Origin of the sequence: Paenibacillus graminis (genome assembly GCF_000758705.1) — a bacterium.
In the GTDB taxonomy this organism is placed as follows: Bacteria; Bacillota; Bacilli; order Paenibacillales; family Paenibacillaceae; genus Paenibacillus_AQ; species Paenibacillus_AQ graminis.
Map to the genome: position 1 here is coordinate 691,209 of NZ_CP009287.1, position 115,343 is coordinate 806,551.

The 115,343-nt window shown below is 51.1% G+C and carries 78 protein-coding genes and 2 pseudogenes (1 of these 80 only partly in view); 59 read left to right on the plus strand and 21 right to left on the minus strand.

What is annotated here, in order from left to right; translation table 11 throughout:
* Positions 1 to 45 precede the first annotated feature (45 nt).
* The 7 genes from PGRAT_RS03100 to galU all read left to right on the plus strand — a co-directional run bounded on the left by PGRAT_RS03100 (position 46) and on the right by galU (position 7,343).
* Positions 46 to 672: an alpha/beta hydrolase gene (locus tag PGRAT_RS03100; protein ID WP_025703324.1), complete on the plus strand. Its 627-nt coding sequence runs from the start codon at positions 46 to 48 to the stop codon at positions 670 to 672.
* A gap of 39 nt (positions 673 to 711) precedes the next feature.
* A complete protein-coding gene (locus PGRAT_RS03105; protein WP_025703323.1) occupies positions 712 to 1,008 on the plus strand; it encodes an antibiotic biosynthesis monooxygenase family protein in 297 nt (98 codons plus the stop codon).
* Between the two features lie 16 nt (positions 1,009 to 1,024).
* Positions 1,025 to 1,846: a phosphotransferase family protein gene (locus tag PGRAT_RS03110; RefSeq protein WP_025703322.1), complete on the plus strand. Its 822-nt coding sequence runs from the start codon at positions 1,025 to 1,027 to the stop codon at positions 1,844 to 1,846.
* Between the two features lie 17 nt (positions 1,847 to 1,863).
* Positions 1,864 to 2,409 (plus strand): DUF1697 domain-containing protein, encoded by a 546-nt coding sequence (locus tag PGRAT_RS03115; protein WP_025703321.1) that lies wholly within the window; start codon positions 1,864 to 1,866, stop codon positions 2,407 to 2,409.
* A gap of 724 nt (positions 2,410 to 3,133) precedes the next feature.
* Positions 3,134 to 5,326, plus strand: coding sequence for a glycosyltransferase family 39 protein (locus PGRAT_RS03120; RefSeq protein WP_025703320.1), 2,193 nt, complete (start codon positions 3,134 to 3,136; stop codon positions 5,324 to 5,326).
* A 92-nt stretch (positions 5,327 to 5,418) separates the two neighbouring features.
* The gene (locus PGRAT_RS03125; RefSeq protein WP_025703319.1) at positions 5,419 to 6,402 is read left to right on the plus strand and encodes a glycosyltransferase family 2 protein; all 984 of its coding nucleotides are present in this window, start codon (positions 5,419 to 5,421) and stop codon (positions 6,400 to 6,402) included.
* Between the two features lie 20 nt (positions 6,403 to 6,422).
* Positions 6,423 to 7,343, plus strand: a complete 921-nt coding sequence (gene galU, locus PGRAT_RS03130; protein WP_218918647.1) for a UTP--glucose-1-phosphate uridylyltransferase GalU — start codon at positions 6,423 to 6,425, stop codon at positions 7,341 to 7,343.
* Between the two features lie 576 nt (positions 7,344 to 7,919).
* Here the strand turns inward: galU and PGRAT_RS03135 are convergent.
* The 3 genes from PGRAT_RS03135 to PGRAT_RS03145 form a co-directional block, all read right to left on the minus strand.
* Positions 7,920 to 8,486, minus strand: coding sequence for an FAD-dependent oxidoreductase (locus PGRAT_RS03135; RefSeq protein WP_025704249.1), 567 nt, complete (start codon positions 8,484 to 8,486; stop codon positions 7,920 to 7,922).
* A 198-nt stretch (positions 8,487 to 8,684) separates the two neighbouring features.
* Positions 8,685 to 10,208 (minus strand): sensor histidine kinase, encoded by a 1,524-nt coding sequence (locus tag PGRAT_RS03140; RefSeq protein ID WP_042266012.1) that lies wholly within the window; start codon positions 10,206 to 10,208, stop codon positions 8,685 to 8,687.
* Positions 10,205 to 10,891 carry a response regulator transcription factor gene (locus PGRAT_RS03145; protein WP_025705518.1) on the minus strand — a complete coding sequence of 229 codons (687 nt, stop codon included), beginning with the start codon at positions 10,889 to 10,891 and terminating at the stop codon, positions 10,205 to 10,207. Before PGRAT_RS03145 ends, PGRAT_RS03140 begins: the two co-directional genes overlap by 4 nt.
* Before the next feature lie 467 nt (positions 10,892 to 11,358).
* Here PGRAT_RS03145 and PGRAT_RS03150 point away from each other — a divergent pair, with 467 nt between their 5' ends.
* Genes PGRAT_RS03150 through PGRAT_RS03160 form a run of 3 tightly spaced genes read left to right on the plus strand, consistent with a single transcriptional unit; the run spans position 11,359 to position 16,128 of the window.
* Positions 11,359 to 12,522 (plus strand): glucose-1-phosphate adenylyltransferase, encoded by a 1,164-nt coding sequence (locus PGRAT_RS03150; protein ID WP_025705517.1) that lies wholly within the window; start codon positions 11,359 to 11,361, stop codon positions 12,520 to 12,522.
* Between the two features lie 22 nt (positions 12,523 to 12,544).
* Positions 12,545 to 13,648 carry a glucose-1-phosphate adenylyltransferase subunit GlgD gene (gene glgD / locus PGRAT_RS03155; protein ID WP_042266014.1) on the plus strand — a complete coding sequence of 368 codons (1,104 nt, stop codon included), beginning with the start codon at positions 12,545 to 12,547 and terminating at the stop codon, positions 13,646 to 13,648.
* 47 nt (positions 13,649 to 13,695) lie between these two features.
* Positions 13,696 to 16,128, plus strand: coding sequence for a glycogen/starch/alpha-glucan phosphorylase (locus PGRAT_RS03160; protein WP_025706375.1), 2,433 nt, complete (start codon positions 13,696 to 13,698; stop codon positions 16,126 to 16,128).
* A gap of 116 nt (positions 16,129 to 16,244) precedes the next feature.
* Here PGRAT_RS03160 and PGRAT_RS03165 read toward each other — a convergent pair whose 3' ends face one another.
* On the minus strand, positions 16,245 to 16,727 hold the full coding sequence (locus PGRAT_RS03165; RefSeq protein ID WP_025706374.1) for a GAF domain-containing protein: 483 nt from the start codon (positions 16,725 to 16,727) through the stop codon (positions 16,245 to 16,247).
* Positions 16,728 to 16,967: 240 nt separating this feature from the next.
* Here PGRAT_RS03165 and PGRAT_RS03170 point away from each other — a divergent pair, with 240 nt between their 5' ends.
* The 3 genes from PGRAT_RS03170 to PGRAT_RS03180 all read left to right on the plus strand — a co-directional run bounded on the left by PGRAT_RS03170 (position 16,968) and on the right by PGRAT_RS03180 (position 19,531).
* Positions 16,968 to 17,267, plus strand: coding sequence for a hypothetical protein (locus tag PGRAT_RS03170; RefSeq protein WP_025706373.1), 300 nt, complete (start codon positions 16,968 to 16,970; stop codon positions 17,265 to 17,267).
* Positions 17,268 to 17,426: 159 nt separating this feature from the next.
* Complete coding sequence (locus tag PGRAT_RS03175; protein WP_025706372.1) at positions 17,427 to 17,978, plus strand: GNAT family N-acetyltransferase; 552 nt, start codon at positions 17,427 to 17,429, stop codon at positions 17,976 to 17,978.
* 44 nt (positions 17,979 to 18,022) lie between these two features.
* Positions 18,023 to 19,531, plus strand: coding sequence for an MDR family MFS transporter (locus PGRAT_RS03180; protein WP_042266016.1), 1,509 nt, complete (start codon positions 18,023 to 18,025; stop codon positions 19,529 to 19,531).
* A gap of 141 nt (positions 19,532 to 19,672) precedes the next feature.
* On the opposite strand, the gene PGRAT_RS03185 is transcribed toward PGRAT_RS03180, so the two are convergent.
* Positions 19,673 to 20,140 carry a MarR family winged helix-turn-helix transcriptional regulator gene (locus PGRAT_RS03185; RefSeq protein WP_020428240.1) on the minus strand — a complete coding sequence of 156 codons (468 nt, stop codon included), beginning with the start codon at positions 20,138 to 20,140 and terminating at the stop codon, positions 19,673 to 19,675.
* Between the two features lie 643 nt (positions 20,141 to 20,783).
* Here PGRAT_RS03185 and PGRAT_RS32965 point away from each other — a divergent pair.
* The 3 genes from PGRAT_RS32965 to PGRAT_RS03200 all read left to right on the plus strand — a co-directional run bounded on the left by PGRAT_RS32965 (position 20,784) and on the right by PGRAT_RS03200 (position 23,191).
* Positions 20,784 to 20,957, plus strand: coding sequence for a hypothetical protein (locus PGRAT_RS32965; RefSeq protein ID WP_156124048.1), 174 nt, complete (start codon positions 20,784 to 20,786; stop codon positions 20,955 to 20,957).
* 213 nt (positions 20,958 to 21,170) lie between these two features.
* Positions 21,171 to 21,944, plus strand: a complete 774-nt coding sequence (locus PGRAT_RS03195; protein WP_025704175.1) for an ABC transporter ATP-binding protein — start codon at positions 21,171 to 21,173, stop codon at positions 21,942 to 21,944.
* Positions 21,941 to 23,191 (plus strand): ABC transporter permease, encoded by a 1,251-nt coding sequence (locus PGRAT_RS03200; protein WP_042266022.1) that lies wholly within the window; start codon positions 21,941 to 21,943, stop codon positions 23,189 to 23,191. The genes PGRAT_RS03195 and PGRAT_RS03200 overlap by 4 nt, the downstream gene beginning before the upstream one ends.
* A 381-nt stretch (positions 23,192 to 23,572) precedes the next feature.
* Here PGRAT_RS03200 and PGRAT_RS32970 read toward each other — a convergent pair whose 3' ends face one another.
* Entirely contained in the window at positions 23,573 to 23,770 is a 198-nt protein-coding gene (locus PGRAT_RS32970; RefSeq protein ID WP_042266023.1) for a hypothetical protein, read from the minus strand.
* Entirely contained in the window at positions 23,745 to 25,016 is a 1,272-nt protein-coding gene (locus PGRAT_RS03210; protein ID WP_025705638.1) for a BaiN/RdsA family NAD(P)/FAD-dependent oxidoreductase, read from the minus strand. The genes PGRAT_RS32970 and PGRAT_RS03210 overlap by 26 nt, the downstream gene beginning before the upstream one ends.
* Before the next feature lie 353 nt (positions 25,017 to 25,369).
* Here PGRAT_RS03210 and PGRAT_RS03215 point away from each other — a divergent pair, with 353 nt between their 5' ends.
* The 3 genes from PGRAT_RS03215 to nadE all read left to right on the plus strand — a co-directional run bounded on the left by PGRAT_RS03215 (position 25,370) and on the right by nadE (position 28,424).
* On the plus strand, positions 25,370 to 26,941 hold the full coding sequence (locus tag PGRAT_RS03215; protein ID WP_238326799.1) for a two-component system sensor histidine kinase NtrB: 1,572 nt from the start codon (positions 25,370 to 25,372) through the stop codon (positions 26,939 to 26,941).
* A gap of 127 nt (positions 26,942 to 27,068) precedes the next feature.
* Complete coding sequence (locus PGRAT_RS03220) at positions 27,069 to 27,503, plus strand: BrxA/BrxB family bacilliredoxin (protein WP_025705636.1); 435 nt, start codon at positions 27,069 to 27,071, stop codon at positions 27,501 to 27,503.
* 111 nt (positions 27,504 to 27,614) lie between these two features.
* Positions 27,615 to 28,424 (plus strand): NAD(+) synthase, encoded by an 810-nt coding sequence (gene nadE / locus PGRAT_RS03225; RefSeq protein ID WP_025705635.1) that lies wholly within the window; start codon positions 27,615 to 27,617, stop codon positions 28,422 to 28,424.
* Positions 28,425 to 28,494: 70 nt separating this feature from the next.
* On the opposite strand, the gene PGRAT_RS03230 is transcribed toward nadE, so the two are convergent.
* The gene (locus PGRAT_RS03230; RefSeq protein ID WP_025705634.1) at positions 28,495 to 29,313 is read right to left on the minus strand and encodes an alpha/beta hydrolase family protein; all 819 of its coding nucleotides are present in this window, start codon (positions 29,311 to 29,313) and stop codon (positions 28,495 to 28,497) included.
* Positions 29,314 to 29,720: 407 nt separating this feature from the next.
* Between PGRAT_RS03230 and acpS the strand changes: the two genes are divergently transcribed.
* Both acpS and mutY read left to right on the plus strand, forming a co-directional pair.
* Positions 29,721 to 30,119 (plus strand): holo-ACP synthase, encoded by a 399-nt coding sequence (gene acpS, locus PGRAT_RS03235; protein ID WP_025705632.1) that lies wholly within the window; start codon positions 29,721 to 29,723, stop codon positions 30,117 to 30,119.
* A gap of 311 nt (positions 30,120 to 30,430) precedes the next feature.
* On the plus strand, positions 30,431 to 31,912 hold the full coding sequence (mutY, locus tag PGRAT_RS03240) for an A/G-specific adenine glycosylase (protein ID WP_042266025.1): 1,482 nt from the start codon (positions 30,431 to 30,433) through the stop codon (positions 31,910 to 31,912).
* A 472-nt stretch (positions 31,913 to 32,384) separates the two neighbouring features.
* Here mutY and PGRAT_RS03245 read toward each other — a convergent pair whose 3' ends face one another.
* Positions 32,385 to 32,993 (minus strand): superoxide dismutase, encoded by a 609-nt coding sequence (locus PGRAT_RS03245; RefSeq protein WP_025703985.1) that lies wholly within the window; start codon positions 32,991 to 32,993, stop codon positions 32,385 to 32,387.
* Positions 32,994 to 33,585: 592 nt separating this feature from the next.
* Here PGRAT_RS03245 and PGRAT_RS03250 point away from each other — a divergent pair.
* The 5 genes and pseudogenes from PGRAT_RS03250 (at position 33,586) to folE (ending at position 37,141) form a co-directional block, all read left to right on the plus strand.
* Positions 33,586 to 34,005 carry a GNAT family N-acetyltransferase gene (locus PGRAT_RS03250; protein WP_025703984.1) on the plus strand — a complete coding sequence of 140 codons (420 nt, stop codon included), beginning with the start codon at positions 33,586 to 33,588 and terminating at the stop codon, positions 34,003 to 34,005.
* Between the two features lie 241 nt (positions 34,006 to 34,246).
* Entirely contained in the window at positions 34,247 to 34,864 is a 618-nt protein-coding gene (gene lepB, locus PGRAT_RS03255; protein ID WP_025703983.1) for a signal peptidase I, read from the plus strand.
* Positions 34,865 to 34,882: 18 nt separating this feature from the next.
* Positions 34,883 to 36,200: pseudogene (gene queG, locus PGRAT_RS03260) on the plus strand (tRNA epoxyqueuosine(34) reductase QueG); the annotation flags it as partial.
* 45 nt (positions 36,201 to 36,245) lie between these two features.
* Positions 36,246 to 36,497 (plus strand): YneF family protein, encoded by a 252-nt coding sequence (locus PGRAT_RS03265; RefSeq protein ID WP_025703982.1) that lies wholly within the window; start codon positions 36,246 to 36,248, stop codon positions 36,495 to 36,497.
* A 50-nt stretch (positions 36,498 to 36,547) separates the two neighbouring features.
* Positions 36,548 to 37,141 carry a GTP cyclohydrolase I FolE gene (folE, locus tag PGRAT_RS03270; protein WP_025703981.1) on the plus strand — a complete coding sequence of 198 codons (594 nt, stop codon included), beginning with the start codon at positions 36,548 to 36,550 and terminating at the stop codon, positions 37,139 to 37,141.
* Between the two features lie 113 nt (positions 37,142 to 37,254).
* Here folE and PGRAT_RS03275 read toward each other — a convergent pair whose 3' ends face one another.
* From PGRAT_RS03275 to PGRAT_RS03295, 5 genes are all read right to left on the minus strand, one after another.
* Positions 37,255 to 38,433: a Fe-Mn family superoxide dismutase gene (locus PGRAT_RS03275; protein WP_025703980.1), complete on the minus strand. Its 1,179-nt coding sequence runs from the start codon at positions 38,431 to 38,433 to the stop codon at positions 37,255 to 37,257.
* An 81-nt stretch (positions 38,434 to 38,514) separates the two neighbouring features.
* On the minus strand, positions 38,515 to 40,761 hold the full coding sequence (locus PGRAT_RS03280) for an amylo-alpha-1,6-glucosidase (protein ID WP_051424689.1): 2,247 nt from the start codon (positions 40,759 to 40,761) through the stop codon (positions 38,515 to 38,517).
* 35 nt (positions 40,762 to 40,796) lie between these two features.
* Positions 40,797 to 41,672: a carbohydrate ABC transporter permease gene (locus tag PGRAT_RS03285; protein WP_167337246.1), complete on the minus strand. Its 876-nt coding sequence runs from the start codon at positions 41,670 to 41,672 to the stop codon at positions 40,797 to 40,799.
* Between the two features lie 20 nt (positions 41,673 to 41,692).
* Positions 41,693 to 42,583 carry an ABC transporter permease gene (locus PGRAT_RS03290; RefSeq protein WP_025703978.1) on the minus strand — a complete coding sequence of 297 codons (891 nt, stop codon included), beginning with the start codon at positions 42,581 to 42,583 and terminating at the stop codon, positions 41,693 to 41,695.
* A gap of 19 nt (positions 42,584 to 42,602) precedes the next feature.
* Positions 42,603 to 44,327, minus strand: a complete 1,725-nt coding sequence (locus PGRAT_RS03295) for a type 2 periplasmic-binding domain-containing protein (protein WP_025703977.1) — start codon at positions 44,325 to 44,327, stop codon at positions 42,603 to 42,605.
* A 274-nt stretch (positions 44,328 to 44,601) separates the two neighbouring features.
* Between PGRAT_RS03295 and PGRAT_RS03300 the strand changes: the two genes are divergently transcribed.
* A complete protein-coding gene (locus tag PGRAT_RS03300; protein ID WP_025703976.1) occupies positions 44,602 to 46,122 on the plus strand; it encodes a response regulator transcription factor in 1,521 nt (506 codons plus the stop codon).
* Positions 46,123 to 46,143: 21 nt separating this feature from the next.
* Entirely contained in the window at positions 46,144 to 47,853 is a 1,710-nt protein-coding gene (locus PGRAT_RS03305) for a sensor histidine kinase (RefSeq protein WP_025703975.1), read from the plus strand.
* A 103-nt stretch (positions 47,854 to 47,956) separates the two neighbouring features.
* Here the strand turns inward: PGRAT_RS03305 and PGRAT_RS03310 are convergent, their stop codons facing one another.
* A complete protein-coding gene (locus PGRAT_RS03310; RefSeq protein ID WP_036703460.1) occupies positions 47,957 to 48,925 on the minus strand; it encodes an alpha/beta hydrolase in 969 nt (322 codons plus the stop codon).
* 273 nt (positions 48,926 to 49,198) lie between these two features.
* On the opposite strand from PGRAT_RS03310, the gene PGRAT_RS03315 reads away from it, so the two are divergent.
* Together PGRAT_RS03315 and PGRAT_RS34625 are read left to right on the plus strand one after the other, a co-directional pair.
* Positions 49,199 to 49,942: an IclR family transcriptional regulator gene (locus PGRAT_RS03315; protein WP_025703973.1), complete on the plus strand. Its 744-nt coding sequence runs from the start codon at positions 49,199 to 49,201 to the stop codon at positions 49,940 to 49,942.
* 2,131 nt (positions 49,943 to 52,073) lie between these two features.
* Positions 52,074 to 52,274 (plus strand): annotated as a pseudogene (locus PGRAT_RS34625) (response regulator transcription factor); the annotation flags it as partial.
* Between the two features lie 161 nt (positions 52,275 to 52,435).
* On the opposite strand, the gene acnA reads toward PGRAT_RS34625, so the two are convergent.
* Complete coding sequence (gene acnA / locus PGRAT_RS03325; RefSeq protein WP_025703971.1) at positions 52,436 to 55,180, minus strand: aconitate hydratase AcnA; 2,745 nt, start codon at positions 55,178 to 55,180, stop codon at positions 52,436 to 52,438.
* Positions 55,181 to 55,436: 256 nt separating this feature from the next.
* On the opposite strand from acnA, the gene PGRAT_RS34170 reads away from it, so the two are divergent.
* The 10 genes from PGRAT_RS34170 to PGRAT_RS03375 all read left to right on the plus strand — a co-directional run bounded on the left by PGRAT_RS34170 (position 55,437) and on the right by PGRAT_RS03375 (position 65,264).
* The gene (locus tag PGRAT_RS34170) at positions 55,437 to 55,853 is read left to right on the plus strand and encodes a hypothetical protein (RefSeq protein ID WP_042266030.1); all 417 of its coding nucleotides are present in this window, start codon (positions 55,437 to 55,439) and stop codon (positions 55,851 to 55,853) included.
* A 1,036-nt stretch (positions 55,854 to 56,889) separates the two neighbouring features.
* Entirely contained in the window at positions 56,890 to 57,918 is a 1,029-nt protein-coding gene (locus tag PGRAT_RS03335) for an amidase domain-containing protein (protein WP_025704260.1), read from the plus strand.
* Between the two features lie 19 nt (positions 57,919 to 57,937).
* On the plus strand, positions 57,938 to 59,029 hold the full coding sequence (locus PGRAT_RS03340) for a D-alanine--D-alanine ligase (protein ID WP_025704259.1): 1,092 nt from the start codon (positions 57,938 to 57,940) through the stop codon (positions 59,027 to 59,029).
* A gap of 48 nt (positions 59,030 to 59,077) precedes the next feature.
* Positions 59,078 to 59,395: a hypothetical protein gene (locus PGRAT_RS03345; protein WP_025704258.1), complete on the plus strand. Its 318-nt coding sequence runs from the start codon at positions 59,078 to 59,080 to the stop codon at positions 59,393 to 59,395.
* Positions 59,392 to 60,399, plus strand: coding sequence for a UV DNA damage repair endonuclease UvsE (uvsE, locus tag PGRAT_RS03350; protein WP_025704257.1), 1,008 nt, complete (start codon positions 59,392 to 59,394; stop codon positions 60,397 to 60,399). Before PGRAT_RS03345 ends, uvsE begins: the two co-directional genes overlap by 4 nt.
* Before the next feature lie 218 nt (positions 60,400 to 60,617).
* A complete protein-coding gene (locus PGRAT_RS03355) occupies positions 60,618 to 61,502 on the plus strand; it encodes an inositol monophosphatase family protein (RefSeq protein ID WP_025704256.1) in 885 nt (294 codons plus the stop codon).
* Positions 61,503 to 61,519: 17 nt separating this feature from the next.
* Positions 61,520 to 61,777 carry a hypothetical protein gene (locus PGRAT_RS03360; protein WP_025704255.1) on the plus strand — a complete coding sequence of 86 codons (258 nt, stop codon included), beginning with the start codon at positions 61,520 to 61,522 and terminating at the stop codon, positions 61,775 to 61,777.
* A 107-nt stretch (positions 61,778 to 61,884) separates the two neighbouring features.
* Positions 61,885 to 63,180: a stalk domain-containing protein gene (locus PGRAT_RS03365; RefSeq protein WP_025704254.1), complete on the plus strand. Its 1,296-nt coding sequence runs from the start codon at positions 61,885 to 61,887 to the stop codon at positions 63,178 to 63,180.
* Positions 63,181 to 63,319: 139 nt separating this feature from the next.
* Positions 63,320 to 63,892: a peptide deformylase gene (gene def, locus PGRAT_RS03370; protein ID WP_238326756.1), complete on the plus strand. Its 573-nt coding sequence runs from the start codon at positions 63,320 to 63,322 to the stop codon at positions 63,890 to 63,892.
* A gap of 751 nt (positions 63,893 to 64,643) precedes the next feature.
* Positions 64,644 to 65,264 carry a hypothetical protein gene (locus PGRAT_RS03375; RefSeq protein ID WP_025704252.1) on the plus strand — a complete coding sequence of 207 codons (621 nt, stop codon included), beginning with the start codon at positions 64,644 to 64,646 and terminating at the stop codon, positions 65,262 to 65,264.
* A gap of 134 nt (positions 65,265 to 65,398) precedes the next feature.
* On the opposite strand, the gene PGRAT_RS03380 is transcribed toward PGRAT_RS03375, so the two are convergent.
* Positions 65,399 to 66,715, minus strand: a complete 1,317-nt coding sequence (locus tag PGRAT_RS03380; RefSeq protein ID WP_042266035.1) for a glutamate-1-semialdehyde 2,1-aminomutase — start codon at positions 66,713 to 66,715, stop codon at positions 65,399 to 65,401.
* A 22-nt stretch (positions 66,716 to 66,737) separates the two neighbouring features.
* Complete coding sequence (locus tag PGRAT_RS03385) at positions 66,738 to 67,790, minus strand: LCP family protein (RefSeq protein ID WP_025707967.1); 1,053 nt, start codon at positions 67,788 to 67,790, stop codon at positions 66,738 to 66,740.
* 102 nt (positions 67,791 to 67,892) lie between these two features.
* On the opposite strand from PGRAT_RS03385, the gene bcp reads away from it, so the two are divergent.
* Positions 67,893 to 68,360, plus strand: a complete 468-nt coding sequence (bcp, locus tag PGRAT_RS03390) for a thioredoxin-dependent thiol peroxidase (protein WP_025707966.1) — start codon at positions 67,893 to 67,895, stop codon at positions 68,358 to 68,360.
* A gap of 125 nt (positions 68,361 to 68,485) precedes the next feature.
* A complete protein-coding gene (locus PGRAT_RS03395; RefSeq protein WP_047171587.1) occupies positions 68,486 to 72,775 on the plus strand; it encodes a 2-hydroxyacyl-CoA dehydratase in 4,290 nt (1,429 codons plus the stop codon).
* Positions 72,776 to 72,887: 112 nt separating this feature from the next.
* Here the strand turns inward: PGRAT_RS03395 and PGRAT_RS03400 are convergent, their stop codons facing one another.
* Positions 72,888 to 73,574, minus strand: coding sequence for a hypothetical protein (locus tag PGRAT_RS03400; RefSeq protein WP_025709480.1), 687 nt, complete (start codon positions 73,572 to 73,574; stop codon positions 72,888 to 72,890).
* 236 nt (positions 73,575 to 73,810) lie between these two features.
* Here PGRAT_RS03400 and PGRAT_RS03405 point away from each other — a divergent pair, with 236 nt between their 5' ends.
* Together PGRAT_RS03405 and PGRAT_RS03410 are read left to right on the plus strand one after the other, a co-directional pair.
* Positions 73,811 to 74,266 carry a MarR family winged helix-turn-helix transcriptional regulator gene (locus tag PGRAT_RS03405; protein WP_025709478.1) on the plus strand — a complete coding sequence of 152 codons (456 nt, stop codon included), beginning with the start codon at positions 73,811 to 73,813 and terminating at the stop codon, positions 74,264 to 74,266.
* Complete coding sequence (locus tag PGRAT_RS03410; RefSeq protein WP_025709476.1) at positions 74,263 to 75,795, plus strand: DHA2 family efflux MFS transporter permease subunit; 1,533 nt, start codon at positions 74,263 to 74,265, stop codon at positions 75,793 to 75,795. Before PGRAT_RS03405 ends, PGRAT_RS03410 begins: the two co-directional genes overlap by 4 nt.
* 448 nt (positions 75,796 to 76,243) lie before the next feature.
* Here the strand turns inward: PGRAT_RS03410 and PGRAT_RS03415 are convergent, their stop codons facing one another.
* Complete coding sequence (locus PGRAT_RS03415) at positions 76,244 to 77,194, minus strand: helix-turn-helix transcriptional regulator (RefSeq protein ID WP_025709474.1); 951 nt, start codon at positions 77,192 to 77,194, stop codon at positions 76,244 to 76,246.
* A gap of 146 nt (positions 77,195 to 77,340) precedes the next feature.
* On the opposite strand from PGRAT_RS03415, the gene PGRAT_RS03420 reads away from it, so the two are divergent.
* The gene (locus PGRAT_RS03420) at positions 77,341 to 78,636 is read left to right on the plus strand and encodes an MFS transporter (RefSeq protein WP_081954723.1); all 1,296 of its coding nucleotides are present in this window, start codon (positions 77,341 to 77,343) and stop codon (positions 78,634 to 78,636) included.
* Between the two features lie 24 nt (positions 78,637 to 78,660).
* Here the strand turns inward: PGRAT_RS03420 and PGRAT_RS03425 are convergent, their stop codons facing one another.
* Entirely contained in the window at positions 78,661 to 79,332 is a 672-nt protein-coding gene (locus PGRAT_RS03425; protein WP_025707128.1) for a DedA family protein, read from the minus strand.
* Positions 79,333 to 79,440: 108 nt separating this feature from the next.
* Between PGRAT_RS03425 and PGRAT_RS03430 the strand changes: the two genes are divergently transcribed.
* The 14 genes from PGRAT_RS03430 to PGRAT_RS03495 form a co-directional block, all read left to right on the plus strand.
* Positions 79,441 to 80,838, plus strand: coding sequence for a polysaccharide deacetylase family protein (locus tag PGRAT_RS03430; protein WP_025707127.1), 1,398 nt, complete (start codon positions 79,441 to 79,443; stop codon positions 80,836 to 80,838).
* A gap of 258 nt (positions 80,839 to 81,096) precedes the next feature.
* Positions 81,097 to 82,344 carry a DUF58 domain-containing protein gene (locus tag PGRAT_RS31430; RefSeq protein ID WP_052415684.1) on the plus strand — a complete coding sequence of 416 codons (1,248 nt, stop codon included), beginning with the start codon at positions 81,097 to 81,099 and terminating at the stop codon, positions 82,342 to 82,344.
* Positions 82,313 to 84,787, plus strand: coding sequence for a transglutaminase domain-containing protein (locus PGRAT_RS03440; protein WP_042266038.1), 2,475 nt, complete (start codon positions 82,313 to 82,315; stop codon positions 84,785 to 84,787). Before PGRAT_RS31430 ends, PGRAT_RS03440 begins: the two co-directional genes overlap by 32 nt.
* A 515-nt stretch (positions 84,788 to 85,302) precedes the next feature.
* Positions 85,303 to 86,841: a glutamine-hydrolyzing GMP synthase gene (guaA, locus tag PGRAT_RS03445; RefSeq protein WP_025708304.1), complete on the plus strand. Its 1,539-nt coding sequence runs from the start codon at positions 85,303 to 85,305 to the stop codon at positions 86,839 to 86,841.
* A gap of 492 nt (positions 86,842 to 87,333) precedes the next feature.
* Complete coding sequence (locus PGRAT_RS34630) at positions 87,334 to 88,119, plus strand: reverse transcriptase domain-containing protein (protein WP_218918642.1); 786 nt, start codon at positions 87,334 to 87,336, stop codon at positions 88,117 to 88,119.
* Positions 88,040 to 88,735, plus strand: coding sequence for a group II intron maturase-specific domain-containing protein (locus PGRAT_RS33975; RefSeq protein ID WP_202903663.1), 696 nt, complete (start codon positions 88,040 to 88,042; stop codon positions 88,733 to 88,735). The genes PGRAT_RS34630 and PGRAT_RS33975 overlap by 80 nt, the downstream gene beginning before the upstream one ends.
* Before the next feature lie 1,296 nt (positions 88,736 to 90,031).
* Entirely contained in the window at positions 90,032 to 90,763 is a 732-nt protein-coding gene (locus PGRAT_RS03455; protein ID WP_025708383.1) for a thioesterase II family protein, read from the plus strand.
* A gap of 28 nt (positions 90,764 to 90,791) precedes the next feature.
* Positions 90,792 to 92,606, plus strand: a complete 1,815-nt coding sequence (locus tag PGRAT_RS03460) for an ABC transporter ATP-binding protein (protein WP_025708384.1) — start codon at positions 90,792 to 90,794, stop codon at positions 92,604 to 92,606.
* The gene (locus tag PGRAT_RS03465) at positions 92,584 to 94,335 is read left to right on the plus strand and encodes an ABC transporter ATP-binding protein (RefSeq protein ID WP_025708385.1); all 1,752 of its coding nucleotides are present in this window, start codon (positions 92,584 to 92,586) and stop codon (positions 94,333 to 94,335) included. The genes PGRAT_RS03460 and PGRAT_RS03465 overlap by 23 nt, the downstream gene beginning before the upstream one ends.
* Before the next feature lie 42 nt (positions 94,336 to 94,377).
* Complete coding sequence (locus tag PGRAT_RS03470; RefSeq protein ID WP_025708386.1) at positions 94,378 to 98,118, plus strand: non-ribosomal peptide synthetase; 3,741 nt, start codon at positions 94,378 to 94,380, stop codon at positions 98,116 to 98,118.
* A 15-nt stretch (positions 98,119 to 98,133) separates the two neighbouring features.
* Positions 98,134 to 99,396, plus strand: a complete 1,263-nt coding sequence (gene fabD / locus PGRAT_RS03475; protein WP_025708387.1) for an ACP S-malonyltransferase — start codon at positions 98,134 to 98,136, stop codon at positions 99,394 to 99,396.
* A gap of 23 nt (positions 99,397 to 99,419) precedes the next feature.
* Positions 99,420 to 104,222 (plus strand): type I polyketide synthase, encoded by a 4,803-nt coding sequence (locus PGRAT_RS03480; protein ID WP_025708388.1) that lies wholly within the window; start codon positions 99,420 to 99,422, stop codon positions 104,220 to 104,222.
* A gap of 27 nt (positions 104,223 to 104,249) precedes the next feature.
* Positions 104,250 to 109,085, plus strand: coding sequence for a type I polyketide synthase (locus tag PGRAT_RS03485; RefSeq protein ID WP_025708389.1), 4,836 nt, complete (start codon positions 104,250 to 104,252; stop codon positions 109,083 to 109,085).
* Positions 109,086 to 109,098: 13 nt separating this feature from the next.
* Positions 109,099 to 115,343: the 5' portion of a non-ribosomal peptide synthetase gene (locus PGRAT_RS03495; RefSeq protein WP_052415685.1), read on the plus strand. Its footprint extends 3,532 nt past the window's final position; 6,245 of the gene's 9,777 nt are visible here — the first part of the coding sequence; its start codon is at positions 109,099 to 109,101; its stop codon lies beyond the right edge, outside the window.

The following is a 115,343-nucleotide window of genomic DNA, read 5'->3' on the forward strand; positions in this document are numbered from 1 at the left end:
GAGCTTAGGGGAATCTTTGAGAAACTGGCGAAGGAGGAAGCGCGGGTGAGCGTATCAAGCATCGTCATGTCCTCGCATTGGGGCAGGGAAGTCAGACATAAGTATATTACACAGGAGTCTAAGGCGCTCGCAGTAGTTTTTCCGGGTAAGAACTACTCGGCTGAGCGTTCGCTGCTGGATTATGCGGCCAAGCTGGCCCGGGAATATGGCTGTGATATCCTGCTGTTGGAATATGGCTATCAGAGCGCACGGGCTGAGCTCAAACGTGACGAAATCGATATTATAGCCGAGGAATGCAAAGCGGCCGTTAGCTCGCTTCCGGAGTATGAGCAGCTGCTCTTCATAAGCAAAAGCATGGGGGCTGTCATTGCCGGCAGAGTGGCGGCAGAGCTGAACCTCAACCTGAAGACCTCGCATTTGTATCTGACACCAGTAGCGGATTCACTCCCGCTGCTGCGGCAGAGCCGGGGCAGCATCATCTACGGCGGCAGCGACCCGACCTTCACGGAACAGCATGCCGCCGGGCTTAACGGACAGAAGAATCTGCGGGTGTACCGGATTGATGACGCCAATAACGCACTCGAAGTGGGCAGTGTCAATGAGTCGCTGGCGGTGCTGCTGGTCATTATTAATTTTTATCACGAGTTTTTCCGGGATGCACTTACAGGTTGAGGCATCTGGACCATATATCCAAGCAAGGAGAGGATTGCGATGATTTTGGAAGCAGCCATGCTGCAGGTCAAGCCGGGGCTTACCAGCCAATTTGAACAGAGCTTCAAGGCAGCGTCCGTACTCATTTCTTCTATAGAAGGCTATTTGGGCCATGAGCTGCAGCATTGCCTGGAGGATGATCATAAATACCTGCTGCTTGTGAAGTGGCGAAATCTTGAGGATCATACCATAGGGTTCAGGGAATCCGGCCAATATCAGGAGTGGAAAGCGCTGCTGCATCATTATTACAGCCCTTTCCCGGTAGTGGAGCATTTCACGTGTATTAATCTGGAGTAACTTTTGGGGGGACGGCATGCCGGGGAAGCAGATTGGGGAAGGAAGAACAGCGGAGGTCCGGGAATATGGGACAGGGAAGATTCTGAAGCTCTATCGCGGGGAAATTCCTGCGCACTATGTTGAACACGAATATGAGGTCTGTAAATATGTCTACCAGCAAGGCGTCCAGACGCCTCAGCCTATTGAACTGGTTACGCTTGAGGAACGCAAGGGGATTATATTTCAGCAAATTCATGGCGGCTCCATGCTGCGGCTGATTGGAGAGAAGCCGTGGAGGCTGGGCGGATATGCCAGGCAGCTAGCTTCGCTACATCATGACCTGCATAAGCTTCAGGGGGCAGAAGCCTTCGGCAGGCAGAAGGACATCCTGAGGAGCAGCATTATTGCCGCCCCTATGCTCACGATGGAGGAAAAGACACCCGTCCTGGAAAAGCTGGAGCAGCTGCCGGAGGGCGGCCGGCTCTTGCATGGGGATTTCCACCCGGACAATGTGCTGATCGACGGACAGGCATGGACCATCGACTGGATGACCGGGATGACCGGCAATCCTGCCGGGGACGCGGCAAGGTCTGTGATTATGTTCAGCATGGGAGCTTTGCCGCCCGGAACTTCACTAGCGACCCGGCTCGTTACGGGTTTTATAAGGCAGAGGCTCACGAAAGGGTACATCGGGGAATATCTCAGGCTGTCGGGTCTTTCTTATGCTGAGGTAAATGCCTGGGTGCTGCCGGTAGCCTCAGCCCGGCTTACGGAAGGTATTCCAGTTGCTGAGAAGGAACAGCTGGTCCGCGAAATCCGCAGACGTCTGAACTCCAATTCCTCCCGGACAGGATATTAAAGGAAGAAGGTGCTGTTATGATTACATATATTGCGCTGCTGCGAGGCATCAACGTGGGCGGCAACAAAATCATTAAGATGCAGGCCCTGAAGGCCATGTTCGAGTCGCTGGGGTATGGCCGGGTGCGCACCTATATCCAGTCCGGAAATGTAGTGTTTGAGAGCAATGAAGCCCAGGCCGCTGAACTTGAGGCTGTGATCAGTGCGGCAATCAAGGAGACATTCGGATTTGATGTTAGCGTGTTAATCCGCACACTGGAGGAACTCGAGGCGGCGATTGCGGGCAATCCGTTTGAACCCCCTGCGCAAGAGGGCTATAAACGCCTGTATGTTTCGTTCCTCGCTGAGGCGCCATCGAAAGAGGCGCTGGAGAAGCTGCGCCCCTATGAGAATGGTGCAGACAAACTCTATGTTGCGGGTAAAGAGATGTACACGCTGTACGAGGTGAGCGCAAGCCAATCTCCATTATTCAAGGTACAGCTGGACAAGCTCCTCGGAACCTCCATTACCGCACGCAATTGGAATACAGTGAACAAGCTGGCGGCAATGGGGAAGGAAAAGTAGCGGAGAAGGAATGGGAGTAGCGGAAAAGGAATGTTTTTTATAGGCAAAAGTCACGGCCCCACGTTGTGGGGCTTTTGTACTGTTCAGGAAATCATAATTTATCTTTATTGCGGATAAAGTGTGCAAAAATGGGGGATAAGTAGGCGTGGGTTCAGCGAATTTATTCAAACGGGTGGAGATCAGCCGGATTCGATAGCTTTTTTTCAGCTAATGTTTTAGAAGAAATTACGCCATCCGAAGTTATCATCCGGTGAGCAGTGCTAGTTGGAAAAAGTGAACTTATTTCTCCCGCAAATCAACAAATTGTGAGAATGAAGTGGAAAAAGGAAACTTCATTGAGCTATATTCCTCATCCTATGGCGAAAGGAGCTGATATAGTTTACCTATTTCCACTTAACCTGCGGGGAACAGGCAGTGCCCAGCAAATTAGGTGCCCTTTTTCCACTTGGATTTGCTGTAGGAATCATGGGGAGAATGCTAAACTGACATCCAAAAAGGCTACGTCATCCAGTCATGGACGGCGTAGCCTTTTTGCATCTTTCAAAAGCGCCGAAGCAAGGCTCAACACTGTTGAGCTTTTGGCCGCTTCAGCATTCAGCAAACATTCAGTTTGATTTCATTATCAGTTAAGGTAGGGATGCCATAATACACCTAAGCAAAGATGTGCCGGGAATTGAGTACTGCCGGAATAATACACGGATGGACCGATGGGGAGTGGAGAGTAATGAAATGGATAAAAAAGCTGGGTTCCGATGTCATACTGCTGGGGGTACTGCTGCTTGCAGCCTTTCTGTATGGCTATGGAATCTGGAATGATCAATACGCCAATACCTACTATACGACTGCGGTGGGAAGTATGCTCCAGAGCTTCCATAACTTCTTCTTTGCCTCACTGGACTCGGCGGGTTCGGTAACGGTCGATAAACCGCCGGTTACCTTCTGGATTCAGACGCTCAGCGCGCTGATCTTCGGACTGCATGGCTGGAGCGTGATCCTGCCCCAGGTGATTGGCGGGATGGGTTCGGTGCTGCTCGTATATCTGCTGGTGAAGCCAACCTTTGGCCGCACGGCAGCGCGTCTCGCGGCATTGGCCATGGCAACTACACCTGTGGCTGCCGCTGTGAGCAGAACGAACAATATCGATGCTATGCTGGTGTTCACGCTGTTGCTGGCGGCATGGTTTCTCTTCAAGGGGACGAAGCGAAATACAACGGGCAGCCTTCTCGCTGCATTTGCCCTCATCGGCGTTGGCTTCAACGAAAAGATGCTGCAGGCCTATATGGTACTTCCGGCATTTTATCTCTTTTATATTTTGGCAGCCAAAGTGAACTGGAAGAAAAAAACCGGCGTGCTAGCCGCCTGCACCGCAGTACTGCTGGTGGTTTCGTTGTCCTGGGCGGTGATCGTGGATTCCATCCCGGCCGGCAAACGGCCTTACATGGGCAGCAGCGGCACCAACTCTGTGCTCAATCTGGCTTTTGGCTACAACGGGGTAGCACGCTTAACGGGCGAACGCAGCACCGGGGGTGTCGGGGGCGGATTCCCTGGCGGCGGAGGCAGCGGAATGATCGGCGGAGGTGAAATGCCATTCTGGAATGGCGGGGAAATGCCGCTCATGAACGGAACAGGCGGTCAAGACGGCCGGGGCGGCCCGGGAACGATGAACGGAATAGACGGCCAGGCCCAGGGGCAGCAGCCGGGAGGTACTGGAGGCGGACAGGCTGACGGAGGCTCGGATGGCCGCGGCCAAGCTCCAGGTGGCGGCGGGATGGAGGGGCAGGTGCCAGGCGGCAGAGCGGACGGTGAAGACGGCCAGGGCGGAAATCGCCAGTTCAACTTCGGCCAAGGCGGACGCAGCGTGAGCGGAGGCGGAATGTTCAATACCGGCACAGCCGGTCCGCTGCGCTTGTTCCAATCGGCGTTGTCCGGTCAAGCCAGCTGGCTGCTGCCCTTCCTGCTGTTCGGCTGCATCGGGATTTTTGCCAGCCTGCGCAGACGGAATTTTACCCAAGAACATAAAGAAGCGTTGTTCTGGCTGGCCTGGCTGGTACCTGTTATGGGATTCTTCAGCATCGCCGGGTTCTTCCACCAATACTACCTGATTATGATGGCTCCGCCGATTGCGGCACTGGTAGGCGCAGGCTGGCTCCGGCTCTGGACCTATTATAAGGAGCGTGCAGCCTGGCTGTCCTGGCTGCTTCCGGTGGCCACACTCGCTACAGCACTCTTCCAGTGGTACATCATTCATCCTTATGACAGTACCATTGGCAGTGGCTGGTCCATAGGTGTCCTGGCTGGAGGGGGCGCAGTAACTGTGCTGCTGCTGGTGCTCCGGATATTGAAGGGGCAGAAGAAGCGGTTCGTCTATGCATCCGCTGTACTTGGGCTGCTGGTCCTGCTGGTTGGACCGCTGTACTGGGCGCTTACGCCAATTACATACGGCTCAAACAGCATGACACCGGCAGCAGGCCCGGACAGCGGGATGGGTGGCTTTGGAGGCATGGGTGGCATGGATGGCATGGGCATGGGCGGCAGAAACGGCACCACTGGAGTCAACGAGAATCTGCTGGCTTATCTGAAGGAGCATAATACCGGCGAGAAATATTTGTTCGCAGCCATGGATTACGGAACTGCAGGCCCTTATATCATTGATGAACATGAGTCGGTCGTGATTCTGAACGGATTCAACAACTCGGACGTGCCTTATACCACCGATACGCTGAAGGCGCTCGTGGCGAGCGGTAAAGTGAAGTACTTCCTCGTGACTACCGGCGGCATGGGCGGCGGCGGACGTGGAGGCAATTCTGAAATTACGAACTGGATTACGGAGAACGGGACAGCAGTTCCGACAGCAGAATGGCAGGGCACAGTGACAGGCAGCAACGGAGGAACCTTGTACGAGGTGACTGTTCAGTAGGTTAGAGACAAGCAGGCTGTTACAGGAGGCGTGCCGAACAGACTTTTAATGTAAGGGGCGCTTTATTACTTAAATCTAAGGAGGAGCTGCTCATGAGTACACACGTGCGCTATTCCGTAATTATACCAATGTATAACGAAGAGGCTGTTATTCAGGAGACGTACCGGCGGATCAAAAAAGTGATGGGAACGACAGGAGAGGTCTATGAGCTGTTATTCGTCAATGACGGGAGCACGGACAACTGTGCGCAGATGATTGAGGAATACAGCTACTGGGACGAGAGTGTGAAGCTGATTGATCTGTCCCGCAACTTCGGCCATCAGATTGCCATAACCGCCGGTATGGATTATTCACTGGGGGATGCGGTGGTCATCATTGACGCCGATCTGCAGGACCCGCCGGAGCTCATTCTGGATATGATCCGGGAGTGGAAAAACGGCTATGAGGTTGTGTACGCCAAACGGATCAAGCGAAACGGCGAATCCCTCTTCAAAAAGTGGACAGCAAGCCTCTTCTACCGGGTGCTGCGTTATTCCACGGACATTTCGATTCCGGTAGATACCGGTGATTTCCGGCTCATTGACCGCAAGGTGTGTGAGGAACTGAAACGGCTCCCGGAGAAAAACCGCTTTGTGCGCGGACTGGTCAGCTGGGTAGGCTTCCGCCAGAAGGCTATCGAATATGAACGTGATGAACGGCTAGCCGGGGAGACGAAATATCCCTTGAAGCGCATGATCAAGCTGTCGCTGGATGGAATCACCTCCTTTTCCTACAAGCCGCTGAAGCTGGCGGGCTATCTAGGAGGGCTCCTCTCGGGAGCCGGATTTCTGTACCTTATGTACGTGCTGTATCTGGCGCTGTTTACGGACGCGGCTGTTAAAGGCTGGGCTTCGATGATCGGTATTACCCTGACATTCAACGGATTTGTACTGATTATGCTGGGCATCCTGGGTGAATATGTCGGCCGGATCTACGACGAGACGAAACGGCGTCCGCTCTACATTGTCCAGGAATTTTACAGCGGCAAGAAGCAGCAAAGTGTAAGCGAACAGAGAGTGGCCCAGCTCAATAAATAATAGGACAGAGGAGTGGATCCATCGTGAAAATCAGAAAAGCTGTGATCCCCGCTGCAGGCCTGGGCACGCGTTTCCTGCCGGCCACCAAGGCCCAGCCGAAGGAAATGCTGCCTATTGTAGACAAGCCGGCGATTCAATATATTGTGGAGGAAGCGGTGCGCTCCGGCATTGAGAGCATCATTATCGTGACCGGCCGCAACAAAAAGTCGATTGAGGATCATTTTGACAAGTCGGTGGAGCTGGAGCAGACTCTGCTGGAAACAGAGAAACTCGACTTGCTCCGTGAAGTGCAGGCCATCAGCGGGCTGGCGAGTATTCATTACATCCGGCAAAAGGAACCGCTTGGCCTGGGACATGCAATTTCCTGCACGGAACAGTTTATCGGCGGCGAGCCGTTCGCGGTACTGCTTGGTGATGACATCATGGTCTCCGAGCCGCCGGCACTCCTGCAGATGATGAAGCTGTACGAGCAGTCCGAGCAGACTATAGTTGGTGTGCAGCCGGTACCAAGGTCCGAGGTGAACAAGTATGGAATCATTGCCTCCGGCGGCGCGGTGAAGGGCGTGCATGTGGTAAGCGGGCTGGTGGAGAAACCTCTGCCTCAGGCTGCGCCTTCAACGAATGCCATCATGGGACGCTATATCCTGAAGCCATCCATCTTTTCTGTGCTCAGCAAGCTGGAGCGCGGAACCGGCGGAGAATATCAGCTGACAGATGCGCTGCATGAGGGATGCCGGAATGAGGGGCTGCTGGCCCTTGATCTGCAGGGCAAACGTTATGATATCGGCGATAAATTCGGTTATATTCAGGCCACGCTGGAGATTGGACTGGCGCGTAAAGAACTGCGTCCGCAGCTTGTGCCTTATCTGAGGGGGCTGCTCGGCAGCTTGGAAGACGGCACAGAAGCCTTGTCTGTGCTGCATTCTCCGGGTGCAGGGTGAAACGGCTGAACTCGCCGGACTTGGAAAACCGTTGAAAGGAACAGCCGCCGTTAGTGGAAAAGGATCACTAATTGAACACATTCGGCCCATGGAGCATCTTATGTTGGAAAAAGGATCACTAATTGAACACATTCGGCTCATGGAGCATCTTATGTTGGAAAAAGTACCACTAATCCGGCCCGAAAGCGGCCGGATGGGATGAATAAGGCTGATTAGGTGTAAGTAATCCCACTAAAACCTTCTGCACCCAGAATTCCAGCTAATTAGGTTTACTTTTTCCACTCGCTGTAGTTTCCTATGGGCTTTATTCATTACCCGAACCTTCAAGTTCCCCAGTTCAATTCAACTAGGATAAAGCTGCTCGAGAAGCACCGGACACCGGGCTATTGTCCCTTTGGAGCAGCTTTTTTGCTGCTGAGTCCGGCCTCAGAGGAATAAGACGGATTGTCTTATCCTGCCTGTTCCGGGGCCGTTGTCCAATCCTCTGATGGAACAGTGATGTCCAAAAAGGCCAGCCGGAATCCATCCTCCGGTTAGCCTTGGTATTACGGGGCGTGTCCCTGACGTAAACGGAAACTAAGCCTTCAGCAGGTCATGATCCACGTATCTTGCACCGTTCAGTTCACTGATAATATTAATGGCAACCTTTGCGCCGTCTCCGGCAGTGATAATGGCATGTACGCTTACTCCGGCTACCGTTCCGGCTGCCCAGATGCCTGCGACACTGGTTCGGCCTTCCGCATTTACAGCTACAACCGTCTTGATTCTTGGCTCTGTGCCGTCTTTTGTTTCCACACCGGCTTTGGCGGCCAGATCGGTCAGCACACCCGTTGCTAGGATCACATGCTTGGCCTCATAAGCAGCGCCGCTCTCACTCTCGATCACGAAGCCTTCACCTTTAGCGGCAAGGTTTACCGCTTGGTCTGCCACCAATTCAGCCCCGAATTTGACGGCTTGCTTATGGCCGGTCTCCACAAGCTCCGGTCCGCCGGTTTCGGCAATCCCATAGTAGTTCTCATACCAGCCTCTGCGAGTCATGCCTTTGTCGTTGTCGATCAGCAGCGTTTTTTTACCCGCTTTGGCGGCGAACAGGGCTGCGCTTGCGCCGGCAGGACCGGCCCCAATGATGGCAATTTCATACATACGTATAACCTCCTAAAAGTTTTGTTAGCCATGCACCATTCAAATCGATTCACGTACAACCCGCACCGAAAGCATAGGCATAAGTTTTTGTCAGCCTACGCATTGTACGACAGCTTCGTACATAAACCGCTCGAATGTATACGCTTTAGTCTTGAGCGCTTGTCACTTACTATTATACTGTTAATAATTCTTGTTTAGCTACTCTTCTGAACGGGGAAGGGTAACCCTGAAGGTGGTGCCTTCGCCGGGGCGGCTCTCGACACGGATACCGCCGTGATGGGCATCCACGATGGATTTGGTAATGGATAGCCCGAGCCCCGAGCCGCCGTATTTGCGTGTGCGCGAAGAATCGCTGCGGTAGAACCGTTCAAACACATGGGGAATGTGCTCAGCCGCAATCCCGGAGCCATTGTCCCGCACCGTCAGTTCAGCTTCTGTGCCCCGGGCAGTTAGGCTGATATAAATAGTTCCCTTGAGGGTATCGGTATGTTGTACCGCATTGTGGAATAGATTAAGAATCACCTGTTTCAGCTTGTCGGGATCATACATCCCCCGGATGCCGGGCAAGATATCAAAGGTCACCCTGCGCTCTCCGGCGAGCATAAGCAGCTGGGGCTGCATTTCGTTGATGATTTCTCCCAGCATCATGTCTTTGATATTCAGCTGCGGGGCTCCATCCATGCGTGCCAGGAGGAGCAGATCCTCTACCAGCTTGTTGATCCGTTTGGACTCCCCGTGCATGCTGGCCAGGGCGCCCATAAGCTGTTCTCTGTTATCAGCGGCTCCGCGCAGCAGCACTTCCAGGAACCCGTGAATCGAGGTCAGCGGAGTCCTCAGCTCATGGGAGGCATCAGCTGCAAAACGGCGCATCTGCTCTTTGGCTTCGCGTTCATTATGAAAAGAAATCTCCAGCCGCTCCAGCATGCCGTTGAATGAGCGGGACAGCTTGTCAATCTCCGTCTGCCCCTGGTGTACGGGGAACCGCTCGCTGAGATTGCCTGCATCAATAATCTGGGCAGCTTCTCCCATATTGGAGAGGGGGACCAGCGTTTTGCGCAGCGCAGGCAAATACAGGAGCAGTCCGCCCAGCAAGGCCACAACCGACAGCCCTGCAAAAATCAGCAGCTGCTGCATGATCACATCCTTCAGCGGTCCCGTGCTTACACTCATCTGCAGCAGCATTCTGGCCTCCTGCGGCTTGCCGAGATTCATGAATACGGCCAGATGCTCGCTGCCGTCCGGTGCCGTAATGAGCCGGTAGCTGCCATTCGCCTTGTCCGTAGTTTGCTTCAGCAGATCATTGTATTCGGCATCGGTTAGTCTAGGAGCAGAAGAATCAGACAGTGTCTCTTCCTGGAAATCCTTAAACCCCCCGTCCGGGCTGTATACAGCTATAGTCGAATGGGCATCCAGCAGCAGGGGCCTTCTCCCGCTGTTCCGTAAATTTCCGGGGGCTAGATTGCCGCTGCTCCCCGGCGGTCCGATCCCGCCGGCACCGGAAGGCAGCGGATTGAAAAAAATCTCGCGCGGGACGGAACGGATCTGGGTTTCCATGGACTCCGCCCGGCTGGAGTAAATGAAGTCACGCATGAGTACATACTGGAGCACACCAATCAGGAGCAGCAGGCCGGAGAGAATCAGCAGGGAAATGACCAGCAGCTGCTTGCGCAGGGAACGCGGGGCCGGCAGTCTGCGGAAAAATCCTGCTATGCGGGCAATCATACCAGATCCACCCGGTATCCGGCACCGCGCAGCGTGCGTATGATCCGGTGGTCTTTATCGCCCAGCTTTTCGCGGAGGGAGCGGATGTACACCTCGACGATATTTTCTTCGCCGCCGAAGTCATAGCCCCAGACCTTGTCCAGAATCATCGGCTTGCTCAGCACCAGGCCATGATTGATGACCAGGTATTGCAGCAGCTCGTATTCCGTAGGGGATAGCTCCAGCACTTCGTCCTTATGGCGGATCTCCTTGCGCCGGCCATCAAGACGGAACGGCCCGCACCGCACTTCGCCGAGCAGCCCGGGGAACTGGTTGCGCAGACGCGCCTGAATCCGGGCCAGCAGTTCATCAAAGCTGAACGGCTTAACCATATAGTCGTCAGCCCCGATAGACAGACCTTTAACGCGGTCATCCACTTCATCCTTGGCTGTAAGCATGATGACAGCAAGTTCCGATTCTTCCGAGCGTAGATAGCGGCAGAGCTCAAATCCGTCCATTCCCGGCATCATCACATCCAGAATGGCGACATGGGGCTTGAAATCGGCCGCAACGGCAATGGCACTGTCCCCGTCCGGCGCTGTTCTTACTTCAAAGCCCTCATTGATCAGGCCCAGCTCCAGGAACTGGAGAATATGAGGCTCGTCATCCACCAGCAGCAGTCTTACACCTTGGGCAGCCTTCATGTTTTGTTCCTCCAAATCGGTAGTAGTTAGCTACATTATGACATATCAGAATGAATGTTTGCTGAAGATGGAAACATTAAATTTGACGAAAGGATTCGAAATGCTCTTTCACGGTTACTCATAATGGTTAATTAATTATACGGAGATTTTAATGCTATTAATAAGAAATTTAGTTAGAATTTAAAAGTTTCCGGATGGGGCAATAAAGGGTTTTGACGGCGGCTATAGAACACTTTACAATAAGGATACTACCCGGTCTGAGGAGTCCTCTTCAGGTCCGGAAATAAGTCCCATTCTGTGAGTTTCCCCCGTTTTTGACCTTATCATTTTCCTGTCAAGCACGCTTCTTCCGCTACACTTCTTTCTGGAATTTCTATTTCTGCACTGGGTTAAATCTACGCTGCATTATTCATCATCCAACTTAATTGATCCATGCTTTAATACCCATAAGTCAAGGAGGCTCTTCCATGAAGAAAAAAGAAATGGTAGCCATGCTATTAGCGGGAGGCCAAGGGAAAAGGTTGAAGGGGCTGACCAAATCACTTGCCAAGCCCGCTGTCTATTTTGGGGGAACCTACCGGATTATTGATTTCCCGCTCAGCAACTGCTCTAATTCGGGGATTGATACCGTGGGCGTGCTGACGCAGTATGAGCCGCTTGTGCTTCATTCTTACATTGGGGTAGGCAGCGACTGGGATTTGAACCGCAAAGATGGCGGCGTTTTTGTATTGCCTCCGCATGAACGGGAGAACGGAAGCAGCTGGTACCGGGGAACAGCGGACGCGATTTACCGCAATCTGAAATTTGTGGATCAATTTGATCCGGAGCATGTACTGATTTTGTCCGGTGACCATATCTACAAGATGGATTATCACGCCATGCTGCAGTACCATAAGGCCAGAAATGCCGATTGCACCATATCGGTCATCGACGTTCCGCTGGCGGAGGCCAGCCGTTTTGGCATCCTTAATACGGAGGAGGATCTCAAGATCTATGAGTTCGATGAGAAGCCGGCCAAGCCGAAGAGCACACTGGCTTCCATGGGAGTCTACATCTTCAAATGGGAGGTGCTCCGCAAGCATCTGTTAGAGGATGGGGAAAATCCCGGCTCGTCCCATGATTTTGGCAAAGATATCATTCCGCTTATGCTGGCGGACGGCCAATCCCTGTATGCGTATCCTTTTGAAGGGTATTGGAGGGATGTAGGTACTGTTGCCAGCCTGTGGGAAGCGAACATGGATCTGCTGAGCGATACGCCGCCCCTGAATCTTAATGATCCGGACTGGCGTATCTTCACCCGCAACCCGAATCAGCCGGCACAATATGTGGCTCCGGGAGCGAAGGTATCGGGCTGCATTATTAATGAAGGCTGCATTGTCCACGGAGAGGTGAAGCATTCGGTGCTCTTTTACGGTGTGGAAGTGGGTGAAGGCAGTGTGATTACAGACTCTGTCATTATGCCGAAGGTCAAGATCGGCAAGAATGTAAGGATTCACAAAGCCATCATCAGCGAGAATACGGTCATTGAGGATGGTATGGAGATCGGAATGGAGCGGGACAATGAGGATGAAATTCTGCTGATCGACAATCGAAGCAAAAAGCGCAAATCTGTTGCAGCCAAAACCATATAACCAGCAGAGACGGGGGATTCAGATGAAAGAACTCATGGGCGTCATCAATCTTGACCATGAACTGGACAAATTAAACGAGCTGACCTATTTCCGCTGCGGCGCGGCTGTACCTTTTGCCAGCCGGTACCGGCTGATCGACTTTGTTCTCTCCAACATGATGCGTGCGGAGCTGGAAAGCGTAGGGCTGTTTGTCCGCCGCAAATACCGCTCGCTGATGGACCATCTCGGCGACGGCAAATCATGGGATATGAACCGCAAGCATGGCGGGTTGTTCATTTTGCCGCCTGACTGGAATGATCCCACAGATACCTCCCTGGGAGATCTGCAGCATTATCACAACAATCTTGATTTCTTCAAGCGGGCTTCAGCCAAATATATCGTGTTCTCAGGCAGCCAGCATATCAATACCGTAGACCTCCAGGAAGTGTATCAATATCATTTGGAGAAGGGTGCCGATGTCACGCTGGTATACAAGAAGATTGACCAGCTTCAGCCGGAGCATGATCCGTGCCTGCGGGTTGAGGTCGATGAAGACAGCAATGTGACGGAGATCCATCAGGAGAAGGATCATCCCAATGTGTATCTGGATATTTTTATTATGGAGAAAAAACTGTTCCTGGAGCAGGTTGAATACTGCATCGCGCATGGGGAGAGCTACTTTTTCCGCGATGCCGTCCAGAAGAACCGCCACAAGTTCAAAATTACCGCTTATGAATATACAGGCTATCATGCCGTGATCAATTCGCTGGAGAGCTATTACAAGAACAGTCTGAATCTGCTGCAGCAGGATAATTATTTCGGACTCTTCAAAGAAAACCCGGTCCAGACGAAAATAAAATATGAAGCCCCTACCCGCTATCTGGACAGCGCCGAGGTCAGCAACTCGCTGGTAGCCAATGGCTGCATCATCGCCGGAACGGTGGAGAACAGCGTGATTTTCCGGGGGGTACAGATCCGTAAGGGAGCGCGCATCGTCAATTCGGTGATTATGCAGAAATGCGTCATTGAAGAGAATGCCGTGATTGAGAATGTCATTATGGATAAAGATGTGCATCTGAGTAAGGACCGGATACTTGTCGGGGACAGCAAGCGTCCATTCGTGATTGCCAAGAGCAGTAAGATCTAAACGCAAGCCTGTCTACTAAAAAAGCATTTGTCAGGAGGAACCCGCTGTTGTTCAACGATAAAGAGACTTTTAAAGAAGTGTTCCGCAAGACACTCATCGGGAAACTGGGCAAGCCGCTGGAGGAAGCATCGAATGCCGACATTTTCAATATTCTCGGCAACATGATCCGCGAAGATGCGGGGAAGAACTGGGCGGAGACCAACCAGAAGTTCAAGGCCGATAAGGATAAGCAGGTATACTATTTTTCCATGGAGTTTCTAATCGGCAGACTTCTCGGCAATAACCTCCTTAATATGGGTGTGCTTGAGGTTGTGCGTGACGGACTGGCGGAGCTGGGGTTCTCCCTCCGGGACGTGGAAGAGGAGGAAGCAGACGCGGGGCTTGGCAACGGCGGTCTGGGCCGTCTGGCTGCCTGCTTCCTGGATTCACTGGCTTCCTTGCAATATGCAGGGCACGGCTGTGGCATACGTTATAAGTATGGCCTCTTCGAGCAGAAAATCGTTGACGGGTATCAGGTGGAACTGCCCGATTACTGGCTGCAGAATGATAACGTATGGGAAGTAAGACGGGAAGACAAGCAGGTGGAGGTGCGGTTCTGGGGGCATGTCGAGACGGGCGAAGAGAACGGTGAGCTGGTCTTCGAACACAAAGACTATGAAGCTGTGCGTGCCGTTCCTTATGATGTTCCGGTCATCGGAGCAGACCGCAGACATGTGAATACCCTGCGCAACTGGAGCGCAGAGTCCATTACCCAGCCTTCGCGGATGTTTGGCTCCCTGGCTGGAAGTGACTACCACAAGTTTCTGGAATACAAGCGTTCGGTGGAATCGATCTCGGAGTTCCTCTATCCGGACGATTCGCAGTATGAAGGCAAGCTGCTCCGCTTGAAGCAGCAGTACTTCCTGTGCAGCGCCGGACTGCAGAGCATTCTGCGGACCTACAGCAAGACGGGGCTTGGCATTGAATCACTGCCGGACAAAGTGGCTCTGCATATCAATGACACGCATCCTACGCTGGTCATTCCGGAGCTGATGCGCATACTGATGGATGTGCACGGGCTCGGCTGGGATCAGGCCTGGAGCATGACCACACGGATGGTCTCCTACACCAACCACACCATTCTCAGCGAAGCGCTGGAGAAATGGCCGATTGGCATGGTGCGGGAGCTGCTGCCGCGCATCTTCCTCATTATTGAGGAGATCAACGCCCGCTTCTGCGGTGAGCTGATGAGCAAATATCCGGGGGATCAGAACCGGATTAACCAAATGGCGATCATTCATGATGACCAGGTGCGCATGGCCCATCTGGCGATCGTAGCCAGCCATAGTGTGAATGGTGTGGCTGCGCTGCATACGGAAATTCTGCAGAAGCGCGAAATGCGCCTTTTCAATGAGATGTACCCGCACCGCTTCAACAACAAAACGAACGGCATCACCCACCGGCGGTGGCTGCTTCATGCCAACCCTGAGCTGGCCGGACTGATCAATGAATCCATCGGCACACGCTGGGTTCATCATCCGCAGGAGATGATCGGCCTGATCAAATACAGCGAGGATGCTTCCTTCCAGCAGCAGGTGGCTGGCATTAAACGCCGCAATAAGCAGCGTCTGGCAGATTACATCTTCAGCAAGCATGGGATTCAGGTAGATCCCGACTCGATCTTTGATGTGCAGGTGAAACGACTGCATGCCTACAAGCGCCAGCTGCTGAATGTGCTTCATATTATGCACCTGTACAATCAGCTTAAGGATAACCCTTCCATGGATATGGTGCCGCGCACCTTTATCTTTGGAGCCAAGGCCGCACCAAGCTATCACCTGGCAAAGCGGATCATCAAGCTGATTAACACAGTCGCCGATGTTGTCAACAAGGACCCGGAGATCAAGGGCAAAATCCGCATCTTTTTCCTTGAAAATTATTCGGTGTCTCTGGCGGAAAAGATTATTCCGGCTGCCGACGTCAGCGAGCAGATCTCTACAGCCAGCAAGGAAGCCTCCGGCACCGGCAACATGAAATTCATGATGAACGGTGCGCTGACCATCGGAACGATGGATGGAGCCAACGTGGAGATGCATGAAATGGTTGGGGACAACAACATGTTCCTGTTTGGCTTGCGTGCCGAGCAGGTAATGGATTATTACCAGTACGGGGGCTATCATGCACGTGATATTTACAACGGGGACGGCCGTGTAAAGGAAGTGCTGGACCAGCTGGTTACACCGGGTCCCATCTGCTGCAATACCCAGGAATTCGATACGCTGTACCAGTCGCTGATTGACAATAATGACGAGTTCTTCGTACTTAAGGACTTCGCTTCTTATGTCGAAACCCATGTCAATATTGATCTGGCCTACCGGAATCAGAAGGAATGGCTGAAGAAGTCCATCATTAACATCGGGCATTCCGGCAAGTTTTCCAGCGACAATACGATTGCCCGCTATGCATCCGAGATCTGGAATATCAGTCCGGTGCAGCTGTAGGCGGAACCGCCGGGTATCCGGGGGAAAAACTTGACCCGCAACCCGGCACACAAAAGACCTTCACCAGCACAGAGGATTCTGAGCGGTGAAGGTCTTTTGCCTGTCCGGGAAAAAAGTCAGCAGATAACTTCGGCAACCATTCCGGCGAACCTTTCGAGGAAACGCCGTTCTTCATCATCGAAACGGTGCTTGATTGGGCTGTCTATATCGAGTACACCCAGCAGGCGGTCGCCTTGGATCAGCGGGACGACGATTTCGCTATTGGAAGCTTCGTCACAGGCAATATGTCCAGGGAAGGCATGTACATCGCCAACGACCAGTGTGCGGCGCTCGCTTGCGGCTGTACCGCATACGCCCTTGCCCAGGGGGATGCGGATACATGCGGGCAAGCCCTGGAAGGGCCCAAGCACCAATTCCTTGCCGTCAAATAAGTAGAATCCGGCCCAATTGGTATCCGGCAGAGAGGTTTTTAGGAGTGCGGAGGCGTTGGCCAGATTGGCAATGGCATTCGGCTCGCCTTCCATCAGTGCGCCGAGCTGGCTTAGAACGGATTCGTACCGCTCGCTGCGTGTGCCGTCATAGGGCATGGCTTGAAACATGAAGTATCACCTTCCTGTACGATAAATCAGCATAAATCCATAACTGTAACTAACAACATAGTACAGCCCGGCGGGATACGTCAAGCATTCCGGGGATTTTAACAGATTGTATAAATTTTACACCAGCAGTTTGGGGGCAACACCTTGCTTAGCTGCCAGATTTGGATCATGTTTCCGAAATCTCTCCACAGGGTAATGCTGTTATAAATACCTAAGGCTTCAGGCCGGAAGGAGTGGAATATGCGCGCCGATGTACAAAATTTGTTCATAGGAATCCATATGCTGTACCATGCACATGAGAAGGATCTGACACTGACAGAGATGCTGCCGGAGCTGGAGAATCTGGGATACCGGGTGGCGGAACGCGAAGTGAAGCAGGAGCTGGAACGGCTCTCTCAGGAGAATTTCCTGACTGCCCATGGAGAGGCATACAGTCTTACCGGCACGGGAATTGAGGAGTTTAAGGCCATTCAGGAGAAGCTCAAGGTGCTGTGCACCGAGGTGTTGAAACCAGTCAAAGCAGCGGGGGCTTCAGGATAATCCCGGGGCTGCGTTAGAATAAGACAGCGTCTGTACCGGGTGGCAATCATTGCCCCTCGGCAGGCGCTATTTTTATGCCGACAGAAAGTGGGCACACTTCACTTCAGAGAAAGGCTTTCATCTGATGTATACTAAGAAGGTTGAAGGAGGAAGATTGCTGTGTATGTATCTGGTGGAGTAATTCCAGACCTGCCGGGAAAAAAGGTACAACTGCGTCCGCTGGAAGCGGGGCATGCGGCTGCACTGTACTCCGTCTGGTCCCATCCGCAGGTTAACCGCTGGCTGGCTGCGCCGCTGCTGTCTTCACCGCAGGAAGCTGAACAGCTGATCGCCCTTCTCCTGCAAATGTCCTGTGAGGAAGAAAGCCTGCGCTGGAGCATCATCGGGCCTGAAGGGTCCGTAATCGGCAGCTGCGGCTATAACAGCTGGCAGCTGCAGGGTGCTTACCGGGGGGAAATCGGCTGCGAGCTTCTGCCCGGTTACTGGGGGCTGGGATATATGCGGGAGGCCCTGGAACTGATGCTGGACTATGGCTTCGCCGTGATGGGCCTCAACCGGATCGAAGCATTCTGCCACCCGGACAACATCCGGGCGCAGCGGCTGTTTCAGTCGCTCGGGTTTCAGCGGGAAGGGCTGCTGCGTGAATACCGGCATACGGAAGCCGGATTCCAGGATGTTGTTCTGTATGCACTGCTGCGTGCCCCCAGATGATGAAGCGTTTGTTCTAATACATAGAGAGAGAGGATTTGGAGTCATTGATATCACCAGGAACAAAAGAACGTAAGCTTATCTTGACCGGCGTTCTGCTGGCTACCTTTTTGGCAGCGATTGAAGGGACGGTTACCGGGCCCGCCGGACCGGCTATAGTGGGAGATTTTCAGGGGATGCAGTGGCTGAGCTGGATCTTTACCGCGTATTTGCTGGCTATGGCAGTGACAACGCCCATTTTCGGCAAGCTTAGTGACTTGATGGGCCGGAAGCCGGTGTTCATCGGCGGCGTTGCTGTATTTCTATTAGGCTCGCTGCTGTGCGGTGTGGCTCAGAGTATGGAGCAGCTGATTGTGTTTCGCGGTCTGCAGGGGATCGGAGCGGGTGCGCTGATTCCGATGACTTTTACCATTATAGGGGACATTTACAGCATTCAGGAACGGGCCAAAACCCAAGGGCTGCTTAGCTCTGTCTGGGGAATCTCTTCGCTGGTAGGCCCGCTGCTTGGCGGTTATGTTGTGGATTATTTGAGCTGGCGCTGGGTATTCGTGTTCAACCTGCCTTTTGGCCTGCTGTCCATTGTCTTCATCTCCCGTTTCCTGAAGGAAGAGAAAATACGGCGCCAGGCGAAGCTTGATCTGCCGGGCGTGCTGCTGTTCGCAGCGGGGATGGGCGCACTTCTCTTCGGACTGACGACCGGGGGCCAGAACCTGCCGTGGACGTCTCCACTGCTGCTGTTCCTGTTAGCTGCTTCCGCCGCGGTATTGGTCATCTTCTGGAGGGTGGAGCGCCGTGCATCTGAGCCGATGCTGCCGCTCGGGCTATTTTCCATCCGTAATATTGCTGTTTCAACCGCTGCTAATCTGCTTGTCAGCACGTTGATTATCGGATTAACCACCTATGTGCCGCTGTGGGTGCAGGGAGTGTCCGGCGGGAGTGCAGCCCTGTCGGGTCTGCTGCTGGCTCCGATGTCGGTAGGCTGGGTGCTTGGCTCTTTCGCTGGCGGGAGAATGATTCTGCGCTCCGGTTCCCGTCAGACAGGCGTGCTGGGCCTTTCATTAATTGTACTGGGAGCCGGCGGCCTGGTATTTATGACAGCGGAATCCCCGCAGCTGCTGCTCCTCAGCCTGATGCTGGCCTGTGGCGTGGGTTTCGGTTATGCCTCTATCGTGTTCACCATTATTGCCCAGTCTTCCGTTGAGCATAGCCAGCGCGGTGCCTCTACAGCGCTGAATACCTTTACCCGTTCACTTGGACAGACGGTGGGGGTAGCGATTTTTGGCTCCTGGCTGAATTTGAATGTGAAGTGGCAGCTGGATGGGGCGCCAGGCTCTCCTGAAGCTGGCACCGATATCAATCAGCTGCTTCATCCACAGGGGGAGAGCGCACTTTCAAGTGAAGCCTGGGGCAGCCTGAAAAGGGCGCTGGAAGGCGGTTTGCATTCGCTTTTCATAGTGATGGCAGTGTTCGCTGTCTTGTCGCTGCTGATTGCCTTTGGACTACGCAAAGGCTTGCCTTCATTGAAGGAGGAGCCTGCCGCTCTGAAGGAAGTTTAAGTTATGTCTCCGGAAAAGCTGTTATAAGCACACAAAACCGGCGGTGTCTCCCTTGAACAGGAGGGCACAGCCGGTTTCTGTCTGTATAAGCAAGGAATGCCTTGGAACGTGAAACGATTCACAACTGTTGTGGCCCTAATTCTACTTGCGGGGCAGCGGGGAGAGTTTCTCTGCCTGCAGGCCCATCTTCTTAAGCAGGGTAATCATCTGTTCCTTCTCTTCATCGCTGAGTCCGCTAAATGCCAGATGCAGCCGTTCGGAATATTTCGGATACATTTCGTTCATTAGACGTTCGCCTTCTGAGGTTAACTCGGCAAAGATCACCCGCCGGTCGCTTGGACAGGGTTTGCGCTGCAGATAGCCGCGTTCTTCCAGCTTATCGATCACGTACGTAACGTTGCCGCTCTGGAGCAGCAGCTTGGCACCGATCTGCTGGATAGGCTGAGGCCCCTTGTAGTAGAGGACTTCCATGACAGCGAAGGCTGTAGGATTGAAGCCTTCAATCTTGCTTCCGGTTACGGCATGCTCGTTAATGCTCTTGAAAGACTTGGCAAAAACCCGGTACAAATGCAGTGTCAGTTGAGTGTCGCGTTCATAGGACTGTATCATGCTTCTCCACCTCTATTGTTAATCGTGCAGGTTGGCCTGCACGGTTTGGAATCCTGATTTCGTTGATCTAGCTTTACAATACGTCAAAGAATGGATAATGAACATGTGATTTGTCACAATGAGCACACTTTTAATTATTAAAAATCAAACAATTTTTTAAGTGTGCATAAAAGTGGTGAAAATTCTGGCCTCAACCTTCATCCGCCGCTGGAAGGAAACGGGGTTCAGCCTCAGGCACAGCAAGTAATTACAGCCGGGGTTCGATGAATCCTCCTTTGCTATTCCTTATCATGTTACAGTAGATAACCACTCGGACGGGACCCGTAGTGCTTAGTGGAGTCGTAATGATTGTTGCTGCCCTGCTGGTGCTTCAAATTGGTGATTCCCAGACGGTTACTGTATTCCCGGAAATTCCGGAAGTGAACGCTGATTGCTGGGCTGGTGCATAGCCGCATGCGTTTTGGTACTTTGCTCTCTGCTTTGGCAGTGGGACGGTGGGGGAGCGGCAAACATCCGCTGGTGTTTATGGGAGCGGGTATCCTTCTTATGGGCTCCGTATTTGCGGGTGCCGCATTTGTGACCGTCACCGGACAGGCAGGCTTTTGCGTGAATATGATGCTGTTCCGGAGTCGGTGCATGTTTTGTGATTATACCGTTCAACTCGCTGCTGAAGCGCCGCACGCCCGAAGCCTACACCGGCCGGGTATTCGGAATCGGCGGCAGCCTATACGAGTGCGGCGGTTATTCTTGGTCAAGCAGCCGGCGGGACACTCGTCACGGCTTCCGGACCAGCCGCAGCATTCTTTGTCTCGGGTGAGCTGTCCGCGCTGCTTGGAGCGGCGTTCCTCTTCCTGCGGACAGGAATCGAAAACCGGGACCAAGCGGCGCAAGAGCTTCAGCAATCCGCGGCTTAACGCTGCTGTCGTCTGAACTGGGCTGGTACACGCTGGCTGAGGGTGATATGATCGGATTACCGGAGTGTGGATCCGGCACTACCAATGCTATTATTGTTTAGGAGATGGAGAGCTGTATGGAAGAAACGGAAGCACCGCAGGGGCAGGAGCTAGAAGCAGCCGGAGACAGTGAACAGGAGAATGCGGAGCGGGAGACTGTACTGGATGTCTATATTGAAGAAGCCGGTTATGAAGCTGGCGACAGGAGAATAACCAATATCTCCTTCCAAGTGCAGCAAGGGCAGCTGCTGGGCTTAATCGGCCCGAACGGAGCCGGGAAGAGCACCACCATTAAGACACTGCTTGGGCTGCTGAAGCATGCCAAAGCCCAGGTGAAGCTCGGCGGAGCGAACAAGTCTTATGCCTACGTGCCGGAGCAGCCGGTATTCTATGAGGATCTCACCCTGTGGGAGCATCTGGATTTGGCTGCTGCCGCGTATGGTTTGTCCTATGAGACTTTTGAGGCTACTGCAGAGAAGCTTTTGTCGCAGTTTGGCATGGAACAAGTGCGCAATGATCTTCCGGCAGGCTTCTCCAAGGGCATGAAGCAAAAAATGATGCTGATGCTGGGCTTCCTGGTCCAGCCTGACATTTATATTGTGGACGAGCCGTTCATCGGACTGGACCCGCGTGCCACCAAGGATTTCCTGCGGCTGCTGGAAGCGGAGCGCAGGCGCGGAGCCGGGGTGCTGATGTCCACGCACGTGCTGGACACCGCCGAGAAGATCTGTGACAGCTTTGTGCTGATCTCTGGAGGGAGAATGACAGCTACGGGTACACTGGAAGACATCCGCACCCAGGCGGGATTGCCGGAGGCGTCGTTGTTTGATTGCTTCGATGAATTGACATGAGCAGAGGGGCATTTGCTTTTCCTACTGCCCCGAAGCTGTTCATGCGGCGGCTGTTCTCCCACTTTCGCGAGCAATCCGCAATCATCCGCACGGCTGCGGATTGGACGGTGCTGCTGTATATCATTATCCCCGGGGGTCTGCTGGGCGGGCGGTTTTACTATGGCTTCTGGAACCATGAGTTACCCGCCTGGACCGCAGATTTGCCGTTTGCATTGATCCTCGCCCTGCTGTCTATTCTCATAGCCAACGGAGGGCTGGTTCTTCTGCTCCAGGAAGGGGATCTGCTGTTCCTCAGGCAGCGGGAGAGCTGGATCAGAACGATTGTGCTGCGGGGAACGGTCTACAGCCTGGCAGTTACATCTCTTAAGATGGCGGCCGTGTATGCCATTCTGCTGCCCTTCATCGTGCGGGGCTACGGCATCAGTCCGCCGGCGGCCTGGGCGCTGCTTGTTATGACGCTTGCCTGCAGCTGGTGCGTTAAGCTGCTCGGGCATATTGTGAAAGTCCAGCGCCAGGGCTTTCGCCGCTGGCTGTGGCTGATTCCTGCGGTAACCGTGCCCTGTGGCATTTACATCCGGACCGGATTGTACTGGAAAGACAGTCCTCCGCTGATGCTGCTTGTAACAGCAGTGTTTGCGGCTGTGACGGTCTGGGCCATCCGCTACCGCTTGCGGCTGAACGGCACCTTCATGAATGATGTGCGCGAAGACTACAAGCAGCGGATGAGAATCGCTGCGCTGCTGCTGCGCGGGGTGCTCGATAAACCGCGGCCTACACGCTACAAACCGTGGATTTTCCGCAAATCGCAGCCGTTGCTGAAGTCCAGGACACCAGAGAGCCGGTTCACAGCGGCGGCCATCAAGGCGTTGGTGCGGAACCCGGCTCATTTGAAGCTGTATCTGTCGTTTACCGGTGTGGGGCTGATAGCGGTGTTTATTGTTCCCTCCCTATTGAAGTGGCTGATCTTCACCCTGCTGGTCGCGTTAATGGCCTACTGGCTGTCTTCCTTCTGGCTGCTGTTCTCCGGGGATGACTACATCGGGATTTTACCGTTCACCAAAGAACAGAAGGCAGGGGCTGGCTCAAAGACGCTGCCGCTGCTGCTGCTGCCGTTCGCCCTGCTGTGCTCGGCAGTGATCTGTGTGCAGCTCTATGGCTGGCTGGGGCTGGTGCTGTTTATTCCTGTTGGCGGCATAGCCGGATACCTGATCGCTAATATGTTCAGTGCGTTCCGTTTTGCCAGATAACAACCGCTGCTGGAGGTTCGAGGGTTCTCCGGAGAAACCACCGATCCAGACATAGAAAATTTCAAACTCAATGATATGTAATGAATTTTTGCGCAGCAGCACATAGGCCGCCTATACCTGTCGCCCAAATATGGGGCAGCGGCTGTCCGCAGCCTCGTCCATACCCAAACAAGCCAGCCTCCTGAACAATAGGAGGCTGGCTTGTTATATTGAACAGGTTTGTTTCTCAGTCCTGCGAACAACGGCAGAAATGCCGTTGTTGGAGCACCGCCGGCTGGTTTACCCCGAAACAACGGCAGAAACGCCGTTGTTGAAGCGCCGCCGGTTGGATTGCTCCGAAATAACGGCAGAAATGCCGTTGTTGGAGCACCGCCGGCTGGTTTACCCCGAAACAACGGCAGAAATGCCGTTGTTGAAGCGCTGCCGGTTGGATTGCTCCGAAATAACGGCAGAAATGCCGTTGTTGAAGCGCCGCCGGTTGGATTGCTCCGAAATAACGGCAGAAATGCCGTTGTTGAAGCGCCGCCGGTCAGTTTGCTCTTTCCAGTTTAGCTTAATTCCGGTGCTGCTCAGCCGCATGTTTGCCCGCTGTATATCCTGTGGAGAAGGCTGCGGTAATATTGTATCCGCCGGTATAGCCGTGAATATCGAGTATTTCACCGCAGAAGAACAGGCCGGGCATCAGCTTGGATTCCATTGTCCGGGGGTCAATTTCCTTCAGGTTGACGCCACCGCCGGTGACGAAGGCTTCCTCCAGGGAGCGGGTGCCATAGACCTGGACCGGCATCCGCTTTAGAAGTGCCGCGAGCGTCTGCTGCCCGCTTTTTGGCAGATGATGTCCGGTGGTGTCACCATCCAGTCCCGCCTTGGACAGCAGCAGCGGAATCATCCGCTCCGGCAGCAATCCCTTCAGGGAGTTGCGGATCGCCTTCTTCGGCTCCAGCCCCAGCTTATTCTGCAGCTGTTCTTCCATCTCCTGCGGGTTCAGGGCGGGAAAAAGGTCAATGGACAGCTCTACGGTATCGGTTCCGGATTTGCGCTGGACCTGGCGCAGGAATTGGCTGCAGCGCAGTGCAATCGGCCCGGAGAGTCCAAAATGGGTGAAGATCATATCGCCCCGGTGGGCAATCACCCGCTTGCCTTTGGGATTCCAGACCGTGAGCGTCACATCCCGCAGGGACAAGCCCTGCAGCTCGCCTGACTTGATCCACTCCTCCCGCGACAGGATGGGCACTTCCGTGGGGAACAGCTCCGTAATTGTGTGTCCGGCGGCTTCAGCCCATGGATAGCCATCCCCGGTAGAGCCAGTCTGAGGAACCGATTTGCCGCCGGTGGCAATGACTACGGCGCTGGCGCTTAGTGTTTTGCCTGTAGCCAACCGGACGCCTTCCACACTGCCATTTCGATAGAGAACCTCCGCCACCGGGCTGTCCGTGATCATCTGCACGCCCAGACTGCGCACTTTGCTGATGAGCGCGGAAACGACACTGGAGGCCTTATCAGACACGGGAAACATCCGTCCATTGTCTTCTTCCTTCAGAGCTATGCCAAGATTCTCAAAAAACTCGATAATATCCAGATTGTTGAAATGATCAAACGCGCTGTACAAAAAGCGCCCGTTGCCGGGAATATGGGATATCAGTTCAGCGGTTTCCTTGACATTGGTCACATTACAGCGGCCGCCGCCGGAAATTCCGAGCTTCCGGCCAAGCTTAGTACCTTTGTCCACCAGCAGAACTGCAGCTCCATGCTCCGCTGCTGCTACACTGGCCATAAGACCGGAAGGTCCGCCTCCGATAATAATTACATCATATTTGCCGCTCATAAATCTGCTCCTTTACATGTTAAAGGCATGGTGCGATCTGCGCCTCCTAACGGCATCATACCATTAAGGCCGCGGCCGGGCCAGAGACCCGGACATTGGCGCTGGGATTTACATTGTCAGGATAGCGCGTGTGTGCTTTAATCAATGTGAATAGGGTAATTTGTCCAATTAGGGGAGTGATTTCAATTATTTATGCGGTAAAGGATATTTTATTGCAAATTACAGCGGCTTGCTGCTTTCTGTGTATGTTTCAATGGTGGATTGATCAAAGCCATATTGTGCGAAGGAACGGAAGGTTCCCGGATGACCAGTCCTTTTTAATAATTAGCTGTGCCCTGAGCATTGTATTCTGCATGGTTCTGTCCACAACCCTGTTTGGTGAAATCTATCTGAATTTAGCAATTATACCCGCTTATATCGGCATCCTGTATGCCAGCTTCCGTTCGGGGATCAGCTTGGCCGTTTTTTTTATACTGTGCACTGTATTATTCTCGGAGCCTCCCGGCCTCAGCAATCTGGTGCTGAACACAGGCGTGCTGCTGTATCCGCTGCTGTTTGGCATGGCGAAGCCCTTTAAGAGCGAAAAAGTTATGGGCAAAATCTTCATCCTCTGGGGTGTTCTGTTCCCCAGCATGATGTTTATTGTCCTTGCGCCAAAAATGTATGGCCCCAGCCTGTACGATACTTCGTCCAAAGAAATGGCAGTGGCATTATTCTACCTGCTTGTTCCGGTTATCTTGGGAGGCAGCTTGTTATACTTTATCGAAACCGCCTGGGACAGGCTGCAGACGCGGGAGAAAATGAAAGGGATTTCTGAGAAATTCGAACGGGAATCGGAGAAGCTGCAGCAGATCACCAATGTCGTACCTGTCAGTATTATGCTGCTTGATGATATGGGGTATGTAACGGAGCTTAATGATTGTATGCTGAACCTTTTCCGGCAGCATGAGCCGGACATTACAAGAGAGTCTATTGTAGGCCGGCAGGCCGAACGGCTGCTCCGCCAAGAGATTAACGGGGAGGCTCTAAAGCGTATGAGAGATAGCGGATTCGGCAAACAACGGTATAACGAGAAAGTACAATATGACTCCAGAACCTACAATGTATTCTCTGCGCCTCTGCAGCAAGGATTGGGAGGAGGATCAGCCGGCCGGGTTTTGATTGTCCAGGACCTTACCGAGTCAGAGAAGTTCCGCAGCGAACTGGACAATGTGGAGCGGCTAACCCTGGTCGGGCAGATGGCAGCGGGAATTACACATGAAATTCGCAATCCTATGGCCGTGGTACGCGGATTTCTGCAGCTTATGCGGGAGAAGAGCCCCGGGGAAATGGACTCATACTATCAGATTGTCATAGAGGAACTGGACCGGGCCAACGATATTATTAATGACTTTCTCTCCCTTGCGCAGAGCCGGATTTCTGACAAGGAGCCTGTTCAGCTGCATCTTATTATAAAAGAACTCGCCCCGCTTCTCTGGGCCGACGCCAACCTCCGCGGCCAAAGCGTGGAGCTGAGATTATGTCCATCCCTTCCGCTGCTTCAGCTCAACCCCAGGGAAATCAAGCAGCTGATCCTTAATCTGGCCCGAAACGGGATGGAAGCGATGGAGCCTAAAGGGGAGCTGCTTCTGGAGACGCATTTTACCGAGAATAAGGTGGAGCTGATTATACAGGATACAGGCAGCGGTATTCCGCAGAGTCAGCTGGAGAAGCTGTTTGTACCTTTTTACACCACAAAAAACCAAGGTACAGGCCTGGGCCTTCCGCTGTGCCTAAGCATTGCCGAGCGGCATCATGGCAGCATCAGAGTGGAATCCCAGGAGGGGAAAGGTACGGCGTTTATCGTTTCTTTTCCTTATGGGCAGGAGGATAGGCAGCAGGCTGCCGCCACCAAGGAGCACCCGGATATTCCCTCACGGTTATAGTGTTCCTGATCAGGAAAGATAAAGGGCTGACGCTTGCTTTCACAGAGTATGTATGTATAATAAAGTTAGTAAATCCTGCCGCAACGTGGTCTGACAAATATTCGAAGGATAAAGGAGAGTGCACAGAATGTCCATGTCATTTAATCAATATATGAAGGATTCCATCCAGCCAATGCGCGATGATCTGACAAGCATCGGATTTAAGGAGCTGTTGACTCCTGAAGAGGTAGAAGCAGTTCTTCCTGACTCCAAAGGAACAACGCTTGTTGTTGTGAATTCGGTCTGCGGCTGTGCAGCCGGTCAATGCCGTCCGGGTGTGGCCCAGGCGCTGCAGAATGAGATTTTACCGGATCACCTGTACACTGTATTTGCCGGTCAAGAGAAAGAAGCTACAGCCAAAGCGCGTGAGTACTTTGCACCGTATCCGCCTTCTTCGCCTTCGATCGCGCTGATGAAGGATGGAGAGCTTGTTCACTTCATCGAACGTCATGGGGTTGAAGACCGTTCAGCTGCCGAAATCGCGGCTGAGCTGAAAGATGTATTCAACCGCCTGTGCCAATAAAATAAGACTGGTCTTTACTCGAGTCTCGCAGGCTGCCGGAAGTCCGGTTGTTTGCGGGATTTTTTATAAGTAGAATAACCGCAGATATACTGTGAAACGGGGTGTACGAACTTGAGTATGCAGAACGAAATCATTGCCGCCCTTGGTGTTAAGCCCTCCATTGATGTGGAGGCTGAGGTCCGTAAACGGGTAGATTTTTTGAAGGCATATGTACTGGAAGCAGGGGCGGGCGGCCTGCTGATTGCAATCAGCGGAGGGGTAGACAGCGCGGTTGCTGCGGGTCTGTGCAAACGGGCTACGGACGAGCTTACAGCCGAGGAAGGCAAAGACTATATGACGCTTGGTGTTTTTCAGCCTTATGGCGAACAGGAGGATATCGCGCACAGTTATGCGGTAGCTGAGGCGTTTGGATTAACGCATAAGGTAGAGACCAATATCGAGGAAGCGGTCAACGAGATCGCCCTTGAGGTCGAACACAGCCTGAAATCGCTTGGACAACACCGCCATATCACCCATCAGGGTAAAGGCAATGTAAAAGCAAGAACACGCATGGTGATGCAGTATGCGCTGGCTTTTGAAAACAATCTGCTGGTAGTAGGAACAGATCATGCTTCTGAGGCTATAACCGGCTTCTATACCAAATGGGGCGATGGTGCCGTGGACATTACACCGCTGTCTTCGCTGAATAAGCGCCAGGTGCGCCAGTTGGCTGCATTTCTTGGAGTGCCTGCGGATATTGTCACCAAAGCACCGACAGCCGGCCTGTGGCCGGGACAGACGGATGAAGCAGAGCTTGGCATCACCTATGAGGAGAATAGCGATTACCTGGAGGGCAAAACCGTCAGCCCTGAAGCGGAGAAGAAACTGGAGAATTTCTACCGGAGAACCGCGCATAAGCGCAATGTGATTCCTGGGATCTAAGAATGTTTTGCCCAACCGCCGGGGAGCTGCACTCAAGTGCAGACGCTCCGGCGGTTTTTCATGATAACACCTACCCCGCCAAAACCCGGGTAATAAAATCCCTGGAAGCGGCAATCGCCTGTTCCAACTGAGGTGTGGTTCCGGCAAAAGGATGGACGGCGCCGAAGGTGTGATTGCCGCCCGGAATCTGTATCCACTCAATATCCGGCCGAAACCGGATTAATTGCTCTGATCCGCGCCGCAGCCGCTCGCCGTCCTCACTCCCCTGGATTAGGACAACAGGGAAGCTGGCCTGCTTCATCCGTTCCAATAAGTTGTAACGTTCCGCTTGCTGTTCCAGATCCTCTATAATTATGGCATCCAGCGGCATTTGCTGGCCTGTCCGTCCATTGAGGACGTGGGTCCGGCCCTTGTCCCTCATTTCACGCTTCTGTTCTTCTGTGAACAGGTCGAGACTGGTGGTCCCGTTCCAGGAGATCACCCCGGCAATTTCTGCAGGATGATCCAGTGCATAGAGCAGACAATCGCCCCCTCCGCGGCTGTGTCCCAGCAGAAAGACAGGCAGACTTCCAAACCTGTGGTGCTGGCTCAGATAGGAGAGCAGGATCTCCATATCCTTGATTTCCCGCTGGTAGGTGTTGCGGGCAAACTTTTCAAGCTCGGTGAAATTCTGCAGATCTTCACCGATTCCGGCATGTGAGAAGTTGAAGCTGATCACCTCATGCTCATCACTAAGCGCCTTTGCAGTATAAGGGAACATTCCCCAATCCTTGAAGCCCTTGTAGCCGTGAGCGACCACAACCAGGCTTCTGGCCTCGCCTTGGGCTGGGAAATGTGAACAACGCAGGACAGCTTCCTCTCCTGCGGGCAATTCGAAATTACGGGGCATAGGGCAGTCTCCCTTTCCTTGAAATTCTAGTATCCACAGCAGGGGCTGTGTTCGAATCCGATTCTAAACTAAAGGATTTAAATATACCGGATATATCCATAAATAGACTTTAGCGGCTTTTTCTTTTAAGATAGCAGAAAGCTGTTGCTAAAACTATTATTAATATAAATTGAACTGGGAAATTAAGAATGAGAGGGAAGTGGCGGAGGAGAAGTTTCGAACCGGCCCTTCCTAAATACAAAAATTACAAGTTCAGTTTATATACTCTTGGTAAGGAGGCAGGCAGACTTTCTCTGTTATATGAGATTTCCGGCCCCCATAGGAAGATCATACCATTAGAAGCACGGTAAGGATAGAAGGTAATATAGGATGGTTAATGAATGTAAAGCCATGAGAGGTGAGGGATTTTGATTTACGGAATCGGGCATGATGTGCTGGAAATCGGGAGGATTGCGGGTATTACGAATGGCAGCTCGGGCAGCCGGTTTACCCGGCGGATTCTGACCGGGCAGGAGCTGATACTGGCCGCAGGCAAAGGCGGGAAGGCGGCGGAGTTCATAGCCGGGCGGTTTTCGGCCAAGGAGGCCGTAGTCAAGGCGTTCGGATGCGGAATCGGCCATACGGTAGGCTTTCAGGATATCGAAATTCTGCCGGACGCCCTGGGCAAGCCGGTAGCCTCATTATCCGCTGAGGCCTGGTCCCGGTTGCGGCTGCCGGAGCATGAGTATACCATTCATCTCACCATTACGCACAGCCGCGGTTTGGCTTCGGCGTTCGCGGTGGTGGAGAGGCTGCACGGACACTAAGACGCCTGAGACATAACACGGTAATCTATATAAAGCGAATTTAAGTAACGAACAATAGGGAAAAGGGATGAGGGGGAAGCTTGGAACTGGAGGAGCGAAAGCTCGCTATCTTCAGCATAGACAGTCTGCGGATTTCGACCGCGAAGAGCGGTAATAATCAAGAAATCTGCATGGGCAGCGGCCGGAAGTCCAGACATTCTCAGTAGTCACGGCTAATCCCTAATGTAAAAATCTTAAGTTCTCTCTATATAGAATTCAGCCTAAGCCTAATTGTACCGGTGCAAGATGATATGAACAGCAAGGAGATAACGATGACAATACATGAACAGCAGAGTGAAATACAGCAGGAAGCTAAGTTATTCTTCAGCCGCTTCCTGCTGGAATGGTATCAAGGCCAGAAAAGGGATTTGCCCTGGCGGCGCCACCGCAATCCTTATTACATCTGGATATCGGAGATTATGCTGCAGCAGACCAGAGTGGATACGGTAATTCCTTATTTTAACCGTTTTATTGAGCGTTTTCCTACGGTGGAGTCGCTGGCCGATGCCCCGGAGGAGGAGGTGCTGAAGTGCTGGGAGGGACTCGGCTACTATTCCCGGGCCCGGAACCTGCAGCATGCAGCCAAGCAGGTGAAAGAGCAATATGGCGGACAGGTACCCAATGACCGTGACGCCGTGTTTGGCTTGAAGGGCGTAGGTCCTTACACAGCGGGCGCCATCCTTAGCATAGCCTTCAACCGGCCGGAACCGGCGGTGGACGGCAATGTAATGCGGGTGCTGTCCCGCTATTTCCTCATTGAGGATGATATCGCCAAGGGGCCTACCCGTGTTGCGATGGAACGGCTCGCCGCGGAGCTGATCCCTGAAGGAGAGGCTTCGCATTTCAATCAGGCGCTGATGGAGCTTGGCGCGCTCGTCTGTACGCCGAAATCACCGCGCTGCCTTCCGTGTCCGGTGATGGAGCACTGCGCCGCGAGGCTGGCGGGCTGCGAAACTTCGCTGCCCGTCAAGACCAAGGCGAAGCCGCCGCGCCCGGAGGAGCGCCTGGCGGCCCTGGTGGAAGGCCGCGGCGAGCACGCGGGCCGGGTGCTCATCCGGCAGCGGCCAGTAAGCGGGCTTCTAGCCCGCATGTGGGAGCTGCCGCACTGGCCTGCGCCGCCTGCGGAAGGCGGCAGGGGCGGCGCGCTGCTGCCGGAGGCCGCGGCGCTGGACCGGCTGCGCCGGTCCCTGAGGCAGGCCGGGATTCCTGCCCGGCCGGAAGAGCACTGGATGGCTGCGGAACATACGTTCAGCCATATTGTGTGGACCCTGCAGGTGTACCGCTGCAGGGAAGAGGACGTCCGCGCGCTGCCTGTGGCGGCGGAAGGGCGGGCGGCGTATGCCGCCGGGCAGTCCCCGGATGTCGGGGATGCCGGGCGGCCAGCCGGCGCAGGCGGGCCTCCGGGTTCGGCCGCAGCCAGCGTCAGCAGCGCAGAGCAGTCTGCCGCGACAAGCATCGGCGGCGCAGAGCGTCCGGCCGCTGGCAATGAAACGCCTGCCTTGAACGCCGCTGCGGGCAGCCCCGCCGCGTTATCATCCGGCGGCGGCACGCCCGGCTTGTTCAGTGCCGTTGGCGCCTCAACCGGGCTGCCTGCCGGAGACGGTGACTCCATAGAGCCGTTTGCGGACGGCGGCGGCAATCCCGGGGATGGCGGGGCAGTACGGTGGATCAATCGTGAGGATATGGCTAATTATGCCTTTCCGAACGTCTTTTTGAAGCTGCTGAACCGCTATTTTGATGAACAAAATGGATGATTTCGCTCACATGCTGAATAGAGTACCGACAGTGATTGCTCTGCAGGCGGGGCTTGGGATCAGAAAACAAATGGGCGGGATCGTGCGTGAGCTGCAGGAAAGAAGTGAAGTGGAATAAGGAAACTTAAACGGACACAGAAGCTTTCGGCAGAGGGAATAGTGGGAAAAAGTAGACTTAAATTAAGCGAATTTGCCTCAAAAAGCAAAAAGTGGCCGGATTAGGTATCCTTTTTCCACCTAATGCTTGTGGAGAAGCGGAATGAACAGGAATAAGTTTCACTTTTTCCACTTAAGGCTAGCCGCACGATGCGTAGAGGCGCTCCAGGAGGATAAGGCTCATAAGGCTTGCCGCAGGATTCGTAGAGGGCGCCCAGGCAGGGCTAGGCTAAAATCCAAAATGGCTACACCGTCTATGATTGGACGGTGTAGCCGTTTTGTTCTGTTTCATGCAGCTGATTTATACTGCAGAAGCTTATTTTGCGCTTTCGTAGCGTTTGCCGACTTCTTCCCAGTTGACTACGTTCCAGAAGGCTTTGATGTAGTCAGGGCGTTTGTTTTGATAGTTCAGGTAGTAAGCGTGTTCCCATACATCCAGTCCGAGGATCGGAGTAGCGCCTTCGCTGATCGGGTTGTCCTGGTTCGGTGTGCTGGTAACCGCCAGCTTACCGTCTTTAACAACAAGCCAGGCCCAGCCGCTGCCGAAACGGGTAGTTGCCGCAGTAGCGAAATCTTCTTTGAATTTATCGAAGCCGCCAAGCTCGCTGTCAATTGCCGCTGCCAGTGCGCCTGTTGGTGCGCCGCCGCCGTTCGGTCCGATGACTTCCCAGAACAGGGTATGGTTGGCATGTCCGCCGCCGTTGTTGCGGACAGCAGTACGGATCGCTTCAGGTACTGCGTTCAGGTCGGTAAGAAGCTCATCGATGCTCTTGCCCTGCAGTTCGGGTGCCTTTTCCAGAGCGGCGTTCAGGTTCGTCACGTATGTGTTATGGTGCCTGTCATGGTGAATCTCCATCGTCAATGCGTCGATGTGCGGTTCAAGAGCGTTGTTCGGATACGGAAGTGCCGGTAATTGAAATGCCATGGAAAAATCCCTCCTGAGTGGTATTTGAATTTGTATGGATAAAGAATTTTGGCGGTCTTGACGTCAAAACCCCTTATTTCCGATGTACCTTATAGGTTATGTACCCGATAAGATACTATTATTAAACCGTATCTGGAACAATAATGCAACACTAAACAAACATAAATGTTTGAGAAGTAACGAAGCTTCGAAACCTGACTGCAAGTGTCAACGCTATGTTAAAAGCGAAAAAGCCGCTGCCGGCATTTGTTTACACGACAATAATTACCTTAAAAAAGGGTTTTATGTAACATAATGACATGCAAACGCTTTATATCAAGCGCTTTCAAAAGAAAATTGATGATATCGCTAGAAAAGTGTGCTTTAATAGACTTAAAAGCAGGTATTCCTCGTTTTTTGAAGTTTAAAGAAGTTATTAACTGTTTAACATTAGGTTAATACTTCTTTAGTCGCTGGAGAAGCAGCTGCCTTGTTTGATTTCAGCGATCACTTTCCGAAATCATTCATTTGCTTTTCTTTTTCCTTTTTATGCCGTTACGGGAACTCCTTCTTTTTGTTAAATTCTAAGCCATAGAAAAGGGAGATTTAAAGAATGCACGTTCGTTCCTTTCAATTAAGCGACGTTACCCCTGTGACTGAACTGCTGCAGACCGCATTATCGGAAGAATGTTTCGAGAGCACTATCGAGCCTTTCTCCAGGCAGCTTTCATGGGACTCTGATCTCATTGTTGTAGCCGAGGATGAAGGGGAGATTGTTGGTGCGCTGATTGGTACGATCGAGAAGAATCACGGCTGTTATTTCCGCATTGCCGTCCATCCCGAATACCGCCGCAGAGGAATCGGCAGAGGTCTTGTATCGGCGATGGAGCACAAGTTTCAGGCACGCAAGGTCAGCGGTATTTACGTAGCCGTCGACGAACATAATTCATTTGCGCTGCCGCTCTATGAAGCAATGGGTTATGGCGAGAATCAAATCTTCAAGTCGGTACGGAAGCTCAGCATTGTTGGATAAGCGCTTTGATTCCGGTGCTGCGTAAGCGGAAACATTTTCTAGAATAGAGAACTACTGCGATTGTACGCCTGCAATGATTATTAGTATTATGAGTACATACTTTTAATATTGATTTGCGTGCTTGCATAGTCTGATTCATTATACTGAAGCATATCTTCCCAAGTCCATTGCAAATGGCCGGGAGATATGCTTTTCTATTGTTATGGGACTTGAATACCAATGAAAAGCAAGAAGGTGGCCTATGAACCGGGAGCTTGAAGAAGATTTCATGCGGAGCCGCAAGCACAGATACCGGTCCGTTACTCACCGGAGGACCGGCTCCTTATCAGGAACGGGCTGGGTTCGCGATCTCCGGGATTGGCTGGTTACCGCTGCTGTTGTATTTGCCTTGATGTCACTGCTCAATATTTTTGTGTTCAACGTTTCTACGGTTATAGGCCAGTCCATGCAGCCAACGCTGTTTGAGGGTGAAAAATTGATTATTAGCAAGATATCATTAACCTTTGCCAGTCCTAAGCGGAGTGATGTGGTTGTTCTGCATGACCCGAGCACCGGTCCGGACCGCAAGGAGTATCTGGTTAAACGGATCATCGGAATACCCGGCGACAGGATTGAGGTGCGGAACCACAAGCTGTACGTGAATGGCAAGCTTTTCGCCGAGTCCTATGTGGACACGGAAATTCAAGACCCGGATTTTGCCGAGCTTACCGTTGAAAAGGGAACCTATTTTGTGATGGGTGACAACCGGCATGCCGGGGCGAGCAAGGACAGCAGGTATTTTGGCGCCGTCCCGCAGAAACGTATTGTCGGCAAGGCTGCGTATATCTGGTGGCCTCTTAGCAAAGCAAATGCACTATAAGTGAAGGAGAAGGCGGTAATGAACAATAACATCCAGGCATCTTATGCTCCCCCGCCTTCGAATTGGGAAGGTCTTAAGGCTGAAATTAAGGCTGCTGCACCGGAAATAGGTATTGATGATATCGGATTCGCGACAGCGGAGCCGTTTTTATATTTAAAAAATATACTTCAGGAGCACCGTGACAACGGTTATGATTCCGGCTTCGAGGAACCGGATCTCGATAAGCGGACCATCCCCGCCCTGCAGTCCGGCGGGCAGCCGCAGTCCATTATCGCCATCGCTGTAGCCTATCCCTCCAAAATGGAGAACCCGCCGAAGTCGGAGCCTGGCGCACGCCGCGGCATCCTGGCCCGGGCCTCATGGGGCCGGGATTATCATCATGTGCTGCGTGAGGCATTGGCGAAGCTTGAGGCCTTCATTCGCGAGCGGGTGCCGGGGGCGGAGCTGGAGAGCATGGTGGATACAGGGGTGCTGGTCGACAGGGCGGTTGCCGAGCGGGCAGGCATCGGCTTCAGTGCCAAAAACTGCAGTATTATCTCTCCTGCATGGGGCTCATGGATTTATCTCGGGGAGATGGTAACGAATATTCCCTTTCCGCCGGATACACCCGTGGAGGAGGGCTGCGGGAGCTGTACGAAGTGTATTGACGCCTGCCCTACTGGTGCACTCGTAGGTCCCGGACAGCTGAATGCCCAGGCCTGTATTTCATATCTGACCCAGACGAAGGGCTTTCTGAGTGATGAGTACATGACCAAGATCGGCAACCGGCTGTACGGCTGCGACACCTGCCAGATCGTCTGCCCGAAGAACCGGGGGAAGAATTGGAATCACCGTCCGGAGCTGCTGCCTGATCCGGAGATCGTGAAACCGCTGCTGCTGCCGATTCTTGAGCTGAGCAACCGCGAATTCAAAGAGCAGTTCGGCAGCAGCTCTGCGGCCTGGCGGGGCAAGAAGCCGATTCAACGCAACGCGGTGATCGCACTTGGCAATTTCAAGGAGGCCGGGGCTGTGCCGAAGCTGACGGAAATTGTGCTGAAGGAAGCCCGCCCGGAGCTGCGGGGAAGTGCGGCCTGGGCGCTCGGACGCATTGGAGGCGCAGAAGCGCTGGCGGCTGTCAAGCTGGCGCTGCACAAGGAAGAGGACGCTACCGTCCGGGAGATGCTGGAACGGGCACAGGACAAGCTGCTGGAACGGCAGGAGGCGGAGGAGCATGGTGGAGTCAGTGCACAAGGCGGGGGATCTGGAGACGGCCGTATATTATGAGGAAATGGCTTCCCGTCTACTTCATTTGCCAATTGCTGTCCAGTTCTTGAAATGCTATGATAGATTCGCGTGCCTACAGCGGCATTGCGGACAACTCAAGTACAGAGGTGGACTTTAGATGAACATTGCATTGCCAATTATTACGCTTGTCGTTGGTCTGATCGGCGGATTCTTCATTGGAGTGTATTATCTGCGCAGACAAATGACAACGATGCAGAATGATCCGGAAATGCTGCAGAAGGTAGCCAAACAGATGGGTTATAACTTGAACGGCAAACAGATGCAGCGTGCCCAGCAGATGATGAAGAACAGCAATCAGCCGGGACGGGCACCAGCGGCAGGAAAAAGACAAGGCCGCAAAGGAAAGTAACCGGTCCCGGACAAACGGAAATAGATACGGGTACGGAAGGGGGAGGCTTCATGGGGGGCGTCAAGGATTATATGAACGGCAAGGTTGCTGCAAACCGGGACCAAATCGAGTACCATGTTGAGAAAATACTGGAATTAATCGGGGAAGATACCGGCCGTGAAGGGCTGCTGGAAACACCGGCCAGAGTTACACGGATGTACGAGGAGATTTTCGGCGGGTATTCGATTGATCCCCGTGAGGCGCTTGGTGTGACCTTTGATGAGTCTCACGAAGAGCTGGTGATCGTAAAGGATATCGTCTATTATAGCCAGTGCGAGCATCACATGGCCCCTTTCTTTGGCAAGGTGCATATCGGATATATCCCCAGCGGACGGATTGCCGGACTTAGCAAGCTGGCCCGTCTTGTGGAAGCTGTCAGCCGGCGCCTGCAGGTGCAGGAACGCATTACGGCGCAGATTGCCGATATTATGACAGAGGTCCTGAATCCTCATGGTGTGATGGTTGTTGTGGAAGGAGAACACCTGTGCATGTGTGCCCGCGGGGTGAAGAAGCCCGGCAGCAAGACGGTAACCATGGCAACGCGTGGGACTTTCCGTGAGGATGCTGCTGCACGGGCGGAGTTTCTGGCCCTGATTAAAGAATAGAAGACAGGGGCTTTTGCCCCGTTTCTGTATACGGTAAAGAGCCCTTCCGGCACTGTGAAGTGACGGGAGGGCTCTTTTACCTTTGCCTGCGGAAGGGCTGTTGCCCAACGCTGTCAGAAGGGCTGCCAGACCAGCTTCCGGGCGGCATTGAAGCGCTCGGAGACATAAGGCCAATTTACAACCTTCCACCAGTCCTTGATGTAATCCGCGCGGTTATTCTGATGCTTAAGATAATATGCGTGCTCCCATACATCAAGAGCCAGCAGGGGGACGACATCCCATTGGGAGAGATTCTGGTGCTTCTCCGCTGTCAGGATTTCCAGTCTGTGGCTGCGCGGGCTCCAGACCAGAATCGCCCAGCCCCCGCCCTCCACTTTATTGGCCGCCTCCGTGAACTGTTCCTTGAAGGCCTCGTAGCTGCCAAAGCTGTGCTCTATGGCATCCAGCAGTGCGCCTGTCGGACGGCCTCCCCCTTGCGGTGACATGACGTTCCAGAAGATGGTATGCAGATAATGGCCGGCTCCATTGAAGGCAAGCTCCCGCTCCCAATGCTTCACCAGGTCAAAATCTTTGGTTTTCCGGGCTTCAGCCAGCTTCTTCTCCGCCTTGTTCAGCCCGTCTACGTAGCTTTGATGATGCTTATCATGATGAATCCTCATGGTTTTTTCGTCGATGTAGGGCTCAAGCGCATTATAGGCATAGGGGAGGGGAGGCAGGGTGTGGCCCCCGATCGGGACCGTGCCCTGTTCCCGAATCCCGGAGGACTGAAGAATCAAGGGAACCTGCGGGCCAGGCCCGGTCTGGCTGTCTTTGGGCTTATGCTCATCCGCTGCTCCCGATTGCGGCGCTATGTCCTCCCGCATCCAGAGGGGAGCATTTCCGGTTAATGTCAGGGCGCTCAAAACGCCCAAGACATACTCTGACTCCCGGATGATGTGCAGCAGCACGGTTCCAGCCAGCGGATGGGCTTTTACAGCGGCGCTTCCCTCCATCAGGGCATACAGCTGCCGGATGAACTCGCGGGACTGGGAGCAGGCCACCTGGAGAAGCTGTTCTGTTCCGGCGGCCAGCTCTGCCGGACTGCAGCCCTGAGAAGCCTCAAGCAACTGGCGGGCCGCCTGCTCGGTAGCCCCGAAGACAATAGCCCATTCGTCGAGCAGCTTCACATACCGCTCTTCAAGCTGAGGGATAACCGCCTTGATGACTACCGTATGCTCCTGCTCCTGTTTTTTCCAGAATGCAATTTCTTCGAGAATACGCACTGGCAGCACTTGCCCGTATAGATCCGGCATACCTGTAATCCTCCCGTCATAGATCTTCAACAGTTCATTCTATGTACGGGAGCAGCAGCTTATGATTTCCACATCGAATTCTTAGCGCTTCATAACAGGGTGATTCTCCAGATCCATTGGCTCTGCAAACTTAACATTCTTAAACAACTGATTTACATTCAATTCCTGTTCAACACGCAGCGGCAGCCGGGACACTATAATCTCTTTGACAGTTGTGCCGGTTTTATCGCTAAGGATAACTTTCAAATCAAGCTCTGACCGGGTGATTTTCAGTTCACAATCATTTTCCACTTCAATATGCAGGAGCTTAAAAGGAGATATATCAATAACTACCGTGAGCCCGATTCCTGTAAACCCGTAAAGATACGTTTGTTCTGTTGCACCTGTAGCTGTATAGGTTAAGTCAATGGTCCCGCTTCCAATCTTAACGCGGGACTGTAAATCCCCGATCTCCCCGGGAATCCGGGGTGCAAGCGTAAGCCTGTGATTAATCATATCCGGCCGGAACCCTAAAAAATACTGATACCACACACGCAGCTGCTCGGCATTGGACCAGGCTTGCAGGTAGGCTCCCGTAAGTTTGGCTGAACCCTGGCCTTCCTGCGGATAGGCATCCATATTCTCGCTCAGTCCCCCGACTACTCCCAGGTTCAGCGCTTGCCAGTTCATATTCTTAAAAAGTTGATAAGCAGTTTCTTTCTGCCCGGCCTCAATCATACGCTGCATGGCTATACCGTTTAACCAGAGCCAAACCGTACCATTGTGGTAAGCTTCATCTTTGTGGTATAGGCTGGTTAAGTGAAACGGATGGAAAAACGGATGTTTTTGATTTAATGAAGCAACTCCCCATGGATACACGAGTTCCTCCCATGCTGTCCGAATCACTTCACATTTGAAGGAATCATCTTCAATCATGTCCAAGGCAAACAATTGGTTGGGCCGCAGCGAGAATTCCGGCTTATCCTCCGAGTTCAGCCGGTCAGCGAGATAGGGATGTGCCTGATCCCTAAAATCCTCTGCAAAGTTTCTTTTGAGTTTGCCGGCGATATTGCTCCATTTCTTCGCACAGCCGCTGTCGTTCATGTACTCGGCAAAGTATACCCCAGCTTGCAGCTGGTTGTACCAAAGCGCTTGAATGTCATTGGCCCGGGTGTCTCTGGGAGAGTAGGACTTCAGATTCGCATCCCGGGCATCCATCCAGGTTTCGTTATCATCGTGCATAAGGTAGCCTTTATCATCCACCCAATGCTTAATAGAGCCTTCTATACTGTTTTGTACCGCCGGATAAAGCTCTGTGATGATCGCTGTGTCACCCGAATATTTAACATAATCCTGCAATTGGATAATAAACCGCGGTGTCCCGTCAGTTGTATGATAGTCTACATTTTTTAAAGCGAGAATATTGGGCACCCTGCCGAAGTATTTGGAAGTTGCATCGGTGTTCTGAAATTTCGCAAAGGATAGCAGTATATTCTTAGCAGTTTCAAATTGCCCGGTCACCAATACGGCTCCCGGAAGCGCAATAAATTGGTCTCTTCCCCAATATTCATTAAACCAGGGGAGGCCGGCATAGATCCCGTCGCCTTGCTGTCTGGTCACCAGTTGGTCCATCGTTAGATTTAACCAATTCAAAGACAAGGCGAGCGAGTCACTGCTGCTGGCGATATACACATTCTTCTGCAAAAAATCCTCCATGCGCTTTATTCGTTCGAGCTTCATAGGGATGATGTCCCGTCTCGTATCATGAATCATATCTGCCGCTTCGGCAGCCGTTTTACCCACGGCTATATAAAAGCCTCCGGCGTTGGCCCCGGAATAAACGATATGGTTCTTAACTTCCACCGGCTGGCTGCTTGCTGCGCCTACAGCAATAACCCATCCGCCTTCTATTGACTTGAAAAAAGCGATGCCGTCCCGTGGGCTCAGTGCGTTCAGCTGTTCACCCAACAATTCAATCCCAATGGTTTTTTGAGCACCGGAGAGACTGATCTCCAGCACATTTTTGTAATCAAACATCCATAGTTCTTCGGTCAGACTTCCATGTCTACGCACCATTTTATAAGGGTACACGCAGACTTCAGCTTCTTGATTATCCAGTTTCCGTTGATCTGCAATTAAAGTGTAGCCGCTAAAAATTCTGCTTTTCGCGATGTTCAATCCCTCAAAATAAGCATGCTCCACATGATTGTTGAGATGGGATTGAGTATAATAATAAGCGGCCTCTTTATTGGTAAAGGAAATTCCGCGATTCTCTTCGCGAGAAACGAATATTTTCATGTCATCCAGAATATCGGATGTTTGCCCGGCATGCTTTGTTGATAATTTCACTGTTGCTTACCTCCCCGCAGTAAAAAATGTATACATTACTCTTTAACAGAGCCTACCACGATTCCTGTAACGAAGTATTTTTGCATAAAAGGATAAATCAGGAGCAGTGGCAAGGTTGAGATAACGATTTTGGCAGCATTCAGCGTCCGGTTCGAAATCTTGGAGTACTCTATGAGCTTTTGGGGATCAGTTATATTCTGAACGTCTACGCTTAGCTGCTGGATATAAGTCTGCAAAGGGTAATTTGATGTTTTGTTGATATACACCAAAGCACTGAAGTAGTCATTCCAATGTCCGACAATCGTAAACAGCAGTACAGTGGCAAGTGTAGGCAGCACCACAGGCACATATATCGTTGAGAGAATTCTCCACTGCGAAGCGCCGTCAATGGTTGCGGCCTCCTCCAGAGATTTCGGTACGGCGCGGAACGCATTCATCAGCAAAATGACATTGGCGATCGGCACAGCTCCCGGCAGAATCAAAGCCCAGATGGAATCCAGAAGATGAAGCTGTTTGACAACCATAAAGGTTGGAATGAGACCACCGGAAAACAGCATCGCGAAAATCACAATATTCATATACACCTTCTGTGCCCGGAATTGCTTTGAGCTTTTGGATAACGGATAAGCAGCAAGAATCATCAGCATCATATTGACGATCAGACCAAGGACAACCCGTTCCACCGAGATCATAAAGGAGCGCCAGAACTGGGAGTCCGACAACAACTTCTCATAGGAGCTTAACGTAAAATTAACCGGAAAAATACTTACCATATTTGCGGAAGCCGCCGCGTTGTCACTGAAGGAAATGGCAACCAGATTAACTAAGGGTATAAGGCAGGATAAAGTGAAAGCTAATACAAATATCCAGATTATAGTATCCGCAATTCGGCTTTTGATGGAATGAGTGATAATGAATAACACCTCCTTGTTCAGAAGATTCTGTAATCAGTAAGCTTCTGTGCCAGTTTATTGGCGGATAGGATGAGAACAATTCCGACAACCGACCGCAGGAGCCCTATCGCTGTTCCCAGGCTGTATTGTCTCTGTACCAGACCCACCCGGTATACATAGGTGTCAATAATATCGGACGTTGCGTAAACCAACGGATTATAAAGATTGAAAATCTGGTCAAACCCGGCATTGAGCACGTTGGGCAGATTCAAAGTGGTAACCAGCAGGATGGTTGGCATCAGGCCGGGCAGCGTCACATACCACAGCTGTTTTAACCGGTTGGCGCCGTCAATGGATGACGCTTCATAAAGTCCCGGATCAATGGCTGTCAGGGAGGCCAGATAGATGATAGAGCCATATCCAAACCCTTTCCAGACATCTGTTAATACCAGCATAGGCCTGAACCAGTGGTTACTGGCCATAAACAAAACCGGATCAATGCCAAGCCATCCCAAAAATGCGTTAACCGGACCTTCGTAAGAAAAAATATTCATAACGACAGTAGCCAGTACGGCCCAGGACAGAAAATTCGGCAGATAAACAACGGTCTGCATGAACTTTTTGACAAATCGTACGCGGATTTCGTTTAACAGCAAGGCGAACACGATTGAAACAAAAGTACCTACAATAATTTTCCATAAGGCAATGACTATAGTATTGATTAATATTTGCTTACTGTCGGGAATTTGAAACATAAATTTGAAATTATCAAGTCCTACCCACGCTGATCCGCTCATCCCTTTAGCGGGAATGTAATTTTGAAAAGCCATCACGATACCGAACATTGGAATAAACGAGAAGATAATCAAAAATACTATACTTGGTGCGAGCATAAGGTGGAACGCAGCCTGATCTTTTTTATTGTTCATTTAGAATCATCTCTTTCTATCATTTGGAGGTGATTTCTTTATTGACTTCGTCCGTAATCGTATCGCCGCCTGTTTTTTTCCAACTGCTGACAAAGCTGTCAAAAGCGTCAGGAGATTGCTCACCGGTAATGATCTTCAGGAACATTTCCAGCTCCATTTTCGTCAGCGTCGGCCATTTCAGTGCCATGGAAGGTGTCGTTCCGAAGAATACTGGGTTTACTTCCTTGATCTTTGAATTCTTGACCAGGTTGGCCGTCGTGATGCTCGAGGTATATCCGGCCCATCCATTCGAATCCAGTTTCTCCCCGTTTTTTACGTTATCCAGATACTTCTTGTAGGAGCGATAGGCGTTTCTATCGTTGCTGGTGAGCAGTTTGCTGCTGTCCCCTGTTTTCAGCGCCTCTTCCATAATTCCGACATTACGGTAAAATGCATCATAGTAATCGATATTGATAGCAATCGGAGATCCCCCAACGTTAAGGCTGGCGTAATCCTCAAATTTCTTTAAGACCGCTTCATCTTTTTCCTGATAGCGCTGATAATCAAACTGAAGGCTGGCGATTTTTATAGCGGCTTCCGGATGCTCGAACCCTTTCCGGACCACAAGGTAACTGCTTGAAGGATTGCCGGTGAACATCGTCACAGAACCATCCTCCGACTGCGGAGCCACATAAGAAGCCCACTTGGCCTTTGGATTCAATTTAATCGAATCCGCTACTGTCCAGCTTCCCCACCAATTGTCCATGAACGAGCCGCTCTTTCCGCTGGTAAGCAGCGCCTTCCGGTCATCGGCTGTGCGTACGGCAAACTGCCGGTCGATCAAGCCTTTTTTGTACATATCCGCCAGCTTTGCAAGGGCCGGCTTCATTTCGGGCTGCACGGAACCATACACTGCCTTGCCGCTTCCATCATCCATCCATTGTTTCGGGAATGCGCCATACAGCGTAAAGATGTTGTTCAGTTCATACTGGCCGCCGGAAACACCAGCGGTATTTTCATTGTCGACCACAAGACCGACCGTATTTCCCGCTCCATTGCCGCCAGGGTCTTTTTCAACGAACTGGGTGATGATGTTCTCTACATCCTCCATCGTTTTGGGATCTGCGAGTCCCAGTTTATCCATCCAGTCTTTGCGCAGCCAAAGCACCCCCGGGCCGTGTGAAATTTCCGTAGTCGGCAGCGCCATCAGTTTTCCGTCGAACCTTGCGGTATCCAGAACACGGCCCTTATAGGAGTCGTAAATCTCCTTGATTTGGTCACTGGCGCATTGATTATAAGCGTCTGTCATATCTGCAATAAGATCGTTTTCATAAAGCTGCTGCAGAGTAGAGAGGTCAGGGACAACCATGATATCAGGAATCGTACCGCCTACAATGGCCATTGAAACCTTTTGGTTATAGTCCGTGCCGTCATTTGCTTCAAATGCAACTTTGTTTTGCACGTTGAGTTTTTCTTTGAAATATCTGGTCCACACATTATCGGTTGCATTATCCTTTTCATACGGCGTTCCCGCAAGCGCAGAGAAGTTGGAGGCTACCTGTCCAATGGTGTAGGTAACGGTTTCAGGATACGGGGTAAACGGAGTCGTCTGGGCTTCCTTCCATGCAGGATCATTTGAATTTGCCGCAGCGCTTTTAGCCGAATCATTGGAATTGGAATTATTGGAACTTTGGCAGCCTGCGACTGACACGGCTAAAAGCGCTGTCAATAAAATAGAACAAGACTTTGTGAGCTTGGATGACATATAAGAACCTCCTTAAATAAATACGTTGAGTTGAGTCAATGTGCTAGAGATAACGGATTCATAGCGCCGGCTTGCTTTGAATCCAGAATTAATTTGGCTTCTTTATTGTAGAGCCCTTTACTTTTGAGCGTAAATACAAAAAAATTACGTTTTACACAAATAAATAACATACTTGAAGCAAAGCGTTTTGCTTGCTGAAAAGCTCAATTAAAACATGGTACAATATACATGATCAGGGACAAATGGATTATTGCGCATGGAGAGGGCGTCCGGGATGTTAACGATACTAATAGCAGATGACCAAAGGGAAGAACGGGAAGGCATTGAATTTCTCATTAATGAACTGGGGTTTGTCCTCCATATAGAGACGGCGGAGAACGGCCGAAAGGCTCTCGAGTATCTGGAGCAAAATCCTGTTGATATCCTCTTTACTGATGTTCGGATGCCCTTGATGGATGGTTTACAGCTTACAACAGAAGCTTTAAACCTCAATCCCAAATTAAAAGTTATTCTTTTCAGCGGGTTCGCTGAATTTGAATATGCAAAAACCGCCATCTCCCTCGGTGTTTCTGAATATCTTCTCAAGCCGATCAATGTTGAAGCTTTCCAGAATACCATGCAAAAAGTAATCGCCCAGCTAACAGATCAGGAACAGGAAAACATCGCTTCGCAAATTAAACTTGAATATGTCAAAAAACATGTGCTTTTTAATCTTGTTAATGGCCTGGGAATACCTTCCTCTATGAAGGAGATCTCCTTCGAGCTTCCAGATCATTATCATGGAATGTTTTTGCTGGAATTTGATAAGAACTTTTTTGAAAATGCCGGACCGGAGTTTGAGGAGTTTATCTTGTCTTTACTGAAGGACCCTGTTGATTATGTAAATTTGAATGGCTGTCAGAGCTTGCTGTTATTTCCCCATCTGCCGGCAGATTCCCCCTGTTCTTTCCGTGATTTAGGCACGTTTTTGCATGATAGTATATTAGATAACTATAAAGTACATTGCTACCTCGCTATCAATGATGAATTCACGGTGCTGGACGATCTTTCCGCCGCTTTGATTCGGTTAGATCAACTGATGGAATACCGGTTCTTCTCACCGGATTATTTTGTATTTGAAGTGAAGAAAGATTTTTATTTTTCTAATGACATGCTCCCCGGGTTATCAGATTGCGATCTTTTGAATCACATCAGAAATAATCTGAAAGAAAGGGACATATTCAGCCTTAGAGCAAATACAGATCTTTTGTATCAAAAATATGCGAATCAGGCTCAATTTTCACAATTATATGTCAAGTATATGTTCTCTTCTTTGTATCAGGAGATTATGACATCTTCTGCACCTGTATCTGAAATTGAATTGAGCTATGGAATCGAAAAAATATATAAGTCCGAAGAATTAAAGGAAATAAAAGAGATTATAATTGCCGGGATTGCTCTTCTTGATCAGGAGTATGGCAGTTCGGAATTTTTAAACCGGGATATTGCCGCCGTAAAGCAGTACATCGAGGATCATTATGGCGAGGATTTGAGTTTGGATCTTCTTGCTGCAAAGATACATTTATCGCCCCATTATTTAAGCTCCATTTTCAAAAAAAATACGGGATGCGGACTGAACAAGTATATTAAAAATGTCCGTATGAATATAGCGAAGGACATGCTGCAGCAAACACATCTTAAGGTTTCGGATATTTGTTATACAGTGGGGTTTCAAAACGTTTCTTATTTCTGTCAGAATTTTAGAGATTTTTTTGGGCAAACACCTGAGAAATTCCGGCAGTACAATCAGAAATAACCCCAGCCCGGGAGGAACGGCATGCAAACGTGGAAGGCCCTTAAACAGAAAATCGGAGACTTTAGATTTCAAACGAAAATAAAGCTTTCATTTTTGCTGGTCAGCATGATTCCTGTTATTGTTCTCGGAAGTTTCTGCTTCTCAGAAACCAGATCGCTCTTAGTGCAGCAGTCAAAAGCCGATCTGAATGCCACATTAAAACAAAGCGTCCTGGCTGTAAACAACCAGCTGGATGTCTACAATAAAGTAATGAATTTTCTGAGCTTCAACCAGGAGATTGTGAATGCCGCCAACACCACGTATACCAGTGCGTATGAAATGTATGACCAGTTAAATAACGTAATCGATCAGAATTTCTTTACAGCGCGTTACTTGAACACCGGGGTAGAACAAATCATCCTGTATACCGGAACAAATCTGCCTCCACATGGAAACACTGTAAGACCTATCGATGAAATCAAAGAAGCCTCATGGTACCCGCTTGTAATGAAGTCGGTTGATGTTCTTTGGTTTTCCAGCGGGGAAAGTGTATATAGTGCCCGGCGTCTCCTCAGCACAAAACAGGAAAATCCCAAAGATAATATTCTGTTTGCACTTGTAGACTATGATGCACTGTTTAAAACGTTTGAACCCCTCGAATCTCATGGAGCGGAGATCATGATAATGGACTCCAATGGAGATTCTATCTATTCTTCGGGAGCTGACCGTAAAAATTCAGTTATCCCCATTTCCGATAAGACAGCTGATGAGTTTCATTGGAGTGGGAAGAACTACACCGTCCTGCAATCTTCGATCCCGATTACAGGATGGAATGTATATTTGTATAAGCCGACAAGCCTGATCACCAACTCGGCATGGTGGATTGCTTTGACTGTCCTGTTGATGATTGCCGCCTGCATCGCTGCAGTCGTTGTGGCTGGCACACTCTTTTCCCGGAAAATTATGCTGCCTATTCACCGCCTGCACAAAAATATGAAACTTATAGGAGAAGGGAATTTAGAGATTAAAGTTTTCAGCGATTCTAAAGATGAAATTGGAGATCTGATCCGAGGGTTTGGAAGTATGCTGGGAAGAACCAAGACGCTAATTGATACTGTGTATGTGGGAGAAATCGCACGCAAGGAATACGAAATGAAAGCTCTGCAGGCGCAAATCAATCCTCATTTTCTATACAATTCCCTGTCATTAATAAATTGGAGAGCGCTTCGAATACATGCGACGGATATTAGTGAAATGGCACAGCTATTATCTACTTTTTACCGTACTACGCTCAATAAGGGCGAGAATCTGATATTGGTTTCCGACGAAATTCTTAATGTTCAGTCCTATATTAATATACAGTTGATTATGCACAGCAACAGTTTCGAGATAGATTATCAGATTGATGACTCCATTCTTTCCTGCCGTATGCCCAATTTAATGCTCCAGCCTTTAATCGAAAATGCGATCATTCATGGAATTGAAAACCGGGAAGACGGCGGTGGAATCATACATCTCTCAGGCAAAAAAGAAGGTCAAAGTATAGTTTTTCTGATAACTGACAATGGAATTGGAGTAGAGCAGGAGCGGCTTGCTCTATTGCTTAAATCTCAATCTAAAGGATACGGACTTAAAAATGTAAATGACCGGGCAGTGGTAATGTACGGCGAACAGTATGGACTGACGATTAACAGTGTTCCCGGAAAAGGAACTCAAGTTTTACTCAAAATTCCTTATGATGAACACAATTAAGAGTCAGCTTCCGCACATACAAAAAGCAGGTTCCCGACAAGGCGATTGAGCCGTTTCAGAACCTGCTTAAATGCTACCACACGGTGAAATATAAACGTCTGTTCTACTGGGCTTTGGCCACCTGCACGTTGCCCAGAAAAGCAGACACACGCCGCAGATACTCGCGCGGATGCTCGCGGAACAGCAGTTCATGGTGGCTGCCCTTCACGATCCAGGAATCCGAATACGGGTTGCTCTGATTAGCTGCAAGTTCTTCCGCAATAGGATACGGAGCCTTATCATCATTGGTGCCGTGCAGAAAGAGAGTAGGGAAAGGGTAATCCTTCGCCTTGACCTTGGAATAAGGAATCTGATTCAATCCTGTGCCGTTCAGCACCGGGAAGAGCAATTCCATAATTTCCAGGGAGGGCTGGCGGGGCAGATCGATGTTCTGCTTGATGTTATGGTACAGCGTATCCGGCTCAAGCAGGAAGGTGCTGTCGAGAATCATGGCATCGACATCCTTGGTGACAAGTCCCGCCTGCAGAGCGGTACCCGCCCCCATCGAGAAGCCCCAGACAACAATCTCTTTGGCTCCATGCTCCTTGGCGTACTTTATGGCACCAAGGAGCTGCTGGGATTCCTTTTTGCCGCCGGTGGCGATATCCTTGTGGGTCTTGGAAGCGAAGCCGTAGTCAAACATGACTACATTGAAATTTAGGCTGTGCGCGTAATGGGCCAGATCGTACATCGGGACCCAGGTTTCCTCGCGGTTGGCGCCATAACCGTGGCTGAACACGATCGTTTTGGCCGAGCCCTTGGACGGAATATACCATCCCTGCATCATGCGGCTGCCGTCCAACGCCGGAAAGGTGATGTCCTCATAATCCAGTCCTTTGGCCAGTGACGGATTGGAGTACAGCGGGGCCACTGTAGGGTTGGACAGCACCCAGGCGATATAACCGTGCAGTGCGATGAAACAGAAGACAAAAAAGAAAAAAACGGACAGAAGCAAAGCAACAATAATATGTTTAACGCGAATCATCCGCAGTGAAAGCTTGGGTGCAGCACTTGGTCTGTGCTCACCGGGCATACGGGAGACCGGCGTGCCGGTATGCGTGGTTGCCAAGTCCATAAGGTCCCCTCCTATAACATCCGGAAATAGTTCATATGTTTAATCGTATGATTATGATCTTACAAAGTCAATGAAATAGCCGCTTTTGTAATGTAACTGTAAAGTGGGGCCCATTCTTTTCCGCTTCCGAAACTGCTGGACTTTGCCGGGGCATTTGCTCTAAGATAGAGTGGGTTGTTTTAATAATGTAACCGGGTTTCATTTAATGAAACAGTTGAAGGGGAGATCGCAGTGGAGGACCGTAAACTGACTGTACGCGCGGTAGAACGGGCGTTGGATATATTGCTGTGTTTTACACAGGAAAGTGATCTGAGCCTGACCGAGATTGCCTCCAAGATCAGTCTGCACAAAAGCACGGTGCACCGGCTGCTGACCACGCTGGAGGAAAAAGGGTTCCTTCTGCGCAATGAAGCCACAGAGAAATACCGCCTGGGTATCCGTATCTGGGAGCTGTCCACGCATCTTCCAACCCTGGATGAACCGGCGGCGCTGCTGCTTCCGGCGATGGAAAAGCTGCGTGACCAGCTCGGAGAGACGGTAAGCCTGTATCTGCGCGATGGTCTGGAGCGTGTACGCATACAGGCTGTGCAGAGCCGCCAGGCGATCCGCCGGGTCGCACAGATCGGGGCCAGGCTGCCGCTTTCGGTAGGCGCTTCGAGCAAGGTGCTGGCAGCTTATGCTCCCCATGAGGTTCAGACCCGTCTGCTGGCCGACCCGAACTGGCCGGAGGCTGTGGACAAAAGTGTATATTTGGAGCAGCTGCAGGAGATCACCCGCCTAGGTTATGCGACAAGCTTCGAGGAACGGGAGCCGGGTGCGGCAGCGGTGGCTGTGCCCATTGTCGGACGGGCGGGAAAAGTAGTCGCAGCGCTTTCACTGTCAGGGCCAGTCAGCAGGCTCTCGCGGGAGATGCTGGAGGACTATGCCGTGGTATTGGCTGAAAACGCCGCAGAAATGGGCCTGATGATGGGCTAATGTATCAAGGTTCGTTATATAGTCGATTTAGGGGGTAATTAGTAAGTGAAAGCTATACAGTCATTATCTATAGGTAATTATGGTTAATTCCGGGGCATGGGGGGATAGGATGGCTACTGTACTACCCGATTCATTAATGGAGGAGATGGAGGAGGTCCAGAAAACGTTCGGCAAAGCCACCGGGCAGGCTTTCGTGCTTACGGATCAAGAAGGAAACATTTTTACCCGTCCAGTAGCCGCTGGAACGTTTTATGAGATCATTTTGACTTCTCTGCAAGACTTGGCTTACCCCTTCAAGCCTACCTTGCGCAGATTGGGTTCTGTATCGCATCCTGTCATTCTGGAGGAATGGGTTGCCGGATTAAAATACGTTATTATACCGTTGTTCCCAGGTTATGGGCAGACTTATTATCTATGGTCGGGTGTCTATATGGAAGAGGGCAGTAAAGCGCTGATTATGCCTGCTTTTGAAGCAAAAATGAAGAATCATCCCGCCTTTGAACAGTTGAAGAAAGAACTGCTTGCCCAACCTGAGCTCAGCCGGGAAGGCGTTGCTGAGGTACAGGGAAAGATCGCGGTGCTAGGCCGAATCCTCAGTAAATTGCTATCCGGTTGTGCGGCTGCTTCTGGAATGCCGAGGATTGGAGAAATGACCTCCCGGCTCTTAACAGCTCTGGAGAAGGACTACCTCAAGGTTCAAGAGGTTCTGCAGCAGCTGGCGGCAAATACCTCGGCTGGGGACTTGTACGCTTTTGCCAAAGAGAATGAGGACGGCAGATTCCAGGTGGATTATGCCGCCGGAAGAGGGGCGCCTCTGCTGCTGAATACCGTTTTCCAGCAAGGCGACGGGTATCTCGGACAGGCTGTGCTTGGCAAAGAGCCGAGGCATTGGAGAACCACTGCACAAGACCCAAGGTCGTTGTTCTTCACGAAGTGCGGTCTTCCGCAACCCGTATACTTGTCTTGCTACCCGGTCATGATCTATGGCGGCAGGAGAGCGCTTTTGCTGGCGGTAGGGTTCAGCACAAACGAACAGGTGCAAAGCTATGACCTTGAGGAACAGCTCGTAGCCTCCTTGGTGGGACTTTCGGACAGAAGCGAGAAGCTGATACGGCGGGAAGAGCTGCGTAAAGAAGGAACTCTCCGGCTTAAGGAAGCCGTGCGGTTGCTGCCGCAGGTCACCACCTTTAAGGAACTGGGCAACGTGCTGCTCGATACCTTGATGGGCATGCCCTTTTCGCCTTCGCCGGTGCTTGTCTTTTTGCAGAACCAAGAAGATGCCGGGAGTTCATACTATTCCAGAGGCTGGACTAAAGAGGACGAGCTGCTGTATGTGAAGGATCTGGAGGAGCGGTATTCTCCGCAGGCCTTTCTCTCCGCTCCCATCGTCAATGAAGCCGCAGGCGAGCGTTTTCTCCTGGAATGTCCGCTAATCGCCGAAAATGCATTCAAGGGCATCTTATCCGTCGGGTTCCGGCAGCAGGGCGAAGCGGGGGAATGGCAAGCATTTACGGAATGCATCGCCACCCTGGCTGCGACGTCCATCCGTCTTCTGGAGAAAGACAGCAGGCATGCTAAGCATACTGAAGTTTTTTTGAAAAATCTCCGCTGTATACTGCAGGACAGCTATCCCGAGCTGCATCGTGTTTCGCAGGACGCTTCCGGGCTGGCGTATGATTTTGGCCGTTATCTGGGTTTGCCGGAAAGCGATTCCGAACGGCTTAAACGGAGCTGTCTGCTGGCCCCTTTTCAGCTGGAGCTGCTGGTTGAATATGATTTCTTTACCGAAGAGATTCTGCTGCTGAAGCAGGTGGACCGGTTGTCCGCTTTTTATTTTGAAATCGAGAAACCTTTACTCTCCTTTGAGGCTCGAGTGCTGGCTCTTGTACTGCATCATGCGGGTGAGCGGGAGCAGGGGGAGCCGCTGGTGGACAGCAGAGAGACATGGCTTGATTCCTCGAGATTTAAGATGGTTTGTAATGTACAGGCGGCAATCGATGCCGAACTGCCGGCGTCGTTCCAGTCGTTTATGCTCAGCCGGTCCAGGGAACAGCAGCAAGAGCAGGCGGTTTCACCCGGCAAGCTCCTGAACAACGCGGCTCTTAAGTCGCCGAAGGAAGAGTGGGGAATCTCGCCCCGCGAAGAAGAGGTGCTGGAGCTGATCATCCTCGGCAAGACCAATAAGGAAATTGCTTCTGCGTTATTCATCAGTGAACATACCGTGAAAAACCACTTGAGCCGTATTTTCAATAAGATGAACGTGACGGACCGCTCGCAGATTATTGCCCTTGTCTATAAAAGAATTCTGAATTCAGAGGGGCTTGAGATTTAGCGGTTGTTATGAACTATTCTTTCATCGGCAGCAAACTAAATAACAAAATATACAGCAAACAGCCTCCAATCCTCCCGTATGGGAGTGTTTGGAGGCTGTTTGCTTCAGGAAGGAACCGGATTACCGGGGACACGCCCCGGTAACCGTTCATTCCCAAAGATTTATTCTACCGGCAGCGCTGAATCCGATGTGGCGGCATCAGCCAGCATCTGGCGGAGGACGGTCTGCAGAATACCGCCATTCCGGTAGTAGTCGATATCAACGGTGCTGTCGAGACGGGCAATAACCGGGAACTCGAACTGGGTGCCGTCTTCGCGGGTTGCTGTGACAGTCAGCTCCTGACCCGGCTGAACATCATTGCCAAGTCCGGTGATGTTGAAGGTCTCGCGTCCGGTCAGGCCCATGCTGCTCCAGCCATGGCCTTCCTGGAATTGCAGCGGAAGTACGCCCATGCCGACGAGATTGCTGCGGTGAATCCGCTCGAAGCTCTCGGCGATAACCGCTTTGACGCCCAGCAGGAGCGTGCCTTTGGCTGCCCAGTCGCGTGAGCTGCCGGTGCCGTATTCCTTGCCGGCGATGACGATCAGATTCTGTCCTGCGGATTGGTACAGCATGGACGCATCATAGATCGACATCACTTCTTCGCTTGGCAGGAAGGTGGTGACTCCGCCTTCCGTTCCCGGAGCGACCGCGTTGCGGATGCGGATATTCGCAAACGTGCCGCGCATCATCACTTCATGGTTCCCGCGGCGTGAGCCGTAGGAGTTGAAGTCTGCACGTTCCACGCCATGGCTCCGCAAATATTCGCCGGCCGGGCCAGAGGTCGAGATATTGCCTGCTGGCGAGATGTGGTCGGTGGTTACGGAATCGGCAAGCAGCGCGAGTACGCGGGCATTGCGGATGTCTTTGATATCGCCGACCCCGTCTGCCAGATTCTCAAAGAACGGCGGGTTCTGGATGTACGTAGAGTTGTCATCCCATTCGTACAGCTCGCCTTCCGGCACTGGAATAGAGTTCCAACGTTCGTTGGCCGTAAATACATTCTCATATTTGCGGCGGAACATCTCCGGACTCAGGGAGAGGCTGATAGCTTCGCGGATTTCCGCGGAGGTTGGCCAGATATCGGCAAGGTATACAGGCTCGCCTTGCGGATCATAGCCCAGCGGCTCCGTCTTCAGATCAATGTTGACTGTGCCTGCCAGGGCGTAAGCTACGACAAGCGGCGGCGACGCCAGGTAATTCGCTTTGACCTGGGCATGCACACGGCCCTCAAAGTTCCGGTTCCCGGATATTACAGCAGCTACTGTCATATCATTGTCTGTAATCGCCTGGCTGACTTCATCCGGCAGCGGGCCGGAGTTGCCGATACAGGTGGCACAGCCGTAGCCGGCCAGATAGAAGCCGAGCGCTTCCAGCGGCTTCAGCAGATCGGCCTTTTCCAGGTACTCGGTAACAACCAGTGAGCCTGGCGTGAGACTGCTTTTTACGTATCCGGGTTTGGTCAGTCCGCGTTCTACAGCTTTCTTGGCCAGCAGACCGGCCCCCAGCATTACACTTGGGTTGGAAGTATTCGTACAGCTCGTAATGGCTGCAATCACAACCGCGCCAGTGCTGAGCTTGCTGGTAGTCCCGTTCTTATGCTGCACTTCGACAACCTCGCTGATTTTTTCATCGCTGAGGCCATAGCCGCCCTTGTCGACCGGTGTGCGGATAATCCCTTCGAAGTTTTCTTTCATATGCGTCAGCTCAACACGGTCCTGCGGACGTTTCGGTCCGGCAAGGCTTGGAACTACAGAAGCAAGGTCAAGTTCAATGGTATCGGTGAATGCCGGGTCCGGCGTATCCGAGGTGCGGAACATCCCCTGCGCCTTATAGTAGTCTCCAACCAGCTCTACAAGCTCATCCGGGCGGCCGGTGCTGCGCAGGTAGGCAAGCGTCTCGTCGTCCACCGGGAAGAAACCGATAGTTGCGCCGTATTCGGGAGCCATGTTGGCCACTGTTGCGCGGTCCGCCAGGCTGATGTTGGCCAGACCCGGTCCGTAGAATTCGACAAATTTGCCGACTACGCCTTTTTTGCGCAGCATTTGGGTGACAGTCAGGGCCAGATCGGTAGCGGTAGCCCCTTCAACCAGACTGCCTGTAAGCTTGAAGCCCACTACATCCGGTGTCACAAAATAAAGCGGCTGCCCCAGCATTCCGGCTTCGGCCTCAATGCCGCCCACGCCCCAGCCTACTACGCCAAGACCGTTAATCATCGTGGTATGGGAATCGGTTCCGACCAGGGAATCCGGGTATACTACGGTTTCACCGTCAACGTTCTTCGTGGTGGCCACGGAAGCCAGATACTCCAGATTGACCTGGTGGACAATTCCTGTTGCCGGGGGAACAGCGCGGAAATTGTTGAAGGCTGTCTGCGCCCAGCGCAGGAAACGGTAGCGTTCTTCGTTGCGTTCGAACTCTACATTCATATTGTATTCCAGCGCGTCTGCGGTACCAAAAGCATCAACCATAACCGAGTGGTCAATAACCAGATCTACCGGGACGAGCGGATTGATCTTCTTCGGATCGCCGCCGGCTTTCTTGACGGTATCGCGCATGGCTGCCAGATCTACAACTACCGGGACGCCGGTGAAATCCTGCAGTACAATCCGGGCCGGGATAAAGGGGATTTCTTTGTTGCGGTCGATGCCGCCTGACCAGCCGGCCAGCTGCTTCACGTGTTCTTCGGTAATCGCGCGTCCGTCGTATTGGCGGACTGCGGCTTCAAGCAATACTTTGATGGAAAACGGCAGCGAGGAAATATCGCCTGCGCCTTGCTTTTCTAGGGAGTTAAGATGATAGTAGCGATAGCTTTTGCCGCCTGACTCCAGGGTGCGGGCCAGCGAAAAATGGTCCTTGCTTGGCATATATGCGCCTCCTTGTTTCATCTAATGAAACTACATTTCAATATTTTATATATCTTAAGTATAACGTTTACAATGGGGGGAGTAAAGTTTTTTTTGCCGTTTAAACGCCCGAATTTCCCGGCGGGATGTTAGGTTTGGCGCTTGGTAAAATGAGGGCTGCGGGGTGCTGGCAGAAATGCCGTTGTTGAGGCACCGCAAGCGGGGAATGGCGGGAACAACGGCAGAAATGCCGTTGTTGGAGCACCGCAAGCGGTGAATGGCGGGAACAACGGCAGAAATGCCGTTGTTGAGGCACCGCAAGCGGGGAATGGCGGGAACAACGGCAGAAATGCCGTTGTTGAGGCACCGCAAGCGGGGAATGGCGGGAACAACGGCAGAAATACCGTTGTTGGAGCACCGCAAGCGGGGAATGGGGAACAACGGCAGAAATGCCGTTGTTGAGGCACCGCAAGCGGGGAATGGCGGGAACAACGGCAGAAATGCCGTTGTTGAGGCACCGCAAGCGGGGAATGGCGGGAACAACGGCAGAAATGCCGTTGTTGAGGCACCGCAAGCGGGGAATGGTAGGAACAACGGCAGAAATGCCGTTGTTGGAGCACCGCAAGCGGGGAATGGTAGGAACAACGGCAGAAATGCCGTTGTTGGAGCGGCCGCTAGGGTAAAGTACGGCTGATTTCAGAGAATTGTCTGTTGGGCCAAATGAGAGGCGGAAATTCCTTTGATTTCGCCAGAAGTAGGCTAGTAGTGATAAGTGGTGATAATGAGAAGGTAAGCTAAGTGGAAAAAGGACTTAAATTCCTCAGAAATCAACAATTGTGGGGGTTAAGTAGAAAAAGGGAACTTAATTCAGCAGTATGCCTTTATCTGGAGTGAAACGGGCTGAATTGGTGTACCCTTTTCCACTTAGCCTGCCGGATTGCTGGATACTCAAACTAATTAGTGATACTTTTTCCGCGTAAGCAGCAAACGGAGCTCCAAGAAGGCCATTTTCCCCTTACACCAACTTCTTGATACTATCGGCCGGGTTGGGCTGCGGGGCCAAATGAGAGGTAAAAGTACCTCTGATATCGGCCGAATCGGGCTGCAGGCCAAATGAAGGGTAAAAGTACCTCTGATATCGGCCGAATCGGGCTGCAGGCCAAATGAAGGGTAAAAGTACCTCTGATATCGGCCGAATCGGGCTGCAGGCCAAATGAAGGGTAAAAGTACCTCTGATATCGGCCGAATTGGGCTGCGGGGCCAAATGAAGGGTAAAAGTACCTCTGATATCGGCCGAATTGGGCTGCGGGGCCAAATGAGAGGTAAAAGTACCTCTGATCCAGCCAGAAGTTGGCGGGCGGAGAATGTTTAATATTGTTCCATGCCTTTTCCAAGGCTTTCCGCATGCACACTTGTATGCTCTATTTTTTTACACACCTTCTCAATAATTATAATGATTTCGTTCCTCACCCGAAGTACTATACACCAGACCCTGAAGGAGCCTAACACAACAACAATTCGATCTAATAGTGGGAGAAAGGTTGTAATAGACAGCGGTTGGGTCTTTATTTATGTAAGCTGCAATATCCTCTGCATAACCTAAATGGGTTATATTAACCCCGTATCACCGCGCCCAAACCGTTTCTTCTTATTTCTAACTGTATAGCTGCGAGGATTCCCTCATATACATAGAACAGCAGCCAAACAGGGATGAAGGGGCGGATAATGGAATGGAGCAGCAGTGGAAGCAAAGTCTGTATGTGTATGTAGATCAAGTGAATAAGGGGCGGGTGGCGCCCGGTGCCGAGCAGCAGCGAAGCACGGTCCGGAACCCGCAGTTCCTGCTGGAGCAGGGGGAACGCTCCCGGCGGCTCGCGCAGTGGTACGAGCAGCGCGGCATTACACCGCTGCGTTCGGAGACGGGTGTCCGCACGCTCCGGACCGTCCGGCAGAACCCGTCCGAGGTGGTGGCGGATGTGGCGCTGCACAGTGCGCTGTATTATGAGAAAGGCGGCATTACTCACCGAGAGGATGTCATTGAATCGGAGCGGCTGACTTTTGTGCTTGAAGGGAGCACCTGGGAAATTGCCGCTGTTGAGCGCAGTGTGCCGGAGCGGAATTCAATGCGCAGAGTGGTAGGAGCGGAACCGGTGCTGCGGCTGTCCAAATGGGGGGAAGCGCTCCCTGTCCCGCAGCCGTCGCAGCCGCTGCTTAACAAGAGTATTCTCCGGGGGATTACCAGCAGCAAAGAGGTGCGCTATCGCCGGGAAGACGCTGCAGCCTATGCAGACCGGTGGTGGAAAGACGGCAATCCGGAGTTCGAAGTGTTCGAAGTGGACTGCACCAATTATGTGTCCCAATGTCTCTTTGCAGGGGGGGCGCCTATCAACTATACTGGTAAAAGAGAAACGGGCTGGTGGTACAAAGGCTACAATGGCGCGCAGGAATGGTGGAGTTTTAGCTGGGCCGTGTCGGACAGTCTGCAGCGCTATTTAAGCGCAGACCGAAGCAGCGGACTCCGGGCCGAGGCGGTTGAACGGGCGGATCAGCTGATGCTTGGTGATGTCATACAGTACGATTGGGACGGCAACGGCCATTATCAGCACAGTACGATTGTTACCGCTTTTGATGCAGCTGGGCAACCGCTTGTGAATGCGCGGACGGTCAGCAGCCGGCACCGCTATTGGGATTACCGTGATTCCTATGCATGGACCGACAGAACGGCCTACCGTTTTTTCCATATTAATGACTACTTATAAAGCAGAAAGAGGTTAGGGCATGGGGGATACAAAATTAACCGTAGGACTGGTGTACGGCGGCAAATCCGGAGAGCACGAGGTATCGCTGCAGACGGCGTTTGCGGTTATGAACGCTTTTGACTACGCTAAATATGAGATTATACCTTTTTATATTTCCAAGCAGGGGCTCTGGAAGGTCGGAGCGGCGCTGGATGCCCCTTTTGGCACCATTGAACAGCTGAAGCTGGGCGGTGAAGCCGGAGATATGAGCATGGCGTTAAATGCGGTGTTCAGCGGATTGTCTGGCGGTGACCCGTTGATCGATGTGATGTTCCCGCTGCTGCACGGCACCAACGGAGAAGACGGAACGATTCAGGGCTTGTTCGAAATGGCAAATATCCCTTATATCGGTGCTGGCGTGCTGGCGTCATCCGCAGGCATGGATAAAGTTGTGATGAAGAAGCTGTTCGGAGAGGCCGGGCTGGATCAATGTGAATACTGCTATTTCAATGTCAGCGCCTGGAAACGTAAAAGCCATGAGCTGATCATCAGCCTGGAGGATAAGCTGGGCTATCCGGTATTCGTCAAGCCGGCCAATCTGGGCTCCAGTGTAGGCATTTCCAAAGCCGTTGATAAGGAGAGCCTGATCAAGGCTGTGGAGCTTGCGTTCCGCTATGACACCAAGGTCATTATCGAGGAATTTGTCGATGCGCGCGAGGTTGAAGTCAGTGTGCTTGGCAATGAGGAGCCGGAGGCTTCAGTTCCGGGTGAAATCGTCTCTTCTGGTGAATATTATGATTATGCTGCAAAATACACCGACGGCAAATCGCAGATGCTGATTCCGGCTCCTGTGGACCCTGAGGTCGCTGACCGTCTGCGGGAGTCGGCTATCCAGGCGTTCCGGGCGATTGAGGGCAGCGGCATTACGCGTGCCGACTTCTTCCTGCGCAAATCCGACGGGAAGATTCTCATTAATGAAGTGAATACGATGCCCGGGTTCACACCTTACAGCATGTATCCGCTGCTGTGGCGCGAAACTGGAGTATCCTATCAGGCGCTGCTGGACCGCATGATTGAGCTGGCGCTGGAGCGTTACCATTTCAAGCAGGGTCTGAAGTACGACAACGAATAACATTTGGCGAGCGGCGGGATCATTCCGGCCGGGAAGGAGAGAGGAACCATGGGATTTCAATCCGAATTCAATTCTGTATGCAAGTTCAAGAATGATCAGGAGCTGTACGAGCTGCTGGAATACGGCCGTACCAAAATGGTAAAACAGGGCTTCCGCGTGTATCCGACCGGCCAGAAGGTCATCGCCTACACACCGGAGAATGTGGCGATTGCTATTGTCAAAATTTCCGCATCCATCGCGGAAATTAATTTCCAGGGCAACGAGGTGACAGCTGTCGAGATGGATTTGGTACGCAAGCTGAATGAGGAAGAATCACGGGTGCAGACGGCGCTGGCCTATGAGATGTTTTTTGGAGAAGAAGGATGATTGTCCGGTTTGGCTATGTAGCCATGTCTACGGTTATCCCGGACTGCTCGCCCTCCAAGACCATGACCATGGCCAGCTTCAACAAGCTGAATGACCGGGAAGCCGCGCTTCGGCGGCTGGAGACCATCGCCCGCGGGAATCTTCACAATACGCTGCGTCTGCTCAAGCATAATGTCGGCTCGGATATCCAGGTATACCGCTTGACCTCCAAACTGATTCCGCTGGCGACGCATCCCGATCTGCAGGACTGGAATCCCTTTGCCGCATTGGCTGCGGATTTTGCCGAAGTAGGCAGCTATGTGAAAAAGCATGGACTGCGGGTTTCTTTCCACCCTGACCACTTTACAGTACTGAGCACTCCACGGCCCGAGGTGCTGGCCAGTTCGGTCCGGGATTTGCAGCATCATGTGGATATGCTGACTGCCATGGATTTGCCGGCGACCGCCAAGAACAACATTCATATCGGCGGTGCGTATGGAGACAAGCCCGCGGCTGCAGCGCGCTTTTTGGAGCATTTTGCGGAATTGCCGCTGGAGCTGCAGGAGCGGACGACACTGGAGAACGACGACAAGACCTTCAATGCCCCGGAGACGCTTGAGGTCAGCCGGAGGCTGGGAGTCCCTATGGTGCTGGATATTCATCATCAGTGGGTGAATAATGAAGGGGAGCTTCCTTGGGAGCTGTGGCCGGAGATTATGAAGACCTGGCAGACTTCCCTGGCGCTGAAGGATGTGCTCCCCGGTGAAATGCTGCCCCCGAAAATTCATGTATCGAGTCCGCGCAGCCCGTCCGACCCGCGCAGCCATGCTGATGGTGTGGAGCCTGCGCCGCTGCTGGCTTTTCTTAAGCGTATTGCGGCGGATACTCCGGCCGTGGATGCGATGATTGAAGCGAAGGCTAAGGACGGAGCACTGTTTGGTCTGATGGAAGCGCTAAAGGAGCTTGCTGAAGCGGGGAACGGAATAACGGTACTAGATGGGGCAAGCGTCAATATTGAACCATAAACCCCGGATAACCCGGTGCTAGAAGCAGAAAACGGGCTAACCTCTGACTTGATTAGTCTCTTTAAATAGGGTACGTTGAATGAAGGTTGAGCGAACACAAGGCCGGCCCTCCGATAGCCAACTGGTGTGGCTGATTGGTGGGTGTCGCCCTGATTCCAAAGAGTGCACCTTGTCACTACATATGGAAACAATTATGCTCAAGAAAGCGGAGTGAAGATATGAATCCTACAAATTCTGATAACCGGAACGACCGGGAGCCTTACGTTGTTACCAGTAAGGGTCATACTGCTGCAGCGATCAATGCCGCTGCTAAAGCGGGGGAATGGATCAAGAACAGACAGGGCCATGTGAAGGAACTGGGCAGCAAGACGTCAGCCCAGGATCTGGTTACAGAAGTGGACAAAGGCGTGGAGCAGATGATCCGCCGGCTGATCCTGACCCATTATCCCGACCATGCGATTCTCGGGGAAGAAAGCGTTCAGCCAGGAGCTGATGCTTTGACAGCCGCTCTGGAAGAAGGACAGAAGCATGATTATTTATGGATTGTTGATCCAATTGATGGAACGACCAATTTTGTACACGGATTTCCTTTTTATTGTGTCTCCATAGCCTTGGTAGTCAAGGGTGAGTTGACTGTGGGCGTTATCTATGATCCTATCCGTGATGAGATGTTCGTGGCTGAGAAGGGCAAAGGCGCCTATATGCATGGGATTCCTACTTCCGTGTCCGCCGAAGCGGACCCGGGAAGCAGCCTGGTGGCGATGGGCTTCCCTCCTGACCGTACCTTTGCCCAGCCGGCGAATATGGCCGGACTGCAGCAGATTCTTCCCCAGATCCGTGGTGTCCGTGCAGGCGGCTCTGCCGCTCTGCATCTGGCCTATGTGGCAGCGGGACGTGTAGACGGTTATTGGGAGGTCGGCCTTAGTCCTTGGGACTGTGCAGCTGGCGTGCTGCTGGTACTGGAGTCCGGAGGCAAGGTGACGGATACGCTGGGCAATCCCTATGATATTGGCACCCGTCATGTGGTGGCCAGCAACGGACGAATCCATGATTTCCTGGTGGCCTCGCTTGGCGAAGCTAAAGCAACGGGATATAACAAGTAAGGAGGGCGGCAAGAAGCATGAGTGATAAAGATGATCTGGAGCGCAAGCTGAGCGAGCTGCTGGAGGATGGCGAGATGGAAGAGGCCGACCGGACGGCCAAGGAGATCCGCCAAATCTCGCCCAAGTATGAAATTCGTATTCAGACCACACTTGATCCGATTGTGGAAGAAACGCTGCGCTACCGTAAAATAGGCCATGAGCTGGATGACAGATATGATAAATATCTGGAACGGGCAAAGAAAGATCATGGTTCTGCGGATGGAGATAACTCTTAGATATCATTTTAATCCTGCCAGGAGCGGCTTCCGAATACGGGAAGCCGCTCTTTTGCATACACGGACTGGATGATAGAATGGAAATATACCAATTTGGGAGGGATACGATGCTGAGCGCATGGAAAAAAATGTACGCGGCTGGCACGAGCAGCCTGCTGCTGTTCACATTGTTGATCAGTGCAGGAGCCGGCTCTGCTAGTGCAGCTGAAGCCGCCGCAGCAATACAAGGTTCGGAGCAGGATGTTTTTCGCATCGTAGCACTGGGGGATTCCATCACTGCGGGCTATGAGCCGGGGATGACTGATCCGAATGTGAAGCCCTACGGATATGCGGAGCGGCTGCTGGAGCAAGGCTGGTATCATGGCAGAAGCGTTCTTAGCAACTATGGGATTTTGGGACTTACTACAACGGGTCTGCTGAATTATACGGCAGCAATCAAAGATGGGGCAGTTACGACTGCCGATGGGATTCAGGCGGGTCTTCCTGATCCGCGGATCAACCAATTTGCTGCGCTCACTCCGCAGATCAAGACTGAGCTTGGCGAGGCCGACCTGGTTACGCTGACTATTGGCGGGAATGATGTGAGCAGCCTGCTGGTCACGGCCAAGGACCTGACGGAAGAGGCATTCAAGGCCCAGCTGGATCAGCTTCTGGCAAGCTACAGCAGCAATGTTAAGGTCGCGCTTGAGAATATCCGCGCAGTCAATGCGAAGGCTACGATTATGCTGGCTGATCAATATCAGCCCGCACCCAAGATTGCGGTGAGCAGCTCGTATCTAAAGCTGATGAGCGCTGCCCAGCAGTTCACCAAAGCGGCAGAAAACGTGGCGGCCAGCCTGAATCAGCCGGATGCTCCAGTGAAGGTGGCCCATGTGGCGGAGGCATTCGCAGGTGTAGAAGCGTCGCGGACCCATATTATTAGTGCAGGGGCTGCGGATTTTCATCCAACGCAGCTGGGGTATGAAACCATCGCCCGGGTATTCGCCGAAACGTATTGGGGAGAGTACCGGGTTCCATCTGTTTCCGCGTGGACAGCCGCATCCGCACCCATGTCAATTGTGGTGAAGGGAGTAGAGGTGAATACGCCGAACAAGCCGGTTCTGAAGAACGGACAGAACTTTCTGGCATTAAAGGATATTCTGAATGCCGTGGGCGCCACCGGGAAATGGGACAATAAAACCCAGAGTGCGGCCATTGTGTACGGGGGAAGGACTGTAGTGATAACGATCGGGTCCCAAACCATCAAGGTAAACGGAGCGGCGGTAGCCATTGATACACCGGCATTTCTGCAAAAGATTGGCAATGAGGATAAAACCTATTTGCCGCTTGCCGCCCTCGCCACCGGTCTGGGCTTCGATGTGAATTATAGCAGCAAGCTGCGGACGGCTTTCATTAATCCATAGACGCGCATAAGCTATACAGATTGAACTTGAAAATATAGAAACAAAGGAAAAGCGGCGGAAGAAAAAATATTAAATTCAGCCTGTACGGCATAAAGGTGGATGAATGTTGTTGTCTAGTACAAAATTCAAGGCGGAATATATGATTACCATGGACGATATTGTGCGCGAGGGCGATTCCGTGCTGCGCACTGTAGCGGAGCCTGTTCAAATGCCCCTGCAGGCCGAGGATCAAGAGGCGCTGCAGTGCATGATGCAGTTTTTGAAGAACAGCCAGGACCCTGAGGTTTCTGCGAAATTTAAGCTGCGCTCCGGTGTAGGGTTGTCCGCGAACCAGATCGGACTGCTGAAACGGATGTTCGTAATGTACCTGAGAGATGACAAAGGCAACATGGTGGAGCATGCCTGGGTCAATCCGAAAGTGATCAGCCATTCAGTGGCCATGATCTATCTGCCGGAGAGTGAAGGCTGCCTGTCCGTCGACCGCCCGGTGCATGGCTTTGTGCCGAGATACGAGTCCGTGAAAGTGAAAGGTTATAATATGACCGGCAAGGAAGTTGTCATGAAGTTCAAGGGCTATCAGGCTATTGTAGTCCAGCATGAAATCGATCATCTGGACGGCATCATGTTCTACGACCGGATCAATGAGGAGAATCCCTTCAAGCTCCCCCAAGGCGTGGAGATCCGCAGTCTTTATGAGCAGAAAAGCAGATAAGCAGATAAGCAGAAAAGTCTGCTATTCCTGCTTAAGTCATTGTCCGCCGCCGCTGTCCTTCGGGACAGCGGTTTTTAAATGGTTTAGGAAATAGATATTATCCTTTTCTTGTAACCGGCGGAGTCATAAGATAAGAGGGAGATCAGCATGTGGGTTAACAGAAAATGAAGTGGAAATTTACCCGAAAAGGTGGGAAACCCGCCGAGTTATATAACCTATTTCCGGCTAGTCCTTGCCAAGAAGGCGTTAAGTAAGCGCTAGTTGGAAAAAGGGAACTTATTTCTTCCCAAAATCAACAATTGTGAGATTTAAGTGGAAAAAGTAAGCTTAATTAGGCCATGTTACCTCCATAGAGGCGAAATGAGCAGAATCAGTTAACCTTTTTCCACTTCATCTTCGGAGAACAAGATCCTGGAGCAAATTAGTTAACCTTTTTCCACTTGGAGTTGCCGCAGGGGTTCTGGAGGTTCTCCAGGCATTGTTAAACTAAAATCCCAAACGGCTACTTTGTCCAGGGAGGACGGCGCAGCCGTTTTGTTCTATGCTTGGAACAGAGCCGCCTTTAATATGGAAAATAGTGTTATACTTACAGAATTATTAAGAGTTTCATTGAAAAAAGATTGGGCTGGCATAAGGGAGCGCATATGGACAGAAATACAGGCATCCTGATGGTTGTTCTCGAAGAACTTTGGTTTACGGCCGCAGGAAGAGCAATGGAAGCAGCAAGACTAAACGACAGGAGGGAATGAAAATGGGCTGGGGTAGAATGCCGATACGAGGGATGCAGAATGAGTACAATGATGAAGCGAAACAGATTGATGAGCAAATTCTAGAGCTGTACCGGCAGCGCAAAGCAGTTTCTGGCGGCAAAGGACTTTTTCCTGATACGGATACGATAGAGGAGTGGGCAACCCGGCTTGAGCTTCAACCCGGTGAAATTACGTTCATTCTGAGCAACCTGAATGAGGCACGGCCGAGACGGCATTTCTGGGAAGAGCCCGGTGCCCTGCTTGGTGTTCTGCCTATTATGCAGACAACGCTGCAGGATGATGCCGAGTATACTTTGACCCATGCGCTGCAGCATGAGAAGCTTAGTATTGTCACACTGGAGATTAAGTATCTGAAAGAGACAGCGGGGCATGTCAATGTCAATGCTGAGCTTATGCTTGCGGTTGTCGGTGATACGGATTACGAAGTCGATGGACATGGCGCGCGTGGTGGCGGAGCGCAGCTTCAAATGCAGTTCATGGTTTGGCCACCGCTGCCGGAAGATCTGAGTTTCGTGGAGTTTTCCCTGGTACCTGCCAGCAACAGGTTCATGCGTCCCATAAGAGAAGAGGTCATCCTGGATAAGCAGATTGACTTTCACTGACCCCATACTGAGCGTTAACGTAAAAATAACCCACTGCGTGAATCCGCCCGCAGTGGGTCTATTTTTAAAAGATAAGGCTTGTGTAAGAAGCCTCAATGAGAGGAGCTGCACAGCAGGCGCTGCTGGCGGAATGATTATTTCTCCTCCGCCATGGCCTGGAACGAGGCTTCTGCTGCTTCCAGTGTAGCGTCAATATCGGCATCGGTATGCGCCGTGGTCAGGAACCAGGCTTCATATTTGGACGGGGCCAGGTTGATGCCCCGGTTCAGCATGTGGCGGAAGAAGCTGGCGAACAGCTCGCCGTCCGTATCCTGTGCTTCATCGTAATTGGTCACCGGATGATTGCAGAAATGAGTAGAGAATGCGCCGCGGATCCGGTTGATGGTCAGCGGGATGCCATGGCCGTCAGCAGCTGCCTGCAGCCCTTCGGTCAGGCGGATCGCCAGCCGCTCCATTTCGTCATAGACACCTTCGGCTGCAAGCACCTCCAGACAGGCGATGCCTGCGGAGATGGAGGCGGGATTGCCCGCCATCGTACCGGCCTGGTAGGCCGGGCCGAGCGGAGCGACCTGCTCCATGACATGCTTACGGCCGCCGTAAGCGCCGATCGGCAGGCCGCCTCCAATGATTTTGCCGAGTGCGGTCAAGTCCGGGATGATGTCCTCATGATTGCTGAGACCCGCATAGGTCTGGGCCGAGCCGTAATGGAAACGGAAAGCGGTGATGACCTCGTCGTAAATGACCAGTGATCCGTTGTCATGGGCCTGCTTGCAGAGCCCTTCGAGGAAGCCCGGCTGCGGCATAACCATGCCGAAGTTGCCGACAATGGGCTCTACCATTACCGCTGCGACATCCCCGCCCCATTTGTCCAGCGCTTCGCGCAGGGCGTCCAGATCATTGAACGGAACTGTGATGACCTCCTGGGCGATGCTGGCAGGAACTCCGGCACTGTCGGGAATGCCAAGGGTGGATGGACCAGAGCCGGCGGCGACCAGGACAAGGTCGGAATGGCCGTGATAACAGCCGGCGAATTTGACAATCTTGCTGCGTTTGGTATAAGCGCGTGCTACTCGGATCGTGGTCATGACGGCTTCGGTGCCGGAGTTGACGAAGCGCACCTTATCCATCGAAGGAATGGCTTTCTTCAGCATCTTAGCCAGCTTGATCTCAAGCTGCGTGGGTGTTCCGTACAGCAGCCCGTTTTCTGCTGCTTGTGTAATCGCCGCAGTAATATGGGGATGGGCATGGCCGGTAATAATCGGTCCATAGGCGGCCAGATAATCTATGTATTCATTGCCGTCTTCGTCCCAGAAGCGGGAGCCCCCGGCCCGTTTCATGAAGACAGGAGCACCGCCGCCAACGGCTTTGAAGGAGCGGGAGGGACTGTTGACCCCTCCGACGATATGCTGTAGGGCTTCCTCGTACAAATGTTCAGAGGTGGTACGGTTCATAATTGATCATCCTTTAAGTGATTTATTTACTTCCGGCGCTGGCCGAAGGACTGCTGCCCGGAGAAGCATCCGGCGATGGAGACGGCTCAGGACCAGCCAGGGTATCCTGAACGAATTCCTTCAGCTTGTTTTCACTGCTGATGCCGAGCACTGCCGAGCCTCCGCTGGTTTTTTCTTCGGTAAGCAGGTTCATCGGCGGAATTTGTGCACTGCCGCCCATCGAGCTGTCATAGCCTACGGTAGCCAGCTTCCACATGTCATTTACGTCCAGGTTGGTATCGATATAAGGCGTAACCTGGGATAGAATCGTAGGCAGCTTGATAATGGCAGTAGTACTGATGACCTTGTCTGCTACGGCCTTAAGGAAGCCGCGTTGACGTTCCGTCCGCGTGAAATCGGAGGTGGCATCATGACGGAACCGCACATATTGCAGCGCCATGCTGCCGTCGAGATGCTGGAAGCCTTTTTTCAGATCAATGTCGTATTCGGGGCCATCCGCCTTCGTCTTATAGACCATATCCTTCTCGACCTCGTAATCGACGCCGCCAACTGCATCCACCAGCTTAATAAAGCCCTGAAAGTCGGTATAGACATAGTATTGTATCGGGATGCCGAGCAAGTCGCTGACGGTCTGCATCGCCGTATTGGGTCCGTGGGTTATCGCTGTATTGATGCGTTCTTTGCCATGCTCAGGGATAGAAACATAGGTATCACGTAATATAGAGAATACATAGAATTTTTTCTTGACCGGGTCAAGTGAGGCGACCAGCATCGTATCCGAGCGAGGCACTTCACCCTTCTTCACCCCGCGCGCATCGACACCCATAAGCAGGATATTAACCGGTTCGGTGCCTTCCCATTTTGGAGGTTGAACGGTTTCGGCTGAAGGTGAGGGGACTGCTGCAAACGGTGAGTTTTCACCGGTCTTGTGCAGGTTATCCATTTGATTATAGATTTCTGCAAAATAATAAACGATTCCGCCGATAATCAGGAGAAGTATAATTGCCAGAGTCCAGAGCAGCGGTTTCTTTTTTGACTTGCCGGCTTTTGCGTGCCGTTTCTTTCTTGGTGGCATTTCGTTCTTCCTTTCCCATTCACATTCTCTACATTATAATTTCTTTTAGGTATACAAGCAATTTCGGAATATTCATCCATATTATGAAGGAGAGAAGAATTAATGAACGAAATCAAGATCGGACAAGAAGTGCCGGACTTTACCCTGCCTGCTTCTACAGGACAGGATATCAGCTTAAGTGATTACCGCGGCCGCAAGGTCGTACTGTACTTTTATCCCAAAAATATGACGCCCGCCTGCACCCAGGAGGCCTGTGAATTCCGTGACGCCGCGGACCCGATTGCCCGGGGCAATGCAGTCGTGCTGGGAATCAGTCCGGACAGCCTGTCTTCCCATGCGAAGTTCATCGAGAAGAACAGTCTGCCGTTTCCGCTGCTCTCTGATGAGGAGCATTCCGTAAGCGGATTATTCGGAGTCTGGCAGCTCAAAAAGCTGTACGGCAAAGAATTTATGGGCATTGTGCGGTCCACCTTTCTCATTGATGAGCAGGGCATCCTGGTCAAAGAATGGAGAAAAGTCCGGGTCAAGGGCCATGTCGAAGCACTATTGGGAGAAATCATGAATAAATAAGTATGCTAGTAACTAATTGTAAATGTCTGTAACATTTCTAACAGCCTCCATAAGGCGCTCTCATGATATAGTTGCCTCATATTACTTCAAATTTGGAGCAAGGCATGGTGATGAATGGCATGATGATGCTGCGTATCGGGCTGGACGTCGGGTCAACTACAGCCAAATTGGTTGTTATGGAACACGATGTGATTGTATATCAGGATTATGTGAGACATTTTAGCGATATAAAAAAAGCTGCGCTTTCCCTCCTGTCAGATGTGCGGGACAGGTTCCCGGATCGCGAGGCAGCTCTGACTGTAAGCGGTTCCTCAGGCTTGTCCCTCTCAAAGCTTGGCGAGGTCCCGTTTGTGCAGGAGGTCATCGCCTGCACGAAGGCGATCAGCGAGCTGATCCCCCAGTGCGATACCGCTATCGAGCTGGGCGGCGAGGACGCCAAGATTATCTATCTCAGCGGGGGCATCGAGCAGCGGATGAACACGGCCTGTGCAGGTGGCACAGGAGCATTCATCGATCAGATGGCTTCCCTGCTGCAGACCGACCCGGCGGGCCTGAATGCCCTTGCCGAGCAGCATGAACGAATCTATCCTATCGCATCGCGCTGCGGCGTCTTTGCCAAAAGCGATGTCCAGCCGCTGCTGAACGAAGGCGCACGCCGGGAAGATGTGGCGGCTTCGATTTTTCAAAGCATTGTCAACCAGACGATCAGCGGCTTGGCCTGCGGCCGCCCGATCCGTGGCCGGGTAGCTTTCCTTGGCGGGCCGCTGACCTTTCTGCCCGCGCTGCGGAAGCGGTTTGCCGAGACGCTTGGACTCAGCGACAGCGATGTGCTGTTTCCGGAGCACTCGCAGTATTTTGTCGCCATTGGCTCAGCGTTGTCGCAGACCGATCCGCTGGTGCTGCCGCTGTCCGGCTGGATGGCCCGGCTGGATGCCGTAGACTTCTCGGCCGACCGTGCCGAGGATGCCGAACTGCAGCCGTTGTTCGCCTCGCCGGAGGATCTGGAGCAGTTCCGGCTCCGCCACAGCCAGGCGGCAGCTCCGCGTTCGGAGCTGGATACCTATCAGGGGCCTTGCTATCTCGGCATCGATGCCGGATCTACCACAACCAAGCTGGTGATTACCGGCGCTGCGGATGAAATCCTCTATACCTTTTATGGAAGCAACAAAGGCAATCCTCTGCAGTCCGTCAGCGATGCCCTGAAGGAGATCTACCGGATTCTGCCTGAAGGCTGCCATATTGCCGGTGCATATGCAACCGGTTATGGTGAAGGGCTGGTCAAGGCGGCGCTGCGTACAGACGGCGGCGAAGTGGAGACGGTCGCGCACTACAAGGCAGCCTCCAAATTCATGCCGGAGGTCGATTTCATTCTGGATATCGGCGGACAGGATATGAAGTGCATCAAGATCCGCGGCGGCGCGATCGACAGCCTCATGCTGAACGAAGCCTGCTCGGCGGGCTGCGGCTCTTTCCTGGAGAGCTTTGCGTCTGCATTGGAGCTCGGCATCGGGGAATTTGCCGCAGCGGCACTGGAATCCACTGAGCCGGTCAATCTGGGCTCCCGCTGCACAGTCTTCATGAATTCCAAAGTGAAGCAGGTGCAGAAGGAAGGGGCCACGCTGGCCGATCTGTCAGCAGGGCTTGCGTATTCTGTCATCAAAAATGCGCTCCAGAAGGTCATCAAAATCCGCAACGCTGACGATTTGGGGCGCAACATCATTGTACAAGGGGGCACCTTTTATAATGAAGCCGTGCTTCGCGCTTTTGAGCTGCTGACCGGAAGAACTGTGGTCAGACCGGATATAGCCGGTGTGATGGGCGCCTACGGCTGTGCGCTGATTGCCAGAGAGCATGCAGGACTTGACGGATTCAGCACCCTTCTGGGACCTGAAGAACTCGAAGCCTTCAAATATGAAGTGTCGCCGGGCCGCTGCAGACTATGCGCCAACAACTGCGCGCTGACGATCAGCCGCTTCCCCGACAAGAGCTTCCATGTCACCGGCAACCGCTGTGAGCGCGGGGCCGGAGGCAAAAAAGAGAAGAATACCCTGCCGAATCTGATGCAATACAAATATGAACGGTTTTTTGATTATGAGGGGCTGCCTGTGGAGCAGGCGGAGCGGGGGACCGTTGGTATTCCGCGGACCATGAACATGTTCGAGAACTATCCGTTCTGGCATACCTTTTTCACCACACTGCGTTACCGGACGGTGCTGTCTCCGAAGTCCAGCAAGAAGCTCTATGAGAGCGGAATGGACACCATTCCTTCGGAATCCATCTGCTATCCGGCGAAGATGGCCCATGGCCATGTGCAGAGCCTGCTGGGCAAAGGCGTTGATTTCATCTTTTATCCGGCCGTTGTATACGAGAAGAAGGAAGACGACGCCGCGCAGAATCACTTCAACTGCCCGGTGGTGGCCTCTTATCCCGAAGTGATCCGCAACAATATGGATGGGTTGAAAGAAAAAAACATACCGCTCGTGAGCCCGTTCCTGACCTTCGATGATATTCCGGCGCTGACCCGGGTTCTGGTGAAGACCTTCATGGATATCCCGAAGGAAGAGATTGCCGCTGCCGTGCAGACAGGACTGGCTGAAGCCGAGCGGGCCAAAGCCGATCTGCGGAACAAAGGCGAAGAAACGCTGGAGTTCCTTACCCATAGCGGGACCAAAGGGATTCTGCTCTGCGGCCATCCCTACCATGCAGATCCCGAGATTAACCACGGCATCGCCGAGATGATTACGGGCATGGGTCTGGCCGTGCTGACCGAGGATTCGGTCTGCCATCTGGACCGCAGTGAAGGGGAAGTGGGCGTGGTCAACCAGTGGACCTACCATGCCCGGATGTACCGTGCGGCCCGTCTGGCCGCCAGCAGGAATGATCTGGAGCTGGTACAGCTGACCTCCTTCGGCTGCGGCATTGATGCCATTACCTGTGATGCGGTTCAGGAAATTTTGGAGCGCAACAACAAGGTGTACACCTTGATCAAGATTGATGAGATCAGCAATTTGGGCGCAGCGCGCATCCGTCTGCGGTCGCTGCTTGCGGCTATGCGCGAGCGGGAAAAAGGGGATGTGAAGCCGCAGCTCCTGTATAAAACACAGGCCAATGTGCCTTTTACAAAGGAAATGAAAGAGACCTACACCATTCTGGCGCCACAAATGTCTCCGATTCATTTCGAATTGTTCGAACGTGTCTTCCGGGACGCCGGATACCGGCTCAAAATCCTGGAAAGCACCGGACCGAAGGAAACGGAGGAAGGTCTGCGGTATGTGAACAATGATGCCTGCTACCCGGCGATTGTCACTATCGGGCAAATGCTGTCAGCCCTGAAGAGCGGAGACTATGATCCGGACCGGACTGCTGTTATTATGTCGCAGACCGGGGGCGGCTGCCGGGCAACCAATTATATCTCGCTCTTGCGCAAGGCACTGAAGGACTCCGGTCTGGGACAGATTCCGGTCATTTCGCTGAATGCCTCCGGAATGGAGAACCAGCCGGGCTTCCGGATCAGCCTGAGGCTGGCTAACCGGCTGATTGCAGCCGCCTGCTACGGCGACCTGATGATGCGGCTGCTGCACCGCTTCAGACCGTATGAAGTGATTCCGGGAAGTGCACAGGCCTTGTTCCGCAAAGGGATGGACCGCTGCAAGTCCAGTCTTTCGACCTTTTCATTCCGGGAATACAAACGGCTGACCCGCGAAATCGTCGCCGAATTCGTTCAGCTTCCTGTGGTCAAGACCGTGAAGCCACAGGTGGGGATTGTCGGAGAAATCCTGATCAAGTTCCATCCCGACGCCAACAACCACATCATAGAGATGATTGAGGCCGAGGGGGGCGAGGCGGTTATGCCGGATTTCCTGGATTTCATATTCTATTGCGTCTACAATCCGATTTACAAGGCCGAGCAGTTCGGCAAGAGCAGAAAGCTGGGCTTCTTTAATCCAATGCTGATTTCCTACCTGGAAATTTACCGCAAGCCGGTCAAGGCGGCGCTGGAAGAAGCAGGTCTGGCCAAAGGCCGTGAGAATATTTACGGACTGGCCGAGAAGGCAAGCCGCCTGGTCTCCGTGGGCAATCAAATGGGCGAAGGCTGGTTCCTGACCGCAGAAATGATGGATCTGCTGGATAACGGGGTTAATAATATTGCTTGCATCCAGCCTTTTGCCTGTCTGCCGAATCATATTACCGGACGGGGAATGATTAAGGGGCTGAAGGATCTGTATCCCGGCGCCAACATTGCCGCCATTGATTACGATGCCGGTGTCAGTGTCGTGAACCAGGCGAACCGGATTAAGCTGATGATGTCCATCGCCAGCGGGCTGGCGAGCAGCACGCCACCCCCTGCCGCAAAAATGAAAAAAAGCAGTACAATGAAGCCTGTGGTGGTCGGAAGCGCCAGAAGCGACCTGTAAGCTTGCATTTTAGTGAAATTCAAAGAGCGTACCCTTAAGTGATCGGGGTACGCTCTTTTATTTTGAAAGCCCGTGCTCCAAGGACGACAGGCAGGTGTTTTAGGATATAGGTTTATTTTTGCAGTTTCAGCTTGACGCGCATAGCTTTATTCAGATGAACGAAGTTATGCCTTGTGGCAGGCATCAGTACGAGGCCGGCAATGGTTTTGCTTCCCCAGTAATTGATCAGCCACTGTTCTGATTCTTTGACTGCGCCTTCTTCAGAAATTCTGCTGATCTGCGCAGGGGCGGGCTTCTTACGGAATTGCCCAGGCTGCAATCCGGTGATAATGGAGCGTGTTCCGGCTGCCACTGCCTGACGATAATCCAGCAGGGCTTCCACGTCGACAGCTGCACTGAATTCTGCGAGCTCCTGTTCGCTCATCCCGTTTCCGGAATGAATAAAAGGTGTATGGAGCTTATCCGCATAATGTTCTGAATGGAGAATCTGATCACGATCCGCTGTGAGGATATTCATCGTAATATCCTCAATACGGGCACTATGCCATATGTGCCACACGATAGAATTGCTGCTGTTAGCCGTATGAACCGGATAACTGCGCATGGTTTGCTCCAGGAGATCTTTTAACAGATCGTCTTCATAATTGGTCTGCTCCGGGTTGTTGCCGCGCGAGGCGTACAGGCAGTCATGCAGCTCCAGGATAAGAGCTACCGCATTAGCATGCTCTTCCGGTTTTGTAATTATTCCCGTCAATTGCTGATGGTTGGCATTCCAGATTTTCCGTGCTTCAAGAGACATAAAGGGTCACCGCTTCCGCTTGTAGGCTATGTTCTAGATTATATAATAAATCCCAAAGCTGGCCGGTTTTTAAGCGTGTCTGTTTTGCGGCAGAGGCCCACACTAAGAATCTGATCTGGTATCATAATGTTTTTTTTCTGAAAGTTTCAGCAAGTGGTTGACGAATAAATAGGTAAATAGTAAAATAGTTCGCATGCGAAGTATTAATGGGTTTACTGATTGGGTGGAGGCGATGAATGATGGAGGATAGAGAACAGCAATTGGATGATATCTTTTCTTCATTCCGCTGTATTATCCATAATTTCCAGCAGCTTATGTGGAAGGATGCAGAAAAGCTCAATATCACCTCCACGCAGCTAATGGTCTTGCGCAAGTTGGAGGCACACCCGGATGTGGGGATCACGGAGCTTGCGGATCTGCTGCACTTGGGAAACAGCGCCGCCAGCGGTGTGGTCGACCGGATGGTGAAGGCTGGACTGATAACCAGACAACGCTCGGAGAGCGACAGACGTATATTTAAGCTGGCCATGACCGACAAAGGCCGGGAGATCAGGGAGCAAAGCAAACAATCGCTACGAAGCCATCTGGAGCCCTTGTCGAATATACCGGCGGAAGATGCCAGGGAACTGCTGAGATTGCATCGGGAAATCATTAAAATTTTGGAACAAGGGAGAGAGAACAACAAGCTATGAGCACAATAACTGCTAACGCTGCCGCGCCGTCGAAGACGATACGCAGAGGTCCCATCATTGCGGCCCTCCTGATCGGCGCGTTCGTGGCGCTGCTGAATCAGACGCTGATGAATGTGGCACTGCCCAAGATGATGGAAGACCTCAAGATTGCCGCCAATACGGCACAATGGCTGACAACAGGATTTATGCTGGTGAACGGGGTGCTTATTCCAATCAGTGCCTATCTGGTGGAGAAGTTTACTACCCGTCAATTATTTACTACCGCAATGATGCTATTTTCCATAGGAACGCTGGTCTGTGCCATAGGCACCGGCTTTGAGATGATTATGGTCGGCAGAGTGATTCAGGCTGTCGGCGCAGGGATCCTGATGCCGCTGATGAACATTGTGTTCCTGCGGATCTTCCCGATTGAAGAGCGGGGTAAAGCGATGGGGCTGATGGCGGTCGCCATGATTTTCGCCCCGGCTGTAGGACCAACGCTGTCCGGCTGGGTGGTTCAGAACTACTCCTGGCGCGTGTTGTTCTACATTGTGCTTCCGTTGGCCATTTTCTCCACCCTGCTTGGCATGAAGACCATGCAGAATGTTGGGAAGCTGACTTCGCCCCGACTGGATAAATTGGGTGTGGTGCTGTCCACGCTTGGTTTTGGCGGATTGCTGTACGGCTTCAGTGATGCCGGAACAGACGGCTGGAACAGTGCGACGGTATATGCCTGCCTGATTCTGGGTGTTGTAGCTTTGGCTTTGTTTGTATGGCGTGAGCTTACGACCGACAAGCCGCTGCTGGAGTTCCGGATTTTCCGGTACAACATGTATTCATTAACTACTGTAATCAACATTATTGTTACAATGGCGCTGTATTCAGGGATGATTCTGCTGCCGATCTACCTGCAGACGATCCGTGGCTTTACACCGATGGAGTCGGGACTTATGCTGCTGCCGGGTGCGATCCTGATGGGCGTAATGTCTCCGATCACAGGGATTATTTTTGACAAAATCGGCGCCAGATGGCTGTCCGTTATCGGCTTGATTATCACTACCGTTACGACTTGGGAGTTCAGCCAGATCACCCATACCACTACGTATACCCACCTGATTCTGACCTACACGGCACGGATGTTCGGAATGTCCATGCTGATGATGCCAATCGTAACCGCCGGATTGAACCAGCTGCCGCAGCGCCTGGCTTCACACGGTACGGCAATGTCGAATACACTGCGTACGGTAGGAGGGGCACTGGGCATGGCGCTCTTTGTCAGCCTGATGACCAACCGGACAAAGAGCAACATTACGGAAGCCGTGATGAGCGGATCTGTATCCCAGACCGACAAGGCGGCTATGCTCAAGCTTACACAGGATGCAACGATCAACGGGATTACCCATGCGTTTACCGTGGCTACCTGGGTGACAGTTGTAGCCCTGGTGCTAGCCTTATTCATCAAGAAGACCTCGCCGCAGCCGGACTTCCTGCAAACGGAGGAAACCGAATCTGTGCAGCAGCCGTCCAAGGTGAACTCGCAGCAGGCGTAAGATCATTTGTATCATCATAAATTTATATTGAAAAAAGGACTATCCGTCAGCCGTACTCCGGCTCCCAGGATAGTCCTTTTTATTTTATGTTCTTTGGGCAATTATGATTCGCTTTTCTTACGGATAGGAGTCACCTAGCGCTTACTATGAAGCAGGTGTGCAGGCACCCGTGGGAAGAAGGGTACTTCTTTCTCCCCAAAATCAACAATTGTGAGATTAAAGTGGAAAAAGGAAACTTAATTGGGCCATATTACTCTGTCAGGGGCTAAAAGTGCGGGATTAGTTAACCTTTTTCCACTTCAAACTGCTGGGGAAAGGGTGCTTGAGCAAATTAAAGATCCTTTTTCCACTTGGAATTGCCACCGGGTTCATGGAGGTCCTCCAGACAATGCTAACTTAAATTCAAAACGGCTATGTTGTCCAGTGAAGGACAGTGTAGCCGTTTGTTCTATTTTGGCATAACTTCAGCATTATATTTGGCGGCAATTTCTGCTGCCAGTCCGGCCAGTCTGCGGCGGACCGGTTCAGGCTCCAGTACCTCCACAACCGTTCCGAAGCTCAGCAAAAAACCGTACAGCCAGTTGTTCTCCGCATAAGCCAATCTAACGGTATACCCGCCGTTACCATCAGCCTCCAGCTCCTCGCAATCAAAGTAGTCCTCCGCCAGGTGTCTGCCTTCTGCCGAAAAATGCAGGACAACGGTCTGTGTATTCAACGGTTCTTTCCAACCCTCTGTCCAGGGCAGGTCCTGCAGGGGAATATCCAGCCGTTCGAAGCTCTGGGTTCCCTTGACCAGCGACTTCATGCGCAGCAGCTTAAAGAGCCGGAAATCCTGGCGCTCCGTGCAGAATCCGTATAAATACCAGCCCGCCCCCTTGTGTACAAGCGTATATGGCTCCACAATCCGGTGGCTGATCTGGCTGTCAGCACTGACATAATCAAAAGCCACGACAGTGCTCTCCTCCAGCGCTTCTTTCAGAAGAGCCAGACGCTCCTCCAGCGGACCCTGCAGCCCCCAGGGGGAGAAGTCGACGATCAGCTGGGTCGTTTTGCTGCGGAAGGCATGCGACTTTGAGGGAGGAATCACGCTGCTTATTTTTTGCATAAGCAGGTTGTGTTCTCCTCCTCCATAAGAAGATACACTCTGCAGGGCGGTAAAAATATCGGCCAGTTCGCGTTCGGTAAGGACATTGCGGTCCAGCCGGTATCCCTCCATAAGCCCAATGCCGCCATTTGCGCCTTGATAGGTGACGACGGGAATCCCGGCTCCGTTAATACTGTCGATATCCCGGTAAATGGTGCGTACAGACACCTCGAACATATCAGCCAGTTCCTTGGCCTGGATCAGCGGGCGGTTCATCAGCAAAATGACAATGGAGAGCAGACGGTCAATTTTCACAGAGGCTTCCTTCTTTCGCATGTATTCATATGTTCATTATCCTTGTATTCCCGCACAGAATCAAAGGAAATAGCCTTGCAATTTATCATATATTAGAATAACATCTAATTAGATAATTGTATAATTTCGAAAGTGAGGGACAAGTTGTGAACATAAATATAACCAATAATAGATCAACAGAAATGCTGAAGCAGAGATCCAAGGGGTATTCCAGATTGTTTGCGGCCGGCCTCGTTAACGGCATTGGCGACCGGTTCAGCAGCGTCGCTATGCTGGCGCTGATTCTGCAGGTGACCGGATCGGGGATGGCAGTAGGGATCTCGCTGGGGATGAGGGTGCTCCCTTTTCTGTTCATGGCCCCGCTTGGCGGAATGCTTGCCGGCAGGCTGCCGCGCAAAACCATAATGATGGCTGTTGACTTGCTGCGTGTGCCGGTTGCCCTGTCCTTTCTTTTGGTAGATGGAGCCGGCAGGCTCTGGCTGCTGTATGCCGGGAGTTTTATTATGGCGGCCGGGGAAGCCCTTTACAGTCCAGTGCGCAAATCATCGATTCCGCTGTTGGCCGGTCCTGACTCATTGCACAAAATCAACAGTCTGGAGCAGCTGATGACCGGCTGTGTGCTGATCCTGGGGGCATTTACAGGCGGACTGGTGTCGCTGTGGTGGGGGCCGGAAATGGCTTTTGTAGCAAATGCGGCCTCGTTCCTGCTGGCTGCTCTTCTGGTCTGGGGCATATCATTTCCGGCAGCCGTCCCCAGCGGGACTGAACTGCGGGCAGATACAATTCCGGCAGAACCGGTTATAGAGAGCAGCCATTTGAAAAAGACTGGCCGCTGGCAGAGCCTTAAGGTTCTGATTGGCGGCAGTCAGGTGCTGCAGATTATTATAGCCTACGAATTGCTGGTGCCAATTATTAATGGATGGGACAATGTACTGATCAGTGTGTATGCGGTACAGGTGTTTCATGCGGGGGATGTGGGGGTCGGAGCTTTCTATGCCGCACTCGGCATCGGGCTTAGCCTCAGCTTTTTTGCCGGACGGCTGCTGAAACGGAGACTCCTCGGGATTGCGCTTGCCGGTCTGCTGATGGAGGGTATTCTGCTTATGTGCATCAGCGGCAGCAGTCATTTCGGGGTGGCCTTTGTGCTATATATTCTGCTGTCGTTATGCGGGGGAATTGGGAGTGCCTGTCTGGATACGCTGGTGATGCGGGAAACGCCTGCCGCCCAGCAGCCGGTTGTTTTTGGGATACTATCAGCGCTGGGCGGATCACTGATTGGGGTGTCCATGTTGAGCGCTGGTTGGCTGCTGGAGGCCGTGGAGCCGAGGGCGTTGGGATTCGCAGGCGGTGCCGGCTTCGCGGGGGTGGCATGGCTGCTCGGGGTGTTGGCATGGCTGCCCCGTTACCGGAAGAAGATGCCAAGAAAGCTGCGCCGCCAGTGACAAAAGAAGAACACGCTGCTTATTTCACTTGGAAGGCTCTTTGACCTTAACCACCTGATTTTCCAGGTTCATTCCTGTTTTGCGCCGGAGCAGCCGGGACCCGATCTTGTGCCTGTAGCGGTACAGGATGATAAGTGCTGCAACGGCTGCGACGCCGGAGGCAATCCAGATTGCATTTTTCTCTATCAGGTGGAAGATGCCCATCCATTGGGGGCCGAATACTTTTCCGATTCCCAGAAAAAGCACGACCCACAGCAGGGCGCCACTGTATGCATAAAGGGCAAACTTGCGGAACGGCAGAGCGGTAATGCCCGAAAAGTAGCCGGTAAAGTGGCGCACCCCCGGGATGAAATAGCCGATGGAAACGAGAATGCTGCCATAACGGTCGAACCAGTGCTGCGTTTTCTCCAGCTTGGTCTCAGAGAACAGAAACCATTTTCCATAGCGCTGAATAAAAGGTAGTCCGGCCTTAAGCCCGATAAAATAGGTCACCGTCATGCCAACAGTAGTTCCGGCAAAAGCCACAGCGATCAGCACAAAGAAATCAAGCTGGCCGGTATAAGAGAGGAAGCCTGCAAAGGCCATGGTGGTTTCTCCGGGAAAAGGCAGAGCCACAAACTCCAGCAGAAGTCCGAAGAAAAGTACACTATAGCCATAACTGGCGAACAATTCCTGTATCCATTTCAACATTTCCATAAGTCTTCACTCTCCAAGGGCACCATGCCTCATTCTATTTCCGGGCTTGTCTTCATACAATCTACCAAAAGACGCGAATGCGCCAATAGAAAGCTGGAGGTAGAAAAGATGAAGGGTTACCGAAAAAATAATGTCCGCCGGATCGTCCTCGGCGGTTTGCTTGCTATGGTGGTTTTAGTACTTGCATTTGCGGGGCGCACAGTACTCTTTAAGAATAATCTTCCGGCTGCCCTGACGCAAGATGTGCCTCTGGCGCTGCCTGATGCCGGTCGTCTTCAACCGCTGTCAGGCTTCACTTCAGGTGCAGCGTTTTCCATGAGCCTTACTCCTTCACAGGCAGCCGCCCAAACCACAGCCAAAACTGCAATAAGGGCAGAGGCATCAGTAAAGAATGGAGCTGCAGTAACCAAGGTTCCTGCCAAACCTTCCCTTCCCGCACAGACCAAGCAAAAAATGGTCTACTTAACATTTGACGACGGTCCCAGCAAAATCACTCCAAAGGTTCTGGAAATTCTGCGCCAGCAGGGGGTGAAGGCGACCTTTTTTGTGCTTGGGGAGCAGGCCAAACAGCGGCCGGAGCTGATCAGTGCCATATGGGAACAGGGCCATGCCATAGGCAATCATACCTATAATCATAACTACCATGCTTTATATAGCGGGTTTACAGAGTTTTGGTCGCAAATCAAGCAAACCGAGGAGATTATCCGTAACATCACAGGGGTGCGCCCGCAGCTCGTACGTGCTCCGGGCGGCACATTCGGACATTTCGACAAGTTGTATTTCCGGCTCCTGGCACAAGCCGGTTATTCCGTAATGGATTGGACGGTGGATAGCGGTGATTCCAAACGCAAAGGGGTGCCTGCCGGGGATATATTGCAGGAATCTGTAGCAGATATGACCGCTTCCCGGGTAATCCTGCTGCTTCATGATGGCGGAGGCCACGAGCAGAGCGCCAAGGCTCTGCCGGAGATTATCAAGCGCTATAAAGCGGCTGGATATGCCTTTGGCGTGTTGAACGGAGAGGTGCAGCCCGTCCAGTTCAGAGTATCTGCTTCCGCGGCCCGAGCGGGTCATGCCCAGCCTTCCAAGGCATGGATTGCTGCGAATATCATTCCTAACCGTGAGCTGTTCACACCGGGCAAGGCACTGGCACTGGAGGTTGGCCTGCTGGAGACCAAGCTGCTCCCCGGAGAGTACACCATCCGTGAAGGACAATATAAGGTGCCGCTGCGTGCAGCCGTCGAAAGGCTTGGAGGAGAGGTCAGTTGGGATGTGTCCAGCCGCAGCGGCAGGGTGGTCTGGAATGGCCGGACCATTCTGGCGGATGCAGCACATCAGCAGCTTACTGTAACGGATGGGGACGGCAGACAGCAGATCCGCAGCGCGGATGTGCAGCTCATCGGCTCTTCGTTATGGATCTCCCTCCGCGGGCTGCTGGATGCTGCCGGACACCCGCCGCTGACCGCAGCAGTGACTGCGGAGGAACGCAGGGTAAAGACGCTTTGAAATGTAGCAAAGCTGCAGGTCTGGGTACTCTTTTTCGTGGGAAGAATAGACATTATCAGGCTTCTTTACGCCATATTCCTTAGGATGGCTGCAGGAAGCTAGTCTACAGCCAAAGGAAGGGTAGCCCAATTGTCCTCTTCATCCTTAATGAAACCAGACCCGCTTGCCCGGAAAGATCAAAATAGCCTAAATATAACCGGAAGTCTGCCTGTTCACCGGGCCCGAAATATCGCGGGAGAGTGGATAAGAATACTCTCAGTGGCGGCTGTCCTCGGCGCTCTGTATGCCTGGCGCGGAGGAGAAACACTGCTGTTTCTCTTAACGGCCAGCGGAGTTCTAATGCTTGGAGGACTGCAGCTGCAGCTCTTGGGTCCCCGTAAGGTGATTGTTACCCGCAGCCTGTCTGCTGTCCGTCCTACAGCCGGGGATACGCTGACTGTAGACGTGAAGGTTGCCTTCAGGACACGAATTCCACTGCCGTGGATGGTTATAGCCGACCAATGGAGCGGCGGGATGCACCAGCAGCTGCTGTTTCCCGGATTCCGGCGCTCGCTGGCCTATACCTATTCGCTGCATGAGGTGCAGCGCGGGGTACACCGGCTTCACGGGTGCAGTGTAAGATGGGGAGATTTGCTGGGTTTATTCACAGGAGGCTGTCAGTCCGGAAGCGGTGACAGCTTCAAAGTCCGGCCAAGACCTCTGTATATAGGCAGAGCTGCGCATTACAGCAGAGCAAAACCGGGTGACACGGTAAGCAGCAGCCGAACCCGTAATTACAGCGCCGAAGCTGGTGAAATCCGCGAGTATGCGCCGGGTGACCCCCTAAGCCGGATTCATTGGAAGAACAGTGCACGGAAGGGAACGCTGCAGAGCCGGGTGCCCGAGCGGGAAGATGGACGCATGTCCTGCATTGTTCTTGCCAACAGTTCCGGGGAATATGAAATTCCTTACGGAGCTCTGACACCCCGGGGGCAGCGCGGGAACCCGCCTGCTCCCTTTGAACGGGCCGTTTCCGCTGCAATGGGACTTTTGCTCGCAGCGGAGCAAAGCGGCGCGTATGTGCAGTTCTTCAGCGGCGGATGGCCGGAAGGCATGGCCAAACATGAAGGGCTGGGGCAAATCCCGTCCAGAGTACAGGATATGCTCACCGAGATTACCCCGGACGGCGGGCGTTCTCTAAGCGCGCTGCTGGAGGATGCTTCACGGGGCTGGATCCCCGGGATGACGGTTGTAGTTATTACCGGCAGGCTGGAGGAAGAATCCGCCCGTACGCTTGCCCGTTTTCTGGTACAGGGCGTGAAAGTTGAACTGTACTATGTCTGGGATCAGCCCGCTCCGCGGCAGGCAGGCGGTCCGGTGAATAGCCAGTGGAGCCCGTCAGCCACAATTGGCGCCAGCTTGACCAGACTCGGAGCCTGCCTGTATTGCCTTGGGGATAGTTCCCTGTCACAAGGAAACAAGGGGGGGGAAGTCCATGGTTTCCAGGAGCGGTCAACGCTTTGGTAGGGGGCAGACGATTGTAGCGGCAGAAGAATATACCGGACCGTTACCCGTGTGGAAGAAGCGCTGGGGGCTGCGGACCGGCAGGTCAGCTGCATTGGACGGCCGGGATCATTTGGAGGACAGTCAAGCTGATTCCAGGGACAGTAGTCCTCTGCATTATCGGCTGCTGTTCTCTTTGGCCATTCTGGGGCTATTCATGGAATGGCTGCTTCCCTTGCTCCGGACTGCCGTGGAGCCGGATACACTGCGGCTGCTGCACACGCTGCTGTTTTGTGCCGCAGCCTTGCTGTTGTGGGGAAGCCTCCGGCTTTCTAATTTGCTTCAATATACGGTTCAATTCATGATCATGTCTTTGACCTGGTTCTATATATGTGACGGCAATGAGGGGGGCCGCTGGCTAAGCTTGTATGCCGCAGAAGTTCCAGATGATCTAACGCTGCTCTTCTCAGGACATATCTCAGCGTTAAGCGGGAATAGCCGCTTGCTGATTCTGGTGCTGGGCTGGGGGCTGCTGGTTTGCTCCGTGCAGCAGTTGGCGCTGTACAGAGGCAGCACAACGCTCTTTACCCTAGTGACCCTGGTATACCTTCTGGCGCTGGATATGGGCTTCACGGTGAAAACAACCGGGGATGTTATAGTTGCCCTGGGTCTGATTCTATGGCTGCAGGCCTTGAACCGCCTGCTGCGGCTTAAAGAGGACACCGGAAGCGCTGTTCTCCCTTATACGCGCTGGGGAGGGCTGGCACTGGCCGCCGCGTTGATCATAACGTTGGCAGCCTGGACAGGGGGCCAGCTGTATGGGGCGCGTCAAGGCGGACCGGTCACCTTCCAGCCGGTATTGGACAAGATGAGGCACTGGGCAGCAGGGCAAATGCAGGAAGCATCACAACAGCAGCAGGTCCAGCAAGGGAGCACAGGTTACGGCTCAGGAGAAGCAGAGCTTGGCGCTCCCCTGGCGTCCAATGCTGAAGCAGTTTTCAGTGTTGTGGCCAATCAGCCCTCCTACTGGAGGGGAGAGAGTATTACTTACTATGACGGACGGCGCTGGATCAGAGACGGGACAGCGTTTCTGCCGTTTAATCTGGCAGCCCTGCCGGGTCCGGAGCAGAAACAGGCGGAAGAGGCAGGGAAAAACCGCAGGCTTATTCAGCGGTTTCAATTCGCAGTCCCCTCCTCAGGCGGACTGCCGGTGTTCAGTGCCGGAACGGTGGCTGAATTAGAAAACATTACACTGACGGATGGCAGCCAGCTTGGCTATGTACTGGCTAATCCGCAGAAGAACAGCTTCAGGCTTCCTGAGGCGGGCGGTTCCGTCAGGGTTGCGGAATACACAGTAACCTCGATACTTCCAGAGAGTGACCCGGCTGTGCTGCGGGCTTCTGCCGGAATGGACCCAATGTCCGTGCGCGATTCCTATCTGCAGCTGCCGGCCCGTCTGCCTCACCGGGTCGCTGAGCTGGCTGCGAAGCTCACTGCTTCTGCGGATACGCGCTATGCCGCTGTCTCCGCCATAAGGGATTACCTGCAGAGTGGATTTACTTACACGCTGAAGACACGGATACCGCCACCGGGGGCTGATTTCACGGATGATTTTCTGTTCGTTACGAAGCAGGGCTACTGTGTGCATTTTGCGACAGCAATGACCGTGCTGCTGCGCAGCTCCGGCATTCCGGCCCGTTATGTCCAGGGCTACGGGCCGGGGACCCTGGCGGCAGATGCTGTACCGCCGCGCTATGACGTTACCCAAGGCGATGCTCATGCCTGGGTGGAGGTCTATTTCCCCGGCACGGGCTGGGTCCCGTTCGACCCCACGCCCGCTGCCGCCCTCGCCGCTGCCGCAGGCCCGGCGGCGGACCCCGCGGCGGCTGCATCCGCCCCGCCGGGAACCCCCGCGTCCGCTGCGCTTGGCGCGGACGTCCTGCCCGCCCTGCCGCAGGCGGGCGGAAACCCGCCAGCGCCGGCTGCCGCCGCGCTGGTGGGGCTGGCCGCCGCCTGGCGCTGGCGGCGTTGCCTGGCCCTGCTGCCGGCGGCGCGGTGCGCCGGCAGGGTCAGCCGCGAGCGGCAGCTGCGCGCAGCCGCTCTGGCCTGGCGCGGGCTGACGGCGCGGTACGGGCCGCCGCCGCCCGGGGTAACGGCCAGGGAGTACGCAGCCTCCCTGGCGATTGAGGACGCGCGGCTGCGCGCCGAGGTCCGGCAATTCATACGCCAGTGGGAAGCCCTGGCGTACAGCAGCCGCGCGGCCTCAGCACCTCCGTGCTTGTCCGCCCGGAGCGGCTTCCCGGCGCAGGAACCCGCTCCGCTCCCGGCCATCCCGGCGCAGGAATCCGCGCCGCTCCTGGATATCCCGCCACCCAGCCAAAGGGGCTTGGCTCTGGTCCCAACTGCCGGCCCAGAAGGCGCGGCCTTTGTCGCCCACTGTCTGGCGATCACCTTCCGCCTGGCTTGATCAGCAGGCCATTTGCTGCCCGGACAGCGAATGGCCTATTTTTTAGTGGGTAGGAACGATGATTTCCTTTTGATGTGGCGGAAGAGCAGGATCATGGGAGTAGCGTCAAAGTGAAGTGAAATTAGTACACATAAATGGACGGAAAAGCATTCTTATAGAGGAAATAGTGGGAAAAAGTAGAGTTAAATTAAGCGATTTCCCTGTTGTGGTAGCGAATCGGCCGGATTAGTGATCCTTTTTCCAACTAGCACTTGCGGGGGAGCGGGACGCGATCATTTAAGTTCCCTTTTTCCACTTGGATTAGATTTTGAAATAATCCCAGTATGTACCTCCCCGCACCAACCATAAATTCCCACTCATTCATCCTGCAGAACCCCATACTATGAACATCCGCCAAACCGCGGATATTCGCCCGCCGGATAAGGGGAAAGCCATAGAGGCAACGCGCCTTCCTTTCCTTGACGGTGAGAATTAACCATGAGTATAATGAATCCAATAATCAAGGGAGGCACGTAATGAACAAGCCAAATGAAATTATCGTCGTTCTCGATTTCGGGGGACAATACAATCAACTTATCGCGCGCAGAATTCGGGACCTGGGGGTATATAGCGAGCTTCTGCCGTACAATACGCCACTTGAGAAGATTAAGGCACTTTCGCCAAAAGGGATTGTTTTCTCCGGAGGCCCAAGCAGTGTGTATGCTGAAGATGCGCCTCACGTAGACCCGGCTATTTATGATTTGGGGCTGCCAATTTTCGGCATCTGCTATGGGATGCAGCTCATGGCCCATCAGCAGGGCGGAAAGGTTGAACGTGCGGACAAGCGGGAATACGGCAAGGCCAACGTTGACTTTGAACTGGACGCTGTGCTGGCAGCAGGCCTGGAAAGCGGCCAGACGGTATGGATGAGCCACGGAGACCATGTGGTAGAGCTTCCTGTCGGGTTCAAGCTGGATGCCGGCACGGAGAGTGCTCCGATTGCGGCAATGAGCCATGCGGACCGCAAATTCTTCGCGGTGCAGTTCCATCCGGAGGTGCGCCACTCCGTGAACGGAAATGAGATGATCTCGAACTTCCTGTACGAGGTCTGCGGCTGCGAAGGCAAGTGGACGATGGAATCGTTTATTGAGGATGCCGTCAAGGATATTCAGGCCAAAGTCGGTGACAAAAAGGTGCTCTGCGCCCTCAGCGGCGGCGTGGACTCCTCGGTAGTTGCGATGCTGATTCACCGGGCTATCGGCGACCAGCTCACCTGTATGTTCATCGATCACGGCCTTCTGCGCAAGGGTGAAGCAGAGAGCGTAATGGAAACCTTCGTCGGCAAATTCGACATTCATGTGGTGAAGATCGATGCGCGTGAGCGTTTCCTGGGCAAGCTGGCGGGTGTCTCCGATCCCGAACAGAAGCGCAAGATCATCGGCAATGAGTTCATCTACTGCTTCGACGAGGAATCGGCCAAGCTGGGGGATTTCTCTTTCCTTGCCCAAGGCACACTGTACACCGATATTGTGGAGAGCGGCACGGCAACGGCGCAGACCATCAAATCGCATCACAATGTCGGCGGACTGCCGGAAGATATGAAGTTCAGCCTGATCGAGCCTTTGAATACCTTGTTCAAGGATGAGGTTCGCAAGCTGGGCGAAGAGCTGGGAATGCCGCATGCCATCGTCTGGCGCCAGCCTTTCCCGGGTCCGGGACTTGCTATCCGTGTGCTGGGCGAGGTTACCGAAGAGAAGCTGGAGATCGTGCGCAATTCCGACTTCATTCTGCGTGAAGAGATCGCCAAAGCCGGCCTCGACCGCGAGATTTGGCAGTATTTCACCGCCTTGCCTAACATGAAGAGTGTGGGCGTTATGGGGGACGAGCGTACGTATTCCTACACCGTTGGCATTCGTGCCGTCACCTCGATCGACGGCATGACCGCCGACTGGGCGCGCATCCCTTGGGACGTGCTGGAGAAAATCTCGGTCCGTATCGTCAACGAAGTGGACAACGTCAACCGCATCGTCTACGACATCACCTCGAAACCGCCGGCAACGATTGAGTGGGAATAAAAAACTATAGAGGCAAAAAAATACTCCCTTTTATCTGCGTTGTTCAGCAAATAAAAGGGAGTATTTTTTATGTGCGCCCGGCATGGGCGATAACTCGGCGGTGAAAGTCCGCTACAGGCTTGGCAGTAGGAACTGTTAGCCAAAGGCAAGGGTGTCCGCCGCGAGGCGGAATCTGAAGGAAGCCGGAGGCAAAACCTCGGTCTGACGAACAGAAATCACATACAAGGCATACTGGGACGGACGAGCTTGCATATCAAAGCAAAGTCCAATACTGCCCGAATCCCAGCATGTAAATGTGGCAGATAGATGAGGGGAAGGTTATCGCTCTTACCCGGGGAGGTCTCACAGACGTCCGGTAGGAAAAAAATCCGAACGACGGAGTAAAGCTTGCTGTGAGAAGTCAGCAGAGGCCATAGTACCGGGAAGTTTTTTTTTCGGGAAGGGCCAAACAATCGTAAGTCTCGAGTACACACGGAAAGGAGAGTCGGTGCAATGAAAGCAGAATACCGAAAGGGCTGCCAGCAAAGGGATAGCGTGGAACGCGAAGAGTATGCGGGAGCGCGGAGTGCCGGCATTCGGGAACGTAGAGAAAGAGGCGGTGCAGCGGACCTGCTCGAACAGATTCTGGACAGAGATAACCTGAACAGAGCGTACAAGCAGGTCAAACGCAACCATGGAGCGCCAGGAATCGACGGAATGACCGTAGAAGAGGCGCTGCCGTGGTTGCAGGAACATAAGGACGAACTTCTGCAAAGGATCCGGGAAGGCGAATACAAGCCTAGCCCGGTACGGCGCAAGGAAATTCCCAAACCAGATGGAAGCGGAATGCGGAAGCTGGGCATCCCCACGGTCATCGACCGGGTGATTCAGCAGGCTATCGCTCAGAAGCTGCAGCCCTTGTTTGAGCCGCTCTTTTTAGACGGAAGCTACGGCTACCGCCCCGGACGGAGTGCACAGCAGGCGATCCGGAAGGTAAAAGAATATGCACAGGAAGGCTACGGCTACGCAGTCGAAATCGACCTCTCCAAATACTTTGACACCCTGAACCATGAGCTGCTAATGAATCTCCTGCGTAAACAAATTCAAGATAAGCGTGTAACCGAGCTGATTAAAAAAATATCTGAAAAGTGGGGTTATGGAGAATGGGGTACACTGCAAAACCGAGGAAGGCTCTCCGCAAGGAGGCCCCTTATCTCCATTGCTTGCGAATATTTATCTGAACGAATTCGACCAGGAGATGAAGGGCCGTGGAGTGAACGTCATCCGGTATGCGGATGACATCGTGGTGGTCGCCAAAAGCAAACGGGCAGCAACGCGGCTTCTGGAAACCTGCCGGAAGTACCTGGAGAATAAACTCAGACTCCAGATGAATCCGCAGAAGAGTAAGGTTGTGAGCGTTGTGGCCCGGAAGCATTTCAAGTTTCTCGGCTTTGCCTTGGGCAAGAACGGAAATGGGCTGTATATACGCGCCCACGGTCAATCCCTTGCCAAAGCAAAGAGGAAGTTGAAAGAACTGACGAGCCGCAGTCAGGGCAGGAATGTACGACAAGTCATGGAAAAGGTGAAAGCCTACATTCGTGGCTGGATTGGCTACTTCTACGTAGCCGATATGAAACGGACCCTACAAAGCTGGAGCGAATGGGTGCGTAGAAGGCTTCGAATGTACATCTGGAAACAGTGGAAGAAGCCCAAAACAAAGGTACAAAACCTAAAGAAACTGGGAATACCGGAGTGGCAGGCCCACCAATGGGGGAACTCCCGTCTGGGCTACTGGCGAGTGGCCGGAAGCCCGGTGCTGTCTCGGTCCATAACAAACGAAAAGCTCGTACAAGCCGGGTATTATGACTTCCCTGCACAGTACGAGCATCTACGTAAATTGCACTTATACGGTTGAACCGCCGTATACCGAACGGTACGTACGGTGGTGTGAGAGGTCGGCTGCTCAGTTAATGGGTAGCCTCCTACTCGATTGTATAGGATATTATACAAGGTCAAAAATGCGGAGATCTTGGAAGCCTCAGAGGATACAAGCGATGCAGGCGGATGGGCTCCATCAGCGGACTAAAGCGGACAGAGGAGACCTCATTTTGCCAAAAATCTTGCTTTTTCAGCGGATACGGACTCAGGAGTCGTTATATCGTTCGATTGAGCCTGCAATAAAGGGGAAAGGGACAAATAAAGGCATCTCAGTCCGTTGTCCTGCTGAATAGACGAGTCTTCTTTCAATAACGGCTTTCCAGTCCGCAACTGCTGCGGATAGGTCGTGAAGGGAGCCCATCGTGTCCCAGAAGGACCCACACAATAATCTTAAGGCCTCCAATGCATGTCTTAACTGACTTTTGAGTGAGCATTGTGCATGCAGTATAACAATATGAGTGCTGAGCAAGCCAAAAGACGCTAAGCCTGCCTATAGCACAACGATCGACATTGGCATGCCCCGTTGATTTGGAGCGGCGGGGAATCCCTGCGGCCGTAAGCTCCGTGTTGTTATTCACCCGCCAAGGTAATTTTGTTCTTGTGAAACACGAATTAACAAGATTCTAAATAAACATTATGAAGCTGCTGCGTAGGGTTATGTACTCGTCCATGAGCTTGAGCAGATCAACTGGAACGCAGAAAAACAAAACAACCTTATCGCATCTGGCGGCAAGGCTGTAGCTAAAGGTTCCACGTTTCATGTTCAGAGCCGCTTCGAGTTCGATCGGACTGCGCGCCGTTGTATTCGCTGGGCCGCGTCGTGCTTATTGTTCTAGTAGTTCATGAAACCATTTCAAGTTTCATCTTGATTGGCCGCATGTTTGGGATCTCAATCATGCAGTTAACTGTTATTTCTGATTTTGTTTTGTTAGTTCACATCCTAATATCATGCCGTCGATGACAAAGGTTAATGGTGGAAAAAATTCCTGTTTACGCAACTTTAGTACCAAACCACACACGATTGTTTCCTTTCAATGGGGAGGATACAGTAAGTATCCGTTTCACTTTTTGCTTTGTGTTAGGTTTTTTATTCTATATTTGGGTAAAAATGATGAATTTATTGTTATATATAGCCATTTTATTAAATTAAATGTGGCGAAATTATAAAATAATAAAATTATGCTATATTTCGACAATAACTTCTATTTGATAACTATATAATTAATGTTGTTGTTGGTTTGTTATATTATTAACCTAATTTTTAGGGGGATATATGGAGAGTATAAAACTGGTTTGCATTCCGTATGCCGGCGGGTTAGCTTCCTTATACGGAAAGTGGAAGAAGTACATGCATCCAACAATAGAGATTATGCCAGTAGAACTTGCAGGCAGAGGTGTCAGATCCGGCATCCCTTTTTACCAAAGTGTGCATGAAGCGGCTGCCGATATCGCCCAGTCTCTGGCATTCACACTGCAGGATGAATCGTATGCGATCTGGGGCCATAGTGTAGGGAGTCTGATTGCTTTTGAGCTGGCACAGCAATTGCGTATGAGGGGCGTACATGATCCCCTCCATCTATTCTTCTCAGGAAGAGAGGGACCGCAATTGCCGATTGTCAATAACAGGGGATATGCGCTTCCCGATAATGCTTTTATCGAAGAAGTTTTACGTTACGAGGGAACACCTAAGGAACTGTTCGACTATAAGATACTTGCGGAACTGTTTCTCCCTATTTTGCGTGCGGATTTTAAAATGGCGGAGACGTATAAATATAATCATCAGCAGGAGCCGCTTGATGCAGATATTTCCGTTTTATTCGGAACGGAGGATATGACTCAAGAACAAGCTGCTGCCTGGCAGGCCGCCACGAACGGATCATGCTCAATCCATGCCTTTTCCGGGGGACATTTTTTCATAAATGAGCAGACTGAGCAAGTTTCCAACTTGATTAATAGTGTCTTATTGCCCACAAATACATTAATCACCGGCGCACCACTTTTTTAACTCAGGCTTCACGTGGAGGTTAGCTGCTTTGGTCAATAATGTTCAAATTCAGCCCGGTCAACACCTGGCAAGAAACAAGACCGATTCCTTTGGATTTTTGCTTTCATCAATGCTTGCATATAAATATGCACTAGGTGCGTGTATTGTGGTTTCCTTACTGGCGGCCTCAATCGATTTGGGCATGACCTATATTATTCAGCAATCCATTAATCTGACCGGTACAAGCCAGAGCCAGGAAATCTACCGCATGCTGATGTACATGGCTGGGCTTATTGCCGGTGGTATGCTTGTTAAATTTATCACAAAGATTTTATCGGTCCGCATCAGTTCACATATGATTAAAGATCTTCAGTCCCAACTGATCAATAAGGTTGTGAAGCTGCCTTATTCATATCTTCATTCCCGCCAGACCGGCAGCGTGGTGTCTCTTCAATCCAGTGATTTCATTCAAATCCAGAATTTTCTCCAGAATGATTTGTTCAATTTGTTCTATTATCCTTTAATCATGCTTGGTAGCATATGCTATATGGCTATTTTATCCTGGAAGCTGCTGCTGTTTTGTACTTTTATTACTCCGATCTCAATTGTTCTAATTGTCCTGATAAGTAAACCAATCTCCCGAAGAATCCTTCAGCTCCAGGAAGATGTAGGGAACTCCAATGCCATTGTTCATGATGCCATTGCAGGGATTTCGACGTTAAAGGCCTACCGGTTGCAGTCTTTGTTTTCTGGAAAGTACCGGCGAGCAATAGACTCTGTAATGAGCCATACAGTTGCTATTGAAAAGAGACGTGCGTTATCATCACCGTTTATCGTCATTCTGCAGCTTGTTCCTTTTATTTTTTGCATTGTCTATGGCGGCTATTTATCTTTTCATGGCATCATGACGATTGGTGCGCTTGCAGGATTCATCCAGCTTCTCAATTATTTAATTCAACCCACCAGCCAGCTGCCTATGCTGATTAACAACTTCAGAGGTGTATTGGGAACGCTTACTCATGTTGAGGAACTGTTGACATATTCCGAAGAACGTTCGGATGGCAAAGATATGATGGTGAATTCACAAGCTGAACCCCTTGAATTCAAGCAGCTTCATTTTAGCTATAATCCCGAACAGCCTGTATTAAACGGAATAAACTTGTGCCTGAGAAAAAATAGTGTGACTGCTATTGTGGGGCCAAGCGGAAGCGGTAAATCTACGATTTTTAAGCTGATTAGCGGCTTCTATGAAGCAGATGACGGAGAACTGTTATTGTTTGGAGAACGCATTCAGAGTATTAATCTTGCTTCTATTAGATCGCAAATAGCTTTTGTGCCGCAGAAATCTCAGATTTTCCCGGCCTCTGTCGCTGAGAACATCTCTTATGGGAAACCGGATGCATCACGGGAAGAAATTATCGAAGCGGCCAGGCTTGCCAACGCCCATGAGTTTATTGCAGAGCTTCCCAACGGCTACGACACAGTAATGGGTGAGCAGGGTGTAGGCATGTCTGGAGGCCAAAAACAGCGGGTCGCCCTGGCGCGGGCAATTCTCAAAGATGTACCGATTCTGCTCCTTGATGAAGCCACTTCGGCGCTGGATGCAATGTCTGAATCTCTTATTCAGAAGTCGATCGGGATTCTTTCCCGGAATAAGACCATCGTTATCGTCGCTCACCGGTTATCTACAGTTGAACATGCAGATCAAATCATTGTGCTGGACCAGGGAAAGATTGTGGAGAGAGGCACCCATAGTGAATTGCTGATACGAAAAGGATTGTACGCTTCGTTATATGAGCAAGACCATAGGCCTGGTTCAAAGGATCAGAATGGAGGAGCGTATGCCGCTGCCGAAATGGAATAATTCTGAATTAAAAGTCGCCTATCAGTGTATAAAGCCGAATTTCATACTCTATATTACTGGCGTAATCGGCAACAGTATTACGGAAGCCAGTATATTTGCCACCATTGCATTTGTGTTCCGGGATATGCTGAATGCCGGAGCTAACAGGGATTATTCCTTATTACAGCGAGGGATATGGATAATATCGATTGAGGCTGTCATAGCATGCATCCTGCTGGTTGTATTTGGTTACATGTTCAATGTGAGCGTTAAAAAGGCTATGGCAAACCTGAGAATAAGGATTGTTGACCGGACCCTTGATATTAGCATGGATTCAATAGACAAGCTTCATAGCGGGGATCTGATTTCCAGAATAAATACCGATATTCAGACCGTAGAAACGATTTTTACTAATCAAATCCCGAGATTGATATACGCCATTATATATGGGGTCAGCTCCGCTATACTAATGATCCTGCTGAATTGGCAGATTGCTCTTGTTGTTATCGCATTGGGGGCTGCTTTGATTACGGTAAACGGCCTCTTTATGAGATCTTTTCGTAAGGCAGGCGATCAAATTCAATCGTGTCACGGTGAGCTGAATACTGCGCTTGTTGATGTGCTCGACGGAAATGAGACGGTCAAACTGTTCTCCATGGAAACGATAATGATCCGCAAGTATGGTGAGATTAAAAATAACTTGTTGGATTTAACGGTTAAGAGAGGACAGATTCAAGGAATCCTGGATTCTATTAATTTTTTGCTGAGTTCCCTTAATTATGTCGGAATTCTGGTTGTGGGCAGCTATCTGGTATCCAGAAAATTTATAAATCTCGGAGATATTGGAGCCATCGTCCAATTTGCTATGGGCTTGACTTTTATGTTTCAGCAGTTAGGGAGCCTGCTCACACAGCTTCAGGGCTCATTGTCCGGAATGAAGAGGGTCCGAGAGCTTGAAGAGCTGCCGGTGGAGCCATCGGATTATCCGGGGGGGAAGCTTTTGGTGTCCGGAATTCCGGATGAGCCGGTCATCAAATGTGCTGATGTCTCCTTTGCATATGACAATGACAAGGAAGTGCTGAGCCATATTTCTTTTCAAGCCGGGTATAACGAGACTATTGCCTTTGTAGGGGGCAGCGGGAGCGGGAAGAGCACGCTCATGAAACTGTTGCTGAAATTCTATTTACCTACAAAAGGCACACTCTCTGTTTTTAATACTTCAATAAAGGAGGTTAGTCCAGAGGTTCTGAGAGAACAGATTGCGTATGTTTCACAGGAAGCTTATTTATTTCAAGGGACTCTCGAAGAGAATATTCGAATGGGAAGACGGGGGGCGACGTTCGATGAAGTTGCAGCAGCGGCCCAGCGGGCCAATGCAGACGAGTTTATTAGAGATCTGAGTGACGGATATCAGACACGGATTGGAGAAGGCGGGTTCCAGCTTTCCGGGGGGCAGATTCAGCGTGTCGCTTTGGCGAGGGCCTTTCTCAGCAACGCCGGCATTGTTTTGCTGGATGAAGCTACCTCGGCCTTGGATAATACTTCTGAGAGAATGATCCAAAAGGCAGTAGATTCTTTAAGGGAAGAACGGACGGTGATTGTGATCGCGCATAAGCTGTCAACGGTTAGGAATGCAACAAAAATCTATGTATTGAATAATGGGCACATTCAGGAAGAAGGCAGCCATGAAGAATTGCTTTCTGCAAGAGGAATGTATTGGCGTATGGTAGAGCGTAACTTTACTGCATAGTGGAAAAATGGATCAAATACTAATCTCAATAGGAGAATAACCATGACCAATTATTATCCGTTAACACATCCGCAGATGCGGATATGGAATATTGAACTTCTATATCCGAAAACGGCCATAAATAATATTACCGCCAAATATAAATTCAAAACACTCCTTTCTCCCGAACTGCTTGAACAAGCATTAAATGCGGTTGTGGAAGCCCACGAAGGAATGCGGCTGAGAATGGTCAGAAGCCAGCTGCAGGTTGAACAATATGTTTCGGAGTATCGCCCCTTTCCATTGCCGCGTTATACATTCGATTCTCTGGATCAGCTGGAGAAATGGGTATCGGAAAAAGCGACTATACCTTTTGAACTGAATGACAGTAACTTATTTGAATTTGCATATCTGTTTGCAGAGGGGACTTCATATTTATATGTCAAGCAGCATCATTTGACGACGGACGCATGGTCGCTGTCCTTATTGTTTAACACGGCAATGAAATATTACGAGGATTTTAATAATGGGCTTTCTGCTGTCCAGGAAAAAGGGCATTCTTACCTCAGTTATTTGGAATCTGAGCATAATTATAAAAGTTCTGCCCGTTTTGAAAAAAACCGCAAATTTTGGATGGAACATTATGCGGAAATCCCAGAGGTCTGCTCAGTAAAGGAACCTTTAAATGAGGAGCGGGGAGTCGCGGCCAAAAACCGGGAATATATCCTTTCGAAAAATGTAACAGAGGAAATCAATGTGTTTTGCGAAGAGAATCAGATCAACGTGTTCCGGTTGCTGACAGGCATCTTGTACATCTATTTGTATAGAGTAACCTCCAATTCCAGAATTACAATTGGAATGCCACTGCACAACAGAACTACCCCCATTGAAAAGCAGACTATGGGAACTTATATCAGCACAGCGCCTTTTGTACTAGATATGCATGAACAAATGGACTTGATGGAGCTTCTTCAAAAGATAACCAGGGAGCAGTCGGAAGTCATCAGAAATCAAAGGTATCCTTTTGAATTACTGATCCAGGACTTGCGCAAAACAAATCCTGATTTAATGGATTATGATCTCTTCCGGGTGATGTTATCTTATCAGAATGCCAAATACGACTCGGAGTGGCTGGACGATACTCAGTGGGTCTTCAATGGTACTGAGCTGTACGATTTGTCCATCCATATAAGCGACCGGGAGAACAGCGGTTTAATGAAATTTGAATTTCACTATTCCTCTAACATCTTCAATGCTGAAGATATCGAAGCACTGATTGCACAATACTTCCTTTTGTTGCAAGGTGCCATTCAAAACCCCCGCAGCAGTATCAGTTCCCTGAGCATGCTGTCTGGCGAGGAAGAACAACGGCTGCTGAATCTTAATACCGGTACAAGTTTTGCATTGCCGGAGGGTATAACTGCTGTACAGGAACTCTTTGAGAAGCAAGTCCTACAACATCCATCACATGTTGCTGTCCGGACCGCCACCCAAACGCTTACCTATTCCGAACTGAACACACAGGGCAACCGAATTGCCAGATCGCTGCGGAATCTGGGGGTCAAAGGGATTGTGGGGCTGATGATCAGCCGTTCGGCTAATATGCCTGCTGCCATTATTGGCATTTTGAAGGCAGGAGCTGCCTATCTGCCGATTGATCCTGAATTCCCTGCGGACCGCATCAGCTACATGCTGGAGGACAGCGGTGCAGCTGTTCTGTTAGCGGAGCGAAAGTTCGCTGATTTCATTGGTTTTTCAGGCGAATTCATCTTTTTGGAAGATCTGCTGGAAGACTGCCCGGATGGCGGAAATGTTCCACTTTCCAATACTATTAATGATTTGGCTTATGTGATCTATACTTCAGGTTCGACGGGAAAACCTAAAGGGGTGATGATTGAACATCAAGCTGTCCTCAATTTTTTTAACGGGATGATCTCCCGGATTTCTTTTAATGATTCCAAGAAAATCCTTGGGCTCACTACAATTTCCTTTGACATTTTTGTGCTGGAGATGCTGCTTCCGTTAACGGTTGGAATGGAGATAGTTATCGCCGGGGAAAAAGAGCAGGTAGATCCGCATTTGCTGAGTGAGCTTATTAGCCGCCATTCGGTCGATATGCTTCAGATAACCCCTTCCCGATTACAATTGATACTTAGTCAATCGGACACCAAACTTTGCCTACAGCATTTGAGTGAAATCATGATAGGTGGGGAAGCTTTGCCGATGCATCTGCTGGAAGCCTTGGGGAAATACACTTCGGCCAAAATCTATAATATGTACGGTCCCACGGAAACTACAGTCTGGTCTACGGTAGAAGAGGTGACAAAAGCCCGCCAAATCACATTAGGTAAACCCATTATCAATACGCAAATTTATATTGTTAATCAGCAGGGCCTTCTTCAACCGCCAGGAGTTGCCGGGGAACTATGCATATCCGGACTTGGGCTGGCGAGAGGTTATATGAACAATCCTGATCTGACATCCTCTTTGTTTGTACCGAATCCCTTTTATAAAGGAGATAAAGGCTCTTCCGCCAGAATGTATCGTACCGGTGATATGGCAAGGTGGAAGAAGGATGGAAGCATCGAATATATTGGCAGAAAGAATAATCAGGTCAAGTTAAGAGGATATCGGATAGAGTTAGAGGAGATTGAGGCTGTGATGCTTGGGATTCCGGGTATCACCGGATGCACCGTGCTAATTCGGCAATTGCCAAATGGTGAGCAGGCGATGATTGCTTACTACAAGGCGGACCAAAAGATAGCGGTACAGCTGATCCGTGAGCGCCTGATTCGTACACTTCCAAGCTACATGATGCCTACTGCATTTATGCAGCTCGATGAGTTTCCGATGACTCCCAACGGGAAAATGGACCGCAAATCGTTCCCAACACCGGATTTCTCCAAACTTTCAGCTCATTTTCCTGAAAACGAATCTCTGAGTGAACACGAAAGAAACATTATTGCAATTTGGAAAAACCTACTCTGTCTGGAACACATCGGATTATACAGCAGTTTCTTTGAACTGGGAGGAAATTCTGTGTTGTTGGTTCAAATGCATGAAATGCTGGACCGGTTATATCCCGGTGTGACATCGGTAGCCGATGTTTTTGCAAATCCGTCTCCATTCAAGCTGGCGCAGTTCATCATTATGCAAAATGAAAAAATAACAAGCCGCATAGAACCGCTGACGCTTCAGGCCGATTACAGAGTTCAAGAAGCGGACAAGGAAGCGGTGAACTTTCAGTGTGATTTATCGGGTTACATTAAAGCGCTTCAAATCACTTCTCTGTCAGAAAATCATCAAATTATAAATATTTTGCTATCTGTTTTTGTCTATAGTCTATCTCTTTTAAGTGAACACAATCAAATGTGCATTCCCATTTTTTCAGAAGGAGAGGATACGCTTTCAGTTCTAAACGCCGACCTGTGCCAGATTTCTAATTTTACGGAGTTGCTTTATTCCATAGATTCTGCCTACCAACAACGTAAGCCCGTACCCATCAAGAAGGATGAAGTTATGACCCGTAATGGCTCCAAGTGTTCAATTAGCGGAGAATTTTATCCCTTATTTATGACTGGAGCAAGAGTGGATTCGTTCCTTATCCGCGGTTTTGATCTTATTTTTCATATCAAAGTCTGTACTGTTTCCGAGCTTAGAGTTGATGTGATTTATAATCCGCAATCGATGTCAAGAGAGACCGTTGAATTGCTGATCGAGCATTATATTTCCGCTCTTGAAGAGATAGAGGCACATAATGTTGTAAGAGATATAGCCTCGACAAATGATCTGCAAACTAATTAAAAGGAGAATGCTGAAGTGAAAAAAACAGCTTTTTTATTCCCGGGCCAGGGGTCTCAATATATCGGAATGGGTAAAGACCTCCTTGCCTATGAGGAAGCGCGCCATGTATTTGAAGAAGCCAGTGATTCGTTAGGCTACGATCTAATGAAAATGTGCCTGCAGGGCGATATTGCCGAGCTTACCAGAACAGAAAATACCCAACCGGCAATATTAACAGTCAGTATCGCAGCATTCCGGACCTATATGCATTTATTTGGCGAGAAGCCTTCGCTGCTCGCTGGTCATAGTCTTGGAGAGATTACCGCATTAACCTGTGCGGATGCCATAGAGCTGGGGGATGCTGTAAGAATAGCCCGTAAAAGGGGGCTTTTTATGCAGGAGGCTTCAAAGGATGTTTCAGGAACTATGGCGGCCATCGGCGGTATTCGCGGCGAAGAGGTCGAAAAGGTGTGCCGGCAGGTATCCGCACCAGACAGAATTGTAGTGGTTTCCAATTACAATGCGGTTAATCAAACCGTCATATCGGGTGTAAAAGAAGCCGTTGAGCAAGTGTGCAGTATGCTGGAAGCGCAGGATGCGCTAGTTCACCGGCTGAAGGTAAGCGGGTCTTTTCACAGTCCGATTATGGCTCCGGCTGCTGCAGCCCTGGAGGAAGAACTGGGCAGGCTGCGCTACAAGCCGCTGAAGTATCCGGTGTTGTCAAATGTGACGGGTTCATTATACGAAGGGCATGAGCAAATTACAGATCTTTTGAAGAAGCAGATGACTCATCCCGTACAGTGGTATGCTTCAATGCAATTCATGGATAGATCCGGAATCCAGAAGGCAATTGAGCTGGGACCCAAAAATGTGCTTCGAAACCTGATGAATTCTTATTCAACGGAAATAGACTCGTATTCTCTGGATACGTTGGCAGATATCAAGGTCCTGCAAGAATACCAGCAGAAGCAGCAACAGGCTGAAGGTCAGGAAAGAAAGACGATCCTGTCCAGATGCCTGGCAGCAGTGGTGTGTATCCCTAACATGAATTGGAACAACGATGAATATCAAAGTGGAGTAGTCGAGCCGTACCAGAGGATAAAGCATCTGGAAGAACGGCTTGAAGCAGAGCAACGGAATCCCGGGCCTGAGGATATCGGGGAGGCATTGGCAATGCTGACTTCGGTCATGGATACGAAGAAGGTGACTCAAGAGGAAAGGGAAGAAAGATTCCACCAGGTTCTAGGCGGGAACTCTGAATATCTTCATTTATTAGAGCAAAGCCTGCTGCACAATTAGGTTACCCGGAAGGAGGTCCATTGTTGAAAAAGCTGTTTGAAATGAAAGAGTCTGTATTGTTTGAACCCAGAGACAGAAAACCTGTCGTGTCTGTCCAAACGGTAAATCGCAACGATATTGCAATTATCGGAGTCAGCGGACGAATGGGCAGTGCGGAGGAGAAAAATATGTTATGGGAGCAGCTTCGAAGCGGACAGGATGCAATTGCAGATTTTCCTGAAGTGCGCAAGAAGAGGCTGGAAGCGTATTTAATAAAAAAGGGTGTTCCACGGGACCGTTTATCCGAAATAGAATTTTTTAACGGAGCTTTTCTTCCTGAGATAGATAATTTTGATTGCCATTTATTTTCTATACCCCCGAAAGAAGCGGAATTAATGGATCCCGCCCAAAGAATCTGGCTTGAGACTGTTTGGGAAACCATTGAGGATGCAGGATATGGCGGAAAGCTCATTAGAGGTACCAAAACCGGAGTTTTCCTTGGTCATAGCGATGATTTTGGAGTCAGTTACAGAGACATTATCCAAACAATGAATCCTTCAGCTGTTGAGCACTCTGGTGTTGGAAATATTAAATCAACTATTGCCGGACGTATTGCATATCTCCTTGATTTGAAGGGGCCGAGTCTTATTGTCGATACCGCATGTTCGTCATCACTGGTGGCGGTCCATCTTGCATGCAACTCACTGCGCAGCAATGAATGTGACATGGCGATTGCCGGGGGCATCAAACTTCAGCTTCTTCCCGTCAGGCCGGATAATCCGTTTCATGTAGGGCTTCAGCTTGTCGGCAACATCGGAGCACATGACGGGAGGGCCCGTACCTTCGATGATCGTTCAGATGGAACAGGCATGGGGGAGGGAACAGCGGCAGTCCTGTTAAAACCGTTGTATCTGGCTGTACAGGACCGGGATCATATCTACGCTGTCATTAAAGGAAGTGCAATGAACCAAGACGGTACCTCTATTGGCATTACTGCCCCGAATTCTGCAGCACAGGAGCAGGTGATACTTGATGCGTGGGCAAAGGCGGGCATAGATCCCGGGACCATTACATATATGGAGGCTCATGGAACAGGGACTCCGCTTGGCGATCCTGTGGAGATTAGCGGAATGGAAAGAGCCTTCCGGAAATTCACGCAACACAAACAATTTTGTGGAGTCGGCTCAGTAAAAACGAATCTGGGTCATCTTGATAATGCTTCCGGGATGGCGGGTTTGCTTAAACTGATAATGTCTCTTCAGCATCAACAGCTGCCGCCGACGATACATTTTGAATCTCCCAATAAAAAAATTAATTTTGTCGATTCACCGGTTTATGTAGTGAATCGCTTGTCACCCTGGCATTCCGGGGCAGGGCTTCGCCGTTGCGGGATTAGCGGTTTTGGATTAAGCGGAACCAACTGCCACTTGGTGCTGGAGGAATCTCACGCAGATCATGTTTCTGCTGATGAAGAGCTATTGGAAAAGAGATATATGTTTGTTTTGTCGGCAAAGAGCAAAAAGGCACTGCACGAACTGGTTCTGCGATATCAGCATTTATTGGACCAGCAGAAAATCCTGCCGAATCTGGGGGATATCTGTTTCACTGCTCTTACCGGAAGAGAGCATTTCGAGCATCGGATCGCCATGGCTGTTTCCTGCCGGGAGGAGCTTATACGCAAGATTGCTTTGCTTGCGGCCAGCTCTATTGAGTCACTGTACGATCAGGGGATTTTTTATGGGTCGCATAAGCTGGTTCCCGAAGCCAAACCTTACAAGGAACCTGGCGATTTGACGGAAGATGAACGAATGGGGATGAACGGCAGAGCCCAGCATATATTGAACGGCTATGGAGAGTGTAAGGATAACGACGGGGTGTTAAGTGCACTGTGTCAATATTACATTGCAGGGGCTGATGTAGACTGGGGAGCACTATTTACCGGAAAAAGGCATCAGAAGGTTAGTTTGCCGACCTATCCCTTTCAGAAAACAAAATGCTGGGTCCAACCTTTGCCGGAGGTATTAACTCCAGAGCAAACTGTGAGACAGGAGATGACAGTATTACATCCTCTGCTGCATACCTTGCTTGCTGACTCAAGTGTGGCCAGAGTCTTTCACACTACATTCGACGTCACCAGTCAATGGGTTCTCCGGGAGCATAAGATCATGGGAAGTTATATCGTTCCGGGAACTACCTATTTGGAGATGGCTAGGGAAGCTTGCAGAAGCTATGATGCTTTTCAACAGGTGCTGGAGATGGAAGATGTGAGATTTATCTCCCCATTGCGTGTGGATAAGGAGGAAACTTCGGACGTCTACACCATCCTGAAAAATTATGGAGACTGTATAGAGTTCAATGTTTCAAGCGCTTTGTCCAATGGGGAATGGGTTATCCATGCAGAAGGAAAGGTGCGCCCTGCAAAGCAACAGATTGCTCCGGAAAAAGTAAACATGGGACACATTGCCGAAATGGAGCAACGGGATGAAGTAGAACAGAAAAAATTCAGTTCAGCTTTCATTGAAGTAGGGGAGCGTTGGAAAAGCATACAGCAGACTTATACGCATGGGGATGAAGCATTGCTTCACATTGTGCTGCCAGAGTCTTTTTCCGATGACTTGAAGGAGTATGTTCTTCACCCGTCTCTTATGGATTGTGCAATGAATGGAGTCAATCCTCATGCTTCGAATGAATATTATCTTCCTTATCAATATAAGAAATTGACCATTTACGGCCCAACACCCAGATCTTTTTACAGCTCTCTCCTGCGAAGCAAGGGTTCCAATAATGATACTGCTACATTCGATGTCAAATTATTCGACGAAAGCGGTACACCCTTTGCTGTTATTCATGGTTATACCGTCAAGAAGGTTAGACAGGCTATGAATGAAAGAACCGCTCCCAGGAACCGGTTTCTATATGAGTTGGGGTGGACAGAGCAAGATTATTCCTTCACCAAGAACCCGTTGTTACAAGGGCCATGGCTTGTTTTGCAGGACGCTAAAGGCGTGGGTAAACCATGGCTCGATTTCTGGAAAAACCAAGGAAAGAAACTCATTATAGTTGAACCGGGCCCGGTGTTTATGGAATTGGCGGGCGATCATTACACTGTAGGGTCCAAAGATGAAGATTATATACGATTGCTGGAGATGGCCTCCTACAAGGAATGCACATCTATTATTCATATGGGGTCATTGGCAGATTCTGAATATTCCAATCATTTGGAGGAGCTTGAAGACAGGCTGGATATGGGCCTTAGAAGCTTGTTCTGTCTGGTCAAAGGGTTGGGTAACGGAAAGTTTGGCCGGAACAAACCCAATCTGATTGTCATTTCAAATAATGTCAATGCAGTTACGAAGCAGGAGCCGTTTCTGAACCCTTACGGGAAAGCGCTATTTGGACTCGCTAAAACCGTTGAAAAAGAATTCCCGGGAATGAACTGCCGTTGCTTGGATCTGGAGCTGGGTGCGGACCCTGCGGTTGTAACAGGTTTGACTGTGGAGCCTGATTTGGGACGCGAAGTGGCTCTGCGCAAAAACCGCTGCTATCAGGAAGTGCTTCGGCCGCTGCAGCTTCAAAAAGAGGCGTCAGTAAGACCTTACCGGCAAAAAGGAGTTTACATTATCACGGGCGGAACGGGCGGCATTGGTCTTGAGATTGCCCAATATTTAGCCCGGTTCGGCAATGCGCATATCTGCTTAATCCATCGTTCGGAGCTTCCCCCGAAAGAACAATGGTTATCCGTATTGGAGACCAGCGGGAATACACGTCTGAAGCTGACCATCGAAAAGCTAATGAAACTGGATTCCGCTGAAGTGGAGTTCAGCTTGCATCAGGCGGATGTAACCGATGTGCATACGCTCGAAAGGGTTCTTGCTGAGATACGCAGCAGATATGGTGAAATTCATGGTGTTTTCCACGGCGCAGGGGTTGCAGGCGACGGGATCCTGATGCGAAAAGACGACAAAACGTTTAATCGTGTTACTTCTCCAAAAATACAAGGAACGTTGAACTTGGATTATTTAACGAGGCAGGATCACTTGGACTTCTTTGTTGTGTTCTCTTCGATCTCCTCATTTGCCATCACTGCAGGACAAGGAGACTATGCCGCTGCAAATGCTTTTCTGGATGCTTATGCAGAATACAGTACAGCAGCGGGAAGACCAATGTTAAGCATAAACTGGGCGCCATGGCTTGAAACAGGAATGGCCCATGACTACCAGGTCGATTTGCAGCACTCGGTTTTTAAAGGGCTATCGAACAAAGATGCTATCGGACAATTGGATCAGGCGATGCAGATGGATCTCAGCAGATTAATCATTGGCGAATTGAATTCAGCAGCGGGTCTTGAATCGGTGTCATTGCCTTCACTTGCGGCAGAAATAGTACAATTCTGGAGACCCGAAACCAGAAAGGCCCGGAATCTGCAAGCAAGCATAGAGCATACGGAACTGTCCAATTCATCTGTTCAAATGACCGGTAAAAATGAGTCTGGGTTCACAGGTACGGAAAGGAAAATCGGAGAAATATGGGCTAACACGCTGGGACTGGCTGCAATAGATATTTACGATAATTTTTATCATCTTGGCGGGGACTCTTTAATAGCGATCCGTTTGTTAAAGTCTCTGGAGAGCGCTTATCCGGGAGTAATGGATATTACGGACATTTTTACATACTCCTCGATAGTTGAGATGGCTGCTTTTATTGACAGAAAAAATGAAGACGCTGGACAAAAGGCGGCGATTCCCGGTTCGATGACGATTCCGGAAATCCTTGACTTGCTGGCTGAAGGAAAAATCACAACCTCGACTGCAGATTTGTTGCTGAGTCAGTACGATGAAGGGCGATAATAATCTTTTTACAAGGGGAAATGTACTGTGTCAACTCTACGGAATTATGTGTTGAAGCAAGTTGCGGAAGGTTCTTTGAACCGCCAGGAGGCTGAGGGGATTCTCACGGAGCTGCGGAGTTTGCCAAAAGCGGAAGAGGACAGTGTGGCAATTATCGGAATGGCCGGAAAATTCCCGAAATCCCCGAATTTAAGTGATTTTTGGAGAAATCTGATGGAAGGAAACAATTGTATCAGTGAATTTCCAGAACAGCGTAAAAAAGACAGCAGTCTTATTTTTGATAATCCGCATTATTTTGAATTCCTGTTTGATGGGGAGCCGCCAGTTGTCACAGAAGACCGGAAGAATCATGCCAGGGCGGGGTATCTGGATGAGGTCGATAAATTTGATGCTGCTTTTTTTGGCATCCCCCCAAGAGAGGCTTTGTACATGGACCCGCTGCAGAGGCTTTTTCTGGAGACGGCATGGGAATCTATAGAGGATGCAGGCTATGGCGGAGCGCAGACGATAGGAAGCAGAACCGGTGTGTTTGTTGGAAGGGATAACACATGCACCGCTCTATATAAATACCTCACTGAAGCCGATCCGATGCATTTAACAGGTACATGGGAGGGGATACTGGCTTCCCGGATTTCCTATATATTTAATTTTAAGGGTCCGGCTATGGTAATAGATACAGCCTGTTCCTCCGGCCTTGTATCTGTCCATCTCGCGTGCCAAGCCATCAGAAACAAGGAATGTGATATGGCCATTGCGGGCGGTATCGCACATAGTTTTGGGGGCTATTTCGCCCATGGCAAGGGTTCAATGGATTTAGGCTCCGTCGAATCAAAAAATTACCAAATCCGTACCTTTGATAAGGATGCCGATGGAACAGTTTGGGGTGAGGGAGTAGGCGTTTTGTTTCTGAAGCCGCTGAAAAAGGCTTTGGAAGATGGGGATAATATCCATGCTCTTATCAGAGGAAGTGCAATTAACAACGATGGATCGTCAAATGGAATAACCGCTCCCAGCGTATCTGCTCAAGAGGACGTCATCCAGCGCGCTTGGAATAAAGCCGGAATCAATCCTGAAACCATTCAGTATGTGGAGGCCCACGGAACAGGAACGGTTCTTGGGGATCCAATAGAAATCAAAGGTTTATCTAACGTTTTTCGCACTTATACGGATAAAAAACAGTTTTGCGGCATCGGCTCGCTCAAAACAAATATGGGCCATATGGTCGGGGCATCGGGAGTCGCTTCACTCCTTAAAGTGGTTTTAGCCCTGAAAAACCGCAAACTTCCGCCCAGCCGTAATTTTGACAACCCCAATCCCTATATTAATTTTGCTGAATCGCCTCTCTATGTAAATGACAGACTCAGGGACTGGAAGAGGAATGAGGCACCCCGACGGGCCGGAGTCAGCTCGTTCGGCTTCAGCGGGACGAATTGTCACGTTATTGTGGAAGAAGCACCGGAAAGAGTTCCGTTACCAGATGGGCCTGTCCATATTCTTGCGCTATCGGCTAAGACAGAGGCCGGGGTGAAAGCATTAGTCCGCAGCTACCTGGATTACTGCAATAATGTTACTGACCTTTCGTTAGAAGACCTGTGTTATACGGCGAATACGGGCCGCGGCCACTATACCCACAGATTGGCTCTGGTGTTTAATCATCGCGAGGAATTGATCGAACGGCTGGAAACTGCGGAGAAGACTGATTTCCGCTGGATTCTTGGCAACGGGATCTTTTACAGTGAGCACAGAACAGTTCCAGATACGAAAGTGGACCGGAAAAGTGGAGAGATTACTGACAATGAAAAGGGGACACACGGAAGGATTGCTACAGATCTGCTCCTGAAGACCAAGGGCGGGGCTCTGACTGAGCAGACTCTAATGGAAGTTTCCAATCTATATGTAAGAGGTGCGGAAGTCAATTGGAATCTCTTCTATGAAGGGGAAGGCAGATTGAAGATCAGTCTCCCTATCTATCCGTTTGAACGTATCCGCTACTGGGCCAATCCTAAGAAGAGCACCATTAAGAACCATTCGGAAGTCTTAGAGTATATCCACCCCCTTGTACAACGTTGTGTGGCCGAGACGAAGGATCAGCAAATATATGAGACGGAGTTTTCAATGCAGGATCATTGGGTTTTGTCAGACCATAAAATTATGGGGCACTATGTGCTGCCGGGAACAACGTATGTCGAGATTGCCAGGGTAGTGGGTTTCAGGTACTTCCGGACCAATCAATTGGAAATCCGCGATCTTTTTTATATGTCGCCGCTTGTAGTTAAAGAGAACGAGAAAAAGTGTATGCAAATCATTGTAACCAAAGAGAAAAATCATCTCAAATGTGTTATGGCCAGCCGGGAAGGCGGAAGCACCCAAAATGAAAGCTGGGTCGTGCATGCGGAAGGATATATCGGGCAATGGAGCGGGGAGCCGCCAGCGGATGTGGATATTCCGGCACTCCTGGCACAGGCTGGGGAGAAGCCTGAAACCATCAACTTTGATTCTGACCCACATGTATTTACCTTTGGCCCCCGTTGGGATAATGTGAAAAATTTATTTTTTACAAAGGGAAATATTCTGATTGAGCTTGGATTGTTGGATACACTCCGGCAGGATGTGAATACTTTTCAGATCCACCCCGGCTTGCTGGATAATGCAGTGAATTCAACGAGCCAAAGTATCGGTGAAGGGACCTATCTGCCGTTGACCTATAAAAGCTTTAAGCTGTACTCGAACCTCCCCAGTTCTTTGTACAGTTTTGTCCGGCAGAAACCGGGAAAGACCGAGAACGGAGAAGTTTTTACATTCGATATCACTCTTTGTGACCAATCCGGCCGTGTGTTGGCGGAGATTTCAAACTATTCCATTAAAAAAGCGAAAGAAATCAATAAACAATTCAATAAATTAATCACAGATAAAGTTGATTTTTACCAAATGTGCTGGAAGCCTGAAAGTCTTGTATCAAACAGTCTGGATAGCGGATGTGTCGTACTGCTTCATCAACCCCAGGATTCTCTGAGTCAGGAAGTTGCAGTAAAACTCGGCAGACAGGGTATAGAGGTCATTTCTGTTATATCCGGCACTTCATATACCAAATATAACGACAATGAGTATAGTGTGGGCTGGTCGCATCAGGATATTGAGTGCTTATTGACAGAGCTGGAGCACCGTCAAGTTACTCATTTTGTGCATATGGTTCATTGCCGCAGCAAACTTGAAGAGATTATAGATGCAGCTTCTTTTGACCATCGTCAGCAGCAAAGTGTGATGTGGTTATTTTATACGGTGAAAACCCTGCTGCAGCAAAAGAGAAGCAGCGATGTCCGGATTGTACTGGTTGCCGACAGCATCAATCAGGTGAATGGCAAGGAGCCTGTACTTAATCCGTACAGCAAATCAATGTTTGGTCTGGGCAAGGCTATTATTCAGGAATACGGAAATATCAATTGTCGTGCACTTGACATCGATGATAGCGTTACAGCTGAGATTGTAGTGGATGAACTGGCCTCAGTTTCAACCGCTTATGAGGCAGCCTATAGAAACGGCATGCGCTATGTGGAGGAATTAGCTGCGCTGCAGCTCCCGGATGAACCGGAAGCGCTACAGCAGTTGAAGAATGAAGGCTGTTATGTAATCACAGGAGGAACCGGAGGGCTGGGGCTGGAGATTGCCGATTATTTGGCTGACAAAGGGAACATAAATATCGCGCTGGTCAGCCGCAGCTCCTTCCCCGGCCGTGATCATTGGAACAGTATTATCGAACAGCCTGGAGCTGATAAGAAGCAGGCACATATTATTCGGATGATACGCCAGATTGAGCGCAAGGGCGCAGTAATAACACTGGTTCAATCGGATGTAACAGATTATTCCGGTATATCTGCATCGTTGGAAGCATTGCGGAACAGATTTGGGGCAATCCATGGTCTAATCCATTGCGCCGGTGTGGCGGGCGACGGTTTTATTCTCAGAAAAGAAGAATATGTGTTCAGAGGAGTTCTGGACCCGAAGGTTAAAGGGGCATGGAATCTGGAACAGCTGACCCGCAATGACACTTTGCAATTCTTCCTTCTCTTCTCTTCCGTTACAAGTTTGACGGGCGGAGCAGGGCAAGGCGACTATACGGCGGCCAATGCTTTTCTGGATGCATTCGCCGAACGCATGCGCAAGAAAGGGATAAATGCAAAGGCCATCAACTGGCCTGCATGGAAAGAGGTGGGAATGGCTGCTGATTATGAGGTGAAGGAAGAATACTTGAATTTCAGGTTCATTGAGAGAGAGCAGGCATTTCAAGTAATGGATTTGATTATCAATGCCCCGGTTGCAAGAATAACACCGGCACTAATCAATTTTCCTGTACTCATCCGTAATCAAGCTGCTCTGCCGTTTGCCTTATCTGCGGCTTTAGAGGATCACATGAACACGCTCAAACGAAGTGGTACCGTCTGGGCAGCGGACAACTCCGTGAGTCCCATTTTTGCCAAGGTTGATCTTATTGGAAAAAGCAATGCAGACTACAGCGAGACTGAACACATCATCGGAACCATTTTTGGACAAGTGCTTGGCCTCGAAGAAGTTGATGTGTATGAAAGCTTTAACTCGATGGGAGGCGACTCCATCCTGGCGACGCATTTATTAAAAGCAATCGACAATGTGATGCCAAATATCTTGGATATTTCGGATATCTTTACCTATTCGTCTGTCATTCAGATGTCTGATTATATTAACCGCAAAACTTCTGGCAATCAGGCTGCCCGTTCGAATTCCGAACTGCAAAACAATAGGTCAGAGCAGGAACTTTCCAATTTACTTGATGATATGGAAACCGGAAAGCTTAGTGTTGAAGATGCTTTGAAGTCTTTACTTAATTAAAGGGGTGTAAATCGTGGGCGAAAAAAAGCTGGCAGAGTATATCTTGAAACAAGTCCAGGGGCGGAATCTGGATAAAGATACAGCCATTCAATTCTTAAAGGAACTGCAGTCCAAAGACCGGGAGCAGGATGTTGCGATCATTGGAATGAACTGCCGCCTCCCTGATGCAGAAGACTTGGAATCATTTTGGGCTAATCTGGAAGACGGCTTATCAAGCATCGGAGATTTTCCGGAAATGCGGAAGGCAAAGATTGCCCAGTATATAAATCAGCAGTATGGCCAGCACTCACCTGACTTTTTGAAGGGAGGTTTCTTGTCAGATATTGATTTATTTGATCCTCAGTTCTTCCGTATTTCTCCAGCAGAAGCAGCCCACATGGATCCGATGCAGCGCCTGTTTTTAGAAACGGTATACCATTCCATCGAGGATGCCGGATATGCGGGTCAGAACCGGCTGCCCGAAAATACCGGCGTTTACGTAGGTACGGATCATACCCATAAATTTAAAGGAGCTTATCTTAATCTGATTCCGGACCCGGACTTTTCAGATATGATTGGCTCGTGGACCGGTCTGCTGGCAAGCCGGATTTCTTATTTCTTGAATCTTAAAGGTCCGAGCATAGTTTTGGACACCGCATGCTCTTCCGGATTGGTATCGATCCATACGGCTTGCCGTGCTTTGCAGAATAAAGAATGCGCGATGGCAATAGCAGGAGGAATCAATCTGTACCTGGCTCCCCTTAATTCCGGTCTTGAGGAGATTGAGGCGGAAGCAGGAAGCCAGATCGTCCGGACATTCGATAAGGATGCAAATGGAATGCTCTGGGGCGAAGGGGTGGCAGCGATTGTTCTGAAGCCGCTGAATCAAGCGGTGGCTGACGGGGATCATGTTTATGCAGTTATTAAGGGCAGTGCCGTCAATAACAGCGGTGCAACCAACGGGATCAGTGCCCCCAATGCGGACGCACAAGAGTCTGTGATTGTAAGAGCGTGGGAGAATGCGGGAATCGATCCCCAAACCATAACTTACATTGAGACATTTGGAACAGGAACGTTAGTTGGCGATTCAATAGAAGTGAAGGGGATAACCCAAGCCTTTAGAAGATATACGGATGCCGAGAAGTTCTGCGCAATTGGTTCCGTTAAACCCAATATTGGACATACTGTAGCTGCTTCCGGTCTATGCTCTGTAATAAAGGTTGCACTGTCGCTCGAAAACAAACTGCTTCCTCCTACCATTCACTATAATGAAGCGAATCCTCTAATTCCATTTGAAAATTCGCCTGTTTATGTAAATGCCCAGAGGATGCCTTGGGTTACAACGGGAGAACCCAGGAGGGCCGGAGTGAGCGCCTTCGGCTTCAGCGGAACCAACGGGCACCTTGTGCTGGAAGAAGCTCCGCATTGTGTACCTGTACAGTCCGATGACTTCAAAATTCTGGTGCTTGCTGCTAAGAAACAAAGCTCGATGGAGGAATTGGTATCCCGTTATATAAGAGCTGTAGAAGATAAGCGGTTTCCATCTTTGGAGGAGCTCTGTTTTACAGCCAATACCGGCCGCACTCACTTTGTAGAACATCGAATGGCCTTTGTTTTTAAGAATGCCGAGGAACTTCTCATCCAACTCCGAAAAGCTAGCTATGAGCGGCCAAATAGCCATATGAGCACCCGGGAGGGGGCGGAAGAAGCCAAGCGGATTATCGATAGGATCACATCCAACGGTCCGGGAACTGAAGAACAACTCAAACAGCTTGGAATGCTTTACTTAAATGGAGTTGATATCAGCTGGACAGCATTTTATTCAGGAAGAAACTATAACAGGGTGTCACTTCCAGTATACCCGTATGATCGCCAGAGCTATTGGGTAGACGGGACGGCTGAATTACAAGCGGCAACCACCATGGCGGTTAATCCAAAGGACCGTAATGCCCTTAATGCAAGCTCTGTGATACACCTTCAAGGCCGAATAAATGAAAAGTATACGGACACGGAGATCGAAATTGTCCAGGTTTGGGGCAACGTTCTTGGGTATTCAGTATTGGATGTGAATGCGAATTTTTTTGACTTGGGTGGAAGCTCTCTGCAAGCCATGAAAATTGTTAATTACATCAATACCCGGAAAAGGATGTCTTTAACGGTCCCGGATTTATTGTCACATCCTAGCATTACGGAATTTTGCGTTCATCTGGAAGCTGCTCAACATGCGCCTGCAACGGAATCAGCGCTGTCTTTAATACGCTGCATAGAACCGCGCGATGCTTATGAGCTGTCTTCCTCCCAAAAGAGAATATACGTCCAGCAGAAGCTTGCCGAAAACAGTCTGATGTACAATTTGCCCGTCATGTCCAGAGTGTACGGGAATTTGGATATCCGGCGTCTTGAGGAAGCTGCCCGTTTATTAATCGGCAGGCACGAGTCTTTCCGCACTCATTTCGATGTCCGGGGCAACGGGGATATTATTCAAAAAATCAGTAACGATACCGAGCCTGAACTTGCTTATTTCGAAGCGGATGAGAAGGACTTGCCTCTACTCACGCAACAGTTTGTCCGTCCGTTCGATCTTCACACGGATAATCTCTTGAGAGTGGGTGTGGTGAAGTACGGGGAACAAAAGTTTATTCTAATGCTGGATACGCACCATATCATTTCCGACGGTATTTCAATTGAAACCATGATCCGTGAACTCATAAGCTTATATGCAAACAGAGAGCTTCCTGAACTTCCTTGTCAATTTAAAGACTTTGTGGAATGGCAGCATGAAACGGCAATAACGGAGGCCAAAATGGGTACGGAACAGTATTGGAGGGATACCTTAGCAGGGGAACTTCCGGTGCTCCAGCTGCCTCTGGATGATCCCAGACCCTCCATTCAACGCTTTGACGGTGACCGCCTCACCTTTGAGTTGGATGAAAAGACTACGGCAAAGCTGCTGGAGTTAGCCAAAGAGGAACAAACAACCTCCTTTACGGTGTTCCTTACACTTTTTAACGTCCTGTTGTCACGTTATTCGGGGCAGGAAGATGTTATAGTCGGTATTCCGTACAGCGGCAGGAATTTGCCGGGAGTAGACAATGTGATAGGGATGTTCGTCAATACCGTTCCGGTGAGAAGTTATCCCAAAGGCGGCAAGAGCTTTGTTGAATTCCTCGCGGAAGTTAAACAGGCTACGTTACAATCATATGACAATCAGAATTATCCTTTAGAAGATATAATTGAACTCCTGTCTGTTCAGCGGGACCCAAGCCGTAATCCTCTATTTGATGTGATGTTTGTACAGCAGGAGCGGATAAACCAGTCATTTGACATAGAGGGCGTATCCTTTACTCCATATGAACTGGACAATACAACATCCAAATTTGACTTAACGCTGCAGGCGACGCCGGATAGAGGACGCATCAAGTTTGAATTGGAGTACTGCACCAGCCTCTTCCGGAAAGAGACCATTCAACGAATGATCAACCATTTCATTCGAATGGGACAAGCCGTTGCAGCTGATAGGGAAATCAAGCTGTCCGAAATTCCGCTGCTCTCAGAGGAAGAGAGCTCTCTGCTCCTGAAATGGTTCAATAATACCGGCATAAGCTATACCCTGGACAAACCCCTGCATCGCCTATTTGAAGAGCAGGCACATCTCCGGGAAGGACAACGGGCAATCACAAGCGGCAATGGACAGTGGACGTATGGCGAAATCAACCGCCGGGCCAACCGTCTGGCCCGAACCTTGCGCGGAAAAGGGGTTAAGCCGGGAACCATTGTAGGCATCGGCGTGGAACGGTCAATGGAAATGATGGTAGGTCTGCTGGCCGCTCTAAAAGCCGGCGGGGCATATCTGCCTATTGACCCGGGTTATCCTGCTGAACGAATCCGTTATTTACTGGAGGACAGCCAAGCTTCGCTGGTGATGACCCAGAGCCGGTTCACGGCGCTTCTGGAGGAGGCTTCCAGTGTCCAGCTGCTGGATCTGGAAGATGAAGGCTCGTATGCTTCCGAAGACACCAATCTGGAAGGCGGGGCGGCGGCCGATGACTTGGCATATGTCATTTACACTTCGGGTTCTACCGGGAATCCCAAAGGAGTTATGATTGAACACCGTTCCGCAATGAACCGCCTGCAGTGGATGCAAAGGCAGTATCCGCTCGAAGCCGGGGACGTTATACTGCAAAAAACGCCGTTCACCTTTGACGTATCCGTCTGGGAGCTGTTTTGCTGGTTTTATGCCGGGGCGGAGCTGCATATGCTGACGCCTGGGGGGGAGAAGGACCCGGGCGCCCTAATTGAGGCGATCGAGCAACGGAAGGTAACCACGCTGCACTTTGTGCCGTCCATGCTGAGTGCATTCCTGGAATATGCAGAACAGTTTGGCGCATCGGCACGGCTCGCCAGCGTAAAGAATGTCTTCGCCAGCGGAGAGGCGCTGAACGCGGCCCAGGTGAAGAACTTCCGCCGGCTGCTGGGTGGAGGCGGAAGCAAACTGCATAATTTGTACGGCCCGACAGAAACAACGGTGGACGTCACCTATTATGACTGCAACGAAGGAGAAGTAAGAGCAGCGGTGCCGATCGGCAAGCCCATTGATAATACACGAATCTATATTGTGAACAAGGAGCGGCGAATACAGCCATTGGGAGTGGCAGGAGAACTGTGTATCGCAGGGGCGGGAGTTGCCAGAGGCTACTTGAACAAACCGGAGCTCACGGCGGAGAAATTTGTCGCTGATCCGTACCATCCCGGGGAACGGATGTATATGACGGGAGACTTGGCCCGCTGGCTTCCTGACGGCAATATCGAATATTTGGGAAGAATGGATCACCAGGTCAAAATAAGGGGATACCGCATCGAACTGGGGGAAATTGAAGCCCAATTGCTGAAGATGGACGGTGTGCGGGAGGCAGTTGTTCTGGCTCGCGAGGAATTGGGCGGAACTCTATTGTGTGCCTATATTGTGGCCGATCATGAGGTGGACTTGCAGAAGCTGCGTGCAGAATTAGCCCGCAACCTGCCGGCGTATATGATTCCGGGCCATCTGAATCTAATCGATTCGCTTCCCATCACCTCCAATGGAAAGCTTGACCGGAAGGCACTGCTGATCCCTGAGATGGGCTTAACAGATAGCCGTGAAGTTACTGTTCCTGCCACACAGGAAGAAGAGCTGCTGTCGCTGATATGGAAAGAAGTTCTTCAAGGTGATACACCGGGAACCACTGACCACTTCTTTGAATTGGGGGGCGATTCCATTAAGGCTATCCGTGTACTGTCCCGTCTGAAAGCAGCTGGTTATAGTCTAGAGTTGTCTCAATTTTTTCAAAATCCCACCATCCGGGAACTGGCTCTGGTGCTGCATGCGGATGAGGTTGACGGAAAGACGGCTGAACAATCTGTATGTGGCCCAATCAATGGGACGGAACAACTAAAAACAGCGGAAATCATTCAGAAGATAGGGGCCGGGCCACAAGGGGTAGTTTATCCTGTAACCCCGTTGCAGCGAGGCATCTGGTTCGATTGTGAGCTTCATCCAAATAGCCAGGCCTATATTCAGCAGATCACGTTTGAAATGGTTGACATTACGGATATCGGTGTGTTCCAGCAGGCATTTCAAGAATTAATACGGCAACATGATGTATTCCGGACGGTATTTGTATTAGGTGAGGATAATGATCTGCTTCAGGCCGTCCTCGAAACAGCTGACCTAGAGGTGGAAATTGAACCGGGAGTCCTGACACCTGCAGAATTTGAATTAGCCTTGAATGTGGTCCGGGATAGACACCGCTCAGAGGGCTTTAATTTAAGAACGGGACCCTTGATGCGATGCAGCGCGTTACATTGCGGAGAGAACCGGTATACGATTGTGTGGAGCTTTCACCATATCCTCATGGATGGATGGTGTATGCATTTAATCATTAATGCTTTGGTCAAGAACATGGTTTTACTGCGTCAACAGCTGCCTTTAGAGACAGGCAAGGTCCAATACAGCTCTTATGTGGAATGGCTTAACCGTCAGGATCAGACGAAGGCATTGGGCTTTTGGACGAAATATTTAGAGGGTGTAGAAGAGCTGACCGAACTGCCATACCAAACCATGCGGCCTATTGAAGATGAGTATATATTTGACGAAAGAACCTACACATTGGGTACGGAACTTACAAAAAAACTGGCCGGTCTTGCCCAAAAATATAAGGTAACCTTAAACTCAGTGCTCCAAACCGCATGGGGGATCATGCTGCAAAAATTCAACAACCGCAGAGATGTAGTGTTTGGCAA

Bases quoted from the DNA above. Each gene is read 5' to 3' on its own strand.
- PGRAT_RS03105 (WP_025703323.1), top strand. From the start codon at position 712: ATGATTTTGGAAGCAGCCATGCTGCAGGTCAAGCCGGGGCTTACCAGC.
- PGRAT_RS03110 (WP_025703322.1), top strand. From the start codon at position 1,025: ATGCCGGGGAAGCAGATTGGGGAAGGAAGAACAGCGGAGGTCCGGGAA.
- PGRAT_RS03115 (WP_025703321.1), top strand. From the start codon at position 1,864: ATGATTACATATATTGCGCTGCTGCGAGGCATCAACGTGGGCGGCAAC.
- PGRAT_RS03120 (WP_025703320.1), top strand. From the start codon at position 3,134: ATGAAATGGATAAAAAAGCTGGGTTCCGATGTCATACTGCTGGGGGTA.
- PGRAT_RS03125 (WP_025703319.1), top strand. From the start codon at position 5,419: ATGAGTACACACGTGCGCTATTCCGTAATTATACCAATGTATAACGAA.
- PGRAT_RS03135 (WP_025704249.1), bottom strand. From the start codon at position 8,486: ATGTATGAAATTGCCATCATTGGGGCCGGTCCTGCCGGCGCAAGCGCA.
- PGRAT_RS03140 (WP_042266012.1), bottom strand. From the start codon at position 10,208: ATGATTGCCCGCATAGCAGGATTTTTCCGCAGACTGCCGGCCCCGCGT.
- PGRAT_RS03145 (WP_025705518.1), bottom strand. From the start codon at position 10,891: ATGAAGGCTGCCCAAGGTGTAAGACTGCTGCTGGTGGATGACGAGCCT.
- PGRAT_RS03150 (WP_025705517.1), top strand. From the start codon at position 11,359: ATGAAGAAAAAAGAAATGGTAGCCATGCTATTAGCGGGAGGCCAAGGG.
- glgD (WP_042266014.1), top strand. From the start codon at position 12,545: ATGAAAGAACTCATGGGCGTCATCAATCTTGACCATGAACTGGACAAA.
- PGRAT_RS03165 (WP_025706374.1), bottom strand. From the start codon at position 16,727: ATGTTTCAAGCCATGCCCTATGACGGCACACGCAGCGAGCGGTACGAA.
- PGRAT_RS03170 (WP_025706373.1), top strand. From the start codon at position 16,968: ATGCGCGCCGATGTACAAAATTTGTTCATAGGAATCCATATGCTGTAC.
- PGRAT_RS03185 (WP_020428240.1), bottom strand. From the start codon at position 20,140: ATGATACAGTCCTATGAACGCGACACTCAACTGACACTGCATTTGTAC.
- PGRAT_RS03195 (WP_025704175.1), top strand. From the start codon at position 21,171: ATGGAAGAAACGGAAGCACCGCAGGGGCAGGAGCTAGAAGCAGCCGGA.
- PGRAT_RS03200 (WP_042266022.1), top strand. From the start codon at position 21,941: ATGAGCAGAGGGGCATTTGCTTTTCCTACTGCCCCGAAGCTGTTCATG.
- PGRAT_RS32970 (WP_042266023.1), bottom strand. From the start codon at position 23,770: ATGCGGCTGAGCAGCACCGGAATTAAGCTAAACTGGAAAGAGCAAACT.
- PGRAT_RS03210 (WP_025705638.1), bottom strand. From the start codon at position 25,016: ATGAGCGGCAAATATGATGTAATTATTATCGGAGGCGGACCTTCCGGT.
- PGRAT_RS03215 (WP_238326799.1), top strand. From the start codon at position 25,370: ATGGTTCTGTCCACAACCCTGTTTGGTGAAATCTATCTGAATTTAGCA.
- PGRAT_RS03220 (WP_025705636.1), top strand. From the start codon at position 27,069: ATGTCCATGTCATTTAATCAATATATGAAGGATTCCATCCAGCCAATG.
- PGRAT_RS03230 (WP_025705634.1), bottom strand. From the start codon at position 29,313: ATGCCCCGTAATTTCGAATTGCCCGCAGGAGAGGAAGCTGTCCTGCGT.
- mutY (WP_042266025.1), top strand. From the start codon at position 30,431: ATGACAATACATGAACAGCAGAGTGAAATACAGCAGGAAGCTAAGTTA.
- PGRAT_RS03245 (WP_025703985.1), bottom strand. From the start codon at position 32,993: ATGGCATTTCAATTACCGGCACTTCCGTATCCGAACAACGCTCTTGAA.
- PGRAT_RS03250 (WP_025703984.1), top strand. From the start codon at position 33,586: ATGCACGTTCGTTCCTTTCAATTAAGCGACGTTACCCCTGTGACTGAA.
- lepB (WP_025703983.1), top strand. From the start codon at position 34,247: ATGAACCGGGAGCTTGAAGAAGATTTCATGCGGAGCCGCAAGCACAGA.
- PGRAT_RS03265 (WP_025703982.1), top strand. From the start codon at position 36,246: ATGAACATTGCATTGCCAATTATTACGCTTGTCGTTGGTCTGATCGGC.
- folE (WP_025703981.1), top strand. From the start codon at position 36,548: ATGGGGGGCGTCAAGGATTATATGAACGGCAAGGTTGCTGCAAACCGG.
- PGRAT_RS03275 (WP_025703980.1), bottom strand. From the start codon at position 38,433: ATGCCGGATCTATACGGGCAAGTGCTGCCAGTGCGTATTCTCGAAGAA.
- PGRAT_RS03290 (WP_025703978.1), bottom strand. From the start codon at position 42,583: ATGAACAATAAAAAAGATCAGGCTGCGTTCCACCTTATGCTCGCACCA.
- PGRAT_RS03295 (WP_025703977.1), bottom strand. From the start codon at position 44,327: ATGTCATCCAAGCTCACAAAGTCTTGTTCTATTTTATTGACAGCGCTT.
- PGRAT_RS03300 (WP_025703976.1), top strand. From the start codon at position 44,602: ATGTTAACGATACTAATAGCAGATGACCAAAGGGAAGAACGGGAAGGC.
- PGRAT_RS03305 (WP_025703975.1), top strand. From the start codon at position 46,144: ATGCAAACGTGGAAGGCCCTTAAACAGAAAATCGGAGACTTTAGATTT.
- PGRAT_RS03310 (WP_036703460.1), bottom strand. From the start codon at position 48,925: ATGCCCGGTGAGCACAGACCAAGTGCTGCACCCAAGCTTTCACTGCGG.
- acnA (WP_025703971.1), bottom strand. From the start codon at position 55,180: ATGCCAAGCAAGGACCATTTTTCGCTGGCCCGCACCCTGGAGTCAGGC.
- PGRAT_RS34170 (WP_042266030.1), top strand. From the start codon at position 55,437: ATGGCGGGAACAACGGCAGAAATGCCGTTGTTGAGGCACCGCAAGCGG.
- PGRAT_RS03335 (WP_025704260.1), top strand. From the start codon at position 56,890: ATGGAGCAGCAGTGGAAGCAAAGTCTGTATGTGTATGTAGATCAAGTG.
- PGRAT_RS03340 (WP_025704259.1), top strand. From the start codon at position 57,938: ATGGGGGATACAAAATTAACCGTAGGACTGGTGTACGGCGGCAAATCC.
- PGRAT_RS03345 (WP_025704258.1), top strand. From the start codon at position 59,078: ATGGGATTTCAATCCGAATTCAATTCTGTATGCAAGTTCAAGAATGAT.
- uvsE (WP_025704257.1), top strand. From the start codon at position 59,392: ATGATTGTCCGGTTTGGCTATGTAGCCATGTCTACGGTTATCCCGGAC.
- PGRAT_RS03355 (WP_025704256.1), top strand. From the start codon at position 60,618: ATGAATCCTACAAATTCTGATAACCGGAACGACCGGGAGCCTTACGTT.
- PGRAT_RS03360 (WP_025704255.1), top strand. From the start codon at position 61,520: ATGAGTGATAAAGATGATCTGGAGCGCAAGCTGAGCGAGCTGCTGGAG.
- PGRAT_RS03365 (WP_025704254.1), top strand. From the start codon at position 61,885: ATGCTGAGCGCATGGAAAAAAATGTACGCGGCTGGCACGAGCAGCCTG.
- def (WP_238326756.1), top strand. From the start codon at position 63,320: ATGATTACCATGGACGATATTGTGCGCGAGGGCGATTCCGTGCTGCGC.
- PGRAT_RS03375 (WP_025704252.1), top strand. From the start codon at position 64,644: ATGGGCTGGGGTAGAATGCCGATACGAGGGATGCAGAATGAGTACAAT.
- PGRAT_RS03380 (WP_042266035.1), bottom strand. From the start codon at position 66,715: ATGAACCGTACCACCTCTGAACATTTGTACGAGGAAGCCCTACAGCAT.
- PGRAT_RS03385 (WP_025707967.1), bottom strand. From the start codon at position 67,790: ATGCCACCAAGAAAGAAACGGCACGCAAAAGCCGGCAAGTCAAAAAAG.
- bcp (WP_025707966.1), top strand. From the start codon at position 67,893: ATGAACGAAATCAAGATCGGACAAGAAGTGCCGGACTTTACCCTGCCT.
- PGRAT_RS03395 (WP_047171587.1), top strand. From the start codon at position 68,486: ATGCTGCGTATCGGGCTGGACGTCGGGTCAACTACAGCCAAATTGGTT.
- PGRAT_RS03400 (WP_025709480.1), bottom strand. From the start codon at position 73,574: ATGTCTCTTGAAGCACGGAAAATCTGGAATGCCAACCATCAGCAATTG.
- PGRAT_RS03405 (WP_025709478.1), top strand. From the start codon at position 73,811: ATGATGGAGGATAGAGAACAGCAATTGGATGATATCTTTTCTTCATTC.
- PGRAT_RS03410 (WP_025709476.1), top strand. From the start codon at position 74,263: ATGAGCACAATAACTGCTAACGCTGCCGCGCCGTCGAAGACGATACGC.
- PGRAT_RS03425 (WP_025707128.1), bottom strand. From the start codon at position 79,332: ATGGAAATGTTGAAATGGATACAGGAATTGTTCGCCAGTTATGGCTAT.
- PGRAT_RS03430 (WP_025707127.1), top strand. From the start codon at position 79,441: ATGAAGGGTTACCGAAAAAATAATGTCCGCCGGATCGTCCTCGGCGGT.
- PGRAT_RS03440 (WP_042266038.1), top strand. From the start codon at position 82,313: ATGGTTTCCAGGAGCGGTCAACGCTTTGGTAGGGGGCAGACGATTGTA.
- guaA (WP_025708304.1), top strand. From the start codon at position 85,303: ATGAACAAGCCAAATGAAATTATCGTCGTTCTCGATTTCGGGGGACAA.
- PGRAT_RS34630 (WP_218918642.1), top strand. From the start codon at position 87,334: ATGAAAGCAGAATACCGAAAGGGCTGCCAGCAAAGGGATAGCGTGGAA.
- PGRAT_RS03455 (WP_025708383.1), top strand. From the start codon at position 90,032: ATGGAGAGTATAAAACTGGTTTGCATTCCGTATGCCGGCGGGTTAGCT.
- PGRAT_RS03465 (WP_025708385.1), top strand. From the start codon at position 92,584: ATGCCGCTGCCGAAATGGAATAATTCTGAATTAAAAGTCGCCTATCAG.
- PGRAT_RS03470 (WP_025708386.1), top strand. From the start codon at position 94,378: ATGACCAATTATTATCCGTTAACACATCCGCAGATGCGGATATGGAAT.